General features: G+C 73.3%; 48 protein-coding genes and 2 pseudogenes (1 of these 50 only partly in view). 12 read left to right on the forward strand and 38 right to left on the reverse strand.

From position 1 onward, the window contains the following. Positions 1–125: 125 nt before the first annotated feature. Genes mftF through mftA form a run of 6 tightly spaced genes read right to left on the reverse strand, consistent with a single transcriptional unit; the run spans position 126 to position 5,140 of the window. A complete protein-coding gene (gene mftF, locus ACFWBD_RS04300) occupies positions 126–1,511 on the reverse strand; it encodes a mycofactocin biosynthesis glycosyltransferase MftF (RefSeq protein ID WP_385662414.1) in 1,386 nt (461 codons plus the stop codon). Further along, the gene (mftE, locus tag ACFWBD_RS04305) at positions 1,508–2,263 is read right to left on the reverse strand and encodes a mycofactocin biosynthesis peptidyl-dipeptidase MftE (RefSeq protein WP_385662417.1); all 756 of its coding nucleotides are present in this window, start codon (positions 2,261–2,263) and stop codon (positions 1,508–1,510) included. The genes mftF and mftE overlap by 4 nt, the downstream gene beginning before the upstream one ends. A 2-nt stretch (positions 2,264–2,265) precedes the next feature. Then, entirely contained in the window at positions 2,266–3,498 is a 1,233-nt protein-coding gene (gene mftD / locus ACFWBD_RS04310) for a pre-mycofactocin synthase MftD (RefSeq protein ID WP_385662420.1), read from the reverse strand. Then, on the reverse strand, positions 3,491–4,693 hold the full coding sequence (mftC, locus tag ACFWBD_RS04315) for a mycofactocin radical SAM maturase (RefSeq protein ID WP_385662423.1): 1,203 nt from the start codon (positions 4,691–4,693) through the stop codon (positions 3,491–3,493). The genes mftD and mftC overlap by 8 nt, the downstream gene beginning before the upstream one ends. After that, complete coding sequence (gene mftB, locus ACFWBD_RS04320; protein WP_385662426.1) at positions 4,690–4,965, reverse strand: mycofactocin biosynthesis chaperone MftB; 276 nt, start codon at positions 4,963–4,965, stop codon at positions 4,690–4,692. Before mftB ends, mftC begins: the two co-directional genes overlap by 4 nt. 10 nt (positions 4,966–4,975) lie before the next feature. Beyond that, the gene (gene mftA, locus ACFWBD_RS04325; protein WP_385662429.1) at positions 4,976–5,140 is read right to left on the reverse strand and encodes a mycofactocin precursor MftA; all 165 of its coding nucleotides are present in this window, start codon (positions 5,138–5,140) and stop codon (positions 4,976–4,978) included. A gap of 194 nt (positions 5,141–5,334) precedes the next feature. On the opposite strand from mftA, the gene mftG reads away from it, so the two are divergent. Together mftG and ACFWBD_RS04335 are read left to right on the forward strand one after the other, a co-directional pair. Next, positions 5,335–6,915, forward strand: coding sequence for a mycofactocin system GMC family oxidoreductase MftG (gene mftG / locus ACFWBD_RS04330; protein WP_385662432.1), 1,581 nt, complete (start codon positions 5,335–5,337; stop codon positions 6,913–6,915). 76 nt (positions 6,916–6,991) lie between these two features. Beyond that, positions 6,992–8,107, forward strand: coding sequence for an enoyl-CoA hydratase/isomerase family protein (locus ACFWBD_RS04335; RefSeq protein WP_385662435.1), 1,116 nt, complete (start codon positions 6,992–6,994; stop codon positions 8,105–8,107). Between the two features lie 270 nt (positions 8,108–8,377). On the opposite strand, the gene ACFWBD_RS04340 is transcribed toward ACFWBD_RS04335, so the two are convergent. Next, positions 8,378–9,202, reverse strand: coding sequence for an SDR family oxidoreductase (locus ACFWBD_RS04340; RefSeq protein WP_385662438.1), 825 nt, complete (start codon positions 9,200–9,202; stop codon positions 8,378–8,380). A gap of 258 nt (positions 9,203–9,460) precedes the next feature. Here ACFWBD_RS04340 and ACFWBD_RS04345 point away from each other — a divergent pair, with 258 nt between their 5' ends. The 3 genes and pseudogenes from ACFWBD_RS04345 (at position 9,461) to ACFWBD_RS04355 (ending at position 10,981) form a co-directional block, all read left to right on the forward strand. Beyond that, positions 9,461–10,192, forward strand: coding sequence for a TetR/AcrR family transcriptional regulator (locus tag ACFWBD_RS04345; RefSeq protein ID WP_385662441.1), 732 nt, complete (start codon positions 9,461–9,463; stop codon positions 10,190–10,192). 338 nt (positions 10,193–10,530) lie between these two features. After that, a pseudogene (locus ACFWBD_RS04350) lies at positions 10,531–10,593 on the forward strand (glyoxalase); the annotation flags it as partial. A gap of 172 nt (positions 10,594–10,765) precedes the next feature. Beyond that, on the forward strand, positions 10,766–10,981 hold the full coding sequence (locus tag ACFWBD_RS04355) for a hypothetical protein (protein ID WP_385662904.1): 216 nt from the start codon (positions 10,766–10,768) through the stop codon (positions 10,979–10,981). 51 nt (positions 10,982–11,032) lie between these two features. Here ACFWBD_RS04355 and ACFWBD_RS04360 read toward each other — a convergent pair. The 3 genes and pseudogenes from ACFWBD_RS04360 to ACFWBD_RS04370 form a co-directional block, all read right to left on the reverse strand. Next, positions 11,033–11,119, reverse strand: a pseudogene (locus ACFWBD_RS04360) (cold shock domain-containing protein); the annotation flags it as partial. Positions 11,120–11,129: 10 nt separating this feature from the next. Further along, entirely contained in the window at positions 11,130–11,384 is a 255-nt protein-coding gene (locus ACFWBD_RS04365; protein WP_385662444.1) for an ATP-binding protein, read from the reverse strand. A gap of 197 nt (positions 11,385–11,581) precedes the next feature. Beyond that, the gene (locus ACFWBD_RS04370) at positions 11,582–12,619 is read right to left on the reverse strand and encodes a hypothetical protein (RefSeq protein ID WP_385662447.1); all 1,038 of its coding nucleotides are present in this window, start codon (positions 12,617–12,619) and stop codon (positions 11,582–11,584) included. A gap of 526 nt (positions 12,620–13,145) precedes the next feature. On the opposite strand from ACFWBD_RS04370, the gene ACFWBD_RS04375 reads away from it, so the two are divergent. Beyond that, positions 13,146–16,532, forward strand: a complete 3,387-nt coding sequence (locus tag ACFWBD_RS04375; RefSeq protein WP_385662450.1) for a right-handed parallel beta-helix repeat-containing protein — start codon at positions 13,146–13,148, stop codon at positions 16,530–16,532. 91 nt (positions 16,533–16,623) lie between these two features. On the opposite strand, the gene ACFWBD_RS04380 is transcribed toward ACFWBD_RS04375, so the two are convergent. From ACFWBD_RS04380 to eccD (ACFWBD_RS04425), 10 genes are all read right to left on the reverse strand, one after another. Beyond that, a complete protein-coding gene (locus ACFWBD_RS04380; RefSeq protein ID WP_385662453.1) occupies positions 16,624–17,895 on the reverse strand; it encodes a type VII secretion system-associated protein in 1,272 nt (423 codons plus the stop codon). A gap of 127 nt (positions 17,896–18,022) precedes the next feature. After that, on the reverse strand, positions 18,023–29,092 hold the full coding sequence (locus ACFWBD_RS04385; RefSeq protein ID WP_385662456.1) for a hypothetical protein: 11,070 nt from the start codon (positions 29,090–29,092) through the stop codon (positions 18,023–18,025). 16 nt (positions 29,093–29,108) lie between these two features. Continuing rightward, the gene (locus ACFWBD_RS04390) at positions 29,109–29,444 is read right to left on the reverse strand and encodes a hypothetical protein (RefSeq protein ID WP_385662459.1); all 336 of its coding nucleotides are present in this window, start codon (positions 29,442–29,444) and stop codon (positions 29,109–29,111) included. A gap of 55 nt (positions 29,445–29,499) precedes the next feature. Continuing rightward, positions 29,500–29,946, reverse strand: a complete 447-nt coding sequence (locus tag ACFWBD_RS04395; RefSeq protein WP_385662462.1) for a YbaB/EbfC family nucleoid-associated protein — start codon at positions 29,944–29,946, stop codon at positions 29,500–29,502. 35 nt (positions 29,947–29,981) lie between these two features. Continuing rightward, positions 29,982–32,651, reverse strand: a complete 2,670-nt coding sequence (locus ACFWBD_RS04400) for an AAWKG family protein (protein WP_385662464.1) — start codon at positions 32,649–32,651, stop codon at positions 29,982–29,984. Positions 32,652–32,680: 29 nt separating this feature from the next. Beyond that, positions 32,681–33,112, reverse strand: a complete 432-nt coding sequence (locus tag ACFWBD_RS04405) for a type VII secretion system-associated protein (protein ID WP_385662467.1) — start codon at positions 33,110–33,112, stop codon at positions 32,681–32,683. A 140-nt stretch (positions 33,113–33,252) separates the two neighbouring features. Next, positions 33,253–33,558: a WXG100 family type VII secretion target gene (locus ACFWBD_RS04410; RefSeq protein ID WP_385662469.1), complete on the reverse strand. Its 306-nt coding sequence runs from the start codon at positions 33,556–33,558 to the stop codon at positions 33,253–33,255. 70 nt (positions 33,559–33,628) lie between these two features. Beyond that, complete coding sequence (locus ACFWBD_RS04415) at positions 33,629–33,973, reverse strand: hypothetical protein (protein ID WP_385662471.1); 345 nt, start codon at positions 33,971–33,973, stop codon at positions 33,629–33,631. A gap of 135 nt (positions 33,974–34,108) precedes the next feature. Next, positions 34,109–35,680, reverse strand: a complete 1,572-nt coding sequence (eccB, locus tag ACFWBD_RS04420; RefSeq protein WP_385662474.1) for a type VII secretion protein EccB — start codon at positions 35,678–35,680, stop codon at positions 34,109–34,111. Positions 35,681–35,786: 106 nt separating this feature from the next. Next, the gene (eccD, locus tag ACFWBD_RS04425; RefSeq protein ID WP_385662477.1) at positions 35,787–37,181 is read right to left on the reverse strand and encodes a type VII secretion integral membrane protein EccD; all 1,395 of its coding nucleotides are present in this window, start codon (positions 37,179–37,181) and stop codon (positions 35,787–35,789) included. 642 nt (positions 37,182–37,823) lie between these two features. On the opposite strand from eccD (ACFWBD_RS04425), the gene eccCa (ACFWBD_RS04430) reads away from it, so the two are divergent. Further along, positions 37,824–41,810, forward strand: a complete 3,987-nt coding sequence (gene eccCa, locus ACFWBD_RS04430) for a type VII secretion protein EccCa (protein ID WP_385662480.1) — start codon at positions 37,824–37,826, stop codon at positions 41,808–41,810. 100 nt (positions 41,811–41,910) lie between these two features. On the opposite strand, the gene ACFWBD_RS04435 is transcribed toward eccCa (ACFWBD_RS04430), so the two are convergent. The 4 genes from ACFWBD_RS04435 to ACFWBD_RS04450 all read right to left on the reverse strand — a co-directional run bounded on the left by ACFWBD_RS04435 (position 41,911) and on the right by ACFWBD_RS04450 (position 50,509). Beyond that, positions 41,911–43,185 (reverse strand): S8 family serine peptidase, encoded by a 1,275-nt coding sequence (locus tag ACFWBD_RS04435; RefSeq protein ID WP_385662483.1) that lies wholly within the window; start codon positions 43,183–43,185, stop codon positions 41,911–41,913. A 51-nt stretch (positions 43,186–43,236) separates the two neighbouring features. Next, the gene (locus ACFWBD_RS04440) at positions 43,237–45,639 is read right to left on the reverse strand and encodes a BTAD domain-containing putative transcriptional regulator (protein WP_385662486.1); all 2,403 of its coding nucleotides are present in this window, start codon (positions 45,637–45,639) and stop codon (positions 43,237–43,239) included. Between the two features lie 10 nt (positions 45,640–45,649). Next, the gene (locus tag ACFWBD_RS04445; RefSeq protein WP_385662488.1) at positions 45,650–47,149 is read right to left on the reverse strand and encodes a ricin-type beta-trefoil lectin domain protein; all 1,500 of its coding nucleotides are present in this window, start codon (positions 47,147–47,149) and stop codon (positions 45,650–45,652) included. Between the two features lie 222 nt (positions 47,150–47,371). Next, complete coding sequence (locus ACFWBD_RS04450; protein WP_385662491.1) at positions 47,372–50,509, reverse strand: BTAD domain-containing putative transcriptional regulator; 3,138 nt, start codon at positions 50,507–50,509, stop codon at positions 47,372–47,374. Between the two features lie 547 nt (positions 50,510–51,056). On the opposite strand from ACFWBD_RS04450, the gene ACFWBD_RS04455 reads away from it, so the two are divergent. Both ACFWBD_RS04455 and ACFWBD_RS04460 read left to right on the forward strand, forming a co-directional pair. Beyond that, positions 51,057–51,467: a DUF6924 domain-containing protein gene (locus ACFWBD_RS04455; RefSeq protein ID WP_385662494.1), complete on the forward strand. Its 411-nt coding sequence runs from the start codon at positions 51,057–51,059 to the stop codon at positions 51,465–51,467. 293 nt (positions 51,468–51,760) lie between these two features. Further along, positions 51,761–55,180, forward strand: a complete 3,420-nt coding sequence (locus ACFWBD_RS04460; protein WP_385662497.1) for an AAA family ATPase — start codon at positions 51,761–51,763, stop codon at positions 55,178–55,180. Between the two features lie 82 nt (positions 55,181–55,262). On the opposite strand, the gene ACFWBD_RS04465 is transcribed toward ACFWBD_RS04460, so the two are convergent. Next, positions 55,263–58,340, reverse strand: a complete 3,078-nt coding sequence (locus ACFWBD_RS04465) for an AAA family ATPase (protein WP_385662500.1) — start codon at positions 58,338–58,340, stop codon at positions 55,263–55,265. A 230-nt stretch (positions 58,341–58,570) separates the two neighbouring features. Here ACFWBD_RS04465 and ACFWBD_RS04470 point away from each other — a divergent pair, with 230 nt between their 5' ends. Together ACFWBD_RS04470 and ACFWBD_RS04475 are read left to right on the forward strand one after the other, a co-directional pair. After that, the gene (locus ACFWBD_RS04470) at positions 58,571–61,648 is read left to right on the forward strand and encodes an AAA family ATPase (protein WP_385662503.1); all 3,078 of its coding nucleotides are present in this window, start codon (positions 58,571–58,573) and stop codon (positions 61,646–61,648) included. Between the two features lie 217 nt (positions 61,649–61,865). Beyond that, positions 61,866–62,507, forward strand: coding sequence for a response regulator transcription factor (locus tag ACFWBD_RS04475; RefSeq protein WP_385662505.1), 642 nt, complete (start codon positions 61,866–61,868; stop codon positions 62,505–62,507). A 71-nt stretch (positions 62,508–62,578) separates the two neighbouring features. Here ACFWBD_RS04475 and ACFWBD_RS04480 read toward each other — a convergent pair whose 3' ends face one another. The 13 genes from ACFWBD_RS04480 to eccD (ACFWBD_RS04540) form a co-directional block, all read right to left on the reverse strand. Further along, positions 62,579–63,871, reverse strand: a complete 1,293-nt coding sequence (locus tag ACFWBD_RS04480; protein ID WP_385662507.1) for an RICIN domain-containing protein — start codon at positions 63,869–63,871, stop codon at positions 62,579–62,581. 21 nt (positions 63,872–63,892) lie between these two features. Further along, positions 63,893–67,681, reverse strand: a complete 3,789-nt coding sequence (locus ACFWBD_RS04485) for a hypothetical protein (RefSeq protein WP_385662510.1) — start codon at positions 67,679–67,681, stop codon at positions 63,893–63,895. 379 nt (positions 67,682–68,060) lie between these two features. Further along, positions 68,061–68,909, reverse strand: a complete 849-nt coding sequence (locus tag ACFWBD_RS04490; protein ID WP_385662513.1) for a type VII secretion system-associated protein — start codon at positions 68,907–68,909, stop codon at positions 68,061–68,063. 55 nt (positions 68,910–68,964) lie between these two features. After that, a complete protein-coding gene (locus ACFWBD_RS04495) occupies positions 68,965–69,636 on the reverse strand; it encodes a type VII secretion system-associated protein (protein WP_385662516.1) in 672 nt (223 codons plus the stop codon). 118 nt (positions 69,637–69,754) lie between these two features. Next, the gene (locus tag ACFWBD_RS04500; protein WP_385662518.1) at positions 69,755–104,200 is read right to left on the reverse strand and encodes a lonely Cys domain-containing protein; all 34,446 of its coding nucleotides are present in this window, start codon (positions 104,198–104,200) and stop codon (positions 69,755–69,757) included. Between the two features lie 22 nt (positions 104,201–104,222). Next, a complete protein-coding gene (locus ACFWBD_RS04505; RefSeq protein WP_385662521.1) occupies positions 104,223–104,630 on the reverse strand; it encodes a hypothetical protein in 408 nt (135 codons plus the stop codon). Continuing rightward, positions 104,627–105,097 carry a YbaB/EbfC family nucleoid-associated protein gene (locus tag ACFWBD_RS04510; RefSeq protein ID WP_385662524.1) on the reverse strand — a complete coding sequence of 157 codons (471 nt, stop codon included), beginning with the start codon at positions 105,095–105,097 and terminating at the stop codon, positions 104,627–104,629. Before ACFWBD_RS04510 ends, ACFWBD_RS04505 begins: the two co-directional genes overlap by 4 nt. 121 nt (positions 105,098–105,218) lie before the next feature. Beyond that, complete coding sequence (locus tag ACFWBD_RS04515; RefSeq protein ID WP_385662526.1) at positions 105,219–108,908, reverse strand: AAWKG family protein; 3,690 nt, start codon at positions 108,906–108,908, stop codon at positions 105,219–105,221. Continuing rightward, positions 108,905–109,384 (reverse strand): type VII secretion system-associated protein, encoded by a 480-nt coding sequence (locus tag ACFWBD_RS04520; RefSeq protein WP_385662529.1) that lies wholly within the window; start codon positions 109,382–109,384, stop codon positions 108,905–108,907. The genes ACFWBD_RS04515 and ACFWBD_RS04520 overlap by 4 nt, the downstream gene beginning before the upstream one ends. A 206-nt stretch (positions 109,385–109,590) precedes the next feature. Beyond that, positions 109,591–109,911 carry a WXG100 family type VII secretion target gene (locus tag ACFWBD_RS04525; RefSeq protein WP_385662531.1) on the reverse strand — a complete coding sequence of 107 codons (321 nt, stop codon included), beginning with the start codon at positions 109,909–109,911 and terminating at the stop codon, positions 109,591–109,593. A gap of 57 nt (positions 109,912–109,968) precedes the next feature. Continuing rightward, a complete protein-coding gene (locus ACFWBD_RS04530) occupies positions 109,969–110,295 on the reverse strand; it encodes a WXG100 family type VII secretion target (RefSeq protein ID WP_385662863.1) in 327 nt (108 codons plus the stop codon). 313 nt (positions 110,296–110,608) lie between these two features. Further along, positions 110,609–112,084 (reverse strand): type VII secretion protein EccB, encoded by a 1,476-nt coding sequence (gene eccB / locus ACFWBD_RS04535; protein WP_385662534.1) that lies wholly within the window; start codon positions 112,082–112,084, stop codon positions 110,609–110,611. A gap of 211 nt (positions 112,085–112,295) precedes the next feature. Then, positions 112,296–113,696 (reverse strand): type VII secretion integral membrane protein EccD, encoded by a 1,401-nt coding sequence (eccD, locus tag ACFWBD_RS04540; RefSeq protein ID WP_385662537.1) that lies wholly within the window; start codon positions 113,694–113,696, stop codon positions 112,296–112,298. 403 nt (positions 113,697–114,099) lie between these two features. Between eccD (ACFWBD_RS04540) and eccCa (ACFWBD_RS04545) the strand changes: the two genes are divergently transcribed. Continuing rightward, positions 114,100–115,343, forward strand: partial view of a type VII secretion protein EccCa gene (gene eccCa / locus ACFWBD_RS04545; protein WP_385662866.1) — the beginning only. Its footprint extends 2,722 nt past the window's final position; 1,244 of the gene's 3,966 nt are visible here — the first part of the coding sequence; its start codon is at positions 114,100–114,102; its stop codon lies off the right edge, out of view.

The following is a 115,343-nucleotide window of genomic DNA, read 5'->3' on the forward strand; positions in this document are numbered from 1 at the left end:
CCGCACACCTCCTGGTGGCTGATCCCTCGCATGTGCCGCGCGTCGCCGGCGGCTGGATGGCCACAGTGTCGGCGCCCGGGAGGGGCACCCGCTGCGCGCTTTCCGCTGACCGGGACTGAGCCGTTTCAGCGGGTGACGCGGGGCCGCAGCGCCACGGTGGAGCGGCCTTTCAGAGCCGAGAACCACACGCCGGCGCCGTAGGCGAGGTCGTCGAGGCGGCGGGCGAGGCCGTAGCGGAGCGGGTCGAGAGGAATGCCGTCGCGCCGGTACTCAAGAGCGATATCGGCCAGAGCGGCGACCGCGGCGGCCCTGCGCAGCCGGCGGGAGACCGTGCAGCCGACGGCCGTCAGCGGCCACCAGTGGCGGGTCAGCAGCGCGGACGTCTGTGCCAGGGTGCCCAGCGCGCCGTTGGCGGTGAGCCGCGCGGCCAGCCGGTACGGATGCCGGGTGCCGTCGAGTTTGCGGGCGATGCGCAGGGTGACGACGCCGAGGATCGCCCCCGCGGCCGGCACCGACCAGCGCCGCTGGACGAGCAGCGCGGCGGCGAACGCCGTGCTCCAGGGGGCGAACACGGCGGGTGCGATGTACGCGGGGTGCCGCCGGGCGAGCGGCTGCGCCCCGGTTCCGTACACGGCCTTGCGCAGAAGCCAGTCCCCCACCCGCACGCGATGTTCGTGGGCGGCCCGCACGACGGGTTCGTACCGTACGCGCCGGCCTTCCGCGATCAGCCGCCAGCACAGGTCGACGTCCTCCCCGACCCGCAGGCGCTCGTCGAAGCCCTCCGCGAGCGCGTCGACCCGTGCCACGAGGCAGGCCGAGGACGCCCAGGAGACGGGGGTGCCGGGGCGGACCGGGGCCGGATGGGCGCCGAGGTCGAGCGAGGACCGGGCGTTCTCGTACCGTTCGATCCAGGTCGTGGCGGGGGCCGGCAGGCCGGTGACGCGGGGTGCGGCCAGGGCGACCAGAGGGTCGGCGAAGTGCCTCAGCAGAGTGGGCACGGTCTCGGGGTCCAGCACGATGTCGGAGTCGGCGAAGACCACGTACGGGGTGGTGACGAGGCGGAGCCCGGCGTTGCGCGCGCCGGCCGGTCCGGTGTTGGCGGCCAGGGCGACCAGCCGGGCGCCGTGGCCGGCGGCGACCGCCGCCACGGCGGCCGGGCGCCGCGAGGCGTCGTCGACGACAATCACCGAGGTGTCCGTGCCGATGCTTCGCAGCAGCCGGTCCAGTTGGCGTGGGCGGTCGCGGACCGGTACGACGACCGTGTACCGGGGGTCGGGGGGCGCCGGGAGCGAGTCGGCGACGGGATGGGCCATGCCGGTGTCGAGCAGGCGGTCCACGAGGAGCGCGCTCGCCGCGTCCCGCACGGTGAGCGTCCGGCCGGCGAGCAGCCGCCGGGCCCTCGGGGTAAGCCTCAGCAGCCGGGTCGGGAACCCGCCGAGGAGAGCCCGGCCGCCGTCGAGCACCCGGGTGTGCCGGTCGAGTTCGACCCGGAAGCCGGCCGGAAGCGTCACCGGCGTCCGGCCTCGCGGTGCGCCGGGTCGGCGAGGCGGCCCCTGGCGTCGCAGGTCCACGCGGTGATCCGGCGGACCGTCGCGGACACCATCGCCTCCGCGGCCCGGCGGCCCTCCTCGGCGCAGGCCCCGGCGGGATCGCCCAGCACGCCGGAGGGCGCGACGGCACGGACACCGCGGGCCCTCAGCTCCGGCAGCAGCACGGCCAGGGGGCGGGTGTCGCCGGCGACGGCGGCGTCGAGCCGTACGCGCTCCGGGGCCAGGTGCAGCAGTACGGAGGTCTCGGCGCGGCCTGCGTGCGCGTCGCCGCCCGGCACCTCGCAGCCGGTCCAGGCGGCGTCGTGGCCCTCGGCCCGCAGCAGTGCGAGGGCGGTGTCGAGGGTGGCGGTGTTGCCGCCGTGGCCGTTGACGAAGACGACGCGGCCCGCCCACCGGGACAGCGAGCGCACCAGTTCCACGAGGACCACGCGCAGCGCGTCGTGCCCGATCGAGACGGTCCCGGGGAAGTCCGCGTGTTCGCCGCTGGCGCCGTAGCCGAGCGGCGGCGCCACCAGCGGTGGGCCGTGCGGGCCCGGGGCGAGGGCGTCGGCCGTCCGCCGGGCGACGGCGTGGGCGACGACGGTGTCGGTGTCGAGGGGCAGGTGCGGTCCGTGCTGCTCGGTGGACCCGACCGGAACCAGGACGAGCGCGCCGGGCGGCACGGCCGGCCAGGCGGTGTCGGCCAGGACTCGCGACAGGGCGTCCCCCGCCATGCTCAGGCGACCGGTGACTCGACGTCGGCCGCAACCGCGGGAGGCGCCGCCGGCGGGCGCCCGCCGCCCAGGGCGAGCGGGAAGCCCGGAGGAATCACCAGGTCCTCGGGCCCCAGTTCGTGGACGGAGGAGTGTCCGAGGCCCAGCACGGCCGAGTCGAGCCCGCCGCGCAGGATGTCCAGCACGTTCTCGACACCGGCCTGTCCGTTCGCCGCGAGGCCCCAGAGACAGGCGCGGCCGATCAGGACGGCACGGGCGCCGAGGGCGAGTGCCTTCGCCACGTCGCCGCCACGGCGGACGCCGCCGTCGAGGAGTACTTCGATCTCGTCGCCGACGGCTTCGGCGACGGAGGGGAGGACCCGGACGGTGGCGGGGGTGGTGTCCAGGTTGTTGCCGCCGTGGTTGGAGACGGACAGGGCCGTCACCCCGGCGTCCACGGCCCGCTTGGCGTCGTCGACCCGGGTCACGCCCTTGAGGAGCAGCGGTCCGCCCCACTCCTCGGCCAGCCACTTGACGTCCTCCCAGGTCGGGGGCGTGGTCCGCATCCACTCGCCGTAGGCGGCGAAGAAGCCGGGCGCCTCGCCGCCGGGAGCGCGCAGGTTGGGCACGGTGAGGTCGGGGAGCCGGCCGGACCTGGCGTACCGCCACAGCCATCCGGGCCGGGGCAGCACCTCGGGGGCGAACCGCAGCACGGTCCTGAGGTCGAGCTTCTCCGGGACGGCGGGGCTGCCCCAGTCGCGGCCGTGGGAGAAGGACCAGTCGAGGGTGACGATGAGCGCCTTCGCGCCGGCCGCCCGGGCCCGGTCCATGCGCTGTGTCATCGTCTCGCGCGTTCCGCTCCAGTAGAGCTGGAAGAAGAGGTCGGGCTGGGCGTCGGCCACCTCCTCGACGGGCTTGCTCGCGAACGAGCTCAGCCCCATGATGACGCCCCGGCTCGCGGCGGCCCGGGCCACGGCCACCTCCCCGTCCGGGTGGACGGCCTGCACGCCGGTCGGTGAGATGAGCACGGGCAGCGAGGTGGGCACCCCCAGCACGGTCGTGGTCAGGTCGCGTTCGGCGTGGTGGCCGACGACCCGTGGGGCGAAGCCCAGTTCGGCGAAGGCCGCCGGATTGGCGTCGAGGGTACGGCCGCCCTCCGAGCCCGCGACGAGCGCGCCGTAGACCGGCCTCGGCAGCCGCTTCCGGGCCCTGCGCTGTGCTTCGGCGACCGTCTCGAACCAGGGGTTCCTAGGCATGTGCCGCGTCCTTTCCGGTCGGCGCCGCAGCCGTCCCGGCCAGCGAGTTCTCGTCGCAGAGACCGACCGGTGGCCGGCGGGTGAGGACGAGGGCCACGGTCCTGCGGGAGTGGTCGCCGGACGGCCTGGGCAACGCGGTCGCGCCCCGGCGGGCCAGCAGCGCCTCACCGTGCCCCCGCACGCACTCGGGGTCGGGGCCGTCCAGCGCAAGCCCGGTGAAGAACTTCGCGGCCATGCAGCCGCCCTTGCAGGTGTCGTAGAAGGCGCAGGAGGCGCAGGCTCCGCCGTGCTGCGGGGTGCGCAGCCGCCGCAGCAGCTCGGAGCCGCGCCATACCTCCCGGAAGCCGCCCGGTCCGGTCAGGTTCCCGGCGAGGAACTCCTCGTGGATGGCGAACGGGCAGGCGTACACGTCGCCGACCGGGTCGATCAGGCAGACGACTCGTCCGGCGCCGCACAGGTTGAGACCGGGCAACGCCTCGCCGTACGCGGAGAGATGGAAGAAGGAGTCGCCCGTCAGCACCTGCTCGCCGTGCGCCGACAGCCAGTCGTACAGCTCGCGTTGCTGCGCGCCCGTCGGATGCAGGTCGTCCCAGACGTCGGCGCCGCGTCCGGAGGGGCGCAGCCGGGTCAGGCGCAGTCGGGCGCCGAAGCGGTCGGCCAGTGCTTTGAAGGCGTCCAGCTGCGGGATGTTGTGCCGGGTGCAGACGACGGAGATCTTGAGGTCGCGCATTCCGGCGGCGGCGAGGTTCTCCATCGCCCGCAGCGCCGTCGCGTGCGAACCGGCCCCGCGCACGGCGTCGTTGACGTCGGCGGTCGCGCCGTCGAGCGAGATCTGGACGTCCACGTAGTCGTTGCGGGCGAGCCGCTCGGCGGCCTCGGGAGTGATCCGGACGCCGTTGGTGGAGAACTTCACTCCCACGTGGTGTGCCGTGGCGTAGTCCAGGAGTTCCCAGAAGTCGGCGCGGACGGTGGGCTCGCCGCCGCCGATGTTGACGTAGAAGACCTGCATGGCCTCCAGTTCGTCGATGACTGCCTTGGCCTGCGCGGTGCTCAGCTCACGGGGGTCGCGCCGGCCGGAGCTGGACAGGCAGTGCGTGCAGGACAGGTTGCAGGCGTAGGTGAGTTCCCAGGTGAGGCAGATCGGTGCGTCGAGCCCGTGCTCGAACAGGCCGACCAGCCGGGGCGTGGTGGTCATGAGGTCCTTCCGACGACCATCGACGACCGGACGAGGGCGGCGAGGGCCCGGCCGTAGCGGGGCAGCTCGTCCTCTCCGAGACCCGCGGCCCGGCAGGCGGCACGGGCCGTGGGCGCGTCGGCGAGGCCCTGGACGACCGCCAGGAGCCGGCGGTCCTTGAGGAACGAGAGTCTGCGGGTGCCGAAGTGGTAGAGCAGCGCGCCGAAGGGTTCGGGCCGCACCGAGACCTGCGGATGCAGGTCCCAGGCGCGGTCGAGGTCCATCCCTGGCATCCGGCGGCGCCTAGTAGACGCCGCACATGCCGTCGATGGAGATCTCCTCCAGGAGATCCTCGGCCTCGATCAGCGACGGCGGGGCGACGGCGTCGCCGGACCCGGCCTCGGTGACGACCTGGGTGACGGCCTCGGTGACGGCCGTTTCGGACAGGGCGGTGCGGAGCTCGTCCATGCGACTCTCCCTGGGCGCCCACGGCGCCCGGTGTCGGAACTGAGGGGTTCGCGCCGCGACCACTGCGGTCCGCGCCGCCGGCTCGTCGAACGCGTCCGACGCTAGGTCACCGCAGCGCCCGGTACGCGGGCCGGTCCCGGCCACCGGGACGAGTCGCCGCGCGGGCCGGTCACCGCGTTTTGAATCACTTGCCCATGAGACGGACCGAGCAGGGGCACAGCCGGGTACGCCGTCCGGACGTCATCGTGGTGGGCGCCGGCGGCAGCGGCGCCGTCCTGGCGGCACGGCTCAGCGAGGACCCCGGCCGCACCGTGCTGGTGCTGGAGCAAGGGCCGGCGCCGCGTCACGCGTCGGCGTTCGCACCCGGGTTGCTGGACGCGCGGCTCGTCCCCGGCGCACAGCCCGGACACCCGGCCGTCCAGGCGTACGCCGTGCACCTGACTCCGACGCGTCCGTACACGGTCGTCCGGGGGCGCTGCCTCGGCGGCTCGACCACCGTCAACGGCGGGTACTTCGTCCGCGCCCGGCGGGACGACTTCGACCACTGGTCGGCCGTGGGCGGCGCGGCCTGGTCCTACGAGCGGGTGCTGCCCCTGCTCCGCGCCCTGGAGACCGACCTCGACCACGGTGCCGGCCCGCTGCACGGCGACCGCGGGCCGGTGCCCGTGCGCCGCACGGGGCTGAGCCACCCCGCCGCCGCCGCGTTCCGGGCGGCCGCACTCCGGCTGGGCTTTCCCGAGGAGCCCGACAAGAACGCCCAGGACCCGCCGGGATTCGGTCCGGTGCCGTCCAACGCCGTGGACGGAGTGCGCGTGAACACCGGCATGAGTCACCTGCTGGGCGCGTCCGGCCGTCCCAACCTCCGGGTGGAGGGGGACAGTACGGTCCTCAGGGTCCTGGTCACGCGCGGCCGCGCGACCGGCGTGGAGGTCGAGCGGCACGGCCTGCGCAGGGTGGTCCGCGGTGGCGAAGTCGTGCTCTGCGCGGGTGCGTTCCGCTCCCCTCACCTGCTGCAGTTGTCGGGGATCGGGCCCCGTCGCGACCTGGAGGCCCTCGGTGTCCCCGTCGTCCGGGACGCTCCCGCCGTCGGAGCCCGCTTCGGCGACCATCCCCAGGTGGCCCTGGAGTGGACGCCCCGACGACCGCTGCCGGCGCCCGCCGGCTCCTGGCTCGGCGGCGCCCTGCACCTGTCCTCGCCGGACGGGGACCACCCGGGCGACCTGGAGATACTCCAGTCCCTCGTGCCCATGGCCGGGCTCATCGGCGGACGGGTGCCCCCTCCCGGTCCCGACGCGCCCCTCGCGTTCCTCGTCTCCGTCCAGACCCCGCGGCTCAGCGGCCGGATGCGGACGCGTTCCGCCGACCCCGCGACACCTCCGCGCCTCGACTACGGCTATCTGTCGACGGCGCGGGACCGGCGGCGCATGCGCGAAGCGGTCCGTGTGACGGCGGAGTTGACCGCCACGCCCGCCTTCGGGGAGGTCTCCGACGGGCTCATCGAACCGGGGGCGCGGGTGCTGGACGACGACCGCCTGCTCGACCGGTGGATCCTCGGGCACCTCGGCACGTCCCACCACACGTGCGGCACGGTTCCCCTGGGGCCGGCCGACGATCCCCGGGCGGCCGTCGACCCTTGTGGAAGGGTGCACGGTGTCGGCGGTCTGCGGGTCGCGGACACGTCGATCCTGCCCGCGCCCCCGCTGCGGGGCCCGGCGGCCACCGCCGTCCTCGTCGGCGAACTCGTCGCCGACGCCATGCGACGCGGCCTGACGTGAACCGGGCCGGCACCGCACGGAACATCGTCGCGCGGAACGTCGTCGCACAGCTCACCGGGTCCCTCGGACCGGGCCGATGAGCGCGACGCCCGGCGACGACCCGACGTACGGCGACGAAGGACTGCTGCTCCGTTCCGACGGACGGGTGGGGAACGCCGTGCGGTGCCTGGTTCTCGACGACTGGCACGACGTGGCCGCTACCCGGGTCGAGGCCGAGGCCGCCCGGGTGGCCGACTCCCTGCCGCTGACCTTCGGCATCGCGACCCGGCAGCCGCCGGACCGGCTACGGCCGCTGCTGGCTGCGGTGACGCTGACCCTGGCGGCGCCCCAGGTCGACGCCGGGGCACGGGAGTTGGTGACCGTGCACGATCCGCTGGTCTCGTTCCACGAGCTCGCCCGGCTCGTCGAACATCGCCCGCGGGCGAGCCTGGCGCTGGGACAGTTGCTGCGGCAGACGCCACGGCTCGGCACCCTGCAGGGCCTGGCGGCCGAGGCGACGGCCTACTCGATGCTGCTCGGCGGGCCGGAGTTCGCGTCCTGGCTGGCCGGCCGCGGTACGCCCGGGGCCGCTCCGGAAGAGGGCCCACCGGTCCGCGTCCGGCGGGACGACGATCGGCTGACCGTCCTGCTCGACCGGCCGCACCGGCGCAACGCGTTCAGCTTCCGGATGCGCGAGGAACTGTTCGAGGCCCTGGAACTCGCCCTTCTCGACGGCACGGTCGAGCGGGTCGAACTGGCCGGTGCCGGGCCGGTGTTCTCCAGCGGCGGCGACCTGTCGGAGTTCGGGACGGCCACGGACCTCGTCGCGGCCTGTCTGGTACGGCTGGACCGGGCGCCCTGGCGGCTGATCGACCGGATGCGGGACCGGGTGACGGTCCGGGTGCAGGGCGCGGCGGTGGGCGCGGGTGTGGAGCTGGCCGCCTTCGCCGGACGCCTGGTCTGCGCACCGGGGGCGTTCTTCCGGCTGCCCGAGGTCGCGATGGGTCTGGTGCCCGGCGCCGGCGGCACGGTGAGCGTGCCTCGGCGGATCGGCCGGTGGCGGGCGGCGTGGATGATGCTGAGCGGCGCCCGGCTGGACGCCGTCACCGCCCGGCGGTGGGGACTGGTCGACGAGATCGCCGAGGTTGCCGAGGTCGAAGAGGTCACCGAGGTCGACGAGGTCGAAGACGTCGACGACGGCCGTCAGCGGTGAGCGGTGAGGTGCTCCCGCTCGGCGCCCTGCCGGGCCGGGCCCGCGCCGGCCCCCTGACCCACGGCACGGCAGAGCGCCCGGCCTGCATCGACCTCGAGCCGGGGGGGGGCCCCCCCCCCCCGGGCGCCCCCCCCCCCCCCCCCCCCGCCCCCCCCCCCCCCCCCCCCCCCCCCCCCCCCCCCCGACAAAACCCGCGCCCGCGCCCCCGCCCGGCCCCACTCCCCCCGCCGCGGCCCGCCCCCCGGGGCGGGGGGCCCACGCCACCCGGCGTCACTCGTCCCGCACCGCCGCGCACAGGCCGCCGTCGACGACGATGTCGACGCCGCTGACGAAGCTCGCCTCGTCCGACAGCAGGAACGCGGCTACGGCGGCGACCTCGTCGTACCGGCCGGTGCGGCCCAGCGGCGTGCGCTCGATGAGCTGCCGTACCGACTCGTGCCGCGCCACCTCAAGACGGGTCCCCGGGGTGTCGATGGCACCGGGCGACAGGGAGCACACACGGGCGCCCACCGGCCCGAGCCGCACCGCCTCGGCGCGGGCGAAACGGTGCACACCGTAGGTGGCCCACGGGTACGCCCACGAGAGATCCTCGACGGCCGGGCCGATCGCCTCGCGGATCCGGTCGAGGAATCCCTCCTGGAGCGGATCGTCCAGGACGGCCGCGACCGCCGGGTCGGGGTCGATGTGCGCGATCAGCGGGGACACCGAGGCGCAGTACACGAACGCCGTACCGGCGGTGGCCAACGGCCGGAGCGCCTCGGCGACCAGCGCGGTTCCGACGAAGTCGACCTCGAGGATCCGGCGCCAGCCGGCCTCCTCCGGCTCGACGCCGTCGGCGTGCGCGACCGCCCGGAGCGTGCCGAGCTCCCCGACCCGCCGGGCCAGCCGGGCAAGGGCCTCCGCGTCGGTGACATCCGCTTCGAACGGCTCGACGACGGCCCTCCCGCCCCGGCCGGACACGTCCTTCGCGACCGCGGCGGCCGCCGCCTCGTTCCGGTCGGCGAGCAACAGCACGTCCACCGTCTCGGCAAGACGCCGCGCGCACGCCTCCCCCGTCCCGCTGCCCGCGCCGGTGGCGATACCTACCGTGGTCATGCGTCACTCCTCACTGGGGACACCCGTCACAGGACGAGTGTCTCGCGGCCGACGGCGTCCGGAACCGCCCGGACCCGGTCGCGCCTCCGGGGACCGTGACCGGGGCACCCGGGTCCGCCCCTTTGACGTACCGTCTGGTCTAGCAAACCGAGCGATGCCCCGGAGCCCGCTTCCCCCGGATCTGCCGAAAAAGCCGTCCGACGTGGTCCCGGGGGTCGCCCTTGATCGACGTCGTCACGTCAAGCGGGGAGAGAAGCGATGCCACGACCGCCGGGCCATGGACCGGGTTTCGAGGTCAGACGCCAGAAGATCATCGACATCGCGGCGTCGCTGTTCGCCCAGCAGGGGTACGCGGCGACGTCCATCAACGACCTGGGCCGGGCGGTCGGCCTCGCCAAGGGAGCCCTGTACTACTACATCGGCTCCAAGGAGAACCTGCTCGTCGAGATCCAGGCGCGGGTGATGGGGCCGCTGCTCTCCCGCGCCCGCCAGATCGCGGACCTCGACACGGATCCCCTGCTGCGGCTGCGCCTGCTGTCCGAGTCGCTGCTCACCATCATCTTCCGCAGGCTCGACCACATCTGGGTCTACGAGCACGACTACCGCAGTCTGAGCGGCGCCGAGCTGAAGACCCTGCTGGGCCAGCGTTCCGACTTCGAACAGGTGATCTCGGGGCTGCTCGCGGAGGCCGTCGGACAGGGCACCTTCCGGGCGATGCCGCCGCGGCTGGCCACCCTGCAGTTCCTCAATCTGCACAACCACACTTATCAATGGGTGCGCACGGACGGGCAGTGGGACGCGGCGTTCCTGTCCCGTGAGTACTGCGCGACCCTGTTCCGCGGCTTCGGCGCACCCGACCACGCCCTGCCGAGACTCGAAGAACAGGCCGAGACCTTCAAGCGCGACCACCCGGAACTGCCGCTCGATCCCGAGGCCGGCTGGAGTTCCCCGCCCGCCACCGGACTCGGAGCCGAACCCGGATCCGCATGACGCACGGGTGACGCACGGGCCCGCGCGCCGTCACCGCGCAGCGGGCCCTCCGTCGGGCCGGGCTCGTCGTCGAACCGTCGGCCGCGCTCGAGGACTCAGCGGGAACTCCTGGCGTGGCTGGTCGGGCGGCCCTGCCCCGTCAGCGACCGCCAGGGCGAGGATCTCTTCCACGTCCGCTCCCGTCGGCACCGAGGTGACCCAAGCCAAGGCGGCTGCTGTTCGGGTAGCCGGCGAGGATCCACCGATGAGTTCCGCCGACCGGGCCGGTCTACCAGGACGTACGCCATCGAGACGCCGACTGGAGACCCGCCATGACGAATCCCGCACACCCCGGCCGCATGCTGTTCGTGAACATCCCCGTAGCCGACCTCGACCGCAGCAAGGCGTTCTTCGCCCATCTCGGGTTCGGTTTCAACCCGAACTTCACCGACGAGACCGCCGCCTGCATGCTGGTCGGCGAGAACGCCTTCGTCATGCTGCTCAGCCGTGAGAAGTTCGCGCAGTTCGCGAAACTGCCGATGGCCGATCCCACCACGCACACGCTGGCGCTGTACTGCTTCAGCGTGTCATCCCGTGACGAGGTCGATACGGTCAGCGCCCGCCGCACTCGCGGGGGGCGGCTCCGAGGCGGACGGCGCCGAGGACTACGGCTTCATGTACTCACGCAGCTTCTTCGACCTCGACGGCCACGGCTGGCAGGTCATGTGGATGGACCCGGCGGCGGCGGAGCAGGGCCCCGAGGCGTTCGCGGCCTCCACGCGGGACGCCGACGCAGACACCCCGGCCTGACCCGCCACCGCGCAAGGCACCCTGGCAGGATGCGAGCCTGCGACACCCGCCTCAGGCCGGCCGAGGCACTATCCTCACTGCCCGGTAGGCGTAGCCGTCTTGCTTGAAGCCAGGGGCTTCCCACTGGAGATCCACACGTAGCAGGGCCTCACGGTCCCCGGCCGCCCTCGTCCGTCAGCCGCGCCCGGCGCAGGCGCGGCTGCGTCTCATTGGTGTCGGACACTTCGCACGTCAGCACCGTGTCCAGGACCAGTCGCAGCCGAAACGGCCCATCCCCTCCGTAGCGGATGGCGTTGGTGACGAGCTCGCTGATGATCAGTTCGGCACTGAACGTGGTGTCCGGACCGAGGAACTCGCGTCTTCGGCACCGGTCCGCGGCCGTCGTGGTGACGCAGCCAAGCACTCACGCATCGACAGTCACGCAGTGAGACTCGCAGCAACGCCAAAGGGCCCTCACCGAATCGGTAAGGGCCCTCTGCGTTGCTGTTCAACCGCCGGGGTGGCGGGACGGTAACCCACGACCTCTTCGTCCCGAAAGCAAGGTGGGCGTGCTCGCCGCCGTGCGTGCCTGGCCTGGCGTGGCGTGGCTGTGCCGCGTGGCTACGCCGCGTCCTCGGTGAAGGCCTCCTCATCCATCATCGCGGCGCCGAACCCGCCCAGGATCTCCTCCATGTTCAGTTCGGTGGCGCCGGCCGGGGCCGTGGGCTTCTGGCCCTCGCTCATCCGCACCACCAGGCCCAGCTTCTTCACCTTCGCGTTCTCGGCCAGCTTGGCAAGGTCGACGGAGACCTGGGTCAGCTCGCCGTTCTTGAGCGTGAAGTCCGCCGTGACCTTGGCGTTCGGGGCGTCCTTGAGGTCCTCGTCCGTGGGCAGTTCCATGCCCGGCGGCAAGTTCTTCGCGAGCGGACGGATCTCGCCGAGGAACTTCGTGATCAGCGTACGGAACGGAGCGGTGGCGGTGATGTGCTCGGAACCGTCCTTGTCATCGGCGGTCTTGAAATCGACCTCGCGGGCGATGGTCTCGCGCAGCGCCTCCAGCAGCTGCTTCTGCGCCTTGGCGTCGAGGGTGGGATCCGGCGCGGGCGTCGCCCCGGGCTCCGCGCCCATCTCCGCGGCGGTCTGCTCCATCTCCTTGGTGTTGACCTTCACCCACTCGCCGTCAAGCACCTTCTTGAGCCCGCTCGCCTCCGGGGGCAGGTCCTTCATCGACGGCACGGGAAAGCCCATCGCCTTGCCGAGGGCGTTCACGTCGGAGCGGATATAGGTGTAGTCGCCGACGACCCGGTACTCGGTGAGGTCGCCGTCCTTGGTGCTGATCTTCAGCGCCATCCCCACGTAGTCCTTCTCTCCGGACTCCCCGATGGGCTTCTTCGACTGCACGGTGACACTGATCTTGGCGCCACTGAACAGGTCGGCGACCTCGTCGGGCAGTTCCTCGCCGGGCTCAGGATTCGTCGAGGCGTCCAGCGCCTTCAGACTCCGGGAGTCCGTGTCGAGATCGAGCTCGAAGGAGATCGACTTCTCGCTCGCGAGCTTCTCGAAGGCCGCGTCGAGCTTCTTACCGGCGGTGAGCTGCTCCACGGTGCCGCAGGCGGCCGAACCCGCCAGGACGGCGCCGGCAACTGCGGTGGCAGTCAAGGTCTTTCGTATGGCGGTGATGATGTTCTCCTCGTCAGTGCGATCACAACGTGATCACCGACGAAGACTCGCGACGTCAACAAATAGTTGTCCCCCACGTGAGCCTCGTCGACCGGGCGACGCGAGCCCACGAGTTCGGCCTGGCCTCCGTGAACCGGCTCGCCCGCTCCCGCATGCCGGGACCGCTTCCCCACAACGGGGGGCGTGCCCCACCGGGTTGCCGATGACGACCTGGAACCGGCCGCCCGCCTCGACGACGGTGATGACGCCCTTCGGGCCTCCACGGCGGCCTTGTCGGCGTGGGGCGGACCGACGAGGACGAAAGGCAGCCGGCCGACGCGGCCGTGTCTGTTGTCGTCCCCGTGACTGATCGGCTCCGGTCCCACTTTTCAAGGTCAGTTCTTACGCACACTTCTCTGTCTACGATCCAACGACCCGGCGCCGCCACCGGCCCGGGGATGTGAACCACAGTCGTCGGTGCTGCGTCGTCCGCGCACGCGCGTACGTGGCTCAGAGAGGTTGGACAGTGTCACGGCAGGTGCTCATGGTCTGCCCGGAACGCCCGGACGGCTACCGTACGATCGGCGAGGCCTTGGCGCAGGCGCGCACGGGCGCCGTGATCAGTGTGGCCCCCGGGCGCTATGCCGAGAACCTCAGCATCCGGACCAGGGTGACGATCGTCGCCGAGGGCGATCGGGACAGCGTCGAGATCTGCCCGCGCCACGGAAGCGCGGTGACCCTCATGGCGGAGGAGGTCATGCTCACCGGCCTCCTGCTGCGCGGCGGCGACGAGGACGTACCGGTGGTCGACGCGCCGCGCGGACAGGTCGCCATGGAGCGCTGCACGGTGGTCGGCTCCGGCTGGGCCGCCGTACTGGCCCGGATGTCGGGTTCGCTGGCCATACGGGGCTGCCGCGTCACCAATCCGGCGGGCGCCGGTGTGGTGGACATCGCGCCGGGCGGGAGTGTCGTCGAAGACTGCCAGATCGAGCATCTGGGGTCCTCGGCGATCGTTCTCGGCGAGCGCTCCCGCACCACCGTCCGGGGCTGCCGGATGCGGGACGCGCGGGGCAACGGCGTACTGGCCAACGGCGAGGCGCGGGGCTCGGTCGAGGACTGTGAGATCTCCGCCACCGACAAGCCCGGCATCGCCCTGGAGGGGCTCAGCCGCACCACGGTGCTCCGCACCGCCGTGCGGGACGTCAGCACCGGCGTCTACGTCACCTCGGCCGCGCGCAACGTCCTGGAGGATGTCACGGTCACCGGCACCTCGGAGGCCGGCATCGTGGTGTCCTCGGGCGGCGATCCCACGCTGCGCCGCTGCCGTACGGTCCGGACCGCCGCGGCCGGGCTCGTGGTCGACGAGCGGTCGCGGGGGACCTTCGAGGAGTGCGAGTTCCTGTCCGCGGCCGGGCCCGCGATCCGGGTGAGCGGTGGCGCGACGCCGGTGTTCGACCGGGCCGTGGTGCGCGACTGTGCCGACCGGAGGGCCGCCGTACTGATCACGGAGGACTCCGCCCCCGAGTTCGACCGGCTGGAGGTGGCGGACGCGGCAGGGGTCGCCGTGGCCGTGCGCTCGGGCGCCGACCCCCTGTTGCACCGGGCCCTGATCTCCTCCCCCGGCGGGCACGGCGTGGAGGTGGACGACGGGGGACGCGGCAGGCTGGAGGGCTGCCGGATCGAGGGCGCGAAGGGTTCCGCGGTGCTGATCGCCGAGGGCGGCAGCCTCTACCTCGGCGACGGCCGGCTGCACACGCCGGGTGAGGCGGGCGTGACCGTCGCGCCCGGCGGCCGGGTGACCGTACGGGACACCGCCGTCGAGGAGAGTTCGGGTTCCGGGATCGTCGTGTCCGAAGGAGCGGAACTGGCCGCGACCCGCTGCCGGATCACCGGCTCCGGAGCCCACGGGATCCTGCTGTCCCCGGGCGCCAGGGCCGTCATCGGGCAGTGCGAGACGTCCGGCGGTCTCGGCGACGGGATCAGGGTGGACACCGCGGAGGCGGTCTCCGTGACCGGCTGTACCGTGCGCGGCAACCGGGGCTCCGGGCTGCGCCAGACCCGCGCCGGCGAACGGCTCTCCGTCGAGGACCTGTCCAGCCTCGACAACGCCACCCCGGACGCCTGGGGCACGCAGGTCTCCGACGGAAGCGGCCGGGAGACACCGGCGGGCTCCGGCGCCGGAAGCGTGCCGGGCGGCGCTGCCAAGGGCGCCCCCGTCTCGGGGCCGATGGCCGAACTGGAGGCGCTGGTCGGCCTGGAGGGCGTCAAGCAGCAGGTCTCCACACTGGTCCACCTCAACCAGCTGGCCCAGCGGCGCGCGAAGCTGGGCATGCCGGTGCCGCCGATGAGCCGCCATCTCGTCTTCGCGGGCCCGCCCGGCACCGGCAAGACCACCGTGGCACGGCTCTACGGCGGCATCCTCGCCTCGCTCGGCGTGCTGCGCTCCGGTCACCTGGTCGAGGTCTCGCGGGCCGACCTGGTGGCCCAGGTCATCGGCGGTACGGCCATCAAGACGACGGAGGCGTTCAAGGAGGCGCTCGGCGGTGTGCTGTTCGTCGACGAGGCGTACACGCTCCTCTCCGACAGCAAGGGTTCCGGCGCCGACTTCGGCCGTGAGGCGATCGACACCCTGGTGAAGCTGATGGAGGACCACCGGGACGACGTCGTCGTGGTGGTCGCCGGGTACACCGCGGAGATGGAGGCGTTCCTGGCCGCGAACGCGGGTCTGGCCTCGCGTTTCACCCGCAGCATCGAGTTCGTCGACTACTCCGACACGGACATGGTCACCATCACGGAGAACATGTGCGCGGCCCACCGGTACGAGTTGCACCCGAGCACCCGGGAGACTCTCGCCCGGTTCTACCGGCGGATGCCTCGCGACGCCTCGTTCGGGAACGGCCGTGAGGCACGCCGGGTGTTCGAGGAGATGATCGACCGGCAGGCCGTACGGCTCGCGGCGATGGTGGATCCCGCGGAGAGCGATCTGGCGCTGCTGCTTCCCGCCGACGTCTGCGCGGACGAGTCCGGTACAGCACAGGACGCGGCGCCCGATCCGCAGACGCTGCTCGCGGGGCTGGACGCCATGGTGGGCCTGCACGCGGTCAAGCGGGAGGTCGGCGACCTGGTGAGCGTGCTGGCGGCGGCCCGGCAACGGGAGGCCGTCGGCCTCCCGGCCCCCAGGCTCAGCCATCATCTGGTCTTCGCGGGCCCGCCCGGCACCGGCAAGACCACCGTGGCCCGGCTCTACGCGGACCTGCTGCACTCCCTCGGTGTGCTGCCGCGCGGCCGGCTGGTCGAGGTGGCCCGCGCCGATCTGGTGGGCCGGTATGTCGGCCACACCGCCCAGTTGACCCGGGAGACCTTCGAACGGGCTCTGGGGGGTGTGCTGTTCATCGACGAGGCGTACACGCTGACGCCCGAGAACGCGCCCTCCGACTTCGGCAGGGAAGCGGTCGACACCCTGCTCAAGCTGATGGAGGACCACCGGGACGACGTGGTGGTCATCGTCGCCGGATACACCGAGGAGATGCGCCGCTTCCTCGCCTCCAACCCCGGGCTCGGCTCGCGGTTCTCCCGCCATGTGCGGTTCGAGGACTACACCACGGAGGAACTGGTCGTCATCGTCCGCACCCAGGCGTCCGACGCGGGCTACACCTGCGGACCCGAGACCGTCGAGGCCCTGCGCGGGCATCTCGCCGCCCTCCCCCGTGACCGCTCGTTCGGCAACGCCCGTACGGCACGTCAGCTGCTCCAGTCGATGACCACCAGTCAGGCCCGCAGGCTCGGCGCGATGACCGCGCCGGGGCTCGAGGACCTTCAGACGCTGCTGCCGGAGGATCTGCCGGAGGCCGAGGGGGAGTCGGCGGGCGGGGCGGTGCGATCACCGTCTGCCGGGGCGCAGTTCCCTGCCTGAGCCCTGCCGGGGCTGAAGCAGTCAGCACGATGAACGCCGTGGCCCCCTTCCCCGGGGGCCACGGCGTTCATCGTCCTCCACGCGGGGGCCGTCAGCGATCGGCGGTGGACATCAGCGCCGCCGCCGCGCTCTCGGCGAGCGTCGCGGTGACCGGCGCGGCGACGGGGGCGGGAGCGGGAGCGGGGGTGTCGGACGGCTCGGGGGTCTCGCCGGACCGGGTCCCGGTGTCGGGGGCCGCGGCCGAAGACGCCGGGTCGGGTCCGGACGCGGGCGTGGACCCGCTGGTGTCGACGCGGGTGGCCACGGCGATGACCTCCTCGGGCTCGGTCTCCGGCCTCTCGTCCGGCTCGATCTCCAGTCCCTCGTCCGGCACCGCGTCCAGCCTCCCGTCCGGCACCGCGTCCAGCCTCCCGTCCGGCAACGCGTCGAGCCTCCCCTCCGGCACCGCGTCCAGCCTCCCCTCCGGCACCGCGTCCAGCCTCCCCTCCGGCACCGCGTCCAGCCTCCCCTCCGGCACCGCGTCCGGCCTCCCGTCCGGCTTGTAGGCGGGCTCCTCCTCACCGGTCCCGGGAGCATCGGCCTCCTGCCGGGCGCGCTCGATCGCCCGCGCGAGGGCCGCCGGTTCCACGCACATGGACACCGAAGCGGAGGCGTTGAGATAGATCTGGTGGCCCTCGGGCAGCCGGTCGGCGAGGGCGGGCACGTCGTGGATCTCGTACGTCAGACGTCCCGCGTTCGACAGATGGGCCTCCGAGGTGAACGCGAGCACCACCGGGGTGCCGTCCGGGGCGATCGCCGCCACCGGTTCCCCGCCCGGCGTCACGAACACGGCGACCTCGGCCCCGGCCAGCAGTTCGGGCACCTCGTCGTCCTGGCCGTAGCCCGCGGCGGCGCGCTGTACGGCGGCGTCGACGGCGTCGGTCGGCCGCGGCCAGCCGCGGGCCGCCGGGGAGCGCACGTAGTCCGGGTTGTGCCGCCACTCGACGAGCTGTCCGAGGTCGTCCGCACGCCACTCCCCCACCACGGTCCACTCGGGTGGCGGCCAACCGCCTGTCCAGGCGGGGTCGGACAGCGCGAACCAGTGCCCGGGGGCCTCCTCGGCGGCCTCGACCACGTGACGCGGCGGCGTGGGCATCGCTGCGGCGATCCCGGGGTCGTCGCCGGTCCCGGGATCGCCCGGGGCCAGGTCATCGGGGGTGACCGGACGGCTGAGCACCGGCGGCCGGGTGTCCTGGGGTTCCTCGGACTCTTCGGCCGGGTCGGGGGACAGGTCCTCCGGGGCGAGGCCGAGCGGGGCGAGCAGCGCCGGGAGGCCGTCCCGCGGCACGGCAGCATCCTCGGCCGGTGCGGCATTGTTCGTCATCGACTGTGTCCTTACGGTGATCGTCTCGGTGGGGGTTCGTCGGTCGTTCGCAATCAGCCGGCTGAGGACCGGCACCGGAGGAAGGGGGTGCCGAGGTCGCGGGCCGCTCGGAAGCCAGGCAGGTCACTCACCAGTTGGGTCCGCGGGAGGGGATCACGGGCTCCTCGTCGGACCCTGTCGGCTCGTCGTCCCGCTGTGCCGGTGGTGCACCGAAGCGGTGGCCGGGAGGCATCGCGCCGGGATACCGCGTGTACACCACTCCCCCGGAAACCGGAGCGCCCGAACCCCCCTGAACCGGCCCCGGACCGTAGCCGTAGCCGTAGCCGTAGCCCGAAGGCACCCCAGCGGAGTAGCCCGTGTGCACCGGCACCCCGGCACCCCGACCGACCGAACCCCCCGGAACCGGACCGAGCCCGAAACCGGGACCGGGACCGGAACCGACTCCGGAACCAGGCGGCATCGCAGCCGAGTAGCCGGTGTACACCGTCCCCGCCGAAACCCGACCACCCGAACTCCCTGGAACCGGACCATGCCCGAAGCCGCCGCTTCCTGCCGCTCCCCACCCCGGATGGGGATAGGCACCCGCTGACGCCGACCACCCCTGATAGGTCGTCCCGGCCGGTGAGTAGCCGTGCGAGGGCACCTGGGGTGGCGAGAAGGCGAAGGTCGCGGGCGGCCCTGGCCAGTACTCGTCGGTGGAGGCGGGGTCACCGGTTCTGACCATCTGCACGGGCGCCACACCGGGCGTGGGCGGGTAGTCGTCATCGAAGGCCGCGCCCGGGGAGGGCAAGGGGAAGGCTTGGTTCGCCATGGTGGCGGCCTCCCGTGACAGGCGGTCGAGCCAGGTCCTGTCGGACGCCTCGGAAATGATCCGCCGCACCGCGTCACGAGTCTGCTGCAAGCCGTCCAGCTTCTTCCGGTGGCCGAAGACTCCCGACTTCGGCTTCCCCTCCCTTTTTTTCTGATTTTCGAGAAGTTGCGCAACGCTTGCATCCGTCTTTCGATGCTCGGCCTGGATCGACCGGACGGCAGCCAGCAGCCCACTCGGGCTCGAGGCGGCCTGCAAGACCCGCACATCGGACTCTGCTTGGCTCATCACCATTCCGTAGGCAGTGATGAGATTGAGATTGCCCTCATCTTCGCCCAGATGTCGAACGTAATCACCATGGCCCCTTCTGACCTTGTCCAGAAGGTCGCTCGCCAGCGACCCGTAGATCGTGGCCACGTCGATCGCCCCGCGCCCGGTGGAGATCGGCTTCACCTGGACTCTCACGAGGGTCGCCGAATTCGCGGTGAAGAGCGGTGTGTGATTGTCCTGACTGAGGATCTGCCATCCATCCGGACCACGCCACAAAAGGTTCGTGGCCTCCGGAATCACCCCCTCCACCGGACTCATGTACTGCTCGTGCCCGAACCATTCGATGGTTCGTTTCGTGCTGCGGAACCGCTCGGCGGCCGTCACGTTGCTAGCGCTGTTCGGCGACTGGTAGTGCCAGGCAGTGAAGTTGCCCGTCACTTCACCGTCGGTCACCACCAGGGCACAGCCGTTCATCGAGGGAGTGAACACGAAATCAGCACCGCCGAAGGCGCCACTCCCGAGGACCGGTATCTCGGCGTGACCGACATTCACCTCGGGATTCACCGTGGATCCCGTCTTATAGGGCACGAAGTGCGCCCTCACGTACGCTTCCGGCTCGCGCAGCGGAGGAACACGGAGTTTCCTGAGTATCCTCCGTAGTTCCGTGTCCATCTGCTGGAACGCCTCTGCGTATTTCTCCACCGCCGGAGTCAACAGGTACACCGGCTGACCACCTGTCGCGAACCGTCCCGGATCCCTTGTCAGTACGAACCAGTGCTGATCCTGCCCGCTCATCCAATTGACGAACTTGGCCACCTCGGAAGAGGGACTCGACAACCGTGCCTGTATTCCCTCGTCCAAGCGCAGGAGCAGCACATTGTTGTCGAGGAATTCTTTCGGTGCACCCGTGAAAGCCCTGACCGCTTCGTCCCCGGACAGTGCGCTCCAGTTCACTCCCGTCGAGTTCACACCCGCTGAGCCCGCCCCCACGGCTCCGTACGGCGCGTAGAGCGGTGCCTGTCCCCAGCCTGAGCTGTAGCCGCCGGATCCACTCGACATCGACGAGCCGGTCGCACCGCCACCGTGTGTGCCCGCCGTGCCCCCTGCCCCCGCGTGCGAAGTGCCGAACGTGGGGAACAGGTTCGGTCTACGGCCACCACGTCCCTTCCCGCTGCCGCCGGGCATGTAGCCGCGTTCGGCTCTGGGCCTGCCCTGAGCCAGTCGCCTGGAGAGTTCCTCGGCGTGATCCTCGTCGTCGTACGTCCGCAGGTCCAGGGCGACCGCGTAGACGGCCAGATGGCCCGGGTCCAGGGTGGAGAAGGAGGGTTCGGTCTCCGTTTCGAAAGGTGTCAGCTTCTGATGGGTGCGGACGATGTTGTGGGCCAGGGTGATGTCGTCCGGGGCCGGGGCGTCCTGTGACCACTGGACGGCGAGGCGCCTGCGCAGGGCTTCGAAACCGACGGCGGAGTCCCGGTCGGTCGCCTCGTGGGGCGCCGTCCGGTCCAGGGGGACGACGTCGACGGGCGCACCGCCCCTGTCCTCGTCGGCCCGTGCCGTTTCCACCTCCGTGCCGTCCTCTTCCTCCTCGGTCTCCTCCTCGGTCTCTTCTTCCCACTGCCCCTCGCGGATCGCCACTGTCTCGGCGGTGTCCGAGAGGGGGACTTCTTCCTTGTACCTGTCCTCGTCGAGGTCCTGGACCTCGTCGTCCTCCCGGGCCGGCCAGCCGACGGTGATGGTCGCCAGGCGGTGGGTCAGCGGGTCCTCGTACAGCTCCCTGGGGGTGTCGTCGTAGACGTTCTCGATCCTGAAGTCGTCGATCGTCAGCGGGTCGGCCGCCCCGCTCCCTAGTTCCGCCAGCCTGCGGGCCAGGGCCTGTTCCACCGCGGCCCCCGTGTTCACCGCCCGCAGTTCACCGGTCGCCGCCGCCGTGTCCCGCCCGTTGCCGCGGCCCGCCACCCGGATCACGGTCGGCTTGCCCCCCGGACGCCGCTCACGCAGGGCCCGTACGGCGATCCGGTCCACCAGATCCTCGATGTCCCGGCGGCCACGGTCCGACACCGTCTTGTCGCCCCTGCCGAACAGGATGCGCGTCGGCGTCTCGGCGAGTTCGTGACGGTCCCGTAGACCGGGCTCCCTCAGCGAAGTCCACTCGACGCCGTCGGGTCCCTCGTCGCCGAGGGTGACGATCGCGGTGCGGCGCTCGTGCGGGTCCATGCGGCGCCGGTCGGACGTGTCCTCGTAGCCGTAGAGGAGAGTGAGGTCGCCCGTGGTCAGCGGGCGGCGGACGTCTGTCTGAAGGGTCCGCAACTCGGCCGCCAGACAGGCCTCGAGGACCCGTGCGGTGTTCTTCGCCCTCAGCTTTCCCGTGTATCCGGCGTGGTCCGAGCTGTTGCCCCGGCCGCGCACCCGGATCGCCCGCGGTGTCCGTTCGGCGGCGTGGTCGCGCAGCGCCTCGCGTGCCAGCCGCCGGGCCAGCCCGCGCAGCGCCTCGTGCTCGCCGTCCGCCATCGTGCGCGAGCCCTTCGGGAAGCGGACGGTCAGGGGCTTCTTCTCGGGGGACGTGGATTCGGCGACGGATTCCTCCTCGGCCGCGGACGGCACCCGCTCCGCGGACGCGAACTCCTGCTCCTCGGCCTCGTGTTCCGTCTCGTCCGTGCCGTGGACGAGGGGTGGGAGCGGGGGCAGGCCCTTCGCGGCGTCTGCCGGGAGGCTCCTGGCACTGGAAGACGTCTGGTGCGTGACGAAGACGGTGCCACCGGAGACGTTCGCCACCATGGCGGCGGCCTTCAGGTCCGCCCGGCCCTGCTCCGACAACGCCGCGATCGTGCCCTCGGCGAGCATCTGGCGGTGGTCTCGCGGCACTGCCTGCGGGGTGAGTGCGGCGGGGGGCGTTGTGGACGAGCCGCGTGCCCTGACCGTGAAGGTCACTTCGTCGTCGCTGTCGTCCCTGTCGTCGGAGCTGTCCGTGGAGGCCGCCGGGTCCGAGTCCGTGCCGCCCGGGACGGAGGCGCCGGCCCCGGTCGGGACGGCCGGCCCGACATGGACCTGCCCGCCGGACACCGTGGAGACGCTTCCCGTCGGGAGCGGAGGCGGCAGCTGGCCCGGTACCGGGGGGCCCGTCGGGGCGCGGTCGACCTGGTTCTCGCTCTCGTCGGTGAGCCAGCCGCTGTGCGCCCAGCGTTCCACCTCGAAGGGGTCCATGGCCACGCCGTGCTCGGAGCCGTCGACCTCGCCGAGACCGTAGGTGGCGGTCTGCTCGACGGCGGCCCTGGTGAAGGTCAGGGGGCCGGTGAGGAAGGCGCCGCCGGAGGCCAGTTCCTCCGCGTTCCAGGTGAGGATGTCGTCGTCGATCGCGTCGATGACGCGCCGGAAGAACGACGACTCGGGCACGGTCGACATCAGGGCGTTGCCGAACCGCCCATGGGTCATGGCGTAGGACGCGACGTCCACCATGCCCATCTCTTCGGGACGCAGCCGCAGTTCCTGGGCGAACTCCGCGCGCTGTTCCCGGAAACTCGCCTGGTCGCGGAACATGGGGCCGATGAGCGGGATGTCGGAGCGGCCCATCTTGCGCGGCTGTGAGAAGAGGTCCACCGTGCCGGGTTCGAGGTCGACGTCCGCGTAGGTGCCGCCTTCGTACAGCATGATGCCGAGCCGCGTCGCGTCCGAGGCGACCGGGAACGCCGTGGGGGTCGTGCGCGCCCGGTCGTAGATGGTGCGGAGCTTCTTCAGCCGCCGGTTGACGAGGGTGAAGCCGTCGTCGCCGTCGGTGGGCGGCCGGTCGGGCGGGAACAGGTCACGCACCGAGCGGAACCTGATGCCGGCCTCTGCGAAGGCCTGACCTGTCTCGGTGCTCCAGGTGCTCAGCGACGGCTTCTCCGCGCTGTCGCCTCCCATGGTGACCGGGGTGGTGTCCGTCCACATCTGCACGGTCCAGCCGTGTGTGCGGGCGGTCTCGGCCCAGGCCAGCACGTTGGCGACGGCCGCGGGAGACAGCGGGCGGCCCACCCAGAAGAAGTTGACGGTCCTGGGCGGGGACTTCATCCCGGCCCCGTCCGAGGCGTACCCGAGTTCCCGGGTGACCCATTCCTTGAGTTCCCGGGCCTCGTCCTGGAACCGTGTGCCCTCCAGCCGGGCGGCCCGCTTCTTCAGCCGGTCCCGCACGATACGGACGGCGCTCAGCCGGGAGGACCTCCCCAGTTCGGCGACCCGCCTCCTCACGCTCTCGATCTGCGCCTCGGTCAGCGGGCCGTTCCAGCGCACCAGGTCACCGACGGGGGTGTCGGCCGGCGGGGGCTCGTCCCGCAGCGGGGGCAGATCGGGGTAGAGGTGGCGGACGGCTTCGTACTTCTCGTTCTCCTCACGGGTCGCGTCGACCGGGTTGGCGGGGCCCGTACGCAGGAGCGTGGGATCGGTGCCGTAGAGGCGTTCCAGGAGGTCCCGCAGGGGGCCCTCGTGGGCGCGCACATGGCCGACGCCGTTGTTGCGGGCGCGTCCGGTGGCCGCGTCGGTTCCCGTGTTGACGCCGAAGTAGGCGTTGCTGAGCTGGGCGAAGTACTCGTAGGGGTCGGTCGCCGAGTAGTTGTCGGTGACGCGGCCGTGCAGGTCGCGGCGTATGCCGTCCGGCCACTGGGTGTCGGGGCCCCGCGCGGTCTTGTTCCGGAACGCCTGGTCGATCGCCTCACGGTCCGCGTCGGAGAGCCCGTACCTGTGGACGACGTGCGCCAGCTCGTGCGCGGCCGTCGAATATCCGTCGGCGTACTCGCTGTTCGGCAACGCGGAGGTCTCGCCGAGGAGGTTCTCCTCACTGATCGCGGTGGCCTTCCCCGATGTGCCGCGTACGTCGTCCCAGACCCGGCCGCCGGAGAGCGCACGCCCGGACAGGGCCGTGAACGGCGCGACGTCGGTCAGAGGGACGTCCTTCGGGATCACGGTGACGCGCGCGCCGCTGGTCAGGATCCGCTCGGTGGTCTCCGGGTCCCGCAGCAGCGCGGCGAACAGACGGTGCGCCTCGCGGCGTGCGGAGACCGGCTGGTCCACGCCGGGCGCCACGTCGACCATGAGGAGCGCGGCGGTCCGCGCGAACTCCCGCCGGCTCAGCGAGTTCCGCAGATCGTGGACCAGTCGGTGGTCCGTGGCGATCCAGGCCCGCTCGTCGTCGGTCATGCCGAGCAGTGCCGCCCGTCGCCCGGCGGGCGTCATCACCGCCAGGGGCAGGGCCAGGACACGTGGGTGCCCGAGTGGCCGGACCGGGGTGGGCGCGCTGACGGGCGACGCCACGTGGTGCCGGCCGGTGGTGGCGAACGTGGTGCCGCCGGACACGGGTGGCGGGGCGGGCAGCGCCCGGTCACCGGACGGCCGTCCGAGCCGCGAACGGCCCTGCGCGGGCGGGCCCGGCCGGGGCGTGTTCTCCGGCGGGGGCTGGTTGGCCGCGAGCGTCCGGGACAGTTCCTCGACGACGCCGACGTCGTTCGGGTTGCGGACCAGGGCGGCCGCGACGGCGTACACCGCGCGGTGGGAGAGCGGCAGGTCCCCGAACTCGGGATCCGGCTCCCCGTGGAATCCCGTGACCCGCTGATGGGTGCGGACGACGGTGACGGCGATCTGCAGGGCCGCCTCGCGCCGGGGGTTGACCGACCCCGCCAGATAGGCCCACTCGTCGTGCAGGACCTCCGCAGCGAGTTCCTCCTGGGCCGGGTTGAGCGGCGGGCTGTAGTCGACCGTGATCCGTACGGTGTTCGCAGGCCGGGGCTGTGCGGTCCTGGAGGGTGCCGTCTCCTGCGACCTGTGCCGGGCCGGGGCGCCCGTCTCGATGCGGAAGTCGTCGGCGGTGACCGGGTGTCTGCGGTACGCGGGCAGTTTGTCCCGCAGGACCTCGGCGAGCCGGTCGCGGACATAGCGTTCGGCGGACTGCTCACGTACCGCGCCCTCGTCCCTCGTGCCGGTGCCGGGCAGCACGAACCGGGCTCGTCGGGCGGGCTCCGTGTCGATGCTGAGCACGGGCAGCGGCCTTCCCGCCGCCATGCTGATCAGCGCCTGTTCCGCGGCCAGTTCGACCACGGTGTCCAGCTCCCGTGCCTGGTCCGCCCCGATGACGGTCACGCGTCCGGGGAAGGTGAGTACGACGGGTTCGGGCCGGAACGAGGTCCTGCGCGTCCTGGCGGCGTCGCGGCGCCTGCGGGCGGTGGCACCGGCTCCCAGCACCGAACCGGGCGGCGGGGGCGGCCCCTGGTCGGTGGCGGCGGCGGGATCGGCTGTGGCGCGTGTCCGGGTGACCATCCGGCCGAGCCGGTCGGCGGCCTCCGGTGAGAGGTCGTTCAGACGGGCGAGCAGGTTGTCGCTGGCTCCCTTGTCGCGCAGCATGGCGGTGAGCGCGGCCGGTTCGGGGCGCGCGGGCGGTTCGGGGCGCGCGGGCGAGGCCCAGGGGGCCGTGGGGGGCAGGCCGTCCACCGGGCTGTCACCGGTCAGGAGGTTGTCGGTGATCATCACGGGTGACGGGACCGGGACAGCCCCGCCGACCGGGTTCATCGCCGAGTAGTGATTGCCTCCCTCGTAGAACACGTGCAGGGAGCGTGCGGCGGACGGGTTCAGCGGGTTGGCGAAGGCGAGGTCGTCCATGCCCTCGACGGGCTGCACCGGCGTGATGTTCAGATCCAGCGCCAGGGCGGTGAGCTGCGGCACCTGGTCGTAGAACGGGGTCGTCCACATGTCGACGTTGCGCACCGCGCTCTCGGCGACAGCGCTCGGGGTGAGCGCCTGCAGGTCCCGCAGCCGGGGGAACATGCGCTGGAGGCCCGGGTACGAGCTGATCAGCGACGTGTAGAGGGCCTGGCTGCGCGGAGTGACCGTGGCGAGTTCACGAGCCGCCTGCTCACGCAGGGTCGTCAGCCGCAGGTCCGCGACGAGTCTCCGGCGGTCCGCCGGACGGATCTGTGTGGGGTCCGGCGTGAAGTCGGGCAGCAGGGCGGCGGCCATACCCGCCGTGAAGTCACCGATGACCGACCGGTCGACGGGGTCGGGGAACCTGCGCAGCAGCTCCCGCACGAACTGCGGCCGGCTCAGGTCGCGGTCGATCGCGGCCAGCTGTCCGGAAGTGGGCCGGGGAGCCGTGCGCTTGAGGAGGTCTTCCAGCCGCGCGAGCCCGAGGTCGTCGATGACCACCCGGACGGGAGAGGGGCCGGAGTCGAGTTCCGCGCGCCGCGCCACCGCGGCCGCGCTGTTCCCGGCGAGCCAGTCGCCCACGTGGTCGCGCAACCGCCGTACGGTCAGGCCGGCCAGCGGCGAACCCGGCAGCTGGCGGGACAGGCCCGCGAGCGTCGAGGTCATGAAGCACTCGCCGTCCGGTTCCACCCGCAGTACCTCGAACGGGCGGTCGTCGACGTCGACGTTGCGGAACACCTCGCGGGGAAGGTGGCCCGGCAGTGAGGTGTCCGGCCCGCGTGGGGTGGCACTCGCGGGCGCACTCTGGTCACGACGCGCCGAGTTGGGGCCGCGGGACCCCATGGGCTGCCGGGGCCGGGTCCGGCCGCCGGTCGCCGCGTCTGTCGATGTACCGGTGCCGGTGGCAGGCATGGAGGAGGCGGTCGAGACGGCCGGGTGCTGTCCTGTGCCGGTCCGCGAGGACTCCGCGGACCGGTCCGGCTGCGAGGAGTCGGTCGGCGCGGTGCCCGGCTGGTTCGCGGTGGATCCGGGTGGGACGGGGAGACGACCGGAGCGCTGCTGCGCCGAATCCGTCGAGGTCGAGGTCGAGGCGGTCGTCGACGTGGTGGCGGTGGGGACCGTGGGGACGGCCGCCGGTGCCGGGTACGTCGCGGTCGTCGTGGTCGTGGTGCTCGTCGCGGTCCGCCGGGCGGGCTCGACGGACCCGGTGCCGCCGGATCCCGACGCCGAGCGGGGGCCCCGGGGGCCGAACACGCGCGAGGTGTCGGACGTGCCCTCGCCCGGCGGTCCGGGCCTCCCCCTGCCGGAGCCACCGGGCAGATAGCCGCGTTCCGCCCTCGGCCGCCCTTGGGCGAGCCGCCGGGAGAGCGCCTCGGCCTGATCGATGTCGTCGTGCGCGCTCAGGTCAAGGGCGACCGCGTAGACGGCCAGATGGCCCGGGTCCAGGTCGGTGAAGGAGGGCCGCTCGGCGGGTTCGAAATCCGTCGGCTTCTGGTGCGTACGGACGATGTTGTGGGCCGTGGTGATGTCGTCCGGAGTCGGCGCGCTCGCCGCCCAGGCAGCGGCAAGTTCTTCGCGCAGGGTGGCCCACTCCGGCTGCGCGGAGGTGTCGGCGGCGGGCGACCCGGTGGTCGGGCGGCCCGACGTAGATGATCCGGTGGCCGTGGCGGGCCGTGCCGTCTCGGCCACGGACGGCACGGAACGGTCCTCCGCGCGGCTCTTCTGCGAGGTCGCGGAGGTAGCGGAGGTCTCCGCGGTCCGCGCGGACTCGGCGGCGGAGGAACGGGTGTCGGTGGCCGGGGAGGATGTCGTGGCCGGGCGGTTCGCCTCGGCGGGCGGGGTGCCTGTGGTCCGAGCCGCTTCCGGGGCCGCCGCGGTACGGCCGTGGGGGGAGGCCGCGTCGGCGCGGTTCGCCTCGGACCCCGGCGTGTTCATGGCCCGGTTGGGGTCGGCCGTGGCGGAATTGCCGGTCGTGGAAGGGGCGTTGGTGCCGGTCGGGGCGCCCGGGGAGGTCGTGGTCGTCGGCAACGCGGTCGTGCCGGGCGCCGTGACGTCCTCGGTCGTCGGCTCCGCAGCGAAGTCGGGGCGGTCGGTGCCCAGGATCTCGTCGGGCACGGCGCGCTCCGTGACGGGCCGGGTGCCCGAGCCTCCTGTCGTACGGGGGGCCTGCGCCGACTCGGTGTCCGTCACACCGGTGCGGCCGGCGCCGGTCCCGGTGGTGGGGGCCGTCACGCCGGGTGCGCCGATCCGGTCGAGCACGTCCAGGGCGTTGACGCCGGCGCCCAGGGCCGGGCGGGTCCTGCCGTTCCCGGTGGGGGCGGTGGTGGTGCCGCCCGTCGTGGAGGAGGTGCCACGTGAGCTGGTGGGGATCGCTGCGCCGGTCACGCCTGCCGTGTTCTTCGCCTGGAGTGCCGAGCCGTCGTAAGCCTCGCGGACGTTCCCCACTCCATGGGTCACGCCCTCGCCCAACAGATCCGACGTCTGCTCGCTGACGGCCGATGTCCAGAACGTCGTCGCGAACGCGCTCCACGAGAACGGCGTCCCGAAGAACGCCATCGCCAGCAGCGCCTCCGGTACCGCCTCCGTCAGACCGTCCGCCACGAACTCCGACGCCCGCCGCGGCGACGACGCCAGCCAATCTCCCGACGACTGCGGCGAATTGCCCGTGGTACCGCCGCCACCCGGAAGATCCCGCCCCGACTTCGACGTCACATCACCGGACAGGTCCTTGAACAGCCCCCGGCTCTCGCTCTTGGCGAACAGCCCGTTGAAACGGTCCGCGAAGCTGCGCAGGGGGCCCGACAGCCAGCCCGCCGCACCGCCGAAGGCGGCGCTCTGCCACACCGCCCGCCAGTCCACCCCCGACGGCCGCATGTCCGGATCGTTGAACGCCATCAGCCCCAGCCGCACCACCAGCGTCTGGAAAGCCTCCTCCAACGCCTCGCTCAGACTCGGCATCAGGTGCGTCCGCCGCAGGAACAGATCCAGCACCGTCAGGAAAGCCGCCGAACTCCGCGCCTTCGCCCCCGCCGCCTGGCCCGCCGCCGCCGGATTGATCCACGCCGTCGCCGCCAGAATCGTCAGCTCGATCAGCAACCGGATCAGCTCGGCGACGATCTGCCACTTGCTCTCCTGGATGTTCAACGACTGATCACGATGACCCGCCGCCACACTCCGCAGGCTCCGCTCGTACTCCCGCAGGTAGTTCGTCCCCCCGTCCGCCCCCGTCAGTACCGACATCGCCCGCACGTACTCACGGCCCGCGTCACCCGGCAACGAGTCACCGATGTGCGCCACCGAGTAACCGATGTCCTGCTCCAGCTCCCGCATCCGACGCCCGAACTCGGCCAGCTCCTGGCTGGAGACCCGCGCCCCCGTCTCACTCGCCTGCGGGAACCCCGTACCGATCAACGCGATCAGAACACCGTTCATCGCCTCCGAAACTCTCAGATCACCCATGGTTCACTTCCTGCTCTCAGTGCCTGCCGTACTGGGCCTCTTCGGCCGCGATGCCGTCGTACGCCTCGTTCTGTGCGCGCTCGACGTGCTTCGCGGTGCCGGCCGTGTTGCCGACGACGGAGACGATGGCCTCGGTGACCTGCCGGCCGGAGTCGAGGGTCTGCCGGTAGTTGCGCTTGATCTGCGGGCCGACCTGCCCGGCGTAGTCGTCGTCGACGCCCGCCCAGCCGGTGAGCGTGTTCCGGTAGTGCTCAAGGTCGTTGACCAGGGCATTGGCGTGGTCGGCGATGTCCGCCAGCACCTGGGCGCCCCTGCGGGTCAGATAGGGGTTGGCTTCGAACGAACTCGCCATGGCGGTTCTCCTCGTTCCTCGGGACTTCACGGTGTGCCGGGCTTCCCGGTCCGCTTCACGGCTGGGCCGGGTCCTCCACGATCTCGTCGCGCAGCCTGCTGTCCTGCTTCTTCCCGGCCGCGTGGCCGTCCTCCTCGGTGGCGGAGCCGAACAGCCGGTCCCAGTCGATCTCCGCGCCCGGCATCCCCGGGAGCCGGGGGACGCTCTCGGAGATCGGCCGGTAGGTGTCGACCACCTGGCGGGCCATCCGGGCGCGGGCCTGGCCGATCGTCTCCAGTAGTACGGCGGAGAGCTGGGCCGGGGCCATCGACCGGTACTTGCCGTCGTGGAACCGCAGGGCCCGCAGGTCTCCCTGGGCGCCCACGGTGACCTCCACCGAGCGGTCCTTGGACATCACGGTGACGGACGTCTCGCGCAGTCTCTGCTCGGCGTCGGCGACCGCCGCCCTGGTGGATTCCAGGGCCTGCACGGCCTTGGCGAGGCGTTCCTCTAGGGATTCCATGGTCTGTCTCCTTCCGTTCCGCGCTCGGTCGGCGCTCAGCCGTCGCGGCCCAGGACCGCGGGTGCGGCGGCCTCGTCGGTCCCCCAGATCTCCTCGTCCTCGGACAGCCAGGTGGTCCGGGTGCGCTCCTCGCTCTGCGTGGACTGGCCGCCCTGTCCGGCGCCCGGGGGGAGGAACGGCATGCCCGAGCTGGTGGTGGCCCGCGCCGCGGTCTGTTCGGTGGTGCCGGCCGACCGGGCGGCGGAGGCGCGCGCGGTGCCGTTGACGGCGGCGTCGGTGTCGGAGTAGCCGGACCGGACGCGTTCGGCCGCGGTCATCTCGCCGTTGAGGCCGCCCATGCGGGAGGCGGCGGCCAGCGCTCCGGGGTTGAGACCGGACGATCCGGTGAGGCCGTCGCCGGACGAGACTCCGCCGCCGAGCGCGCCGGAGAGCGACGAGGTGTAGGGGACGTCGTCGTAGAGGAAGTCGCCGTCCTGTGTCGCGGTGGTGAGGGAGTCGGTGGTGGACGCGGTGCCGTTGAGGAGGTCGTCGAGCGCGCCGTTCAGACCGGTGCTGGTCGAGGTGCCGGAACTGTTGAGGCCGGCGCCGGAACTCGTCGACGTGCCCGAGCCGTCCGGGGACAGCGAGGAGGTGTCGACTCCGTCGGTGGCGGGAGCGTCGACGGTGTAGGTGCCGTCCGGTTCGAGGGTGCTGATCAGGCCGTCGGGGTATGTCGTGGTGATGCTGCCGTCGGAGTTGAGGGTGGTGGTGCTGCCGTCGGGGTTGGTGACGGTCTGGCCCGGCTTCAGGTCGAGGTCGCTGACTTCGCCGTTGGCGCCCTGGACGGTGTAGGAGCCGTCGGGGTCGAGGGTGGCCTCGCTGCCGTCCGGATAGGTGGTGGTCACGGAGCCGTCGGCGTTCTGCACGGAGGTGCTGCCGTCGGCGTTGACCAGGGTGGTCCGGCCGTCCGGGTCGGTGGTGAGGGTGCTGCCGTCCGGGTACTCGGTGACCTCGGTGCCGTCCGGGCTGGTGGTCGTCGTACCGCCGTCGGGGTTGGTGACGGTGATGCTGCCGTCCGAGTTGATCTTCGTGGTGCCGGAGCCGGACGAACCGATGCCGTTGAGGGCGTTGTTGAGCAGTGAGGTGTAGGTGGGCGAGGTGCCGAGGCCGCTGCCGCTGTCGGTTCCCGTCCCGTCGCCCGACAGGCCGCCGGTGCCGAGGATGTCGTTGAGATCGCTGTTGAGGCCGGTGCCGATGCTGCCGCCGCCGCTGTCGGTGCTGCCCGAACTTCCCCCGGACAGGATCTCGTTGAGCGCGTCGTTCGTGGAGGAGCCCATGCCGTTCAGCGCGTCGTCGGTGGACGAGGCGATGTCGTTGAGGGCGTTGTTGACGGAGGAGTTCTGGTTGTTCAGCATGTCCGCGATGTCGCCGACATCGAAGGTCGAGTCGCTGTCGCCGTCGTTGCCGCTGCTGCTGCTGCTGCCCGTCGTGGTGAGGGTGGCGGAGGGCGCCTGCTCGAAGCCGTACGCGGGGTCCCAGTCGGTGTTCATCAGTTTCGACCAGGTGCCGCTGAGGGTCGTCGTCGCGGTGTCGGCCGCGGGGTCCAGATGAGCGGTGATGCCGTTGTTCCAGCGGGCCACCGCCTCCTGGCCGATCTTCGCCCAGTTGGCGGGGTCGGTGAGGCTGCCGTACGCCGGTACGTTCTCCTTGAACCCCTCCACGAGGTCGTACCAGTACTCGGTGCCGCCGTAGGAGGTGCCGTAGGTGTTGGAGTGGGTGACCACCTTGCCGGCGTTGTTGGTGTCGAGCCACTGTTTGATCTCGTTGAGGACGTCACGCACCACGTCCTCCGCGTTCCAGTGGCCCGCGGGAGTGCTGGCGGAGCCGTCCGGCGCCTTTCCGGTGACGGTGCCGTTCTGGTCGCCGTGCCACTTGGTCCAGGCGTCCCTGAGCGTCTTGACGGCCGCACTCAGACCGTGCTCCGCCTCGATCAGTCCGTTGCCCTGGAAGGTCTTGCTGACATAGCTGTCCACCACGCTCGCGCTCTGGCTGCTGAAGCCGTGGGGCGCCAGTTGCTCGTGGTAGTGCTTGTACTGCTTGCGCAGGGTGTCGAGGAGGTTGACGAAGACACCGGCCGCGTTGCCCTGCCAGGCCGCGTTGTCCCGTCCCATGGCACTGACCCAGCCGTCGAGCCGGGTCTCGTGCTCCTCGAAGAACAGTTTCGCCCGGTCGAGGGACTTGGCCCGGTAGGAGAAGGTGCCCAGGTCGACGGAGTCGGTCTCCGTCACGGCCAGTCCGTCGAAGGAGAAGCCGGTGGTCTTCCAGGGGGATGCCTGGAGCTGGCCCAGGGCCGACGCGACGCCGTTGGCGTACTTGTGGAAGTTGGTCCCGCTCACTCCGCTGCCGGTCTGCCACGCGTAAGTGATCTTCGCGACGTACAGGTTGAGGGCCCTGGCGTTCTCCATCGGGCCCGCGTCGCCGGTGCCCGCGAAGAACAGCACGTAGTTCCCGCCGAGCGCGGCCAGCCGCTGCGCGAGGGCCGTCGCGTCGGTCTTCCCGACGTTGGAGATGGTCACGGAGAACCAGGGGGTGTCGACGGCGTCGTCGCCGCTGCCGTCACTCCGGTTCGACTTGCCCTGGAGGTCGCTGGTGACGGAGCCTCTGGCCGGAACCTTCCATCCGGTCATCAGGTAGACCGCCTGCTCCCACTTGCCTTCGTCTGCCATGGTGCTGGGAACTCCTGGTGGGTGGGGGGTCAGGCGAGGCTGGTGCCGCCGAGGTCCTGACCGACGTCGGCCATGGACGAGATGAACCGGTCGGTGGCGACGGCCTGCAACGAGGCCCCGGAGGCGTTGAGCAGGGTCGTCACGGTGTCCCTGAGGTCCCGCTCCATGTCGTTGCAGAGCTTCTTCTGCTTGACGAAGACCTGGTCGACGTTCTTCATCAGCGCGACCGTGTTGGTGCGCAGGGCGTCACCGTGCACCGTGCCGGCGGTCCCCATGGGGCCGATGGCGAGCTGCTTGTCGGGGGTGGCGCTGAGCGCCGAGTGGATGGTGAACAGCGACTCGACGGGCGGCTGGTCGGCCGTGTCGTTGCGGATCTTCGTGAGGTCTCCGCTGAAGGTCGTCAGTTCGTGGTCGACGAACGAGGTCAGCTGGCTCGCGTCGAGGTGCGTGAGGTCTGCCATGTCACGTCTTCCCTCCGGTCTCTTGACGGGTCTCTTGACGGGTCTCTTGATGCGCCGATGGTGGTCGGGACGCGTCGCCGGACGGCCGTGCGCACAGCGGTCGTGCGACACGACCGCCGGCGGTGCGGCCCGGCCCGCGGTCAGGACAGCTCGCTCCACATCTGGGTGAGGCTGTTCTCGGTCTGCCGGTAGTTGTTCGACACCTCACCGAGCAGGGTGGCGTGGGACATCAGCAGCTGCTCCATCGCGATGACCGCGTTGTTCCAGTCCCGCTGCGCGTCCGTGTAGGCCTGGGCGTCGGAGCCCAGCCAGGTGGCCTTCAGCTCACCCAGCTCGGCTTCCAGGTTGTCCAGCGTGGTCTCGATGGCCCTGGTCTGCTGGATCAGGTCCTCCACGCCCTGCTCGACGTGGTTGTACTCGACGTGGATGACACCGTCGGCACTCATGGCAACTCCTCGGGTCGTAAAGGTGGTTTCCCGGTCGGACTGTCGGCCGGTCGGCCTGATGACCGGTCGGTCAGCCGGTCAGCTGGCTGTAGGCGGAGTCCGACGTGCTCTGCGAGGTGCGCACCATGTCGGTGTTGGCCGACTGGGTGGAGGTGTGGTGCCGCATCGTCGTGTTCAGGTTGTGGATCAGGCCCTGCAGCTTGTTGAGGATGATCTGCGCCTGGGCGTCCCACTGCTGGAGCAGCTTCTGGAACTCCCGGCCGTCCTCGGAGGCGGAGCTGTAACTGGTGGCCAGGCCGCCCGCGGTGGTGTCCACGTCGGTCTTGCAGCGCTGGATGCCCGCGTGGGCGCTGGTGAGGGCGTTGATGCCGAGGAGCGTCGACGATTGCGACGACTGCTGGATCGGTGTGCTCACGGGTTACCTCGTTCCACTGGGTGCGGTCGGATGCTGTCGCGGTCCTGATGTCTCCCGGCCCCGCCTCTGCGAGGCGGTCCGGGACGGGCTGGGAAGGGCTGGGAAGGGCTGGGGTCGCTCGGGGGCCGCTCCGGGTCACTCCTGCCTGCCCGCGGCGAGGCCGGGCACCGGGCCGGCCGCGGGACCGGTGGGGGCGCCGTCGGCGGGTCCCTGCGGCGTCCCGGCTGAGCCGTCGCGTGCCGGGACGCCGGAGCAGCCCCCGGTCGGCGTGGTGCGTGCGGCGACGGCACCGGAGGCCGCGTCGGGATCCAGGTCGGGGCCGGTCGGGAGCATCTCCAGGAGCGTCGAGGGCAGGGCCGCCGGTTCCGTCCCGCCGTAGCCGAGATCCGCGACGGCCTGCCCCGAGGGCATGCGGTACTTCACTCCCGTGTCGGTCACCAGGTACGTGGTGTCCCCCAGTTCCCCGCCCCCCGCCCCGAGGGCGCGCACCACGGCTCCGGCGCCCGGCCGCGCCGCGATGGCGTCCACGGGGGAACAGGCGGCCTGCACCCCCTCGGGTGCCCCGGCGGGCGAGGCGTCCAGGGTGGAGACCACGGCGACGCTCGTCACCGGACCGCCGTCCGTGGGCTCCACGTTCACACAGAGGTCCTGCCGCCCGGCGGGCTCCACCAGCCGGGGCGGGCCCGAGGGCCACTGCGCGGAGCCGGTGTCCCCGGTGCCGGAGCGGGTCAGATGGGCGTCGAGGGTGTCGGTGGCCAGCGCCACCACGGCCGGCGGCTCACCGTCGTAACCGTCCTCCCTGGTACGGGGATCGCCCAGCACGAGCGCCGCCCGGGTGGCGTCGACGGGGCGCAGGCCCTGCGCGGTCAGCAGGTAGTACCGGACCGGGCCGTCCGGGACCTGCACGGTGAACACCTGGCCCACGCGGGTGGCGTGCCCGTCGAGCGACGGGCCCGCCGTGCCCCGTCCGGGCACGTCGAGGGGCGCCAGCTCGGGTCCCAGGGGAAGGCTGTTGAGGAACTCGGCCGAGACCGTCCGGGCGGTGGCGTCACCGTAGCCGAGGGCGCGCTGTGCCCCGTGCTCGGTGTCGAGCGGCAGCCGGCGCCCGTGCCAGACCAGGAACCGGTCACCGCCTGCGGAGGTGACCAGGAGGGCCTGTCCGGTGGTGAGCCCGTCGCCCTCGGGCGGCTCGGAGCCGATGACGAGGGTGGTGGTGGCCGGCCTTCTGCCGTCGTCGGCCGTGTAGATCCCGGAACACACCAGCCAGGGGCCCGCGTTGACGTCCGAGGCGGCGGGCAGGTCGTCCGGGGCGCCGGAGATGCCCACGGCGGTTCCGCGCGGGGTGCCGTCCAGGGAGGCGCCGGAGACCATGCGGGTGGCGAGGTCCGAGCCGCCGATCAGCCGCGCCGAGGCGTAGTTGCGGATCGGGTGCAGGACACCGTCCTGGTAGATGTACCGGGTGCCGGTGTCCTTGCGGACGATGACGGCGTCGGCGCTCTTCCAGGAGTCGTCGCCGCCGGGTGACAGCACCCCGAACAGAACACAGCCCGCAGCGCCCAGCGCGCCCAGCAACAGCCCCCAGGCGGCGCCGCGGCTGGTGCGGCCCATCGGGCTCTCCGACGCGTCCGGATCGGTGAGCAGCATGCCGGAGGTGAGGCGGCTCATCATGAAGACGTGCGCCTCGACCTGGTCGCGCTTGGACTGCACCGGGTCCTCCCTTCCCTCTCGTCTCTGGCTCTCTCGTCGTCACCTGCCGCGCGCACCGGGTGCATCGCGCGTGCCGGGGGGTGACCGCCCCGCGCGCTCCCGCCGGTCAGCCGAAGACGCCGCGCATCCGGCCGTAGACGCCGAGCACCCAGAGGACCAGCGGCAGCAGGGCGATCGCCGATGCCGAGTGCAGCAGTTCCGCGGCTCTCCCCCAGTGGGGGACGAGGCGGCGGCCCGGCAGCGCCCAGCACAGCGCGGCCAGCGCGGCGGCCAGGCCGGACAGCAGCACGACGAGCAGCAGCCGGTCCGCGGTCCCGGAGCGCAGGGCGAGGGACACGACCAGGACGGCCGCGCCCCACAGACCGGGCAGCAGCACCGACACGCGCTGGACGGCGTTGCCGATGCCCCGGCTGTGCAGGGTGAGCAGCAGGACGAGGACGAGGGTGGTGACGCGGGCCGGGGTGGCGGGCTCGCTGCCCAAGGCGGTGAGGGCGCCCGCGCAGATCACGCCCACCGCTCCGTACAGCGCGGTCATCCAGCCCTCGGCGAGGATCGTGCGGACGACGAGGCGCTCGCCGGGTTCGGGGTCGATGCCCTGCTGGAGTTCCCCGGCGTTGGTGGGCAGCGGAGGCATTCGGAGTCCCGCCAGCCAGAACGACACGGCCGGGACGCTCGCGCCGAGCAGGGTGGCGACGACGGCGACGAGCGCGGCGGCGTGCGCGGCCGGCAGTCCGGCGAGGACCATGAGCAGTCCGGCCAGCCAGACCGCGACCGCGACCACGGCCGAGGCGAGGAAGAAGCGGGCCGGGCCCGAGATCAGGATCAGGGCGAGTCCCGCGCCCGCCGCCGACGCCGCGGCGGCGGACAGCAGTCTGCTGCCGGTCGAGGCGGAGCCGTCCCCCGCGCCCAGCACGGGCAGCAGCCAGCCGGTGGCGCCCAGGCAGGGCCCGGCCATCAGGGCGAGCGCGGTGGCGGTGCCGTTGTCGGCCATGGCACGGCTGGCCGCGGCGGCCCCGGCGAGCAGGAACACGCCCATCAGCGCCGCCGTGGCCGCGCGTACGGCGACGGGGGCGCCGGGCAGCACGAGGATGGCCAGGGCGACGGCCACGGAGCACACCAGCAGGGTGCGCAGCAGCCAGCGGGTCGCGTCCTGGGACCACTGGCGGGGGCGCTCGCGCAGGGTGGCGGCCATGCCGTCCACCAGGTCGTCGAAGTGCGCCTCGGGCAGGGTCTCGACGCGCGGCCGCAGATAGAGGGTGTCGCCGTCGCGCAGTTCGAGGGACTGGGCGGTGGCCTCCAGGTCCAGCGGTGTGCCGCCGAGCCGCTGGAGCACCCAGCCGCCGTGTTCGAGTCCGGACTCCTCCAGGTCGTCGCCGGCGTAGCCGATGACGACGGGCAGCAGATCGGCGATCGGGACGTCCGAGGGCACGGCGAGATCGACGGACCGCTCGGACGTCCGTATGTTCACGCGGCAGAGACCGGCCAGCGCGTTGTCGCTCACGCTCCTGCCTTTCTTCTTCGGCTCTTCTTCAGCAACTCTTCGGCTCTTCGGGGCTCTTCGGGATTCTGCGAAGCCCTTTTCGGACTGCTCTGCTCGGACTGCTCTGCTCGGACCGCTCTGCTCGAAGCTCTTCGACGGCCCGTCGTGCGGGGGGCCCGGGCTTCGCGGGGAACGCGAAGGGATCCGGGCGGGGCGGGGGCGGGCAGGGACACTGACGACTGACGGTCCGGCCGTCGGCCCCGCAAGCACCGGGGCGATCGTAGGCAGGCGTGTGTGAGGGAAAACTGACCGGCGACGAGGGGCACCGCGCGCGGACCGTACGGCCGTACCGGCACCGCGGCGGGGCCCCCGGAGCCCGCCACGGCCGCCGTACTCCCCCTTCGCGGACGGACACTTTTTACGCACTCGGGGCCTCCTAGGATCCCGGGTGGGGTTCGTGGAGACGCTCCCGGCCGCGAGAGGCGGCCGGCGGGGCGAGGGCCGGGCGGCGGGGCGAGGGCCGGGCGGCGGGGCGAGGGCCGGGCGGCGATTCGCCCGGTGTCCGCCCGGTGTCCGCCCCGCATCCGCCGTACTCCGTCCGCGGGCGGGAGCACGTGGACGGAACCGAACCCTGCGGACCCCCACCGAAGGAGCGTCATCCCGTTGTCCGTTGAACTCTTCCGCAGGCCGGCCCGGCGCCGCGGTCCCGACATGCCCCAGGGCGAACTGGCGCTCCAGGAACCGCCCACCCTGCCGGAGACGCAGGCGGATTCGTCCGCCGTCTGGACCTTCCTGCCCATGGGCATGATGTCCGCGTCGATGCTGGTGATGTTCCTGCGGCCGGGCGAGAACTCCGTCCTCGGCTATATCGCCATGGGCATGATGATGCTGTCCATGGTGGCCATGCTGGTCGGCCAGATGATGCGCGGCCGGGGTGAGCGCAAGCGCCGCACGAAGGGTGAACGGCGGGACTATCTGCGGTACTTGGCGCAGGTGCGCAAGAAGGTCCGACGTGCGGTGACCGAGCAGCGGGAGGCCCTGGTGTGGCGCCATCCCGACCCCGCCGTGCTCTGGTCGATGGTGCGCACCACCCGGCTGTGGGAACGCCGCCCCGCCGACGACGACTTCGCCGAGGTGCGGATCGCCGTGGGCGACCAGCGGCTCGGGGTGCGGCTGAGCCCGGTCTCCACGAAGCCCGTGGAGGACCTGGAGCCGCTGAGCGCGCACGCCCTGCGAAGGTTCATCCGCGCCTACTCGACCGTCCCCGACCAGCCCGTCGCGGTCTATCTGCGGGCCTGGTCGAAGGTGCTGACCCGGGGCGACGAACACCGGATCCGGTCGGCCGCCCGCGCCCTGGTGGCCCAGCTCGCCGCGTTCCACGCCCCGGAGGACCTGTGGGTGGCCCTGTGCGTGTCCGACGAGCGGCGGGCCGACTGGGAGTGGCTGAAGTGGCTGCCGCACTCCCAGCACCGGCACGATCGTGACGGCGCCGGACCGGCCCGCCTCGTCGCGCCGTCGGTCACCGAACTGGAGAACCTGCTCGGCGCCGAGTTCCAGGAGCGGCCCGCCTTCGACCCGGACGCGGTGCCGGGGCGCGAGGAACCGTTCACCGTGATCGTCGTGGACGGCGGCCGGATGCCGGCCGGGCACCGGCTGGACGGACAGGGCTTCCGCAACAGTGTCACCGTCGACCTGTCGGGTGCGCTGACCTGGCGGCCCGGCCGCACGACGCTGCGCCTGGACTTCACCGACCCCGAGCTGCGCCTGGTGCGGACCGACCGCAGCCGCCAGGAGCAGACCACCACGCTCGGCCGCCCCGACCGGATGGGTCCGGCGGCGGCCCGGACGCTGGCCGCGCTGCTCGCCCCGTACCGGCTGAGTCTGGCCACCGACAGCACGGAACCGCTCGCCTCCGACATCCAGCTGACCTCACTGCTCGGCATTCCCGACCTGCACCGGCACGATCCGGCGGGCTACTGGGCCGCCCGTACCGGGGCCGCCGAGCGGCTGCGGGTGCCGATCGCGGTCGGCGCGGACGGGGCGCCCGTCGAACTCGACATCAAGGAGTCGGCGCAGGGCGGCATGGGCCCGCACGGCATGCTCATCGGCGCCACCGGCTCCGGCAAGAGCGAACTGCTGCGCACCCTCGTCCTCGGTCTGGCGCTGACCCACTCCTCGCAGACCCTGAACTTCGTGCTCGTCGACTTCAAGGGCGGCGCGACCTTCCTGGGCCTGGAGGAACTCCCGCACACCTCGGCGGTGATCACCAACCTGGCGGACGAGGTCGCGCTCGTCTCCCGTATGCAGGACGCCCTGCACGGCGAACTGATCCGCCGTCAGGAACTGCTGCGGGCCGCGGGCAACCACACCTCGGCCCTGGAGTACGAGAAGGCGCGTGCCGCGGGCGCCCCGCTGGAGCCGCTGCCGAGCCTGTTCGTCGTCGTGGACGAGTTCAGCGAACTGCTGGCGGCGCACAGCGAGTTCATGGAGCTGTTCGTCATGATCGGCCGTCTCGGGCGGTCCCTGGGGGTCCATCTGCTGCTGGCCTCCCAGCGTCTGGACGAGGGCAGGATGCACCAGCTGGAGAGCCACCTCTCCTACCGCATCGGTCTGCGCACCTTCTCCGCCATGGAGAGCCGGGGTGTGCTCGGCGTGCCCGACGCCTATCAGCTTCCCTCCCAGCCGGGCAGCGGCTATCTCAAGAGCGGGGTGGAGGCGCTGACCCGGTTCCGGGCCGCGTACGTCTCCGGGACCTACCGGCGTCGGCGCGGCGCCCTGGCCCGTGCGCAGGTGGCCGGGCAGGTCACCCCCTGGAGCGTCGGCTGGATCGCGCCGCGGCAGCTGCCCGAGTCGGTGGTGCGGGCGGAGGCGGAGGCCGCAGCCGCGGAGGAGGCGAGCGCTCAGAGCCTGCTCGCCACGGCCGTGGACCGGCTGCGCGACTCGGGTCCCGCGGCCCGCCAGGTGTGGCTGCCGCCGCTCGGACAGCCGCCGACCCTGGACCGGTTGCTGCCGCCGACGGCGCCGGACGCCGAGCGCGGTCTGACGGTCCCGGCCGGCGGGTCCGGGACGTCGGCGGTGGCGCGGGGCGGTCTGCGGGTCCCGATCGGCATCGTGGACCGGCCGTTCGAGCAGCGCCGGGACCCCCTCGTGGTGGATCTGTCCGGGGCGGGTGGCCATGTGGCGATCGCGGGCGGCCCCCAGAGCGGCAAGTCGACCTTGGTACGCACTCTGATCACCGCCCTCGCCCTCACCCACACCCCCCGCGAAGTGCAGTTCTACTGCCTGGACTTCGGCGGCGGCAGCCTGACCGGGCTCACCGGGCTGCCCCATGTCGGCGGTGTTGCGGCCCATGTCGACGGGGAGCGGATCGGCCGGACCGTCGCGGCGGTGGCCTCGCTGCTGGCCGAACGCGAACGGTTCTTCCTGGAGCACGGCATCGACTCCATGGCGACGTACCGCAAACGGCGGGCGGCCGGGGAGTTCCCCGACGAGCCGTACGGCGACGTGTTCCTGGTCGTGGACGGCTGGGGCACCCTGCGGCAGGACTTCCTCGACCATGTGACCACCCTGTCGCAGTTCGCCCTGCGCGGCCTGAACTACGGTGTGCACCTCGTCGTCACCACCACCCGGTGGGTCGAACTCGCCGCTCAGGTCAGGGATCAGGTGGGCACCCGTCTGGAGCTGAAGATGGGCGACCCGATGGAGTCGGTGATCGACATCCGGCGGGCCCGCTCGGTGCCCCGGGTCCCGGGCCGCGGTCTGACCCCCGAGACCAAGCTGCACTTCCTCGCCGCGCTGCCGCGGCTGGACGGCGTGCAGGACCAGGAGGACCTGGCGGAGGGCGTCGCGCAGGTCGTCGGGTCCGTCGCCGAGCACTGGGCGGGGCCCCCGGCGCCTCCCGTGCGGATGCTGCCGGTACGGCTCTCCGCCGCCGGCCTGCCGCCCGCCGAGGGCGATCTGCGCGTCGCGCTCGGCGTGGAGGAGGACAAGCTGGCCCCGGCCTGGCACGACTTCTCCGAACACCCCCATCTGGTCGTCGTCGGTGACGCCGAGACCGGCAAGACCAATCTGCTCCGGCTGGTCGCGAAGGGCATCATCGAGCGCTACACCCCCGCCGAGGCGCGGGTCCTCGTCGTCGACTACCGCCGGGAACTCGTCGAGGCGGTGCCGGAGGAGTACCGGCTCGGCCACGCGGTCTCCGTGGACCAGTTGCGGGAACTGTCCGACGGTGCGGCCCGCGCGCTGCGCACCCGGATGCCGGGTCCGGACATCGCGCCGTCCCGGATGCGGCTGCGGGACTGGTGGCAGGGGCCGACCCTGTTCGTCCTCGTCGACGACTACGACCTGATCAACGCGCCTCTCGGGCGCAGCCCGTTCGAACCGCTGCTGGACTTCCTGGCGCTCGGCTACGAGGTCGGTCTCCATCTGGTGGTGACGCGTTCCGCCGCGGGCGCCGGACGTGGCCTGGGCGACCCGGTCCTGCGCCGGATGCTGGACATCAACACCCCGGGCCTGCTGATGTCCTGCCCGCCGTCCGAGGGGTATCTGTTCGGCAGCGTCAAGCCCCGTGTCCTGGTGCCGGGCCGGGCGCTGCGCATCACCCGCCGCAAGACGTTCCAGGTGCAGACGGCTCTGCTGGACGAGGACTGACACCACGGAGGGGCCCGGCCCACGGGCCGGGCCCCTCCGCGCTCGACGGTTCCTCCGTCGCGGGCGCCCCACGCGAGGGCCCCTTCCGCCCGGGTCGCGTTCAGGTCTCCGCGGCGCCGTCGCGGCGGCCGCGCCGGGCGCGGATCACGCCCCGCGCGGCCGCCGCCGTCAGCAGCGTCAGCAGGCACACCGAGCCCACCGCCACGGCGATCCGGCGCGGGCCCGGGTCGTCGGCGGGCAGCGACAGCACCACCCGCTCCGCCGGCGCCCGCCGCGGCGCGGCGGTCCCTCCGTCGTGCGGTACGACGGTGAGGGAGGCGTAGGTGTCCAGGCGCGGCACGTCCGCCGGGTACGCGGTGCCGGTCAGCCGGCGCGCGGTCTGCTCGGCGCTCAGGTCCGGGTACCGCGACCGGACGAGCGCGGCGGCCCCGGCGACGTGGGCGGTGGCGAAGGAGGCGCCGGTGCCGGTGAAGTTGCCGGTCCCGCGCGGGCCGGTGCCGACGACCTTGTCGCCCGGTGCGGCCAGGTCGGCCCGGACCGGCTCCGGCGCCCCGTCGGGGCGGCCGCCGTCGGGGCCGAAGTCCAGGACGGACAGCACGCCCTCGTCCGACGCGGGCCAGTAGCGCGCGGCCTGGGCGGCCCGCGTCGTGGCGCCGGACGCGCCGGTGGAGTCCCCCGTGGCGTCCGGCACGGCCGCGGCGACCACCAGGCAGTCCCGGGCGACGGCGTAACGGACCGCCGCACTCAGCGCCTTGCTGCCCCGGGACAGCGCCAGCGGGACCGCGACGACCCGGGCTCGGGCGTCGGCGGCCGCACGGATGCCGGCGGCGACGCTCGCGGCGTCGGCCAGACCGCGGGCGTCGGTGCCGCGTACGGCGAGGACGCGGGCGTCGGGGGCCAGTCCGCCGAAGTCGGCGCCGGTCCCGCCGTACTCCGCGGCGATGAGCCCCGCGACGAAGCTGCCGTGTCCGACACAGTCCTCGGCGGCGTCGCCCACCGCCTCGACCCGGCCCTCGAGGCCGTGGGTCCCCGGTGCGACGCCCGTGTCGACGACGGCGACGGTGACTCCCGCGCCCCGGGAGTAGGTCCGGGCACCGGACAGTCCGAGCACGGCGTGCGTCCACGGGACGACCGTCATCGTGGTCGGCGACGGCCGGGTGCAGGCGGCGCCGGTACCGAGGGAGCCGGGGATGACGGGCAGCCGTACGGTCGAGCCGGTCGCGGCCGGGGCCGGTGACGCGTCGTCGGCCAGCGCGACCGGCGCGGGACAGACGGTGAGCGCGAGGGCGCACAGTCCGGCGGGGACGGCGTACCGGGTGCGGCGGGGGGACGGGGCGGGCCGGGCCGTCCTGCGCGACGGCCGGGAGAAAGGCATGTGCGGTCCAGTCCTTCGGTGGTGGGGCGGCCGCCGGTCGGGGCGAGCCGGTCAGAGCGAGAACATCTCCGGCTCCACGGGGAGGAAGGGGCCGGTGCCCGGCAGCCGGGCCGGTGCGTCGGCGGACCCGTCGCCGTGGAGCCAAGGGGTCCGCGGCCCGTCGTCCGGGAGCGCGTGGCGGACGAGGTGGCCGAGCAGACGGCGCACGGCGGCGGCGCGTGTCGGCGGGCCGTCGGTCGTGTGCACCAGTTCGTGGGCGTACGAGCGTTCCAGGGGCCGCAGGGTGAAGCGGCCGGGCGCGCGCTCGTCCAGGAGGTGCACTCCGGTGAGCGCGGACAGCAGGACGCGGGCCCGCCGGGGGCCGGTGCCGGCCAGGGCGGCGGCCTCCGCGACGCCCGTCTCGGGCTCCGGGTGCAGGGCGAGCAGCCGGAACAGCCGGGCGGCGTCGGGGTCGAGCGTCCGGTAGGAGCCGTACAGACTGCGCCGTACGGTGGTCCGGTCACTCTCCCCCGGAATGCCGGACGGTACGGGCGACGCCGCCGGTTCCCGCGGGGTGTCCGTGAGCCGGCCGGCCGCCAGGTGGAGGGCGAACGGCAGTCCGGCGCAGTGTTCCACGAGCCGTTCGGTCCGTTCGGGGTCGGCGGCGAGCCGGTCGGGACCGAGGCGTGTCGCCAGGAGTTCCCGGGACTCCTCGGGGGTGAGCGGGCCCAGGACGACGCGGTGGGCGCCCTCCGCGGCGACCAGGCCGGAAAGCTGGTCGCGGCTGGTCACCAGAACCATGCAGCCGGGCGTGGCGGGCAGCAGCGGCCGGATCTGCGCGGTGTCGCGGGCGTCGTCGAGCAGCAGCAGGAAGCGTCGCCGGGAGAGCACACTGCGCCACAGGGCGGTGTGCGCGTCCACGTCGTAGGGGTCGGCGGGCAGCCGGTCCGGGGGGACGTCCAGGGCCGTGAGGAGACCGCGGATCGCCTCGCCCGGCGCGACCGGCGCGGCGGACGGGTCGTAGCCCCGCAGGGCGATGCGGATCAGCCCGTCGGGGAACCGGTCGGCCAGGCGGCGGACGGTCTCGGCCGCGAGGGCGGTCTTGCCGGACCCGGCCGGGCCGCAGACGGCGGCGAGTTTCACGGTCTCGTCCCCATGCCGGGCGGCCCCGGCCGCAGCCTCGGCGAGCAGCCTTGCCGTCTCGGTCCGGCGCCCGACGAACGCGTGCGGGGGCGCGGGCGCGTCCCCGCCGAACGTGAGCGGCCGGCGCCCCTCGTCATGGCTCCGGATCGGGTCGCCGCCGGGACCTTGCGGGCAGGGCGGGGTGCCGTCCGTGGGCGGGGCGGCCGACGGTCGCGCCGTGGGCCCCCCCGGCACGAGCCACGGCCCGCCGGTGCGGCCCGGTGCCGGGGCGGGCCGGGGTGCCGTCGGCGTGGAACCGCCTTCGCCGCGCGGCACCGGAGCGGCCCGCCGGTGCTCCGGCCCCTCGGGGTGCTCGGAGCGCTCCGGGTGCCGCGCGTGTTCCGAGTGCCGCGGATGCTCCGGGTGCTTCGGTGACCCCGGGCGCTCCGGGTGTGTCGGGTGCTCCGGGTGCTTCGGTGACCCCGGGCGCTCCGGGTGTGTCGGGTGCTCCGGGTGCTCCGGGTGCTCCGGGTGCTTCGGCCGGACGCCGACAGGGGGGCCGTTCAGGTCGCCGCCGAGCACGCGCTCGTGCGCGGCGCGCAGTTCGGTGCCCGGGGTGACGCCCAGTTCCTCGGCGAGCCGCGTCCGGGCGCGGTGGCACACGTCGAGGGCCTCGGCCTGGTGGCCGGTGACGGCGAGCGCCAACGCCAGTTTCGCGTGGACCCCCTCGTCGAGGGGGTGGCGGGCGGCGCAGCGTTCGATCGCGGGGAGGACGCGGTCCGCCAGGCCGTCGCGCAGGGCCGTGTCCGCGGCCTCGCGGACGGCCGCCACGTACTCGTCGTCGAGGGCGGTGAAGATGCGGTGGGCGCGCGCGACGGCCGGGACTCCGGCGGCGACCGGCCCCCGCCACAGCGCGAAGGCGTCGTTGAACCGCTCCACGGCGTCCGCCGCGTTCCCCGCCCGAGCAGCCTCCTGGGCCCGCTCGCGCAGTCGGCGGAAGCGGGTCAGGTCGACGTCGTCCGCGTCGACGCGCAGCCGGTAGCCGCCGCTGACCCGGACCAGCCGCTGTCCCTCGGTGCGGTTGGGCAGCTCCGGCTCCAGGACCCGGCGGAGCATTCCGATGTGACGGTGGATCACGTTGGTCGCGCTCACCGGCTGCCCCTGGCCCCACAGCACGTCGGCGATCTCACCGACCGGGACGGGCCGTTTCACGCGGACCAGCAGCACCGCCAGGGTGGCGCGCTGCTGTGGAGGGCCGAGATCCAGCTCGGTGCCCTCGCGCCAGGCACGCATCGGCCCCAGCACGGAGAAGGACGGCGCCGTCGGGTCCTGGCGCGTCACCGGCTCTTCCATCGCACCGTCCTCACCCCAGGCGCCACTTCTGGTTCTGCGTCCCGGTGCACGTCCACAGCTGGAGCCGGGCGCCGTTGTCGGTCTGCTGGTCCTTGACGTCCACGCACTTGTCGGCCCGGACGTTGACCAGGTCCCCCGCGGAGCTGAGCCGGAACCGCTGGCCCGAGCCGGCGTCGCAGTTCGCGAGCCGGATCGCGGCGCCGTCGCTCACGGAGGCCGAGGCGACCTCCATGCACAGGCCGAGGGAGCGCACCGTGCCGTCCGAGTAGAGGGACCAGCGCTGCCACTTGGCGCCGGTGCAGTCCCAGATCTGAAGGGGCGTGCCGGCGTCGGCGGTGCCGTCGGTGACGTCCGCGCAGCGGCCGGAGGCCGAGCCGACGAGGGCGCCCGCCGACTGCGCGGACGGGGCCGCGGCGGCCTGTCCCGCGGACGGCGTCGAGGCCGTGGACTTCACCGGCCGGTCGGCGTCCGCAGCCGCTGCCGCCGCGGCACCCGCGGCGGCCTTGCCCGTGGCCGAGCCGGATCCGCTGTGGTGGGAGCCCTCCCCGGTCGTGGACCCGGACCCGTTCGCGGCGCTCCGCGGCGAGGCGGAGACGCCGGTGCCCGGCCGGGTGCCGGTGGTGGGCCGGGCGGAGGGAGCGGTGGAAGCGGCGGTGCCGGGGACACCGCCGGGTCCGTCCTCGCCGTCCTGCGAGAAGCCGCCGCGCGCGGACTGGACGGTGCCGGATGCGGACGAGTCGCCTCCGGAGCCGACCAGCAGGAAGGAGCTCCCCGCCACGAGCAGGGCCAGCAGGGAGACGCCGACGACCGACTCGCGGGAGATACGGCGGCCGCCGTGCTCGGCGTCACCGTCGTCGCCGTCCCGGCCGGTGTCCGAGGCGAGCACCACCGTCCGGGCGGTACCGGCGGCAGTGTCCTCGGCCGAGCCGCCCGGGACCTCGGGACGGCCTTCGGAACGCCCCTCCGAGGAGCCCTCGTCGGCGTCCGGCCCGGCGGCGCCCTCCCCCCGGCGCCCGGCGCCCGCTGCTGCGGCATCCGGTGCTCCGGCATCCGGTGCTCGGCCGTCCGGTGCTCCGCCGTCCGGTGCTCCGCCGTCCGGGGTCTCGGCGTCGATGTCCTCGTCGGCGGTGTCCTCGTCGGCGGCCGGCCGGAGGGACCCGCCCGCGGCCGTCACGGTGGTCACGGTGGTCACGGTGGTCACGGCACCCGACGTGACCGGAGTCGGCGCGGTGGTGCCGGGCACGGCCGGGGGTTCCTCTGCCGAGGTCTCTCCTGCCGGGGTCTCCTCGGCGGCTCCGGTGGCCGGTTCCGCGGGGACGGTCCGTCCGGCGCCCTCGGCCGGTCCGGGGGACCGGGTCCCGGCGCGGCCCCGTGCGAAGGCCGCGGCGGTCTCCGTGGATCCCCGCTCCGCGGCGCCGTCCGTCTCAGGCGGTTCCGCCGCCGCCACCGCGAGGGAGCTGGACGAGGAGGCCCTCGCGTCCCCGGGGCGTGGTGTTCCCCCGCGCGTCATAGTCCACTTCCCTGGATCAGGCCTGGATCAAGCGTGTGACCGGCTGTGCTCATACCCGTGCCCGCGCCCTGGCGCGGCGCCACGACCGTCCGCCGGGCGACCGGGCGACCGGGCGACGGTGGGGACCGTTCCCCCTCCGGCTCAGCGTAGGTCGGTCCAGTGACAGGAAACTGACCCTGCCGGAACGTACGGAACATCAGGTTCCGGCAGGTGTCGCGCCCGTCACGTGGGGGCGTCCGAGACCAGCCGCAGGGACGGGCGCGCCGGGGGCTCCGCGCCGGTGCCGTCCCGCGGGGGCAGGTCTCGGATCCTGTTCCGGAGCAGGGCGGCGGCCTCCCGCACCTCGGGGGTCTCGTGGTCCAGGGTGTCGCGTACGGCGAGCGCGCGCGCCCAGGCGGTCCGGGCGGCCCCCGGGTCGGCGGCGGCACGGTGCGCCTCTCCGATGCGGACCAGACAGCGGAACTCGTGGTGCCCGTCCCCGGCCGCCCGGTACAGCTTCAGGGCACGCTGGTAGGCGAGGAGCGCGCGGCGGTGACTGCCGAGTGCGTCGTGACAGCGGCCGAGCGCGCCGCGGACCGCGGCCTCGGCATGCGGCTCGGCGAGGCCGTGCAGGGCTTCGAGGGCCTGTCGGGTCACGGCGAACGCGTCGCGGTGCCGGCCCCGCAGGAGATGGATCCTGGCGAGCGCGAGGAGCGCGCCGGACTCGCCCACCCGGTCACCGGCGCCCCGGTACCGCTCCACGGCCCGCTCCGCGTGGCTGAGGGCCTCGTCGAGGCGGCCCTGCCCCGCGTGCAGCCGGCTGAGCCACCGGTGCACGTCGCCCTGTCCGGGCAGGTCGCCCAGTTCGCCGAAGAGTTCGTGGGCCCGGCGCAGATGGATGTGGGCGTCCTCCGTACGACCCAGGCGTCCGGTGAGTTCCCCGAGGGAGCTGTACGCGTGGGCGAGCGCTACCGGGTCGCACAGGTGCCGGGCCGAGTCGAGGGCGGCCAGCCGGGGCTCGACGACGTCGTGGCGCAGTCCCTGCTGGTCGAGGAGGAGTTCGACCAGCCGGGCGAGCCGCCAGGTGTGGTCGTGGAATCCGTGGCGCGAGGCCAGGCTCACCAGGCCGACCAGGCCTCGGATCTCCGCGCCGCACCAGGCGAGGGCCTGGGCGGCGCTGCCGTGCTCGATCGTGCTGACTCCGGGCAGGGCGGGCGGCGGTGCGGGGACGATCCGGTGCGGGGAGAGCCGGGCGAGGGCGTTGCGGGCCGTGTGCAGATGGTGGTCGAGCACCCGCCGCAGGGCCAGCCGTGACGCCTCCGCGTCGGGCTGGATGCCGTCCCGCGGCACACGGGGTTCACTGCCACGGCCGTCCGGCTCCCCGTCGGCGGCGGGGCCGGGTGCCGTGGTGGCGGTCTCGTGCTCGTCGGGGCGGGCGAGTTCGTGCGCATACGTCCCGACGAGCCGCGGCCGGTGGTACCGGTCGCCGAGCCGTTCCGTGAGCAGTCCCGCGCGGACGAGTTCGCCGAGCGGGTGCCGGACCCGCTCCACGGGCAGCGCGGCGGCACTCGCGGCGGCGGCCGTGGAGATCGTCGTGCCCGGACAAGCGGCGAGGAGCCGGAAGACGCGGGCCGCGTCCGAGGTGAGTGTGCGGCAGGAGGCGTCGAGGGCCGCCCGTACCTCGGGTACGGCGTCCAGTCCCCCGTTCGCCGAGCGGATTTCCTCGGCGAGCGCGGCGAGGGGAAAGGCCGGTCCGGCGGAGGCACGGGCCGCGGCGGCCGCCAGGGCCAGGGGCAGTCCCCCGGTCAGCACGGTGAGCGCACGGACGGCGTCCTCCTCGGCGGCCACCCTCTCGCCGCCGAGCCGGGCCGCGAGACAGTCGCGGGCCTCGTCGGCGTCGAAGGGAGCCAGGTCGAGGAAGCGGCTGTCCCGCTCGCCGCCCGCGATCTCGCGGAGCGGGGCCCGGCTGGTGACGACCGCGAGGCAGCCTGGGGCGTCGGGGAGGAGATCCCGTATCTGCGCGGCGTCACGGGCGTCGTCGAGGAAGACCAGGACCCGGCGGCCGGCCAGTGCCTCCCGGTAGCGCCGCGGCCGCTCGTCCCCGGGTATCCGCTCCGGCGGCAGGCCCAGCGCGCGCAGGAACCCGCACAGGATCACGACGGGGTCGGCCGGGGGCGCGCCGGGGGTGTGGCCGCGCAGGTTCGCGTAGAGCTGTCCGTCGGGGAAGCCGGGTGCCGCGCGGTGGGCCCAGCGGCCCGCCAGCGCGGTCTTGCCCACGCCCGGCGGCCCGCTGAGGACGATCACCGCCGCGGGTCCGTCCGCGGTGCCCGGCCCGGCCAGGAGCGCCAGTTCGCGCTTCCGACCGACGAACACCGGCAAACCCGGCGGGAGTTGGGCGGGAACGGAGTAGGCGACCGACGGCCGGCCGGCCGGGCGCGGGACGGTGGACGACGGGACGGGGCCCGCGTCGACGGACGTCGGCACGACCGTGGGCAGCAGGACGGACGTCGGCGCGGCGGGCGTCGGCGCGGCGGGCGTCGGCACGCCGGGCGTCGGCACGACGGACGTCGGCACGGCGGTGGGTGGGCCGAGCGCGTGCCGGGCGGCGGCGCGCAGTTCCTGGCCCGGTCCGATGCCCAGCTCGTCGGCGAGCCTGGCCTTCACCGCCCGGTAGGTCCGCAGCGCCTCCTGCACCCGGTCGGTGGCCATGAGGGCGTACAGCAGGCGGGCGTGCAGCGGCTCGTCGAGGGGCCGTTCGGCGGCGCAGCGGCGCAGCGGGCCGAGCAGTTCGCCCGCGAGGCCGCAGTGCAGGGCGGCGTCGGCGGCCTCCTTGACCACGGCGTGGTGCTCCCGGTCCAGCGCCTTGAAGGCGGGGGCGGTGTGCATGAACGGCGGCAGCCCGTCGAGCGGGTGGCCGGTCCAGAGGGCCAGTGCCTCGACGTACATCGCCACGCTCCGCCGGGTGGCGCCGTCGTCCCGCACCCGCCGGGCCTCCTGGGCCAGCTGACGGAAGCGCAGCAGGTCGAGGGAGTCCGCCTCGGCCTCGATGCGGTAGCCGCCGGCTCCGCGCAGGAGCCAGCCGCCGGCCGCCCGCGCGGGGAGGTCGGGTTCCAGGGTGCGGCGCAGCAGGCCGATGTGCCGGTAGACCAGGGTGAGGGCGCTGACGGGCGGTTCCTCGCCCCACAGGGCGTCGACGATCTGCTCGACCTCCAGCGGCTGCCCGGGGCGGGCGAGCAGCAGGGCCAGCAGTCCGCGCTGCTGGGGCGGGCCGAGTTCCAGGGCGGTTCCGTCGCGCGAGGCGCGGACGGGCCCGAGAACCGAGAACCACAGCTTGCCCCGCCCGGGTGTGGTCCCGCTGTCCTTGGTGACACCCGTCGGCATGTCTCTCGCCTTCCCCGTTCCGGCACCGACGTCGTCCACGATCGCCCCGCACCCTGAGCTCACTTGCGATCCGGACGCTAGAGCGGGTCACTTGGAGTTGACTTGGAACTGACCTGGTGGGGGGTGGGCCGGATGTCGTTTCCCGCCTGCCCAGGAGTCCGAGCGCCGGCCGTCGGACACCCGCGGCATGTTCCGGCCCTCGGACACTCGCGGCATGTTCCCCGACGTCCCGCGTCTTGGTGCCCTCTTGGGGCGTGTGTCGGCGTGGTGCCGGGGGCCGGCGGGACGTGGCCCGCCGTCAGACGATGAAGAGCCGCCGCCGTTCGCGCTCAACGGCGAGTTCCGCCTGTGCGCGGCGCGCGTCCGCCACGAGGTGAGGGGCGTTCCAGGCCTGGGCGACGCGTTCCGCACGGGCAGGACTTTGTGCGTGGGAAGTGACCGCGGCACACGGCCCGGCAGCACCTCACCGCTCGCGTACTCTGCCCGTCGACGTCCGCGCCGACACGCTCGCGCGTTCACACCGTTCCCCGTCCCGAGGATCCCAGTCATGCCCAAGCTCCTGTCGCCCCACGCTCACACGACTCCCCTGGTACGCACCTGCTTCTCCGACGAGCAGTCGTGGCAGGCACTGCTCGTCGAAGTCTCCACACCCACCGAGGAGGACTTTCTGGCGAACCTCGACATCGTCGATGACATCGCCTACCGAGGGCTGTCCGCCGAGCGCATGGCGAGCCTCACGCCACCGGATGTGAAACTCGTGGTGCTCGCCGACGAAGCCGCACTCGCCGTGCCCGAGAGGCCTCTTCTCGTCATCCGTACGGGCACCGGTCCGTACGCCGAACTGCGTGTGATCGCAGCGGAGTTGTGGTCCATCGAGAACAACATCACCTGGGCCAACATGGACTGGGCCGAGTTCACCGACGCCGCGGACGAGGACGGGGTGTTCCGCGGGTTCTGAGGCGGATCCGAGAGCGCCACGGACTGAGTTCACCGACCGCCGGACCAACAGAACCGGACACACCGGATACATCGGATGCACCGGACGCACCGGACGAAAGGACCTTCGTGAACACGCTTCCAGAAGGCAGCGGTGCCGCGGTGGTCCGAACCGACTTCGGCGACTACGTGGAAGGCGTCGGCCACGACGGGGTCTACCGGGGGCTCGAGAGCAGGTGACCCTGACGGCAGCCCGCGGCCGGGACGGTGCGCGCATGGACCGGGCGGGGCTGCCGCTCGGGTAAATTCCCGTGCGTGCTGCGAATACGAGTCCTGGGTTCCATGGGTGCCGAAGTCGAGGGCAGACCCGTCGGACTGGGAACCCCTCGGCAGCGCGCCGTCCTCGCCTTGCTGGTCGCGGCCCGCGGCACAGTGGTGAGCGCGGACCAGATGGTGGACGCCGTGTGGCACGGACTCCCCCCGGCCAAGGCCAGCTCGTCCCTCTACGCCTATGTGTCGAACCTGCGCCGCCTGCTCGAACCCCGCCGTCCCAGCCGGGCACCCTCGACCGTTCTGGCAACCTCCGCCCCCGGATACGTCCTTCGGCTGCCCCCTGACTCCGTGGACGCCTGGACTTTCGAGTCCCAGGTGGGCGAGGCCAGGAAGGCTCCACCGGCACGGGCCCGCGAACTGCTGGCCGAAGCGCTCCGATCCTGGCAAGGACCTCCCTTCCTGGAGCACGCGGACGAGACGTGGGCGGCGCCGGAAGCGGCCCGGCTGACCGAGCTGTACGCCCAGGCCCGGGAGCTGTCCGCCGCGGCAGATCTACGCGAAGGCCATGCCAACGAGGCGGCGCTTGCCGCCGAAGCCCTGGTGCGAGAACGCCCGTTGAGGGAGGAAGGGTGGCGGCTGCTCGCGCTGGCTCACTGGGCGTGCGGCCGGCAGGCCGATGCGCTGGCCTCGCTGCGGCGTGCCGCCAAGGTGGTGCGGGACGAACTCGGTTGCGATCTCTCGCCCGCCCTCGCGGAACTCGAGCAGGCCGTACTGACCCAACGTCTCGACGTCCTGCCCGCGCACGTACCGCTCGCCACGACGACCGCCGTCCCCGACACCACCGTGGCGGGCACGCGCGCAGCCACCGACGCTCCTGCCGCTGCGGCCGCCGTCCCGAGCGGCACGGCGCTGGTCCCCGAACCGGCGGCCTCCACACGCCTGCCGTTCGTCGGCCGGGACGACGAGCTGCGCGCGCTGGGCGCCGCTGCGACGGCCGCCCGGCAGTCGGGCTCCACCGCGCTGGTCACCGGCGAGGCGGGCGCCGGGAAGTCGGCGCTGCTGGAGCGGTTCGCCGAGCGTCTGAGAACCGAGGGGTGGTTCGTGCTGATCGGCCGCTGCCCCGAGTACGGGGGTGCGCCGCCCGCCTGGGCCTGGGTGGAGGCTCTCGAAACACTCGCGCGCACGTTCCCCCCGGCCCGGCCCGCGGAGCTGGCCGCTCTGCTGAGCGAGTCCGACGCCGGAACCGCCCCGACCGGTGACGCCGCGACCGTCGGACGATTCCGCATGCACCGCGCCTTCGCGGCCTGGCTCCGGGACGCAGCCGGCCGGCAGCCGCTCGCCATCTTCCTCGAAGACCTGCATCGCGCCGACGCCGAGACGCTCGCCCTGCTCGAAGCCGCGGCCGCGGTCACCGGCCTGCCCGTGTTCATCGCCGCCAGCTATCGGCCCGCCGAGGCCGGAGATCTCCTGGGCAAGACCCTCGCCCATCTCGCACCGAGCGCTCCGTATCGGATCGCGCTCGGTGGCCTGCCCACCGCGGACGTCGCGACCCTGGTCGAGACCGTCTGCGGCGAGCCTGTCGATCCCGCCACGGTGACAGCCCTCACCGACCGCACCGGCGGGAATCCGTTCTACGTCCTGGAGAGCGCACGCCTCCTGACCAGTGAAGGGGCCCTGGTGGCCGTTTCCGAAGTCCCGCAGGGCGTACGCGACGTGCTGCGCAGACGCCTGGCCCTGCTGCCGGCCGACGCCCGTTCCGTCATACAGCTCACGGCGGTGGTGGGACTCGAAGCCGACATCTCCCTGCTGACGCACACGGCGGACATGGACGAGGACCACCTTGTGCACGGGTTGGAGGCCGCCCTGGCCGCGGACCTGCTCACCGAACCCGCACCCGGACGCGTCCGCTTCGTACACGCGTTGGTGCGCGACACCGTCTACACGGACCTGCCCGTCATGCGGCGTTCCCGTCTGCACGACCGTGTGGCCCGGCAGCTGCGCCGCCATCGCCCCGCCGATCTGCCCGCCCTCGCCCACCACTTCGCACGGGCCGGCCGCAGCGACACCGCGGCACTGGCCCTCGACTACGCGCTGCGCGCGGCCGAGATGGCGGAGCGGCGGTACGCCCACGACGTTGCCGTGGGGCTGATCCAGCAGGCGCTGGAGGCACACGCCACGCTCGCGTCCGACTCCGACGGGCACCGCGAGGCCACCGTCGGCCTCCTGGTGCGGCTGCTGGGCGCGCAGGTGCGGGCCGGTGCATCCGATGCCGCCCGACGAACCCGGCAGCAGGCAGTTGACCTCGCCATACTGGCGAACCGGGACGATCTGGTCGCGGCGGTCTACGGCGCGTGGACCGAACCCTCGTTGTGGCGCAGCAGACTGGAAGGCTTCTTCGACCGCACCGCACTGGCCCGCCTGGAACAGCTGGCCCAGGACCGGTCTCTCGACGATCCGACGCGCACACGGGTGCTCCAGGTCCTGGTGGACGCCGTGGCGGCCGAGGACGCGCCACGGGCACGGGACGTGGCACACACCCAACTGGCCCTGGCCCGCGCCGGCGACGAACCACGTCTGCTGGCCTCCGCCCTGATGACATCGGCCAGGCTCATGCCGCATGAGGGACAGCACACCGCACGGGAGCCGCTCGTCGCCGAGCTCCGTCAACTGGCCCTGGCCCACGACCTCCCCGCCTACCACTGGGTCTGCGAGCACCTGGACACACTGACCGCGGCCGCGCGCAACGACCCTGCCCTGGTACGTCGCCACACCGCCGACGGTCTGCGTCTCGCGCTCCGGTACCGGCTTCTGTGGGCCCAGGGCATCAACACCCTGACCCTCGCCATGCTGGCCGCCGTCGAGGGCCGGTACGCCGAGGCGGAGACGGCGTACGTCGAGGCGGATGTACTGTTGCGGCGCATCGGGGCACACCGGGCCGCCGACCTGCGCACCATGGGCCTGATGACCATACGGCTCACGCAGGGCAGGACAGCCGAGATCGAGCGGGACGTCAGGGAGATCCACTCGGCCGTCGGTGCGCCCGTCGCCGTACTGCACGCACTCGTCCTGGCACGTCTCGGCCGGACGGACGAGGCGAGAGCGGTGCCGTTCCCCGAGCGACCGGTGACCGACCATCTCTACGGGCTCGAACTCGACTACCGCAGCGAACTGGCGGTGCTGCTGAACGACACCGGCGCGGCGGCCATGCTGATCACCCATCTGCTGCCCCTCCAGGACCAGTTCGGCGGTGCCGCCGGCGGCGCCTACGCGAGTCGCCCCCTCGCTCACGCCTTGGCCGACCTGTACCGCCTGGTCGACGAGGAACAGGCCGCGGCCGACTCCTACACGCGCGCCGAACAGGTCGCCCGTGCCTGGCACTCGACACACCACGTGGACACCGCCCGCCGGGCCGCCGCGGCACTGCCGCCCCCGGGTGCCCGGCGCCGGACGTTCGCCCCGTAGCGCGACGCCCAGCCCGTCCCTCATCCCAGAAGCGACGTTTCCGCAGTTCACAGCCCGGGTTCGGACGGCCCGGCGGCGGGTCCTATGTCCGCTCCTCCTCCCCCTCGTCGCGGGGCGTCAGGGCGCCGTCCAGCCAGGCTGTCGTCAGTTCGACGCGGGAGCGGCGGCCGGTGCGCTGGAAAAGCCGGGTGAGGCGTTGTTCCACGGTCTTCTCGCTGCACGCCAGGCGGGCGGCGATCTGACGGTTGGTCGCGCCTTCGCCGACCATCGTGATCAGTTGTACGTCCTGCTCGCTCAGACCCGGCCCGGCCGGGCGGCGGGGCCCTGGCATGCCGTTGCGGTGAGCCGTACCGGACAGCGGGGTGCGGGCAGGGCCCGCTATGCCCAGCCGGGCCGTCGCCCGTGCGATGTCGGCCAGCCAGGGCTTGGGGTCGGTGTCGAGGTCCGCCAGGACGCGGGAGCACTCCAGGGCCAGCGGGAGGTCGCCACGGCCGCTCGCGGACGTGTGGGCCGCTCGAGCGCTCTCCGTATCCCGGTGCACCACGCCTCGCGCCAGCAGCAGTGCCTCGTACGCCAGGGGGGAGCCCGTCTCGTCGTACAGAGCCGCCAGTTCCCGTACGACGCGTCGGGCCTCCGGCCGGTCGGCGTCGAGACCGCCACCGATACCGCCGTCCGGACGGCCGTCCGGACCGTGGCGCGGACGGCCGTCCGGACCGTGGCGCGGTCCGTCGTCCAGGGTGAAGCGCAGGATGCGCAGCAGAAGCCGTTCCGTGCCCGCTGCCAGGCCGGCCTCCTCCCGCGCCCGTGCCACATCCCGCCAGGCGCCTTCCAGGGCCTCGTCCGGGCGTCCCGACCAGGAGCGGACCGTCAGGCGGACCCGGGCGGCCAAGGGGTGGGCGATCGTGTCGGGGATCAGTTCCAGCCAGCTGCGCGCCCGTGTCAAGTCGCCCCGGAAGCAGTGGATTTCGGCTGCCAGGGCGCGCACGGCCGGGTGACCGGCAGTGGAGAGGGGGTGCGTGGCGCGGGTTCGGGCCTCGATGCGTCGGGCCGCGGACAGGGCAGCGTCCCAGTCGCCCGCGTGGTAGGCGAGGACCATGGCGTGGTGGCGGGCGGCGGCGCTGTTCCCCGTGGCGAGGTAGCGGTCGCCGAGCACCGCTCGGAGGCCGCCTGTCAGGTCGCCGTACGATGCGGCTGCCCGCAGCCGGAGTTCGGCCGCCCCGTCCAGCGCCTCCGGGGGCAGGGCACGGCGGGCGCGGTTCCACAGGGTGCGGTTGCCTGTGGCCGCGGACAGCAGGCGCAGTTCGGCCGGGAGGGGCAGCGGCGCTTCGGAGGTTCGGGCCGGTGTCGCGGTCGGACAGGGGGCGGGTGGAGCCTGCGGACCGATCCCGTACCGGCTTGCCGCCGCGAGCAGTTCGGCGGTCAGCGCGCGGTGGCCGGGGGGATCGGCCGGGAGGGTGTGCTCGTGCAGGGCGGACAGGGTCCAGGCCTGCGCGGTGAAGTGCAGGGATGCGGTGGCCTCGGCGCTGTGCCGGTCGTGCCGGGCGGTGTCCGCAGCGGTTTCCAGGGCCGCGCGCAGGGGTTGCTCCAGTTCCATGACCTCGGCGTGGGCCGCGCGGGCCAGACCCAGTGCGGCGGCCCGGCGAAGTACGTCGGGGGTGCGGGGGTCGTCGGGGTGCAGGCGGCGGAGCGCCGATGTGTAGGCGCGCAAGGCGCGGGGCTGGTCCGCGCGGGTGTCCTTGCGGGCGGCGGCGAGGAGCAGCGGAATGGCTGTGGCGTCCTCCAGGGCCTGGCCCGCGGCTGTCACATGGTCGGCGAGCCGGGGGTGGCCGGTTCCTGCGGCGGCCGGGCCGAGGCGGTCGGCCAGTGGCCGTACCACGGCCGCGTGGAGGGCGGGGACCGTGCGCGAGGGGTGGCCGGGGTTGGGCAGGGTCAGCAGTGCGGTGGCCAGCGCGGGCACCGCGAAGGCGATGCGTTCGCCCCGGTCGCGGTCCAGGGTCAGTACGCCGCTTCGGAACAGGTCGTCCATGGCGTGGGCCGGCGTCCCGGTGTGCGAGGTGCCGGCGTCCGTGCCGGTGGCTGTGAGGCGGTGCAGGTCGGGCAGGAACAGTTCGGCGCGGTGGGTGAGGTGGGCCAGGGTGGCTGCCGCTTCCGTCGCCGTGGGCCCGGGTTGAGCGTGTCCCTGCCGGCTGAGACGGGTCAGGCTGAGACGGATCAGGTCGTCGGCGTGTGTGGTGACCGGCAAGGGGAAGGTGACGGCGCCACGGGCCTGCGGGGGACCCAGTCGGCCGTCCACCTCCGGCAGTGCGGCGCTGTCCGCCAGGTCGGCGAGGAGGGCCAGGAGGGCTCGGGGGTTGCCCGCCAGCGTGCCGAGGTCATGGGTCACCGCCTCGACCAGTTCCCGTTCGACAGGCCGGCCCAGGCGACGCTCGACGAGTGCGGCCACGGCTCGGGGATGCAGGGGCGGCAGGTCGAGGACTCGGTCGACCGCGGCAAGCAGGGGCGTGCCGCCGTCCTCGCGGTGAGTCGGCGGGTGATCCGGTGCATGCGGTGGCCCGGCGGCCAGTACCACGGGCAGGCCCGCCGGGCGGAACACCCGCAGCAGCAGTGCGAGGGCGGCGACCGTCGCGGGCGGCAGCCGTTCCATGCCGTCGCCGATCAGAGCGAGCGGGGATCGGTGGGCGGCGGTCGTCAGTGCTTCGCCCAGCGCGGCCAGGACGGCGAGCGCTGCGGGTGAGGCCTGGGGATCCGCGTGGGGCGCGGGGCGGTCTTCGGCCAGTCGGGACCGGGCGCGGCGTACGGCGTTCACCCGGGCCGAGACGCGGGTGTCACGGATCTTGGCGAGGAGCCCGCACACCGCGTCGGCGAGCGGTCCGGCGGCGACCGCCGCCCCTTCCTCGACCCGGTCACCGGGGTTCGGCGGTCCGTCGGTGCTCCAGCCCTCGTAGGCGGCCGGTACGGGCAGTCGCAGCACGCGCACACCGTCACCCACCGCCGCCGACCGGGCCGCCTCCAGCACCGTGGTCTTCCCGGAACCGGGGCCGCCGGTGACGAGCAGGGTGCTGGGTCCGGTGGTGGCGCGCAGGACACGGGCGATCGCGGCGATCTCGGTGTCCCGGCCGGTCGGACCGGAGTGCGCCACGGGTAAGGGGTTCGGCGGCACGGCGACTCCTCGCTTCGTTCGTCGCTTCCTTCGCCCGGACAGCCGGGCCCCGCCGTTCGGTCTCCGACGGCGTCCCACGGCCTGGGGGGATCGCGTGGCAGTCCCGGCCGTTTGCGCACCGGGCGCAGCAATAATTGCAGTCGCCCTTACGGTCCGGTCGACCGGGTTTGCCCCGGCACGGGGAGTCGGCCTGCCCAGGCAACCCACGCGGCACTAGGAGAGCACGGACTGTGGCAGGTCGGAGAAACACCGAGTTGGTCCCTGGCGGCACCGCCGCCCGGCTGGACCATTCGTACGAGCAAGTGGTCGGCCGGGAGGAGGAGTTGAGGGAGGTCCATGCGTGGCTGAGGGATCCTGGCGGGCCGCGTCTGGTCGTCGTCCGGGGTGAACGGGGCGTGGGGCGGAGCGCGTTCGTGCGGACGCTCGGCGAGCGGCTCCGGACGGAGGGGGTCGCGGTGCTGCAGCTGGCCTGTGCGGTCGGGGACGCGGAACACCCCCTGTTACTGGCGTTGCGTCTGGTCCGGGCGCTGCCCATGGCGCGGCCGGCCGGGCCTGGCACCGGACCCGGGGTGCCCGGGGCCGGACGTGGCCGAGGCAGGGTGCGGTCCGACACGGGTGCGCTGGCCGCTGCCGAGGCGGGGGATCCGGCGGCGATGGGCCTGGTGCTCGGTGCGGCACTCGCATCGGGGCAGGCACGGGGTGCGACGCCGACGGTCGTGGTGATCGAGGACGCCGAACACGCCGACGCCGACTCCCTCGGCCTGCTGGGCGGAGACGGCGGCGGCGGCCTCTTTCCGCCGGACGTCCGACTGCTGGTCACCGTCGCCGGGCGTGGAGCGGCGTGCGAGGCCGGGACAGGCGTCGGGGGCGACGGCGGGGCCGCATCCGAGGGCGGGGCCAACAACGCGTCGGCCGGGTCGGGCCGTCGGCTGCCCGTGGAGCGGCTGGCGGGCGAGTCGTCCTCGTACTCCCTCGTGCTCCGGCGGCTCGGTGAGCCGGAGGTCGCCGCCATGATGGCCGGGCGGTTGCAGGCGACTCCGCAGCCGGATCTGGTGCGGCGGGTGCACCAGTTCGGCCGTGGTGTGCCGGCGGCGGTCGACGCCCTGCTGACCGGGTGGGTACGGGAGGGCGCGATCCGGGTGGCCGACGGCCACGCCTTCCTGAGCGTCCGCGTTCCGACGCCGCTGCTGCCGTACGACCACCCGCTCGTCGCGGAACTGCGGGCGCTCGGTGAGCCGTACGGGACGGTGGCCGGGGCACTGAGCATCCTGTGGCCGCTGGGCCGGGCGGCGCTGACCCGCACGGCGGCGGTGACCGGGCTGTCCGCCGAGGAGACGTGGGCCGCGCTGCGTGCGCTCGGCCGTGCGGGGATCGTGGCGGAACTGAAGGAACCGGCGCAGCCGCAGGAGGGTGCGGACGGCTCGGAGGGGCCGTGCGACGGTGGTCGGGGCGTCCGGGGCTGGATGTTCTGCCTGCCTCTGGTGGAGCACACCGTCCGGGAAGGGCTCGGGCCGCTGGAGCGGGCGCGGCTGTCGGCCGCGGCGGTGTCCGAGCTGTGGGGTGAAGGGGCCGGAGGCGAGCGCCCGCACGCGGAGGCGGGCGGCGGTGGCCTGCTGGCCGAGGCCGATGCCGTGACCTATCCGGCCGACCGGATCGCGGACGCGGGTGTGCTGGTCGACCGGGAGCGGGCCGTCGATGAGCTCGTACGGACCGCGGATCGGCTGCTTCCCGATGTCCAGGGGCCGGGCCTGCTGCGGTACCTGCGGGCGGCCCTCGACCTGATCGAGGATCCCGGGGCGCGCGAACAGGTGCTGCTGCGGTACGCGAAGGCCGCCTACGTGGTCGGCGACTACCCGCGCGCGCGGGCCACGGGTGAGGAGATCCTGCGCGACCCCGCCGACAGCCTCACCGATGACCTGCTCCAGGACGTCGCCCTCTTGCTGGTCGCCGCGACGGCCGCCTCGGAGGACTGGGCGCAGGTGTCCCGGATGGCTTCCGCGCACTGGTGGCGGGACCTGCCGCTGCCCCCGATAGCGGCCCTGACGGGCCAGGCGCTGGCACTCGGCAACACGGAGCGGTGGGTCGAGGCGCGTGATGTGCTGCTGCGGACCGAGCCGGTGTGGCGGACCGGCACCCGTGAGCAGTGGAATCCCGAGTGGTTCCGGGTCTGCGCCGAGTGGGTGCTCGGACGGCCGGAGCGGTTCCGGCAACTGCTGAGCACTCCGTACGGGCCTGACATGACGCCCGACTCCAAGCACGCTCTCAGCATGGCCGCGGCCGATCAGCTCCTCGGCGCCCGGGATCTGCACGGTATGACGCGACTGCTGGCCTTCCGCGGTCTGTCGCCGGAGTGGATGCCGCCGTACACCCGCTTCCTGTGGCTGCACCTACGAGGGCGTTGGGACGAGGCGCTGGCGGTCGCGCGCTGGATGCTGGCGAACCGGCAGGCGTTCAACCCGGCGCCGAGCCACCATCTGCTCCCCGCCCGGACGGCCGCCATGCTCCTGGCCAAGGGGCGCGCCACCAGTGCGCGACGGCTGCTGGACAGTGCGCGCAACCTCCACGAAGGGCCGCTGGAACTCTTCCTGAACCAGGCCGAGGCCGAGGTGTTGCGTGCCCTCGGCGAGGCGGGCGAGGCCGAGCGGATCCTGCGCCGGGCACTGGCGGTGGCGGACGAGCGCGGACATGCCTACGGCACCGACGAGTTGTGGGCCCTCCTGGCCGAACTCCTCGTGGAGGCCGGGCGGGTCCCCGAGGCGGCCGACGCGCTGGCGAACCTGGAGACGCTCGCGAAGCGCACCGAGGGCGAACGGACCCGGTTGTTGTGGTTGTTGACGTCGGCGCGGGTCGCGGCCGCGGGCGGCCCCGGTGGTCCTGACTGTGGACGGGAGCGGTTGCCGGCCGCCCTGGAGCTGGCCCGCGCGCGTGAGCAGCCGTTCGAGACGGCGGTCGTCCTGGTGTCCGCCGCCCGTTCGGGGGCCGGCTACGGGGAACTGCTGTACGAGGCGTACGACCTGTTCGGCGAGGTCGGTGCCGCGCTGTGGCGATTTCATGCCCGTACGGCTATGCGTGAGGCCGGGCTGGCCGTGCCGGATCGTCGGCAGGTGACCGTCGAGAACGAACAGTTGCTCGCCACCCTGATCACCGAGGGCCTCAGCAACCGCCGGATCGCCTCGGTGCTGCGCGTGAGCGAGGACGCGGTCGCCAACCGGCTGACGCGGCTGCTGAGCCGTACCGGACTGCGGTCCCGTACGGAGGTGGCCACGGCGGTGCTGACCAGCAGTGCGCCGGCTTGGCCGGTGCGGTGAGCCTGTCGGGGTGGCAGAACTCGCGCCAGGTTTCCCTATTCCTTGGCACACGGGGGGTATTTGCCTACCGAGCACGGGGCGGGATCATGACAGCATCGGCCTCCCGTTGCCCTGATTCCCCAGCCATGACATCCGTGACTTCTGTGACATGCACGATATCCGTGCCTTTCACAACGCCTGATGTCGTTCCGTCACTCTGGTACCCAGTGGAGGGCGAATGCCCCGGTCGGCGCTCACACTCACCGTTCGGGTGGCGATCCACGCCCCCGATGCCGTCATACGTGCCGGCCTGGCCAACCACCTCCAGTTCGACCGGCGGATCACCGAGGTTCCGCCCAGCCGAAGCGGTGAGGCCGATGTGACGGTGGTGGCGGTGGACTCGGCCGACGCCGGCACCCTGGACGTGCTCGCCGCACTGTCCGACCGCCGTGAAACACGCTTCGTGCTCGTCGTCGGCCGGCAGTGGCAGACCAACATCTTCACCGCCGTGGACCGGGGGGTACGTGCCGTGCTGTGGCGGGACTCCTTCACCCCCGCGGCGTTCGTGCGGGCGCTGATCACCGTCGCGGAGGGCGGGGGCAGCTTCCCGCCGGCCCTGCAGGGCGTGCTCATGGAGCAGGTCCAGTGGACCCACCGCGAAGTCCTCACGCCGCACGGCCTTACGGCGTCGGGTGTCACACCGCGTGAGACGGATGTGCTGCGGCTGATCGCGGACGGCAAGGAACTGTCGGAGATCGCGGAACAGCTCTCGTACTCCGAGCGCACCATCAAGTACATCCTGTCCGGTCTGATGAAGCGTCTGGAACTGCGCAACCGCGCGCACGCCGTGGCCCACGCCATACGCTCCGGCCTGATCTGACCCGGCACACCGGCATGTCCTGCCCGGTGTGCCGACTCGGATCGGTTGGGCTCAGGTGAGGTCACGCCAGGTCAGTGGATGGTCCACTCGTGGTCGTCGGTGGGGCTGCACGGGTAGACGCCCAGCCGGGCGTCGGGGCCGCCGGAGCCGTCGGCGCCCCACACCTCCAGGCACATGCCGTTGCTGGCCTTGTTGTGGATCCAGTACTGGCCGTTGCCCCGGCTCTCCAGCCACCACAGCTGGTTGTCGGCGGTGGTTGCGGTGCAGGTGCCCTCCCTGACGTGGGTACGCATGGCGACCGCGCCGGTTCCCGGGAGGTCCATGCACAGGCCGTCCTTGACGTTGCGGATCCGGAAGGCGTCCGCCCCGTCCGCGCCCGCACCCTTGGAGCGCACCTCGAAGTCCCACATCTGGTTGTCGGCGGTGCCCCGGTAGCAGTACTCCTGGAAGACCCCGGCGCCGAGCTTCCCCTTGGCCGAGCCGCCCAGGTCGGCGCACATGGCCGTGCTCGCGTTCTTCAGCATGACGTTCTTGCTGTTGGCGATGTTGACGGTGGGCTGCGCCGCCACCTTGGGGGTCAAGGCCGCCCTCGGGGTCTGTGACGCCGTGGTCGTCGTGCCGGAGGCGGAGGTGGACTTCTCCGTCCCGGTGGTGGCGGGGCTCCCGCTCTGGATTCCCGGCTTGCTCCGGTCCGTGTCCGTGGGGCCCGCACCGCCGGCGCTCGTGGTCGGCGCGGGGCTCGCGGTCGGTGACGCGGTGCCGTAGGCCGGTGTGGGCACACCCTGTCGGAGCTGCTTCGGCAGCACCACACCGGAGGCCGGTTCGGTCTGCTCGGCAGACCGGTCGTCGTCGTCCCCGCCGATGAAGAGCAGCGGTACGGCGAGCAGCAGCGCGCCCACGATGCCCGCGCCCGCCAGCAGGGCCTTGGCCGGGCGGCCGGAGGGCGGCTGACCGTCGCCGCCGTCGGCCCCGACGCTCGCGGTGACCTGCGTGTCGTCGTCCGAGGCCGACGCGGCGGCTGCGGTCGCTGCGGTGGGGGCAGCTGATCCAACCGGGGCGGCCGACGCGGCTGCCGCCACCCCGGACGTCTCGGACCGCCCGCGCTCCCGGCCGGCCGAGGCCCCAGGGGACGGCTCGGACGACTCCCCCGCCGGGCCGCCGGACCGGGCCCCCGACGGAGCCGGAGTACTGCCGGACGTCCCTTCCGCAACGGCCACCCGGGATGCCTCCTCCGAGGAGGCGGAAGGGGAACCGGAGGCCTCCGGCGGCATGAGGGACGCATCCGGCTCCCCCGGCGCGGCGGGCACCGCGATGGCGCGGCGTACGGCGGGGGCACCGGGTCCCGTGCGCTCCTGACGAGGCATGTCGTCTCCGTTCTCGGATCTTCAGTCGGCGTGCGGCGCCGTACGGGGCGCCTGCGGGGTGGTGTGCGCCGGGCCGATCGGCCCGTGGCACAGGCCCGGCCAGGCGAAGGCGCCGGGCTCGGGGATTCGGCCGCGCAGCGTGTCGTCCAGCCGGGCGAGCACGGCGCGGTCGGCGTCGTCGAGTCCGTGATGCTGCGGGAGGGGGCCGCCCGGAGTGCCCGGGGCGTCGGCCGGCAACTCGCGGAGCATGATCAGCGGGGCCGGGCCGGACCGCCGTACGTCGAGCACGCGCAGCCGGGTGCCCGGCGCGAACAGCACCTGTTCGACGGCCGCACCGCCGCTCGGGCGGTCGGCCAGCTGGCGGACCCGCCGCCCGGTGGCGGACCAGATGACGTACTGCGGCCCACCGGGACGCGGTCCGCCGGCCCCGACGGGTACGGCGCCCAGCGGGGCCGGGTCGCGCAGGAGGGCGCCGGCGGCCAGGCCGTCGAGGGGCACGTCTACGGCACCGTGCACGGCGACACCCCGGTAGGAGGGCATGCGGCGGAGGGCCGAGGCGAGGCACGCGACGTAGGGCAGGAGGCGTTCGTCACCGGATCGCAGCCCCCGGACGACCGCTTCGGGGGCGAGCGGGCCGTCCGGGGAGTTCAGGTAGATGTGCAGCGCGATCACATCGGCGCGGGCGGCCTCCTGCTCCTGGGCGCGCAGAGCGGGCATCCGGATGAGGGCACGGTCCACGGCAGCCCCGTGCCGTTCCCACACGTCGTCGGCCAGCTCCCGGAACGCCCGCCGCTCGTCCTCGGTGCTGATGTGCCCGGGGTGGAACGGGACGGGAGGCCCTTCGGGCGCGGGCAGCCGGGACCTTTCCGGCGGCTTACCGGCCGTGGGCGGGTGTTGGTGCTCGGGCAGCTCGGTGGGCGGCGATGTGCGCGGCCCACGGGAGGGGGCCGGTTGAGCCTCCCCGGCCCCTGCCGAGGGCGACGGCGTGGTCGCGGTGCTCGGGGCGGGCGGGCGCCGGGCTTCCGCCGGGTCGCTCCCCTCCGGCCGCACCGGGGACGGTCCCGGTACGACCGGCGGCGCAGGCGCCTCGGCGCGCTCCGGTGCCGGCGCGGCGGCGCGGCGGCGGGTGTCCGTCGCCGTCACGGGGGCGGCGGCGGGTTGAGCCGCCGGACCGAGGCCGGCCAACGGCCCGTCGGGCGCGGCGGGTTCGGCGGGTTCGGCGGGTTTGGCGGGCTGCGGCGTGGTTGTTGGGACCCGGACGGGCGGGAGCCGAGGTCCCGCTGCCTCCGGGTGCTCCGGAGCGCCCGGTGCCGGTGTGGTGGCGCGGCTGCGGAGGTCCGTCGACGCTACGGGGGCGGCGGATCGTGCCGCCTGGCCGATGCCCGTCAACAGCCCGTCAGGTGCGGTGGGTTCGCCGGGCGGGGCGGGCGGGAGCTGAGACTCCGGCGGCTTCGGCGCCTCGGTGCGTTCCGGGCGTTCCGGCGTGCCCGGCGTCGGGCGGGAGGGGTTTCGCGCCGGGCGGAGCGGCCCGTCGGGTGCTGGGCGCTCCGGTTGTGGAGTGCGCGACTGCGGTACGGGGGCAGCCGGCCGCACGGGAGGTTCGGGCTCCGTCAACGGCCCGTCCGGTGAGCTGAGTTCGGCAAGGATCTGGCGCGCGGCACCCGCGAGCGGGGGCCGGGCGGGGGTGGGTGCGGCGGGTGCGGTTGCCCTTGGGGCGGCTGGAGCCATGCCGGACGGCACACCCTCGGACGGTGTGGCAGCCCGTACCGCCTGCTGGGCCGGATTCCCCCCGGCCCGGGGCAGCCGGGCCGGCTTCTCGGTCGGCGCCGCCGTCCGGGCAGGCGAACTCCCGGCCGGTGCCGGTGTCCGGCCGTGCGGATCCCCCGCCGGTGCCGGTGTGGCGTGCTGGGCACCCGCCGGTGCCGGTGTGGCGTGCGGACCCCCCGCCGGTGCCGCTGTCCCGTGCTGGGCACCCACCGGTGTCGATGTGGCGTGCGGATCCCCCGCCGGCGCCGGAGTGGCGTGCTGGGCACCCGCCGGTGTCGATGTGGCGTGCGGATCCCCCGCCGGCGCCGGAGTGGCGTGCTGGGCACCCGCCGGTACCGGTGTGGCGTGCGGATCCCCCGCCGGTGCCGCTGTCCCGTGCTGGGCACCCGCCGGTGCTGCCGCGCGGGCAGACGAGCCCTCTGTCTGTGCCGTTGCCCGGGCGGGCGGGACTCCGGTCGGTGTCACTGCCCCCTGCGGATCCCCCGGTGGTGCGGCCTGGCCGCTGGGCCGGGCACCCGCCGGTGCCGCCGGGCCGCCCTGCCTGGCCCCCGCCATCCGGCCCTGCTGGGCACCTGTCGGCGCCGTCAGGCCGCCCCGTTGAGCCGCCCCCGTCGCCTCCGGCGCCCGGCGCGGGGCCGGGAGAGGCGGGACGGTGAAGCGGACGGCGCGGATGCCGTGTTCGGCCGCCATACGGCGGAGTTCGGCGCCCCCGTCGAGGCAGGTGCCCCGTATGTACAGCCGTACCCGGCGGCGGACGTCGGGCCACAGCGAGGTCAGCATCCGGGACAGCACGGGCCAGAGCGAGGCGTCGAGTTCCTCCCCGGGGCGGCCGATCTCGATGGTCGGGCTCTCGGCGTCCACCGGTTGGTGCACCGGCGAGGGCTCCCCCTCCGTCCCGGAGATGTACAGCCCCGCCCGGGTCACCGTCGCCTGCCAGTGCTCCGACAGCCGGACGACGCCCGTCCCCGTCTGCTCGCCGGCCACCGGCGATTCCCAGCGCAGCAGCCGCGGCGTGGGGACGGTGCCGTCCTCCGCCGGGGGCAGGCACATCACCGAATCCACGAAAGGCCGCCACTTCGGCTCCCCGTCGGCACCCACCAGCACCGACCGTACCGGCGCGGGCCCGCCGCCGGCCCGGGGGGCGAGGAACGGCAGCCCGGTGTACACCACCACTTCCGCGCCGAGCCGCTCGGCCACGGCCTGCCCGGTGCGCAGCACGTCCCGTGGGCCGCCCGGAGCCAGCCGTACGGTGGACCGTACTGCCGTGGGCAGTCCGCCGAGCAGATCGCTCACTTCCCCGCCGAGGATGTCCTCGTCCTGCGGCATGCCCAGCAGCACCAACGGCCCCCGGGGATCAACCGGGACGGCGTAGCACAGGTCTCCCGGGCGCGGGGCGGCCGCCTGCCCGGAGCGCGCCAGCACACCGGCCGGGACCGGATCGATCAGGTAGCCGCCGTCGGTGCGTGCGGGCAGCGCCTCCACGGCGGGCTGCCAGGCGGGGGCCGGCTGGCGGGCGCCGAGCCGGTCCGGCTCGGCGCCCGGCTCGAACCGCCACCAGCTGCCGTGCGCGAAGAGCGTGCCGCCGGGCACCACGAACACGGGGCCGTCCGGCGCGATCACGGTCAGCTTCCAGCCGTCCGCGAGACGGCGGGCCAGCGCCGGACGGTCCGGAGGGCCGCCCCCGGTCCCGGACATGACGAGCCGGACCGTCTCCACGCGGTCGTCGCGCAGCACCGAGAGGACCGCGCCCAGACGAGTCCACAGCCCGGCTGCCCGCGTCGCGCCCGCGCCGGCGATGACCGTCACGGTGTGCTCGGCCTCGCCGGCCAGCGCCCGCACCAGGTCGGCCAGGTCGGTGGGGTCCAGCGTGTCGTCGTCGGGGGTGCGCAGCAGCCGCAGGCCGTCGTACTCCTCCACCAGCAGCCCGTCACCGGCCCCGGGCCCGGCCGCCCGCGCCGGCTCCGCCACGGGCGCGGCGGACACCTCGGGGCGGCGCTCCCCGCCCCGGCCGAACCAGCGCGACGGGCGGCCGCTCCGGGTCACCGGCACACTGCCCGGAACCGGGGCAAGGCTGCGGTCTGACTCATGATGGTTCGTCACCTTGTGGGGTTGCGGGGGGTGTTGCGAGGTACGGGACCCTCGGCGTCGTCGCCGGTCCGATGCGGGCAGGCGGGCAGGCGGGCAGGCGGGCAGGCGGGCAGACGGGCAGACGGGCAAGAACACCGGCAGCCTAAGGAGCCGGGACGAGGGCGCACCGGCGCACCGGCGCGTGATTGCACCTGGGGCCACCCAACTCTGCCCGCCTCGGCGGTGGCCGCCGGTCGATCACGGATCAAGCGCCGGGAAGGGATTCCCGAACCGCGCGTGCCCGCGCTGCAGGAGGGCGGTGGTTGCCGTCCGTGCTGCGGGGCAGTCCGGTGGATCAGTTGCCCCCTGTACTCGGTGCGGCGGCGGTTGCGGGGGCGGACTCGGCGGGGGGCCAGGCATCGTCCTCGTCGATGCCGAAGTCAAGGTCGACGGCGGCGGTGGCGGCCTCACTGTCCGAGGTGCTCGCCTCGTTCGCGAAGGAGCCGCTCTCCGTCGGCACCCTCGGCGCGGCTTCTGCTGCGGCTGCGGCCTCCGTCTCGGCTGCCGCCATCGCTGCCCGAAGGGCGTCCAGGTCGACGACCATACTCACCGTCGCCGACGGGTTGACGCACAGGGTGTGGTCGGCGGGCAGGCGGTCCAGCAGGGCGGGGGTCTTGATCAGCTCGAACGCCAACTGCCCGTAGCGGTGCAGGAAGGTGGGGCTGCTGAACACCGGCACGATCGCCATGCCGTCCGGGGTCGCGGTGGAGACCGGGGTGCCGTCGAGGGTGACGAGCACGGCCAGTTCGGCGGTGGCCAGTTCGCGGGTGACGGTCTCGGCGGGGGCGTAGCCGGTCGTGGCCAGTTGGATGGCCGCGTCGATCACGTCCTCGGGCTCCGGCCAGCCGTGCGCGTCCGGGGACGGCTTGTAGGCCTCGTTGTCCTGCCACTCGATGATCTCGCCGTCCAGGTCGGTGCGCCACTGCCCGACCACCGCCCACTCCGGCGGCTGTCCCTCGCCCCGCCAGGTCGGGTCGACGTAGTAGAGCCAGTGGTCGGGAAGCAGCTTGGCCGCCTTGACGAACTCCTCGGGCGGGGCGGGGTCGACGGCGGCGGTGGTGTCGGAGGTGGTCGGGTCGGGGGTGGTCGGGTCGGGGGTGGTCGGGTCGGCGGTGGTCGTCGCGTCGGGAGTGGGCTCGCTCATGGGTCCTCGGGCTCTCGGGTCATCGGGTCGTCGCTGGTCCGACTGGTCATCGGGGTCAGGGCGTCGAGGGTGGTCGGCTCCCGTCCACGTCCTTCGCCGGCGCCGCCTTTGCCAGTGCCGCCGCCAGCCCGTCCATGGCCAGCACCATGCTCACCGCGGCCGAGCTGTTGAGGCACAGGCTGTGCCCCTTGGGAATCCGGCCGAGGACATCGGCGATCCGCACCAGCTCGAACCCCAGCGGCCCGGTCCGGTGGAGGTGGCTCGGCGAGGTGTAGACCGGCACCACCGCCGTGCCGTCGGGGGCCGAGGCGCGTACCGGCTCGCCGTCCGCCGTGACCAGCATCGACACCTCGGCCCCGGCCAGGGCGGCGGTGACGTCCGAGGCCGGGCCGTAGCCGGTGGTGGCGAGCTGGATGGCGCGGTCCACGGCGTCGGTGGGCTCGGGCCACCCCCGGGCCCCCGGCGACGGCCGGTAGGCCTCGTTGTCCTGCCACTCGACGATCTCGCCGTCGGCGTCGGAGCGCCACTGCCCGACCACCGCCCACTCCGGCGGCGGGGCCTCACCGCGCCAGGTGGGGTCGGTCAGGTAGAGCCAGTGGTTCGGCGCCGCCTTGGCGGCCCGGACGAAATCCTCCGGCGGTACGGGCTCGACTGCGGGGTCGGCCACAGGGCCGGCTGCGGGGTCGACCGGGGCGGCGGCGGAGGCTTCGCCGTTGGACTCACTCATCTTGTCCTCGTTCGCTGTGCTGTGTTCACTGCGCTGTAGTCACGGTGCTCGCTGTCGCGCCGTTCGGAGGTCCGGTCCTCAGGGGTGGGCCCGGGTGTCCCCGCACCGATGTGTACCGTCATCGCTCCTCGATCCCGGAGTCCCGTTCGGCCATCAGCGCCAACGCGTGCTCGTCCGGGAAGAGTCCGTCGCGCGCTATGCGGGCCCGCGCCTCCTCCTCGGTCAGCGGGTAGACGCTCCGGTACCGGTACCGGTCGTCCACGTAGTCCGGGACCCCCGGGTGAGGGACGCCGTTCAGGGCGAACTGGGCGCCTGCCATCACCTCGTGGAAGCTGTGGTGGCCCACGTTCATCATGACGCCGAGCAGCCCGGCCCTGATCAGGCCGAGGTCGGGGTCGGGGAAGCCGTCGAGCCTCAACAGCCTGGCGGCGTACAGGAGGATGAGGTAGGTACTGCCCGAGGTGCCGGTCATCACCAGACCGCCGCTTTCCTGGGAACGCGCCTGGAGCTCGGCGGACATCGGCAGTTCCCACCGCAGCGAGGCGGGGACCCAGAGCAGCGTCCCGTCGCTGGTCCCGACGTCTTGTTCGTCCGGGCTCAGCGGGGGCCGGACGTCCTCCGGTCCCAGCCGTGTTCGCAGCGACGCGCGCAGATCGCTCAGCTCCGCTCTCGCGCTCTCCGGATCGCGACCCGCCGCGAGGAGGTCCTCGTACATGTCGTTGTAGCGCTCGACCGGCTCGGGTCTGCGCCGGTCGTCGCGCTCCTCGTCGATCGTGGGGTGCATGGGTATGCGGCCCCCCGTGACGGCGGGGATGAGCCCGTTGGCCACACCGTTGAAGAGGAACGTCACCCGTTCGCGCAGATTGCCCGACTCCACCACTGTCTCCAGGGTGTCGAAGTACTTCCCGACCGCCCCGGGCTGTGCCGGGGAGTCGCTGCCGAACTTCAGGATGTCCCCGAAGTGGCGTCTGGCGATGGTCCAGAACGCCCGCACCACCTTCGCGAACTCCTCGTTGATCCGCTCGTCGGCCATCAGGTGATCGGCCAGCCGCTGCTCGAAGTGGAAGGCTTCCTCGGCGTAGCGGATCCGTGCCAGGTCCCAGGGCCGCGCTTCGGATCCGTCGGACGCTTCGGATCCGTCGGACGCTTCGGATCCGTCGGACGCTTCGGATTCCTCGGACGCCTCGGACGCCTCGGACACGGAACGCGTCCCGGAGTTCCGGGAGGAACCGACGTCGGGGGGCGACGCCGGATCCGGAGACACCGCGAGCGCCGTCGCAGCGGTCCCACGGGCGGGCGGTGCGCTCGCGGCGGGAACACCGCGGGACGCCACCATCCCACCCGCGTCCGCCACGTCCGCGGCCGTTGTCGTGCTGCCTGTGGCAGGCCCGGGCCACGGCCGCGGGACGTGGGGCGGGGCGTCCTCGGCGAACCGTGGCGCGCCGGGCAGCGCCACCTGCCAGCCTCCGTCAGGAGCGGATCCGGGGTGCGCGGTGAGCACCGTACGTCCGTTGCCGCCCTGCTCGGACAGGTGCGTCGGGACGTCGGTCCACCACACGGGACGGCCCAGGTGCAGCGCCAGCCACTCCGCCAGCTCACCCAGGCCGGGCCCCCGCCCGTAGAGGGCGAGGGGAACGTCCGGGTCAAGGCGCATCAGGGCGCGGTCGTTCCCCATCACCTCCAGGTACTCGGGGCCCGGGATGCTCAGCGTCCAGCCTTCGAAGGTCACTACGACATGGTCCGGGTTGTTCTCGTCCACCTCGACGCCCACCGGATACGGGACCCGAGGCCACGGCGCCTCCACCAGGCCGGCGGACGTATGGATCTGAGCCAGGTTCACCGGCTTCCGCTCCGCACCCGTGAAGTCACGGCCGCCCCCCGTCACCTCGGTCTTGGTCTCAGCCTCGGTGTCGGTGTCGGTGTCGGTGTCGGTGTCGGTGTCAGCCTCAGCCTCGGTGTCGGTCTCGGTCATGACGGTGGTGACCGTGGTGACGGCGGTGGACTCGAGGATCCCGTTCCGCTCCAGGTGGTACGCGGCCGCCGCGTCCGGGTCGGAGGCGTCCCGCCCCGCCGCGAACGCGTGGGTGAGCAGCAGCCGCAGGTTGTCGAGTTCCCACTCGTCGATGTGAGCGTTCGGGCCCAGATGGAGCACCCGTACGGCGAGTTCGTTCAGGTCCGCACCGGGCTCGTCCAGCACCTCCCCGGCCTTGACCCGCGCCCAGAACATCCGCGACCGCTCCGCCTCCTGCACCGCATCCCGGCCGGAGAGCCCCAGGGCGTGGACGGTCTCGCCCACCATGGCGGGTGTATCCACCCACTTGGCAGCCTCCAGCACCGCCTTGGGCAGCGTCACGAACTCGGACTCGCTCATCCGGCCCGGTTGCAGCCGGGCCGCGCGCCGCGCGGCCCGTTCCGCCGCCGCGGCGGCCAGCACCTGTACGGCGACCTCCTGGTCCAAGCCGAACCCGCCGGCCTCCGGACGCTCCGCCACCACCCGTTCCAGCAGGTCCAGCGTCAGCGGGCCCGCCTGCGCGAACGCCGGGTCGGCCCGCCACATCTCCTCCACCGCCGCCACCCCGGACAGCAGGTCCCCGAAGTCGGCACGGTCCTGCACCCGGACGCCGAACACCGACTTCAGCGCCCGCACCAGACGCAGCGTCCGCGCTCGAAGCCGTGCCTGCTCCTCCTCCGTCACCGGGCCGTCCCCCACGTGCAGCTCGGCCGACCGCGCCAGCGCGTCCAGCTCGGCGTCCAGCGGCTCCGGCCGGAACAGCAGCCACACCCGGTACCGCCCACTGGCGTCGGTGTCCAGGTACCGCACGTACCTGCCGTCCTGCGCGACCGTCCGCTGCGGGCCCTCGGAAGCACGCACCCAGCGCCGCGCCTCGTTCGCGATCTCCTGCCCCACCGCGACGTCCGCCAGCGGATCGGGCACGAACACGCCGGTCAGGGCCGGGCTCGCGGTGTCGGGGGCCGGCAGGGCACGGTTCCTGGGGGTCCCGGACCAGCAGATGCCGAGGTCGATCCAGTGGTCCTCGGACAGATGGGACGTCTTCCAGGCCACCCACCGGGCCGCCTCCTCCTTGGGGACGCTGCGTACGTCGAGGCGGCCGGTGGCCCTGTCCCGTACCACCAGGTCGACGAAGTCCGGGTCGCCGTGCGCGGTCAGGAGGTGCGCCGTCTCCTCGGAGAGCGGACTGTCCTCAGGACCAGGACCAGGACCAGGACCAGGACCCGGACGCGGCAGCGGGCGCTCCGAAGACACCTTGTCCAGGGCGCTGTTGTAGTGGACGAACGTCGTCGCCCGGCCGGCATCGTCCTTCTCGAAGTCCGCCGCGTACTCGGCGGGTGGGAACGAGGCGTCGCCGATCAGCCTGCCTGTCGTCTCGTGGACGACGGGAAAGGACACCACATCGGCCCACCAGCCGGGCATGCCGTCGTCGAGAACGGGCCCCTGGCCCGGCCGGATCGGGGCCCAGGCGCCCTTGGGGACTCCCGGCCGTCCGGCGACCGTGTCGATGCCGGCCTTCGTGTTCGGCCCGCCGGTCCCGCCGTTCCCGTCGGCCCGCCGGGTGATCCGCACCTCGCCGCTGTGCACCCGCAACTCCAGGCCGGAACGGTCCGCGAGCTTCTGGAGCAGCTCGCGGTGGCGGCCCAGGAAGGGGACGGCCGGCACGACCAGGGTGCCCGGCTTCAGACGCGCCCGCGCCAGGTCCGCCGCCACCAGCTCGATGAACTCCTCGAGTTCCACGTCCTCCGTCGTACCGTCCGGCAGCCGCACCACCACCCTGCCGTTCCGCTCGTCGCCCCCGACGACGTACAGATCCTTGTCCTTCGGCCACGGCGTCGCCCGCCGGGGACCGGCGAGGACGGCCGGCGAGCCGTCCGGAGCCGGTACCAGGACATCGCTTCCGGCGGTGTCCAGTTCCAGGCCCCCAATGGCCTCCATGACGTCCGGACCCAGCCAGTTGAGACCGTCGATCCGGCGTCCCCCCACCGTGAACCAGGTACGCCGGGCCCGCCCGGTCGCCCCCAGCCCTTCGAGGCGGTACGCCCCCAGCTCCGCCAGGCTTCCCGCCCGTCCGGCCTTCTCGGCCGCCCGGACCAGCTCGAACAGCCGTGTGCGTGCGGTTTCGTCCACTCGCGCGCCGGCCGGCAGACCCAGGACGTGGCGGGCCACCACGTCCACCCGGAGCGGACCGCTCCGGAACCGCCGGTCGCGACCGCGCAGCACGTCCAGCGTCTGGAGCGCCGCCGCGTCCCCGGCCAGGGCGACCGCCAACGTCGCCCACCGCGCCAGGTCCGCCTGCGGCACGCCGGCGAGTTCGGCCGCCTCCTTGGACGGCCACTCGGAGGGCTGCTGGGTGATCCTGAAGTCCTCCACGCCCAGCCGCCGTTCACCTGTCGGCAGGTCCTGCTGAAGCGTGTCCAGCTCGTCGTTCAGGAGGCCGGTGAACTCCTGGTGCGCGTTCCGCGCACGCTTGACGCCCTCGGCGTCGGTGCCGTACCCGGTGATGTGGGCGGTCGGGAGCGCGACATCCGCCCGCCGGTTCCGCAGACCGGCCAGCGCCACTTCGTGCGCCAGTTTCCGGACGGTCTCCCGCGGCTGCCCGAGCAGATGCTCCGTGCCCTGGGCCCAGAACACCACGGGGGTCAGCGCCCGCAGCGCCTGCAGCGGTTTGTCCCCGGGTGGCTCGGCCGGTGGCGGCTCCACCGGCGCGATGAAGATCCGTGGAGCGGCCCCCTCCAGACCGGGCATCTCCAGACCGGGCATCTCCAGACCGGGCATTGCCTGCCCCGACGACGCCCGGGGCGCCGGCCGCCCCGACGACGGCCTCGCCACCGGCTGGTCCGGACGACGTCCATCCGGGATCCCGAGCCGGGAGGCGATTGCCCCGCTCCTGTTCCGCTGGTCGATCCCGTCGAGCTGCAACTTGCGGTACACCTCGGACATGTGCCGTCTCACGCCACGGATCCCGAGGTTCATCCTGGCGCTGATCTCCGGGTTCTCGAGCCCCTCGGCGGCGAGTTCCGCGGCCATCCATTCCGACTGCGAGAGCCCGTACTCGTTGCTGTGCGCGAGTCCCTGCCCGGGTCCCGACGACGCCTCCGCCTCCGCCACCGTCCCCTCCGGGACGGGCCGCGGCTCCATCGGAACCGCCTCCTGCCAGACCTCCGCGGCGACCGCCGCATCGAGGCCGGACGCCTCACGTCCCACCACGATCGCCCGGGTCAGCAGTACCAGCGCCTTCTCGCGGTCCGCCCGACCGGGCCCGAACCCCGGATCCGTCCGGAGCACCCGGCTGACGAACGCGTCCGCGTCCGCACCAGCAGCCGCCACCACCTCCTCGGCCCTGACCCGCGCCCCGAACATCCGCGACCGCTGCGCCGCACCCACCTCGTCGGGACCGGACAGCGACAGGGCACCGACGGCCTCGGCCTCCACAGCACCCCCACGCAGCCATCCGGCAGCCGCCTTCCACGCCGCCGGACTCCCCACCCACCCGGCCGCCTGGGCATCCCGAACCAGCCCGAGCAGTTCCTTGCGCAGGGCCTCGTCCACCGGCGTGCCCTCCGGCAGACGCAGAAAACGACGGGCCACCGCGTCCAGGTCGAACGGACCGACACGCAGCTCCTCGTCACTTCCGCGCAGCGCATCCAGCCTCGCCACCGCCGCCGCATCCGGGGAGAGGGTGAACCCGACCGTCGCCCACAGCATCAACTTCTCAAGCGGCACACCGGTGAGCGCAACCGCATCATCGGAGGGCAGGACACCACCCGACTTGGAGTTGATCGTGAAGTCCGCCACGAGCAGCCGGTCCGCATCCTCGGGAAGACCCTGCTGAAGAGTGTTCAGCGCATCGCCCAGACGGTCTTCGAACACCTCGTACACGCGTCCCGCACGCGTCGTACCACCATCACCATGGTTCCCCATGCCGCCGTACCCGGTGATGTGGATCGTCGGCGGTGCGACACCCGCCCGCCGGTTCCGCAGGCCGGCCAACGCCGCCTCGAACGCCAACTCCTCAACGGTCCTCCTCTCCTCGTCGATCAGTCGCAGCGCGTGATGGCCGAACGCCACAGCGGTCAGCCCCGACAGCGCCGGAAGCGGCACAGCGCTTCGCGGATGAACCGGATCCGCCGCCGCATCCGGGGGGAAGGTGACCTCGACCGTCGCCCACCGCGCCAACTCCCCGACCGACACACCGGCGAGCTCAGCCACTTCATCGGAGGGCCACAATTCAACCGGCTGCTGGGAGATCGTGAAGGCCGCCACGAGCAGCCGGTCCGCATCCTCGGGAAGACCCTGCTGAAGAGTGTTCAGCGCATCGTCCAGAAGGCGGTCGAACAGCTTGGACAAACTGCTCGTACGCGGCGCAGCAGAACGGTTGCTGACGTACCCGGTGATACGAACCTCCAGCAGCCGGCCCCGCAAGCCGGCCGACGCCACCTCCAGCGCCAACTTTTTGAGGTCACGATGCGACGTCAGCAACGGCTCCTTTTTGTGCTGCATCGTGAACGGCACCACGATCCGCCGCCGCGCCGGAAGCGGCCCGGCCGGTGGCGGGTCGACAGGGGCGATGAACACCGGACTCGCAGCGGACTCCCCCGCAGCGGACTCCCCCGGACCGGGCATCGACGGCCCCGGCGACGCCTGCGCCACCGGTTGCACGGCGCTTCCGGCGGCGGGTACGGAATCGGGGCGACCGCTCACCGGCCACTCGTCGTACGCGCCGAGAGCCCCGAACGCGTCCGGGTCCGCATCCAGGTCCAGGTCCGGCAGGTCCAGGTCCGGCAGGTCCAGGTTCAGGTCCAGGTCCAGGTTCAGGTCCAGGTTCAGGTCCGCCAAGTTCAGGTCCGGGTCCATGTCCAGGTCCGCCAGCTCCGGGGCCAGGTCCAGACGCACACTCAGGTCCAGGCCCCCGTCCGCCTCCGCCTCCGCCTCCGCCTCCGCGTCCAGACGCAGGGCACGGTCCAGGTCCGGGTCCAGACCCAGGCCCAGGCCCAGGTCCGCGTACTCGCGGACGATCCCTGTCGCCTCCGGGGTCGGCACAACGGGCACGCCGGCCCCGGTGGCGGGCACGTTCCAGCGCTCCCGGAGGCCCAGCCCGGGCCGGAGGTCGTCGGCCAGCGCCGCCGCGGACCGCACCACGGTCTCCTGGTCCGGCCCGCCCGCCCGCAGGTGATCGGCGATCCGGCGCACCGCGTGGAGGAAGTCGCTCCCGGCGTAGCGGGAGTCGGCCAGCACCGCGTGCGGCTCCCGTGGCAGGACCAGGAAGACAGCGGTTGCCCAGGCCCGGGTGACGTCCGCCTCCACGGCACCGGCGGGTGCCGCGCCCCGGAAGGCGTCGTACGCCGACGCCCACAGCCGCCGTGCCGCGTTCGCCGCCGCGCTGTCCAGCGTCTCCGTCCAGGCGTCGGACCGCGTCATCCGCACCCGGGCCAGGTCCAGCGGCGACAGTGCCGCCTCCGACAGCCGGCCGGCGAGCATCGTCAGCTCGACCTGCTGTTCGTCGGACGGGATGAAATCGCGAATCACCTTGTCCAGCTGGTCCCGGCGGACGGTCGCGCCCGTGTTCGGCAGCGGCTGCCCGGTCGGCAGGTCCGCCTCGGTCAACTCCCGGGCGATCCACAGACGCTGGTCGGCATCCCTCTGTACGACCGGCGCCCCGGCGGCCTCGGCGGCCTCGTCGACACCCCGCGCCACGGCGAGGGCGTCCAGCGGGACGCCCAGGGCCCACAGCCGCGCCTCGGCGTCCTCCAGCACCTTGCGCGCCCACTCGACCCCGCCCCAGGAGTCCTCCATCAGCGTGTCGTCGCCGCCGGTCCGTTTCAGGGCTGCAGCGGCGAGCATGGTCCTGGCCTGCGTGTGCTCGTCCCAGGCGGTGGCGAGGTCGGTGGCGAGGTCGGCTCCGGCGGAGTCGCCGGTGTCCGCGCCGCCGGGCGCGGGCAGCTCGGGATACGCGGGTACGGGCGGCACCTGGAGCCCCGGCGCGGCGACGTCGTCCGCCGCCAGGACCATCGGCGAACCCGCCGGCTCGTCGGCGGCAGGCGCCTGATCCGCCACCACGGGCGCCGGAGCGGACTCCCACGCCCGCACAGCGACATACCGGGGCGTCAGATCGAAGGGGCCCAGCAGCTCAAGGGGCGTGCCGACCTCACGCGCGGCCGCCATCAGAACAGGCGGCAGCGCATCCCACAACGCCGGCGTGGCCTGCCCGAGCTGACCGAAGTGCGCGGCGATCAGGGCCCGCAGACGATCCCAGGTCAGCGGAAGACCATCATCCTGGAGGGTCTTCCGCTGCTGGTCCAGCGCCTGGAAGCCCCGCAGCAGGGCCTCGAACGCCGGCTTGTCGTTCTCCAGCATCGGCCCGTACACCAGCCGGACCGCCCACCACCACCGCTTGACGGCGTCCGCCTGGTTCCGATCACCCGTCACCCGCTCGGCCCACCAGGCCAACTGCGCCGACGTCGGCAGCGGACGGGCTCCGGCCAGCGAGTCGAAGTCCGTCAGCCGAAGGGAGGTCGTCCGCACCGACCGCTGCTCACCGTGCTCGTCCGCCTCCTCCTCCTCGACACGCGAGCCGAACTTGATCTCCATGCCCGTGGCGGACGCCCACGACCACCGGTCCCACCCTTCGGCCAGCGCCCAGGCGGCGATCGGCCACTCCAGCGGATCGCGGCCGTACGCGTGCGGGCCCGCCACGTCCGCGCCCAGCACCACCACGTGCGTGTCACGCGGCGCCGCAGTCAGCGCCGGAACCTGCGCGAAGAGGTACTCCACCACCCCCTCGTAGCGGAACGCCACACTCGGACCGTTCGGGTCCTGGGGCAGCAGCTCCGCCGAGGTCCCGTCCCCGTCCAGAGCCACCAGGAACACCCGGTCGAACGGAGCCTTCCGGTAGATCTCCACCGCCGACATCTCCGCGCCGTCGGGCGACGGCTCCCACTGCATCTCCCTGAGGTGCGTCACTCCCGGCAGCAGGCCGTAGGACGCCGGCGACCCCAGCCACGCCCCGTCGCGCCGCGACGACACCCCCACCGGCTCGTCCGCCGTATTCCGGTGTGTGACGTGCCGCAACCGGTCCACCGGGACCATGGACTTGTCCAGAGCCGCGATCTCGGGCTTCCACTCGATCACGTCCGGCGCCGGCACCGGCGCCGTGCGCAGCTCCCGCAGCGCCTGCCGCGCGTTCACGACGGCCGTCTGGAAGCTCCTGCGGACGGCACCGCGCGGCACGGTCCCGCTCGCCAGCAGCTCGGACGCCTGCTGCACCAGCTCCTCCAGCCGCGGGTACGCCGGATCGGGGTCGGACCACCGGGTGTGCCCCAGGGCATGACGGCCCAGCGTCCGGGCCAGTGTCACCTGGTCCGCCAGGCTCAGCAGCCGCACCGGTGGGGCACCCACCTGCTGCGGCACGCCGGCGACGGCCATCCGCAGGAGAGCGGCGAACCCCCGGACCACCGGATCGGCCAGGATCCGTTCCACCGACCGGTGCAGCACCTCGGGCGACAGCGGAACCCTGGTCGCCACCGCCCGCTCGTAGAGCCCCGCACCGAAGTCCGCCAGCTCCCGGCCGGACTGCCCGATCCGCTGCTCGCTCATTCTCGTGCCGCCGAGCGTGTTCGCCGGCAGCTCGTCCACGATCAGCGGGACCGCCAGCCGGCCGCCGCCGGTGTCCAGGCCCGGGAGTTCCGGGATGCCGAGCGACTCGTACGGGCCGACCCTCCCTCCCTCGGACGTACGCCCCGTCAGCCCGGCGGTCAGCTGCTCGCGCGGCTTCGGCACGTCGCCGACCGTGTCGTCTCCGGCCGTGTCGTCGACGAACCGGTACGAGACGACCTCGCCCGGCCGGTGGAGCCGGGACAGACGCCCGATCACGTCCGTCAGCACCTCGCCGGCGATGGCGCTGAGCATGTCGTGGTTCGCGCCGAGGAAGGCCCGTGAGCCGTGCTTGCCGGGCCGCAGGGCCCGCCTGACGGCGTCGAGGGCGGCCCGGGGTGCCGCCGGCAGCATGTTCCTGAGCGGGAGCCAGTTCTCGGGCGCCAGCGAGAGGGCGGCGTTGACCGGCCTGACGCCGACCTGGTTGAACACCGTCCAGGCGTATCCCCAGAGCTCGTCCACATCGGGGACGGCCGCCAGGAACGCGACGAGTTCCGACGGCACTTCATCGCGATCAGGGTCCATGCCGCCCACGAACTCCCTGACGGCCCGCTCCCCGAACTCCCTCCCCGCCATGAACAGGGGAAGCAGGTCCGTGTGCGGCGACTGATCGACGGCCTGGCTCAGGACCAGCGTGCGGCCCACCGCGGGGGTCCCCGACGACAGCCGCGTGGTGGAGTCGCCGTCGTAGTCCAGGGCGGGGGGATAGACGGTGGCTGCCTTGCCGACCTCGGTGATCTCCCAATCCGGAAGACCTCCCAGCAGCCCCTCCAGCGAGGTCGGCCCCTGCCTGGCCGTGAGCGCCAGTCGGTCCCGGACCTGCATCCGCCGGTCCTCCGCCTCCTCCAGGGACTGCCACGGCTCGCCCGGGACGGAGGCCGCCGGATCGACGACGACCTCCGGGACGTGGGAGCTCGTCTCCGTGAACCCCGACCTCGCAAGCGACTGCGACGCGATGTCGACGGGCCGACGGGTGGCGGGGTCGAAGTGGAACGTCGCCTCGCTGAGGACGACCTTGATCCCGGGCCCTCTCGCCAGCACCGCGTTCCGCAGATCGGGCTGCCCGCCCGGCGGTATGCCGAGGCTCCGGAGCAGCTCATCGGAGAGGTTGATCTGCGTCGGATGGCGGTACTTGACCCCGGTGCCGACGCCCGCGTACTCGTCGCGCACCGCCCCGTCCAGCAGCGCGTGCGCCACCGACGAGGACTCCGTGAACGGCGGCAGCACGTCCGTCACCACCTGCCCGGACGGATCGATCACCACCGCCCGCACGTCGAACAGGGTCGTCTCCGGCGGCACCGGCAGCACCCGGTGCCCCCTGTCCCGCGACACGTCCACCCACACCACGCCGCCCGCCAGGTGGTACGCCGCGAACGCGTGCCCCAGCCCGTCCTCCGGCCGTCGCCCCGGCTCCGGCGACACCGACCCGGGGCGCCGCGCCAGCACCAGCGCCACCGACCCCGGCCCGGCACGCTTCACGTTCCGCAGCGCGTCCGCCACCGCGTCCCACGACCCCACCCGGTCCCACCCGGGACCCGTCACCAGGTCGGACGCCGCGCCGCGCCGGTGCAGCTCCGAGTCGTCCACCGAGCGGCGGCCCGCCAGGGGGGCGGGCCGCACCGCCGTGCGATCCCACACGTCCCGCAGCAGCTTGTCCCGGAACCCCTCCAGCAGCTGCAGGCACCGCCACACCGGCGCACCCTTCGCCTGTGCCTCCAGCGCGGTCACCGCCACGCCGTCCACCAGCTCCTTCAACCCCTTGGACGTCAGCACCTGGGGAGGGGACACCGGCACGGGGGTGACCGTGCTTTCGGCAGCGGGGTCCGGGGTGAGGTCTGTCATGGGGTCTACGGGGACGTCCGTGACCGGCGTGACCGGTGTGACGGAGTCCCCGTCCGGCCCGGGTTCGAGCACCGCGTACGGGTCGGACAGGTCGCGCGGGCGGGACCGGCCTTCGAACTCGGCGAAGGCTGGGGTGTTCGGGTCGCTGTCGTGCAGCGCCCCGTAGGACAGGTCCCCGTCCCGGAGGGGCCCGTCGTACAGGTCCTCGTCGGACACGTACTCGTCGTGCGCCGGGTCCTCGGCCGGTGCCGGGGGGCCGTCCGGCGACGTCGGCGTCGGCGTCGCAAGGATTGCCGGGGGCGGGGGCGGGGTGGTGCGGTGGTGGTACGGGCCATGGGGGTTGCGGGTGCCCTCGGGCAGCGCGGCGAGGTATTCGTCGCCGCGCTCGTACACCGTCACGGCGTTCCCCACGCCCTCGGTGCGCGCCGTACCGAACGTGTCGATCGTGCCGTTCTCGTGCACCAGGGTCAGGTGGAGACCCGCGTCCCGGGCGAGGTGTTCCGCGGCGAGCAGGGCGGTGGGACCGTCCCACCGCCGGGCCGCCGACAGCTGGACCCGGATGAGGGCCACCTCCTGCGTCCGGAGCAACGGCAGCTGCGTCCGGGGCAGTCGGCCGCCACTGCGCTCGAACATCCGTCGCTCGCCGGCGGTCAGCTCGACGCCGGCCCCTGCCAGCTCCTCGGCGGTGAAAGTGGCCCGGGGGGCGAGCCACGCCGTGTCGGGCAGCGGCTGGTCGGTCGGCCGGGACAGGTCGTCGGCCTCGTACTCACTGTTGTTGTCGGGCGTCCGCAGCCCGGCCCGGTTCATGGCGAGGGCCACGGCGGCGTAGAAGCGGTTTCCGTCGCCGGGGGGCAGGTCGAGCCGGTAGGTGTGGCCGTCGGGGTCGGTGAGCCGGGCCGGGTCGGAGGCGGCGTCGAAGACGGGTACGGGTGTGGGCGCGGTGGTGTCGGGTGCGGTGTCCTGTGCGGTGTCGGCGGTGTCGGTCGACTCGGGCCGCAGCCAGGGCCGTCGGGTGTGGGCCGGCAGCGGCCCCCGTTCGGCCGGGTCGGCGGGCGGGGTCGCCGGGGCCGGTGTGACGGGTGTGCCTTCGGGCTCCGGGACGGGGTGTACGGCCTGGTAGTGGCGGTCGGCCAGGTGAAGGAGGACCCGGGGGGCGGCGTCGAGGTGCTGGTCCGGGTCGGGGCCGTGGTCGTGGTGGAGGCCGTCCTCCGTCACGATCCGGATGCCGGGGTTCCCGTTGCCTACGGTGAGCCGGGCCGCCAGCGTCGGCCACAGGTCCGCCGCGCCGTGGTCCCAGCCCAGGTCGCGTTCGGCGTCGGCCGGGCGGCGGAGCTGGGCGACGGCCAGTGCCCGGCGCAGCGCGGGGCTCAGCGGGAGGTGCGTACGGTCGGGGGCCCCGCCGGCGGAGTCGGGGATGACGCCCAGGGCGTCGAACTCGCGGCGCTCCGGGGTGTCGGTGCCCAGGTCCAGCCCTGCGGCCGCGAGTTCGTCGGCGGTGAAGGTGTCGGGCCGGTCCGGGGTGACGCGGTCGAGGACCGGTGAGTTCTCGGGGAGCCCGGCGAGTTCTTTGGCGACGGCGAGGCGCAGCTGCTCGGCGGTCTCCCCTTGGCCACGGGCCTCGGCCAGGGCGTGGAAGAAGCCGTTGCCGTCCCGGCGGACGTCGATGAGGCGATGGGTCCGGCCGTCCGGGCCGGTCAGGGCGAGGGGGCCGGTGGGAGGGGTGGTGGTCGTGCCGTCGGGGGCCGGGTCGGGGGCGGGGGCGACGTCGATGGTGACACGGCGGTAGACCGGTTCCCGGGGGGTCTCGGTGACGGTGTCGGGGTCGGGGGCCGGTGCGACGGGCGGGGTGACGGTGGGCTCGGGCAGGCCTGCCCGGGTCACGGCAAGGGTGGGGGTGACGGTGTCCGTGCCCGTGCCCGTGCCCGTGCCCGTGCCCGTGCCGGGCGTGGTGCTCGTACCCGTGCCGGTCACGGCGGGGGTCGTACCGGTATCCGTGCCGGTCGTGACCGTACCCGTCCCCGCGTCGGCCGGGAGCTGGTGCCAGCGGGTCAGCCGGTCCGTCTCCCCCCGCACCCGGTGGAACTCGTCGGCCGCCGTCTCGGCCCGTTCCCGCTGGGCCTCGGTCTTCCGGATCCGGGTCGCCAGGGCGTCCCGGGCCGTGGCCGCCGCCTGGTTCGCCGTGCGGGCCGACTCCAGCACCTCGCGCATCCGTCGGTCGGCGGCCGCCCGGAGTTCCGCGCGCGCCCGGTCGGCCGCCGCGACCAGCCGGGCGCGTTCGTCACGTCGTACGGCGGCGACCGCCTTGATCGCCCGCTCCAGCTCCTTCCGGGCCGTCTCGACCCGGGACACGGCGGCGGTGACGGGGGCGGTGGGGGTGAAGTCGTCGGCGAGCGGGCCGTCCTCGCCGGCCGGGGCCGGGGAGGTGACGAGGAGTTCGAGGAACAGCGCGTCCTCGACCTCCGTACGGGCCTGGGTGACCAGGTCGGTGGCGGTTCGCAGCCGTGCCGCGAACTCCCCGGCCGGATCCGTGTCGCCGGGCCCGGCGGGAGCAGGGTCGGGGGTCGCGGCGGAGGCCGGCGCCGCCACGGCCGCCGCCACGGCAGCGGCCGACACGGCCACGTCGTACGCCCGTTCCGCCTCGGCGTACTCCCGGAGCACCGCCCGCCGCGCGTCCCTGCGCACCCTGCGGGAGATCGCCATGGCCGCGACCGCCCGTTCGGCGGCCTTCCGCAGCTCGGGGACCTCGCGGCGCAGCGCCAGGTACTCCGCGTCCGCGTCCGACCAGGTCGTGGCCGCCTTCGCGACCTGGTCCCAGGCCTCCCCGACCCGGGTGGGGAAGTTGGTGTCGGTGATCAGACCGAGGCTCCGGGCCACGTCCTCGCGGATCCACGCGACGACCAGGGTCCCGGCCTCGACGGCGCCGGCCTCGGGCTTGCGGCCGAGGGTCCCGCCCAGGTTCTTCCGGAGCCAGGAGGGGGCGTCGCCGTCCTTGAACTGCCGGTCCACCTCGGCGACGGCCAGCCAGGTGGTCGGGACGGCGAACAGGAAGGTCCGGCTGCGCGCCGGCTTGATGTTCTCCTGGTACCCGGTCTCCTGGCCCACCGCCTGGCCGTCGTCCTCGGCGGTGTCGAGGCCGGTGCCGCTGACGACCGGGTTGGCCGCGCCGATGGCGTCCGACCGCAGTACGGGGGTACCGCCGATGAGCGTGTTCTGGGTGGTGCCCTGCGAGCCGTCCGACGCCGCGCCGAGCACGAACAGCTCGGGTGCCTCCAGCCCCGTGTCGTCGGTGACCGCGAGCAGGGTGGCGGCGGCGAGGTCGGGGCGGGTGTAGAGGGCGAGGGCGGCGGTCGAGCGGTCGGTGAGGGTGTTCTCGGTGAGGCCGTCGGTACGGTAGCCGCCCTGTTCGGGGGTGGTCGTGTGGAAGAACGCGCTGAGCGGCCCCGGCCCCGACGCCTCCTCCAGCGCCTGGGCGGCGGCGGTGCCCTCGGCGGTGAGGGGGGTGCGCAGGGCCTGGGCGAGCGTCCGGTCCAGTGCTTCGCCGGTCAGCTCGCCGCGCGCGCCGGCCAGCCGGTTGTCGTACGCCTTGCCGAGCGCGACGGTGGAGGCGGCGCGGACGAGGTCGTCGCCGATGACGTCGCGGACGTGGATGCCGTTTGCCGGGAGCTGGAAGGGGCGGGTCGTGCCGTCCGGGTGGGGGACGGCGGCCCAGGCGGTGAGGGCGGCGGTGGGGTCCTGGGTCTGCAGGGGGTTGGCTGCGCCGGTGAGGACGGTGAGGGTAGGGGTGGGGAGGGTGGGCTCTGGGGGGCGGAGGGGGTCGGGGGCGGGGTCCGTGCCGGTGCCGGTGCCGGTGTCCGTGCTCGGCAGGGTGCCGGGGCGGATCAGGCTCACCGGGACGAGGTCGGTGATCTCGCCGATCTCCTCGTCCACGAGCAGGACATGACGGGCGTTGGACCGGCCGACGGGGGGCGCCTCCCCCCGCTTCTCCCCCAGCTCCAGCGTCACCCGCAACCGGTACCCCGTCCGGAACTCCGCATGGGGCCCCTTCGACACGGCCTTCCACGTCTTCGTGTGCGTCGCGGACTGCTCCCAGGACACCTGCTGGCGCGTCGAGACGGTCTCCCGGAACGCCGGGCCGGCCGCCGGGGCGACGGCGTTGCCGGTGTGGAGGTTCTCCGTGACGAGGGTGCCGATGTCGCTGCCCCGGGTCTCGGTGCCGGCTTCGGTGATGACGGTGGTGGCGGCCCGGCTGTCCTCGGTGTCGGTGCCCGGCCACAGGCCGACGAACCGCTGGCCGTCCTCGACCGGTACCAGCTCCGCGCGGACCCGCACCGAGCGGCCGCCGATGCGGACGGTGCGCCAGCCGGGGCCGCCGACGCGGACGGGCAACGAGGCCCCGGAGCCCATGAGTTCGCGGCGGAGTGCCCGGGTGACCCGGCCCGACAGCAGGTGCTGCACGCTCTCCCGGCCCGGGTCGTCGATGCCCAGGTCCCGGAGTTGCCTGTCGATGCTCGCCAACACCTGGGACGCGTCCAGGGTGTTGACCGGATACGAGGCGAACGGGCGGGCGCGGAACCAGTCGTGCTGGAGCCACGGGCGGCGCCCGTACTCGGGTGGGTCGCCCAGGCTGTCGTCCAGCAGGGCCAGCCGGTGCGCGACGCGCTCGGGCAGGTAGCCCAGCCAGCCGCCCGGCACCGACTGCCGTCGGCCGGCGGTGCCGTAGGGCACGCTCGGCACGTAGCGGCCGAGCCACCGCAGCAGACCCGTGGTCCGTACCGAGGCGGCCACCTCGTGCGCCGCGTCGCCGGCCGTCAGTACGTGCATGCCGCCCTGCACCAGGCCCAGGCCCGAGGTGACCGAGCGGGTGGCGGTGAGGGTCCGGCCCCGGCCGCGCTTCCAGGGCCGCAGCACGAAGCCGTACGTACCCACGCTCGCCCCGGGGTGCGAGTGGCCGTACATGAAGGCTCCGCCGGCCTGCTTGAAGTGCGTTCTGACCGCCGAACCACCGGCCTGGACCGACGACTTGACCGCTGTGGTGGTCGCCACCGGCACCGGGCGGCCCAGTGCGCGCAGCCGGGTGACCCGGACCTGGTGGACGACGGTCGCCAGCCAGTCGACGTACGGGCCCTTGCCCCACAGGCCGGTCACCCGGGAGCCCATCGGGCCCGAGGCCTGGTCGAATTCGGCGGCCAGGTACTGCGGCCGGTGCGGGCGTACGGAGGCGTCGTGGGCGGGCGCTCCATGCTGAGTCAACTGCCAGGCACCCTTGGGGGTTTCGCGTTTCAGCAGCCGGTCGCCGAAGCCCCTGGAGGCGTCCCGCAGCGCCTCGTCCACGAGGCCGGGGGTGCCTCCGGTGGCCAGCACGGCGAGCGTCTCGTGGGGCTGGCCGTGCAGCCGGCCCGGGGACCGGTCCGGGTCGGTGGGCCCCGGCCCCGCTTCCCGGTCCTCGTCGGTGAGCAGACCGGTGGCCAGCCGCCGGGCCCTGGCCGGGTCCAGCACGGTGGTCCGGGCCGGCTCGGTGGTCCGGTACGGGTTGGGCGCGTCGGCGGCGTGCGGGTCCTTGTCCGGGATCTCGGCGTCGGAGACGCTGAGCAGCACCCGTCCGGTGATCGGTTCGCCGGCCGTGCCACCGATCAGGTCGACGGTGGGCTGCGGCCAGAACCCGAAGAGCTCGGTGCCCAGCAGGCCGAGCGAGGCGATGCCCCGGAAGAGCCCCCGGAACCGCCAGTAGCCGTCGGAGGCGGCGGTCAGCCGCAGGCCGTAGGAGAAGAGATGGGAAGGCGCCGGGCGCGCGTGCTCGGTCTCGAACGAAGCGGTCATCCCGTACGCGGTGTTGTCCTGGCGCTGGAGCCCCACCTCGAAACCGGCCTGGCCGGTGAGCGCGTTGGTCGGGCGGCCCTCGCCGTCGGTGGCCGTGTTGCGGGTGGAGACGGTCGCCTCGAAGCCGGCCTCGGAGATCTGGCCCGCCTGGCGAGAGCCGTCCGCCCTGGTCGCGCCGATGACGGTGTGGGTGAGGCCGAGGTCGTTCTGGGTGCCCTCGTAGCGGCGGCCGGCCAGAGCCACGTCCAGCCGGATGTGGCGGTATGTGTGGGTGATCCGGCCCGGCTCCAGCAGGGCCAGGTGGAGGCCCTGCGGGACGGCCTCCTTCAGGCTGCCGGCCAGCGAGTGGTGGGTGAGGGCGTTGATCACGGTGGTGGTGTTCTGCAGGACGGCGTTGTAGACGGCGAAACTGCGGAACTTCTTCGGGTCGCCGAGGTCGGCGAACCGGGCCACCAGCTTCGGGTACTTGGCGGCGAGCGCGGTGAGGACCTGGTCGATGGCGGCGTCCAGGAAGGTGGCTTCCGGGACGGGGACTTCCGGGACGGGGGCGGGGGCAGGGGCGGGCGGGATGGTGGTGAGTGGGTCGGTGACGGCTGCCGGGTCGGGATCGGCGGGGTCGGTGGCGGGCGGCGCCGTCGTGGGCGGTGCGGTCGTCGGTTGTACGGTCGTGGGCGCCGTGGTCGTCGGCGGTGGGGTCGTCGGCTGTACGGGCGGGGCGGGCAGGTCGGTGGTCCCGGCCGTGCCCGCCGTCGTTTCGGCCGTCGTTTCGGCCGTCGTTTCGGCCTCCGGCGCCGCCACCGGATTGGTGAAGCGCCCGTCCGCGTGGAGGAACTGCTCCACCCGGCTCCCCCCGAGCGTCGGCGGGTTGTCCTCCGTCAGGAAGGCCGGGGCGAACGGCGCCGCGCCGCTCGCCCCGCGCAGGGCGGTCCCGTCGTCCCAGCCGGCCAGCCGCCGTGCCTCGGTGACCGTCATCCGGTCCAGGCTCCACGTCACGAACCGCGTCGGCCGGGCGTCACCCGTCCGCTGCACGGAGAAGATCTTCTCGACCTTGTACAGGACGGTGGGTACCTCCTTCGCGGCGCCCATCGATTTGTCCGTCCCCGAGCCGCCGGTCATCGTGGTGCGCCCCGAGACGTGCCCGTAGCGGACGGTGGGGCCGAACTGGACCCGCAGCCGGGCCGACTCCCAGCCGAGGAGGTCACCGATCCAGGCCAGCGGGTTGAGATTGAACGCGGGGCCGAGGGAGAGGATGACGTCCTTGAACCACGACTTGTTCTGCTTGCGTTCGTTCTTGGTCGTCGCCTGGCCTATCTCCCAGATGGCGGCCCGGTCGCTGTCCTCCGCGGGGACGGCCCTGCCGGGCACGACCCGGATGGTGAAGGAACCCATCGGCGTGCGGTGCTTGTCGTCGGCGAACATCGGCTCGCTCACCACCATCGACCTGGCCAGCCGCCCCGACAGCTTCTTCATGTTCTCCGAGTTGAAGAGGTCGTTGACCACGGTGTGCGCCGAGGAGTCCTCCCTGGGGCCGAGCTGTTCCGTCGCCCACCGGTGGATGTGCTCGACGGAGGCGTAGCCCTCGGTACGGACGAGGCGGTAGTCCGAGCCGGGCCCCAGCTTCATCTCGGCGGGGGCCCGCAGCGGGGGCGTGGTCCGGTCGGTGGTCAGGCTGTCCGCCACGCGCAGCCCGAGGCCCCTGCGCACCCCGAACCCGTAGGTGCTGACGTCGAGTTGCTCCACCGCGGGCCGGGACCCCCAACCGGTGCCGAGGAAACCCGGGCGGGCCGGGCGCGCGTCCTCGGTGTCGGCGACCCGGATCTTGAAGTACACGTCGTCCAGGTGCAGATGGGAGCCGTCGGCGTGCCGTGTCTCGGACTGGCTCTGCACCTGGTCGTGGGCCACGAAGACGACACCCCGGTTGCGGCCGACCCGCGCGGTGCCCCGGCCGAACAGGGCGAACGCCCAGCCCGGCGGGCCGACCGGGAAGCCGGGGGCCAGCATCCGCGTCTCGGAGACCACCTTGGCGGAGCCGGTGGTGGTCTGGAGGCGGCTCGCGCTGTCGACCTTGACCGCGTTGGCCGGATCATCGCCGTCCGAGAACCGCTCCCAGTTCGCGTACCGGTGGGCATTGACGTACAGCGTGCGGGCCCGGCCCGACTCGGTCCTGTACGTGAAGGAGTGCCCGGCGCGGTCGAAGAAGGGCCGGGGGTCGGACTGCAGCGCGTCGCGCAGCCGCTGGTCCAGCGTGCCCACCGCCCCACGGCGGCGGTGCTTGGACTTCTTTTCGGGTCGGTAGGCGGGGCGGGTCCCCGGGTCGGTGTCCAGCCGGGCGAGGATGGTGTCCGCCGTCTGCCCGGTGCCGCGCAGGACGGCGTTCTCCGAGCCGAGGACGAACTGCTCGGAGTCGGGGTCGGCGGCGAGGCCGGGGTCGGCGAGGGCCTCGGCGACGGCCTCGGTGAGGACCTCCCTGCCGGTGCCGGTTTCGGTGGGCGGCACCAGCGGCAGCAGGGGCAGCAACTCCTCCTCCGGGTCGACGGGCAGCGGCAGCAGCCCGTCCAGGTAGCCGGGCAGCCGGCTCCCGTCGCTGAAGACGCTGGGCCCGTGCTCCGTCCCCGGCGGCAGCATCCCGTGGTCCACCCGGGCCGGGCGGCGGAGCTCCAGCTCCTCGTCGATCCGGTTGCCGGGCACTTCGGGCACGGTCCGGGCCGCGGGCGCGGCGGGGTCGGTGTCCTCCGCCGGGGGAGTGACGGTGATGGAGGGTACGGGCGGAGGCGGGGGCGCCTGCGACGAGCCGGGGTGAAGGCCCCCCGCAGGCGACGAGCCGTGGCGAATGACGGTCGCGACCGGGTTCGGCCCACGGTCGGGGCGCAGGAACAGCAGGGCTTCGGCCGTCGGCCCGGAACTGTCGATCACGGGCGGGTCGTCCGGCTTGTCGCGGGTCAGGTCGAACGAGCCTTTCGTGAACACGATCGGGCGGCCCAGCCGGATCAGCGCCTTCCCCGGCAGCGCGGGGTTGAGCCGGCCGAGTTTCGAGATCCCCAGCATCAGCGGCACGCCCAGTGGCTGGCCGAAGATCTGCGGGTCGCGGGCCAGCAGTTCGACGTACTCGTCGTCGGACACCTCGTACCACCGTCCGCCCGGCTGCCGGACCCGCAGCCGTCCGTTGCCCAGGGCCTCCGCGGTGGCCAGCAGGATCGACGGCAGCCACGGCGCGTCGACGGTGGTGGGGGCCGGGGAGCCGGGAGCGGTGGACGGCACCCGCCACTTGGCCAGGTTCACCTTGCGGGCGAGTTCCAGCCCGGCGTGGTTCCGCCCGCCCGCCACGACGTCGCCGGTGATCAGGGTGTCCGCCCCGAGCAGGCCCTCGAACTCCAGGTGGGCGGCGGCGAGCGCGTCGACGTCGTACGGGTCGCGGCCGGTGGCCAGCGCCTTGGCCACCGTCAGGCGCGCAGCCTCGGACTGCTGGGGGTCGGGCTGCGCGAGGTGCAGGATGCGGGCCTCGAAGGCGGCCTCGTCCGGCTGCTGGTTCTCGTACACCTCCTCGGTCCGGACCTGGGTCCAGAAGTACTCCGAGTGGTGGGCGCTCGTGATCTTGGGCACCAGCCCCGGGGCCAGGCCCAGGACCGCGCGGACCTGGTGCTCGGTGGGGTTGCCGTGGTGCTGCGCGACCTCCAGCACCACGGGCAGGGAGACGAGGTTGGCGAGCCCGGGAGTCGCTGTCGGTGCCGTGGCCGCCCACCGCTGGACGGTGAGGGCCCGGAGCAGGGTGTCGTGGTAGTCCGCCTGGGTCAGGAAGGCCGGCAGGCTTCCGTGCTGGGCCAGCTGGTCGGCGGTGACGACCCGGTCGAGCAGCTCCATGGTGAAGTGCGGGGCGGCCGTGGACAGCGCCGGGTCCGTCCGCCGCAGCAGTTCCAGGGCGCCGATCGCTGTGAGCAGCGTCGGATAATAGGGCTGGATGTCGACATCGTCGTTGAAGACCTTGCGCAGTGCCCGGGTCAGGCGCAGCGCGGCGTCCACGTCGTCGTCGGAGACGGGCCCGGTGTGCAGCCCGGCGGTCCGGGCCCGCTCTTCGAGTTCGGCGCGCAGCGGCTCGGGCCAGGGCCTCCGCCGCTGTCCCGGGCGGCCCTGCACATCGGTTTCCAGGACGTGGTGGTAGTTGACGCCCCGGAACATGGTTATACCGCTCCGGTCACCGTAGTTGTTGATGATCAGACGGCTCTCGTTCGCCGCGTGCTGGCTCCCGGAGACGGTTGCCAGCTCGTCGCGGACGAATGAGTCGGGAGCGGCGGACTGGGCCCATTCGGGATCGGTGGGGAGGTCCGTTGCGGCGCTGTTGTGGCAGAGACCGACGAATATCTCCAACGGCTGCTCGCCCCGGGCGACCGCCGCTTCGCTCTCCTTCCTGAGTCTGCGCACGCTGGGCCGATGGGACAGGCCCCTGGCGTAGCTCTGGGCGGACACGGTGACGACGCTGCCGTCGGTCAGCGGCACTTGGGCGGTGCCGGGACCACCATGGCCGAAGACGAAGAGTTTCGCGTTCGGCGGGGGGGCCACCGGGCCGATCAGGTCGCCCGTCACAGGGTTGAGGTCGTACATCCCGGTGAAGGCCGGCAGGTTGCGGTAATGGTCGTATCGGGTCTCGAGGTCGTGCTCGTCCGCCGGGAGGGACGCCCGGCCGGTCTGCTGGTGGGCGGAGGAGACGATGGTGCGGGTCGCCCACTGGGCTTCCCACCACTCGGGCACTTCGTCCGGGTCGGGGTCGATCAGGTCGTCGGGGCCGACCGGGAACCAGTCGCCGATCGGCTGTCCGGGCTCGTCGAACGAGGTCAGGACGAGGCGGCCGGCGGCCTGCCCGGCGGTGGCGCCGGCGCCGGCCGTGACGGGGCGTGCCGCCACGGGGCCGCTGTTCACCCAGAGGGTCTTGCCGAGCCGGCGTGCCGCCTGGCGCACGGGGAGGAGTCCGCCGTCGCCGGAGTTGGGCCAGGCGAGCAGGATGTCCGTGACGTCGGGCCGGCCTTCCAGTTCCACGAGGAGGTATTCGGCGACCTCGGCCATGGTCATGGGGCGGTGCCCGCCGCCGGGCCACGGCACGTCCACGCCGTTCGGTCCGCCGGAGGTGGCGAGCAGGGTCAGGGGGACTCCGTTCCACGGAGCCTTGGTCGGCGGGGTGGTGGGTCCTCCCGGCGGGTCCACGATCCGGGTGGTGTCGAGGTCGACGTCGGGCAGGTCCGTCCAGTTGCGGCCGGGGCCCTCGGTCCCGTTGAGAGTGATCGGGCGGCCGGTGGTTTCGGCTCCGGTGGTACGGAAGTGGTGGACGCCCAGCGCGGCGAGGTTGCGGGCGCGGCCCTCGGCCTCGGCGTCCCGTACGAAGGCGGTCAGTTCGGCCCGTACGGCGTCGTCCACCTCGGCGTCGGCGGGCAGATGCAGCACCTGGCGGGCCACGACGGCCACGGCGTCCTGGTCCGGGGGGGTCCGGCCGTGCTCCGGGTCCTGGGACCAGAGTCGGTCCAGGACGGTGCGGACGTCGGCGTCGAGGCTGGCGTACGTGTCCTCGGTGGCCGGTACCCGGGCGTCGGCCGTCTCCCCGGCGAGGGTCGCCCGAGCCATGATCTCGCTCAGGGCGTTCGGGTCGGTCGGCCCCGACGAGCTGTGGGAGAACGCGCTGTCCGGCACCATCGGCGCGTCCGCCATGTCGGTGTCGTGCGCGCCGCTGTCGGGCATGTCGCTGTCCGGCATGTCGCTGTCGTGATCCACCTCGGACACGGAGCCGCCGGCCCGGCCGAGCAGCGGCAGTGCCTTCGCCGCGTCCTTGGCCACGTTCAGCACCTGCTCCCGCGTCGCCTCGTCGAGTGCCCGCGGGTGCCGGTCGATGCCCACCCGGGCGGAGCTGACGACGACCCGTATCAGCCGGCTCAGCCGGGCCTGGATCTCCGGTGCCGGCGGGTGACCGAGCGCGACCAGGGCCAGCGCCTCCGCTACCGACTGGGCCTGGACCGGCGTCAAGGGCGGCCGGGCGTTCCCGCCTTCGCCGGTGGTGGGCAGAGGCCAACTGGAGGCCATGGCCAGGAACGGTGCGAACGCCCGTACCACCGGGTGGCCGGTGATCCGGCCGACCGCGTCGCGCAGGGCGTCGTCGGTCAGCGGCTCCCGGGACCGCTCCGCCCGCTCGTACATGGCGCGCGTCAGCGCCGTCAGTTCCGTGAGGGTGCGCCGGAGGCCCTCGTCGGTCGCCAGGCGCGTGCCGGTGAGGGTCTGCCGTATCTCGATCAGCATCAGGGCTACGGCCAGGCGCCCCTGGTCGGTGTCCACCTGGCCGTGGCCCTCCATGCCGGTGGCCTTCAGATGGACGGCGGCCGCCAACTCCGCGCCCCTGGGCCGGACCCGTTCGCGTATCTCCGGCAGTCCGGGCAGCGCGCCCAGTCCGCGCAGCGTCGCCGTGAGGTACTCGCCGACGGTCAGCAGGGGGCCGGGCACGGCGAGGAATCCCCGCAGATCCATGGCCTCCCCGTGCAGGATGCGTTGGTGTTCGTTGACGAGGTTCCGCAGGGTCTGCTCGAAGTTGCCGCGGATCCGGTCGTGCTCCCGGTCGAGGAACGAACGGGTGCGCGGCCGGAGCGACTCCAGCACCCCAGGACGGTCGGGCCGGTCGGGATCCCCCGCCAGGAACGTCCGGGACGCGCCCTGGAGCATGTTCTTCAGCAGATCGTTGTTGTGGGCTGTCGCCAGCGGCCGCGCGCCCGCATGCCCGAACAGCAGCCAGCCGTAACCCCAGACCTCGTCGACGTCCGCCAGCACGGAGAGGAACGGGACATGGGCGGGGACGATCTCCGTGTCGCCCGTCAGGTCCCGCACGAAGGCGGCGGCCAACCTCTGGCCGAAGAACCGGCTGGACCTCATGATCTGGATGAGCGGGAGATCGATGAGCTGCTTCAGCGCGAAGTCCTGCAGTGCTCGCAGTCCGACCGTCGGCACTCCGGGCGTGGCCTGCAGGAATGTCACTTCGGCGTCACCGGTGGCGTTCGGCGGCAGCAGGAGCCCCTCGGCAGCAGGCTCCGTGCGCCAGCCGCGGATGGAGGCGAAGATCTCGGCGATCGACCAGGGACGGTCCTGCCGGTGGGCTTCGGCGAGCGCCGCGCGCCCGCGCGCCAGTTGGGCCATCAGGACCTCGGGGGAGGGCCGCTGTTCACCGGGCAGCACTTTCGCCGGGTCGAGCACGAACTCCACGACCGGGCTCAAGGTCATCCGGGGGTTCGGCCAGTTCTCGGACACCGCCCGGTCGCGCTCCGCGTACCAGCGGTTGTCGGCCCCCAGGTGGAACACGGCGTTGTCCGTGACCGCCTGGATCCCGGAGGCGGAGGCCAGCAGCCGCTTCGGCTCGGAGTGGGTCTTGATGAGGTACTCGGGCGCTGTCCCGGGGACGAGTTCGGTGACGCCCTTGAGGATGAGGAAGCCCTCGGCGGCCGGAGCGGTCCGCCAGCCGGCGGAGGCGAGGATATCCGTCAACGTCCAGGCCCGGGGCTGCCGGTCGGCTTCGGCGAACGCCGCGTACACCTGCTCCAGCAGGGCTTCCAGGGGAGGCTGCTGCCCGGGGGGAAGCTCCTCCGCCGGATCGGGTACGAAGGTCACGACGGGGTATTCGGCCTGCGGCGGGTCCGGCTGCTCCGGGGACTGCGCCAGACTCCGGTCCTGGTACCAGCGGCCGTTCGGCCCCCGGAAGAACAGACGGGTGGCGGTGACCGCCCTGAGGCCGTCGGTGGTGGCCAGCAGTGTGCCGGGGGTGTGCGGGATCATCAGGTAGTAGCGGGACTCCACCTCCAGGCCGAGGGCGCCGTAGTCGCGGCGGGGGGACGGGTTGAGGTCGAGGACGCTGTGGGCGGTGGACGAGGACTGGGTGAACGGCGGCAGTGGTTCTTCGATCACCTGTCCGGTGGCGTTGAGGACCACGATCCGGGCGTCCGCCGCCGAGATGCCGGGCGGGGTGTAGGGCCGCTGTTGGTCGGGTGCCTGGAGTTCGACCCAGACGGGTTCGGCGCTGCCCCGGCCGTCGGCGGCCAGCGGCTGGTAGGCGGCCCAGGCGTGTCCTTCCTGGTCGCCGGGGCGGCGGGCGAGGATCAGGGCGACCGAGCCGGGGCCCTGTGCGCGTACGGCGTCCAGCACGCGGGTCCAGGAACCGGCCGGCTGCCATCCCGGGCCGGGGGCCAGGCCGGCTTCGGACGGGTCCTGGCGGAGGTCGGATTCGTCCAGGCTCCGGGCGGGGCGGACGCCTTGCGGGAACAGGGCGTTGCGGAACGCGCGGAGCAGCGGGAGGCAGCCGAGGGTCGGGGCCGGGGTGGGGGTGGGGGTGGTGCGGGGGGCGCCTGCGGCGGGCTGTACCCCACCCCGCCCCTTCCCGACGAGACTCTCTGCGGCTCCGCCGCGTGGCTCAAACGCCGGCGAGGCCGGTATTTCAGCCTGCCCGGCGTTTGAGGGCACGCCCGAAAGGCGTACCGGGGTCTGGGGCGGAGCCCCGGTTTCGGGAAGGGGCGGAGCGGGGAACAAGCCCGCCGCAGGCGCCACACCCGCCCGCACAGCCGTGACCACCCCCTCGACCAGCGCCGTCAGGCCGGCCGTGTCCAGCACCCGCCCGCCGGCGGACGACAGCACCGTCGGCCGCGAGGTCACGGCGGACAACGTGACCGGAGCCGTCGGGGCACCGGCCGGGGTGCCGGGCCGCGTGCCCGGCGGGGGGCTCGGCGGGGGGCTCGCCGGGACCGGGACGTTCGGGTGGCTGAGGTGGTGCCAGGGGCCGGCGCCCGGTGCCGTCAGGTCGATGACCGCCGGGTCCGGGCCGCCGAGGCCGTCCCAGGTGACGTCGCCGTCCGTGTAGTCCACCGGCCGGCCCAGCCCGTTGAGCAGCTTGCCGGGCAGGTCCGGATTGAGGAGGCCGACCCCGGAGATCGCCAGCAGCAGCGGCACCACCAGATCCTGGGAGAACACCTCGGGGTCGCGGGCGAGCAGGCGGACGAGTTCCTCCTCGGACACCGTGTACGACGGGCCGTCCGGGTCACCCGGGTCGCGCAGCCGCACCAGCCCGTTGCCGAGGGCTTCCCCGGTGACGACCAGCGCGATGGGGCCTGAGCGCCTCTGCCACGGTGCCAAGGACTTGGTGGTGGCCGAGGTCCTGACCATGGTCGCGTCGATCCCGTGGGGGAACTTCGTACCGGTGAAGTTCCGCCCGCCCGCCACCGGATCCGTGTCGGGGATCCGGCTGCCGTCGCCCAGGAACCCGCGGTCCTGGAGGTAGAAGGCGGCCAGCGCGTCGAGGTCGCCCGGATTGTGCCCGGTGGCGATGGCCCTGGCCACCAGCGACCGGGCCTCGGCGGACCACGCCGGGTCCGGCTGCGCGGGGGCCGGGCGGTGCAGGATCCGGGCCTCGAAGGCGGCCGGGTCGGCCTGGTGCCGGACGTACACCTCCTCGGTCTGGACCTGCGCCCAGAAGTACTTGGATTGGTGGACGCTGTCCACCTGGGTCGACGCGTCGAGCCCCAGCACCTCGCGGACGTCGTCGTCCGCCGGACCGGCCGGGCCCATGCGCCCGGCTACCGCCATCACCTCCCGCAGGACCACGAACGCCGAGAGGGTCGAGCCCCGGGTGTGCCAGGCATGCGACGCGTCGCTCAGCGCCGTCTCGATGTCCTGGGCCGTCAGGGGGCCGGGAGTGGCGCCCGATGCGGCCTTGTGCACCTCGACGACCCGGTACAGCAGGTCCATGGTGAAGTGCGGGGCGGCCGTGGACAGGTCGGGGTCCGCCCGCCGCATCAGTTCCAGTGAGCCGGTCAACGCGAGCAGTGCGAGATAGTCGGGGTGGAGGTCGATGTCGTCCCCGAAGGCCTCGCGCAGGGCGCGCACCAGCCGGAGCGTCTCCACCCGGTCGGCGTCGGAGACCGCCCCCGGGCCCTGGTGCAGTCGCGCCTTCCGGGCCCGGGCGTCCAACTCCGCCCCTTCCGGCTCCGGGTGGCGCTCCCGTGCCCAGCCCTGCCCGTCCTGCACGTCGGTGAACGACAGGGCTACGTCCTGCTGCGAATCCAGCGTGGCGGTGGCGTTCGTCCGGTTGCCGCCGTTGGGAATGACCAGGCCGGACTTGTTCGCCAGGTGCTGTGTGTCGGGGATGTCCGCCAGCGGGTCGAGGGTGAACGGCGGGGGCGCCGCGGACTGGACCCATGCGGAGGGCAGGCTGGAGCCGGCGTCGCTGAAGCAGGGCCCGTAGTACAGCCTGCGGCGCGGGAGGCCCCCGGCGACCTCGGCCCGGCTGAGCGCCATAAGGTCCTGCACGCTGCGCCGCCGGAGGAGCGCGGGGATGAACTCCTCTCCGGGGACGTCGATGTTCCTGCCGTCGGTCAGCGGCACCTTGACCCCGTGCGGCCTGCCGTGCGCCATGAGGTAGTAGTCGGCGTGCGGGGCCCACTCGGGTGTGCCCACGTACTCCCAGGTCGCAGGGTTCCAGTGCATCCTGGTCGTGATGCTCTTGTAGTTGCGGTAGTGCTTCAGGCGTACGGCGGCCTCGTCCTCGGTGGGGTGGAACGACGTCCGGCCGTGCCGCTGGTGGCCGGGGTCGACGAGGGTCCGGGTGCGCCACAGGGCTTCCCACCAGAGAGGCTGGTCGGCGGGGTCCGGGGGGCGGTGGTCGGTCGGCAGGCTGCGCACCCAGTCGCCCAGCGGTTCGCCGGGCCGCTCCAGCCCGGTCAGGTACTGTTCGCCGGTCACCGGATCGGTCGTCAGATCGAGCAGACCGCTGTACGACCAGACGGTTCGCTTCGTGCGCCAGGCCAGCAGTTCGACGGGTTCCAGGCCCAGGTCGCCGGAGTGGGGCCAGGCCAGCACGAGTGGCGCGCCGGGGGCCAGCCCCTTCGCCTCGACGACGAGGTACTCGATGATCTCCTCGATCGGCACGGTCCGCCGGCCGCCGGCGGGCCTGGGCACCTTGACGCCGCCGGGGCCACCGCGATCGCCCAGCGCCATCAAAGGCGTGACCGTCCACGGGGCCCGGACGTACGTGACCGTGCCGTCGGGCTGCTCACTCCCCACCAGGTAGGTGGAGACGTCCTTGGTGGTGGAGCCCCAGTTCACGCCGGCGCCGGTGCCGCCGTTGAGCGACAGGACGGGGGAGAGACCGGCGGTGCGGAGGTGGTGGGCGCCCAGCGCGGCGAGGCTGCCGGCGCTGCCCTGGGCGATGGCGTTCCGTACGAGCGCGATCAGGTCGGCCCGGTTCTTGCCGGTCACCTCGGCGTTCGGGGGCAGGTGCAGGACCTGGCTGGTCAGGGTGTCCGGGTCCAAGGGGGTTTGGCCGCGTACGGGGTCCTGGGACCAGAGGTTCTGCAGGACGGTCGGGACGGGGTCGGGGACGGGCTGCGGTGGGGCGGACGTGACGGGAGCGGACGTGATGGGGGCGGACGTGATGGGGGCGGACGTGATGGGGCGGGGTGGGGGCGGTGCGGTGCGGGTGGCGCCTGCGGCTGGCTGTACCCCACCCCGCGGGGTGGGGTGAAGGCCCGCCGCAGGCGCCCCGGCCCCGGCCCCGGCTCCGGCCCCCGCCGAACCCGCGTTCGTCAGCGGAGTCACCGGGACGCCCGGATACGCGGCCCGGTGCCAGCCGCCGGTGTCCGGTGCCGTCAGGTCGATGACCGCGGGGCCCGGGCCGTCGAGGCTGTCCCAGGTGACGCCGTCGTCGTTGAAGTACACCGGCCGGCCCAGCCCGGCGAGCAGCTTGCCGGGCAGGGCCGGGTTGAACCGGCCGACCCCGGAGACCGCCAGCACCAGCGGCACGTCCAGCGTCTCGGCGAACACCTCGGGGTCGCGGGCGAGTATGTGGACGAGTTCCTCCTCGGACACCGTGTACCACGGGCCGTTCGGGTTGCCCGGGTCACGCAGCCGCACCAGCCCGTTGCCCAGGGCCTCCCCGGTGACGACCAGCGGGAGGGCGCTCGTCCCGCTCTGCCACGGCGCCGGGTACGTGGTGGTGGCCGAGGTCCTGACGACGGTCGCGTCGATGCCGTGGGGGAACGGCGTGCCGGCGTAGTTCCGCCCGCCCGCCACCATCGCCGATTCGGGGATCCGGGTGCCGTCGCCCAGGAACCCGCGGTCCTGGAAGTAGAAGGCGGCCAGCGCGTCCAGGTCGTGCGGGTCGCGTCCGGTGGCGATGGCCCTGGCCACCAGCGACCAGGCCGCGGCGGTCCACCTCCGACCCGGGTGCGCGGGGGGCCGGCGGTGCATGATCCGGGCCTCGAAGCCGAGCTGGTCGGCCTGGTGCCGGGCGTACACCTCCTCGGTCCTGACCTGCACCCAGAAGTATTCGGACAGGTACAGGCTGTCCACCTCGGTCGTCGCGTCGAGGCCCAGCACCGTACGGACGCCGTCGTGCGCCGGACCGGCCGGGCCGGTCCGCGCGGCGACCGACATCGCCTCCGGCAGGTACACGAACGCCGAGACGGGCAGGCCGGGGAAGAACCGGAGCCGCGTCGCCGCGTCGGCCAGCGTCGCCTCGACGTCCTGGGCCGTCAGCGGGCCGGGCGGGGCGCCCGACGCGGCCCGGTGCGCCGTGGTGACCCGTTCCAGCAGGTCCAGCGTGAAGTGCGGGGCGGCCCAGGACAGGACGGGATCCGCCCGCCGCATCAGTTCCAGGGCGCCGGTCGACGCCAGCAGGGCCGGATAGCGGGGGCTCAGGTCGATGTCGTCCCCGAAGACCTCGCGCAGGGCGCGCACCAGCCGGAGTGTCTCCTCCCGGTCGACGTCGAGGACCGGCCCGGGGCCCTGGTGCAGCCCCGCGATGCGGGCCCGGTCGTCCAGCTCCACCCCTTCCGGCTCCGGGTGGCTGTCCCGCGTCCGGCCCTGTCCGTTCCGCACGTCGGTGTACGACACGAGGACGTACCGTCCACCTGCGGTGGTGGTGATGGCGGCCGTCCGTTCGCCGCCGTTGGGAATGATCAGGCCGGTCGTGTTCGACAGGTCCTGCGCGTTGGAGATGTTCGACAGCGGGTCGAGGACGAACGGCGTGGGCCCGCTGGGCAGGGCCCAGCCGCTGGGCAGACTGGAGACGCCGTCGGCGAAGCAAGGGCCGAAGTACATCCTGAGGCGCGGGAGGCCCCTGCGGACCCTCTCCCTGTTCTGCTCGATGAGACGGCGCACGCTGGGCCGTCGGCGGAGCGCCGCGTTGAACTCCCGACCGGGGACTTCGATGCTTCTGCCGTCGGTCAGGGGCACTTCGACGAACCCCGGGGTGCCGTGCGCGAAGAAGTCGTAGTCCGCTCGCGGGGGCGGCTCAAACGCGCCCACGAACTGCCCGGTCGCCGGGTTGAAGTGCCTCCGGGTGGTGATCGTCCTGAAGTGGCGGTAGTCGTCCAGGCGTTGGGCGATGTCCGCCTCGGTGGGCTGGTACGACGTCCGGCCGTGCCGCTGGTGGCCGGGGTCGACGAGGGTGCGGGTGCGCCACAGGGGTTCCCACCAGAAAGGCTGGTCGGCGGGGTCCGGGGGGCGGTGGTCGGTCGGCAGGCTGCGCACCCAGTCGCCCAGCGGGACGCCGGGCCGCTCCAGCCCGGTCAGGAACGGGAAGCCGGTCACCGGATCGGTCGTCAGATCGAGGTGACCGCTGTACGACCAGACCGTCCGGTTCGTGCGCCACGCCAACAGCTCGGGCAGGTTCAGGCCCAGGTCGCCGGAGCGGGGCCAGGCCAGCACGATCGGCGCGCCGGGGGCCAGTCCCTCCGCCTCGACGGCGAGGTACTCGACGACCTCCTCCATCGACATGGGCCGCCGTCCGCCGCCGGGCCAGGGCACCCGGACGCCGTCGGGGCCGCCGCGGATTCCCAGTGCCAGCAGGGGGATGGTGTCGTCCGGCCACGGGGCACGGGTGTACGTGGCCTGCCCGCCCTGCGGCCTGCTCCCCACCATGAAGGTGCCGAGGTCGTGGGCGGCGGAGTCTCTCCAGTTCAGGCCGTTCCCGTGGCCCCTGTTGAGCGACAGGGTGCGGCGGGCGGTGGCGGCCGTGACGGTACGGACGTGGTGGGCGCCCAGAGCGGCGAGGCTGGTGGCCCGGCCCTGGGGGATGGCGTCCCGTACGAGCGTGATCAGGTCGGCCCGGTCCGCGGCGGTCACGGGGGCGTTCGGGGGCAGGTGCAGGACCTGGCTGGTCAGCACGTCCAGGTCCAGGGGGCCCCGGCCGTGGGCCGGGTCCTGGGACCAGAGGTACTGCAGGACGGGCTGTACGGGCTGTACGGGCTGTTCGGGCTCGGGGTCGGGGGTCGGGGCCGGGTTTCGGTGCCGGGCGCTCCGGGTTGGGGCGGACGTGACGGGTGCGGACGTGATGGGGCGGGGCGGGGGCGGGGCGGTGCGGGGGGCGCCTGCGGCGGGCCGTTCCCCTGCCTGCCCCTTCCCGGCAGTGACATTTTGCGGCTCCGCAGAGTGTCTCGCGGGAAGGGGCGGGGTGGGGTGAAGGCCCGCCGCAGGCGCCTCGCCCCCCGCATCCGCAGGCGCCGCAGGCACGTCCCGGGTCGTGGGCAGGGCGCCCGACGCGGTGGGAGTGGGCTGCGCCGGGCCCGGCTCCGGCGCCTGGGCCGGTGCGAGGGCGAGTGCCGGGAGGGGGCCGATCGCCCCGGCGACGGACACCGGGCTGCGGAGGTCCAGCCCGGCCCGCTGGGCGAGTTGGCGGGCCAGCTCGGCGGACGTGGCGGCGGTGCCGGCCGGCCCGGTGAGGTCCACCGTGAGGTACGGGGCGGCGGTGGCCGGCACGAGGGTGATGTGCAGCAGGTCGCCGTCGGGCAGTTGGATCGCGGGGGTGTGGAACAGCGCGTCCACGCCGTCGACCAGCTCCGACCAGGCGGTGCCCCGCTCGGCGTCGGTCAGGGTGCCGGCGGAGCTGAACGCCGCCTCGATGGTCAGGTCCGTGACCGGCTGCCCCTCGAAGACGAAGCGCCGCACCTCGAAGGACGAGGAGTTGTGCTGCTCCGGTGCCGGCGCCGAGGAGACGTCCGCCGGGGCGTCGGGTTGCTGCTGCCAGACGTGGTCGCGGCGCACCGCGTCGGCCTGGGCGCGGGCGCTGTCCCAGCCGGGCGGGTGGTGGCCGGCGGCGGAACTGCTCGGGAGGGTGGCAGGGGTGACTGCGGGTGCGACCGCGGGTGTGACGGCCGGGGCGTCGGCGAAGGTGTTCTCGACGTCGGACTCGGCCCCGGGCTCGCCGTCGAACCGGTCCTGCCCGTTGTCGCGTTGCGCCGGGTCGGTCTGGTTGCGGTTGGCGTCCGCTCCGGTGGGGGTCTGGCCGGTGGCGGGGCTGTGCGGGGTGGTGGCGGGCGTGGTGGCCGGGGTGACGGCGGGAAGGCCCGCCGGGGTCTCCTCGGCGTCGAACTCGTCCTGCCAGGCGTCGCGTTGCGCCGCGTCGGCCTGGGCGCGGCTGCTGTCCCACCCGGCGGGGGTCTGGCCGCTGTTGGTGATGCTGCCCGGGAGGGTGGCGGGGGTGACGGCGGGCGTGCCGGCCGGGGTGGTGGTGGGCGTGACGGCGGGCGGGTGCGCCAGGGGTGTGCCGGGCGCGTTGGGCACGCCGGTCGCCTCGTCCTCGTACGCCTCGACGAACCCGCTCTGCGGGCGGTACGGCGAGACCCCGGAGGACAGCACGGGCCGCGAGGCGCCGGCGGTGTTCAGGGACGAGGCGGGCAGCCCGCCGTTGGTCTGGAGCGGGAGGGAGCTGTTGAGGCCTCCGGGGGTGGTGGTCCGGTTCGGGAACCCGTCGGCGGAGGAGGTGCGGTCCGGGCGGACGGACGACGAGCCGTCCGAGCTGTCCGAGCTGTCCGAGCCGTTCGAAGGGCCGGTGTCGTCGGTGTGGTCGGTGCGGTCCGTGAAGCCGTTGTTCGCCGGACCGCCGCCGCTGGTCGGCACGGCGACCGGCGGGACCGACAGCGGCGGTGCCTGCGCCGGCGGGACCGGTGTCGGCAGCGGCGTCAGCACCGGCGGAGTGGTGCGCGAGCCGCCCGTAACGCCCCCGGGAAGCTGTCCCGCGTTCACCGGCGGCACCGAGCCGGCGCCGGAACCGAAGCCGGAGTCGAAACCGGAGCCCGAACCAGGGCGGGAGCCGGCCCCGTTGACCCGGTCGGCGCCGCCGCCAGAGCCGTTGCGGCTCCGGTCGCCGCTCCAGCCGCTGTCCATGTTGTCGCGGAACGTGTTGCCGTCGTTGACCCCGCCCGGCGGGATCTTCGGCGGGATGAACTTGGCCCGCAGCGCCAGCGCCCCGGCGGCAAGGCCCCCGCCCACCACCTCGCCGATGATCCCGCTCGTCGTGCCGTACAGCACCGTGTCCCAGCTGAAGGTCCACTCGTCCTCGAATGCGCCGCTGTAGAGCGCACCGGCGGCCCCCTCGCCGAGGCCCTCGGCCGCGCCGCTGATGCCCACGTCCACCGCCCAGCCGGGCGCGTTCCTGATGTCGAACCTGCTGTTCGGGCCGCCGCCGGGGGTGGGCAGGTTCACGTCGAACTTGCCGAGGTCGCTCGGGAGGTCACCCTTGAAGAACCTGGCGCCGACGTTCTTGAAGAAGTTCCCCAGCGTCTGGAACACACTGATGACGCCGCCCGCGATCGCGCCGAACGCGAACGACTTGACGACGTTGAGCCAGTTGACGTTGTTGACCCGGCGGTCCTCCGGGTTGAGCCCCATCTGGGCGAGGTTGACCGCGAGGGTGGTGATGGCCTCCTGGATGCCCTCGACCAGGCTGGGCCCGAGGTGGGTGAGCCGGGACAGCCGGTCGATGATGATCATGATCGACAGGGTGGTCCGGGCCCGCAGGAGCCACGCCTGGGTCAGCGACGTCCCGCCCGTGAAGAACGCCATCGCCGTCAGCAGCGCCATCTCCGCGAGGAACATGATGCATTCGGCGATGATCTCCCACTTGGCCTGCTGGACGTCCTGGGAGATGCCGACCTGGCCGTCGGCCGAGTCGTCGAGGTGCTGGGCGAACATCTCCAGGTAGTCGATGCCGCGCCCGTTGTTGCCGGTGAGGAGGGAGAGGCCCTCCACGTACGGGTCGGCGACGCCCGGCGGGAGAGCCCGCGCGGCCTCTTGCACATGCGTGTTGAGCATGTCCCGGAAGCGGCGGAGCCGGATCGCGAGATCGGAGTAGACGACACGGCTGTCGTACGCGAGGTTCTCCCTGGCCGTGATGGGCGTGACACCCAGCACGTACTTCAGGAGCTCCGCCACCTCGGGCGGGAAGTTGATCTCCTCCATGTCCGACAGCCGTGCCCGCTGCTCAGTGCCGCGTGTCGGAGTCGGAGCCGGATTCGGAGCCCGAATCGGAGTCGAGGTCGTCCATCACGGAGTCCGTCCGGGACCGGTGGTCGCTGATCTCGTCCTGGGCGTACTGGCTGGTGCCCCTGATGCTGTGCAGGTTGCTCAGGGTGGCGTCGATCATGCCGACGACCGCCTGCTCGGTCGGATCGCCGATCGCGCGGATGCCCTCGTTGCGCTGGTGCCAGCCCATCTGGAACTGCTGGGACGGCCGGTCCGTGCCGTCACCGGGCCACGCCGAAAAGAGCTGTACGCCCTGCTCGAAGTCGTCGAACATGCTGGTCACCTCCTCGCTCAGGCCCCGCATCACCTCGGTGCACCGGCCCAGCCTGGGGAGGTCCGCCACGAACCTGCCTTCTCCGACGCTCATGCCCTGCTCCTGCCTGTGGAGGTGTCGGTGTCGTCCTCGTGGATCTCGTCGCGCAGCCGGTCGCCGGCCGAGCGCGCGGCACCGCCCCGGCCCCCCACCGCGTCCGCGCCGAAGATCCCCGCCCAGTCGAGCTCGATGCCCCGGCCCCCGGGGATCGCCGGATTGGCCCCCATCAGCGGGCCGAAGGTGTCCATCACCTGGCGGGTGACCGTGGTACGGGCCTGCTCGGCGGCCTCCATCATCGAGGCGGCCAACTGGGTGGCCGTCATGCCCTGGTACTTGCCGTCCAGGAACTTCACACCCGTCAGCTGCCCCTGTGCCCCGACCGTGGCCTCCACGGCGCGGTCCCGGGAGCGGGCCGTCGCGGTGGCGCTGCGCAGCCCGGCCTCCGCCTTGGCCACGGCGGCCTGGGTGGCCTCCAGGTGGGCCATGGCCTCGGCTATCTGCTGGTTGATTCCCTCGTTCACCACTCGCTCCTCGGATCCGCCTGCATCGGACTCATCGGACTCGTCACGCTCATCGCGCTCATCGGCCGCATCACGCCTGTCGGCCGCATCGCGCCTGTCGGCCGCACCGGCCTCATCCGGTTCACCGGCCGATCACCGCCGGCGCGCCGCCCTCGTCCGTGCCCCACACGTCCTCGTCCTCCTGCACCCAGGTGTCGCGCACGCGGTCGCCGCTCTCCGTCTGCTGCTGGCCGGGACCGCCGGGCCCGCCGCCGCCCATCGGGGGCATGAAGGGGGTCCCGCCGGTCGTGGCCACCGTCGCCTCGCGCTCGTCGAAGCCGCCGTTGGTGCTCCGGGACGCGGACCGGGCGCGGTTGCTGATCGCCCCGTTGCTGTCGATGACGTTGCGGACCCGCTCGCCACTGCCCTCGCCCCCGCCGCCACCCCCACCCCGGGGGCTCTGCATGCCGTTCAACGGCATGCCGCCCATGGGCATCTGGGACTGCTGCTGCTGTTGGGCCGCGGCGGCGGTGTTGCCGGCCAGGTAGTCGGAGGCCGAGTCGCCGCTGGTGGAGTTGTCGTACAACTCCTCCTCGTACGACGGGAGTTGAGTGGTGGCGTCCTGGTACTGGTAGCCGGAGCCACCGTTGTTCAGATAGCCGTTGGTCGTGCTGCCGTTGGGCTCGGTGACGGTCGTGACGCCGCTGTCCGGGTCGATCGTCGCCTTGCTGCCGTCCGGGTAGTCCGTCACCACCTGGCCCTGCGAGTCGACGTGAGTGCGGCTGCCGTCCGGGTTGTTCAGCACCTCGTCCGCGTTGAGGGGGCCGGTCGTCGACTGGCCGTCGGGGCGGATGACGGTGGAGGTCTGCAGGTCCGGGTCGACGATGGTCTTCGTACCGTCGGAGAAGTCGGTGATCACCCGGCCCTGGCTGTCGAGGTACGAGGTGCTGCCGTCCGGGTTGGTCAGCGTGCCGCTGCCGTTGACCGGGCCGTTGACCAGGCTGTCGGCCGGGTCGTTGAGCGAGCTCTCGTAGCGGCTCTGGTACTCCTCCTGCGCCTGGAGCTGCTGCTGCCGGTACTCGTCCTCCCGGGCCTGCTGCTCGGTCCGGAGCGCGTCCTCCCGGGCCTGCTGCTCGGTCCGGAGCGCGTCCTCCTTGGCCTCCAGCCGGGCCTGTTCGGCCTTCTGCTCGGCCTGTTCCTGGTCGTACCTGGCCTGGGCCTCGGCCGCCTGGGCGTCCTGCTTGGCCTCCTGGCGGGCCTGTTCGGCCTTCTGCTCGGCCTGTTCCTGCTCGTACCTGGCCTGGGCCTCGGCCGCCTGGGCGTCCTGCTTGGCCTCCTGGCGGGCCTGTTCGGCCTTCTGCTCGGCCTTCTCCTGCTCGTACCTGGCGTCGGCCGCCGCCTGCTGGGCCTCCTGCTTCGCCTCGGCCTCGGCCTGCTGGGCGTCCTGCTTGGCCTCCAGCCGTGCTTGCTCGGCCTTCTGCTCGGCTTCCTGCTGGGCCTGCTCGGCCTTCTCCTCCTGGTACCGGGCCTCCTGCGCGGCTTCCTGCTCGGCCTGCTGGGCGTCCTGCTTGGCCTCCAGCCGGGCCTGCTCCGCCTTCTGCTCCGCCTCCTGCCGGGCCTGCTCCGCCTTCTGCTCGGCCTGCTCGCGCTCGTACTTCTCCTCGGCCGCCTGCTGCTCGGCCTTCTGCTCGGCCTCGGCCTGCTGCTGTTCGGCCTTCTGCTCCGCCTCGGCGGCTTCCTGCTCGGCTTCCTGCTCCGCCTGCTCGGCGGCCGCCTCCTTGCGGGCCCGCTCCTGGTCCTCCCGCTGCTGCCGCGCCTGCTGCTGCTGGAAGGCGAACTGCTGCTGCTGGTACGCGGCCTGCTGGGCGGCGGCCTCCTCCTGCTCGGCCTTCTGCTCGGCCTTCTCCTGGTCGTACCGTTCCTGGGCCTCGGCCTCGGCGGCCTCCTGCTCGGCCTTCTCCTGCTCCTGCTGGGCGGCCTGCTCGGCCTCGGCGGCGTCCTGCTTCGCCTGCTCCTGCTGGTACTGCGCGGCCTGTTCCGCCTCGGCGGCTTCCTGGTCGGCCTTCTCCTGCTGGTAGCGGGCGTCGGCCGCCGCCTCCTGCTCGGCCTGCTCGGCGTCCTGCTCGGCCTGTTCCCGCTCGTACCGCTCCTCGGCCTCGGCCTCGGCGGCCTCCTGGTCGGCCTTCTCCTGCTGGTAGCGGGCGTCGGCCGCCTCCTCCTGCTCGGCCTGCTCCGCCTCCTGCTCGGCCTTCTCCCGCTCGTACTTCTCCTCGGCCGCGGCCTCCTTGGCGGCTGCCTCCGCCTCCGCTTCGGCCTTCTCCCGCTCGTACTTCTCCGCCGCCGCCTTCGCCGCCGCCTCGGCCTCTTCCTTGTCCCGCTCGTACCTCGCCTCCGCCTCGGCCGCTGCCGCCGCGGCGGCGTCCTTGTCCGCCTGGTACCTCGCCTCCGCCTCGGCCGCCGCCGCCTTGGCGTCCGCCTCGGCCTGGGCCGCCTTCGCGTCCGCCTCCGCCTGGTCCTTCTTGGCCTGGTCCTCCTGCCAGTCCGCCTTCAGCGTGTCGCCGGTGGTACGCGTGCGGATCTCACCGATGTCGAAGGTCTGCGGACTCCACGCGTTGTGCACCGACGTCAGGATGTCCTTGGCGGGGACGCTGAGATGCTCGGTGACGCCCGCCTGCCAGAGCTGCACGGCGAGATCGCCGATCTTCTTCCAGGTGTCGAGACTGTCCAGCCGGCCGAAGTCCTGCGTGCCGTTGTCCAGTTCGGCGTTCTGGGAGAAGCCGCCCTCGGTGTAGTAGTCCCTCGTCGTCGTCCAGTTCCCGTCGCCGTCGCTCGTCGTGCTCGACGTGTAGTTGATCTTCATGATGTTGTGGTCCCACACCCACTCCGCGAGCTCCAGCAGCCGGTCCATCAGCCAGCGCAGCGGATTGCTGTAGTTCCGCTGCCAGTAGTCCCAGGCCCAGTAGAGGTCGTTCATCCCGTCACGCAGCGCCTTGCGCGCCTCGCGGATCTTCTGGCCCTGGATCGAGCCGCCCGCATGACGCACGGTGTCCTCGGCGTACCCCTCGTACACCCTGGCGATCTTGTGGATGAGGTCCTGGAAGACGCCTGCGGCCGTGCCCTGCCAGGCGTTGTTGTCCTCCGTGCCGATCCACTGCTTCCATCGCTCGGTCTCGTCGGCGGACCGTTTGAAGAAGCGGGCCAGCCGGTCGAAGGAGTCGGCCACCCCGTCGAAGGTGCGCAGCACGACCGACGCGTCGGCCGGCACGTCGATGCCGTCCCAGTAGAAGCCGTACGTGCCGTTGTCGGCCTCGTCGTCGTCGTAGTTGAGCGCGGTCTTCAGCGCCAGCCCGCCGGCGTAGGAGTACTTCACGAAGTTCTTGTTGTCCCAGATCAGGTCGTCGTCCGTCAGACCCAGGCGTTCCTTGTACTTGCTCTTGACCTCGACGCCGGTCCTGACGCCGCCGTCCGCCGGGTCCGAGGAGCTGCTGATCAGCAGGGTGATCCGGGCCTTGTAGTACGCGACCTCAGAGCCCTCCCCGTCCTCCCCGCCCCTGGTGTAGAAGGGGATGACGAAGTCGGTCTTCGAGATGTTGGCGCCCACGTTCTCGCTGCGCCAGTCGAGGTCGTCGAAGTCGACGTAGGTGACGCTCTTCTGCTTGGTCAGCTCGACGAGCATCAGCGGGATGCCGTGGTTGCCGGTCCACTGCTCGAAGAGGGTGGTGCGCTTCGGTAGCGGGGCGAGGCCGGTGAGCAGCTCCACCGCCCGGTGCCACCAGTCGTCGGTGTCGGTGAGGTCACGGATGTACTCGTCGTGGAGGATGTTGAACGTCATAGTTCGTCATCCCCACCGGTCATGGTGGACAGGTCGTCGTCGACGTCGATGAAGACGTCCACCATCTTCTCGCCGTTGATGGAACCGAGGTTGCCGTCCTGCGTCTTGAGCAGCGAGTGGACGGTGTCCTCCAGGCCGTCCTCGATGTCGGCGAAGAGCCGGATCTGGAGCTTGAGGATGTCCTCGACCTGGGTGATCATCCCGGTCACCGAGCTGAGCAGGTGGCTGGAGCTGAGCAGCACGCTGGCGTCCCCGGCCATGCCGCCGATGGCGAAGGGCATCTTGGCGCCGGCGATCGGGGAGGTCGAGTCGTGCTTCGCCTCGGCCGAGTGCCAGGGCAGGGGCAGGACGCCGTCCTCGTTCGGCTCCTTGAGGACCTTCTTCACCGACTCCTTGAAGGGGCGGACCTCCTCGGTCAGGAACTGCTTGACCGCCGTCTTGTCGAGCTTCACCGGAGTCTTGCCGGATTCCGCCATGTCCTACGCCCTCGTCTCCGTCATCCGCCCGACCATCGACCATCGACCACCCGCCCGGCGCCCCCGCCCGGCCGCCGTGCACAGCACACACCGCACAGCACACGGGCGACGGCCCGTACGGTCGCCGGTCACCTGGCCACTCGCGTCACCAGGTCACCTGATCGCCGTACGGACAGCCGCCCTCTTCGCACGCACCCTCACGGGTGTCAGCGCCCGATACGGACGCCCTCCCAGCTCTGGGTCAGCGCCCGCTCGGTCCGCTGGTAGTTGTCCGACACGTCGGTCAGCAGGCCGGAGTGGCTCTGCAGCAGCTGCCGCATCTTCTCGACGGCCGCGTGCCAGGAAGCCTGCTTCTCGTCGTACACCGACCGGTCGTCACCCTCCCAGCTGTTCTTGAGCGACGTCAGCTCGGAGTCCAGGTCGGTGAGGATCTGGGAAATGGCCCTCGTCTGCTGGATCATGTCCTCAGCGGCGTTGCTCATGCTGGCGTAGTCGACGTAGATGAACCCGTCGTTGTAGTCGGCCATCTTCTTCCTCGTCTCGCGCGGTGGGGGAGGCTGTGGTCGGTGGCTGCCGCTGCCCGGTCAGCCGCTGAGTGTGTCGAAGACCGACTGCGACTGGTTGTACGCCTGGTTGACGGAGTCGTTCGCCGAGCCCTGGGCGATGCCCTGCTGCTTGAGCGTCTCGTTCAGGGTGTTGATCATGTCGCGCAGGTTCCGGGAGATCACCTCGGCCTGCTCGTCCCAGAGCCCGAGCAGCTCCTGGTACGCCCGGCCGTCCGAGCCCTGGTGGCCATTGGCGAGGTTGGCCTTGGTGTTCTCAAGGTCCTGCCGACGGGTCTGCACACTGGTGAACGCCTGCTCCAAGGCGTTGATCCCGTTCTGGGTGGCGCGGACCTCGGACTGCTGCATCTGTGCCACAGGCTGTTCCTCCGGATGTCGTCGCCGCCGGACGCGGGGCCCGGGGTGCGGTGGTCTCCGGACACGGGCGGTAGGGCCCGGCCGGTCCAGACGTACGACCGACGCTAAAAGGCGGCGGGCGCCCGCTCAAAGCCCAGGGCCACGGCCTTGCACCTGCGGCCGCGCAGCCTTGCACCTGCGCGCACTTCCGGGCTCCGCCCCCGACAGCGTCCCGGTTCGGGGAAGGGGCGGGTTGGCTGAAGCCCTCCGCAGGCGCCCCCTACCCGCACCCGGCCCGCACCCGCACCCGCACCCGCGACGGAGCTCAGGCCCCAGGGCCGGCCCCGCACGGCGGGGTCGTCGTGCTGCTCCGGCCGAGCGTCGCGGCCTCGGGGCTGAGGTCCGGCCCGGTGGGCACCATCGCCAGCAGGGACGACGGGAGCCCCTGCGCCTGTGCGGCGCTGTAACCGAGCGCGGTCAGCGCGTCGGCCGACGGAACGCGGTACTTCATACCCGTATCGGTCACCAGGTACAGCGTCGCGCCGATGTCGGAGCCGTCCGCGCCCAGCGCGTGCACCAGAGCCCCGCCTCCCGGCGGCACCGTGATCCGGCCGACCGCGACACAGGCCGGCGTGAACCACTCGCCCGGGGCCTGGGCGGTGGGGCCGAGCCCGTCCGCTTCGACCAGGGCGACGCTCACCCGGGTGCCGGACTGCCCGGCCTCCACAGCGGCGCAGGCCGTTCGGCCCGCCGTCAGCAGTACCGGCTCCGGCGGCGCGGCGGGCAGCGCACCCCCGGCTGCCGCCCCCGCTCCCGCCTCCGTCGCATCGGACTCCGGCGCCAAGTGCCCTGCCAGCGTGGTGGATTCAAGGGACACGGCGGTTGCCGTACGGCCCCCGTAGACCTTCGCGACGGTCTCCGGGTCGCTCAGCACCAGCGCGGCGGCGGTCGCGGTGAGCGGAGTCAGGCCTGTCGCACCCAGCAGGTAGTACCGCTCGGTGGCGCCGGGCGCCGCGACGGTGAAGACCTCGCCGACCCGCGTCGGACGGCCGCCCAGTTCGGGCCCCGGGCCGCCGCGCCCCGGCACCGCGGGCGGGGTCAGGTCCGGCCCCGCCGACAGGGCGTTGAGGAACGCGGCCGACACGGCGACCGGCTGGTGCGAGCCGTAACCCAGGGCCTCACGGACATTGCCCTTCCGGTCCAGCCGGAACCGGCTCCCCTGCCACACCAGATAGGTCTCCCGATCGGGCCCGGTCACCAGCAGTCCTTGCCGCTCCCCCAGCCCGGTGCCGGTGATCCGCCGCGCCACCCCGAGCGTGGCGGCGGTGTCCCCCGCCAGGGAGCCCGAGCACACCTGCCAGGGGGCGCCGTCCAGGGCGGCAGCCCCGGGCAGTACGTCCGGAGCGCCGGGGATGCCGACCGGCATCCCGCGCGGCGTGTCGGCCAGCGACGCCTCGCCGACGTTCACGGTCTTCAGCTCGGCGCCCACCAGCAGCCGTGCCGAGGCGTAGTTGCGCACCGGCCGCAGCCGGCCGTCGAGGTACAGGTAGCGCGACCCGGTGCCCTTGCCGACCACCAGCGTGCCGGTGGCACGCCAGGAGTCGCTGGTGCCGGGCTTCAGCAGCCCGAACACGAACGCGCCGGCGGAGATCAGCACGGCGACCACGATGCCGATCACCACCCCCCGGTTGGTCCTGCCCTGCGGGCTCTCCGGGGCGTCCGGATCGGCTCGCAGCATGGCCGAGGTGAGCCGGCCCATGACGAACATGTGCGCCATGACCTGGTCGCGTTTGGTCTGCACGAGGGAACTCCGTCCGGGTCAGGCGGGGGGTGGGACATTTCAGCCTCGTCGGGGTTCGAGGCGCGGGGGTGCGGGGCTGCGGGGACGGACCCCCGCGAACGGGGATCTGGGGCGCAGCCCCGCTCGCGGCGGAGCCGCACAGTGTCTCCTCGGGAAGGGGCGGGGGGAGGTGGGGCGGGGTGCAGCCCGCGCAGGCGCCCCCTCCCCCACTTCACGCGTTCAGCCCTCGCAGGGCCCCGTACACACCCAGCACCCACAGCGCCAGCGGCAACAGACTGATCGCCGCGGCGGAGTGCAGGATCTCCCCGGCGCGGCCCCAGTAGGGCACCAGCCGCCGCCCCGGCACCGTCCACGACGTGATCGCGGCAGCGGCAGTCGCGGCGAGCAGCGCGCCGGCCGTCAGCAGCCGGCCGCCCGGCGAGGCGCCGCCCGCCTGTTCGACGACCAGCAGCAGCGCCCCGGCGATGCCGGGGACGACCAGGAACAGCCGCTGCCACACATTGCCCAGCCCGCGCCCGTGCAGCACCAGCAGCAGGGACAGCGCGACCACCATGGTGATCTCCGGCAGGCCGTCGTGCCCGGCGAGCAGCACCAGGCAGACGGCGCAGACTACGCCGGTGGCGCCGTACAGGGAGCTCATCCAGCCGTCGGCGAGCACCGCGCGTGCCGAGACCACCGCCGTCGGATGGGGTTCGATGCCTTCCTGGAGCTGCTGGGCGTTGGTCGGCAGCGGCGGCATCCGCAGTCCCGACATCCGGAAGGCCAGCGAAGGCACGAACGCCCCGAGCACCACCGCGACGAGGGCGACGATGCCGGCCACATGGTGCGCCGGGAGGTCCGCCGCCGCCATCAGGACCCCGGCGAGCACACCGAGTACGGCGATCACGGCGAGGGCGAGGAAGAGCGCCGCGAAGGTCGCCACCGCCGCCAGCGCCAGGATGGCGCCGCCCGCGCCCGCCGCGCAGGCGGCGAGCAGTCGCAAGCCCAGCGTCTCGGATCCGTGCGGGCCGGTCAGTGAGCCGCCGGGCAGCAGCCAGCCGGCCACCGCGAGGTACGGGCTGACCATGCAGCCCAGGGCCGCGGCCGCGCCCGCGTCGCCGACCGCGCGGCTCGCCGAGGCCGCCCCGGCGAGCAGCAGCAGCCCGCCGCCCGCCGCGCACAGTGCCCGCAGCCACCCGGGTCCGCCGGGCAGGGCGATCACCAGCAGGCCCCCCGCGAGCAGTGCGACGGCCACACCGCGCAGCACATACCGGCTCACCTCCGGGGTCCAGCTGTACGGGCGGCCCCGCATGGTGGTGGAGATCCCGTCGACCAGGTCGTCCAGGTGCGCCTCGGGCAGCGCGTCGACGCGGGGCCGCAGGTAGACGGTCTCGCCGTCGCGCAGGTCGTACGAGTCGAGGGTGCGTTCCTCGTCCAGCGGTGCGCCGCCGAGCCGCTGGAGCACCCAGCCGCCGTGGTCGATGCCGGTCTCGCCGAGGTCGGCGCCGCCGTATCCGAGCACGGCCGGCAGCAGGTCGGCCACCGGGACGTCGGCGGGCACCGCGAGGTCGATGCTCTTGCTGGGGGCGCGCACGGTCAGACGGCAGAGTCCGGCTGTCTGGTTGTCCGGCATCGGGCAGGCTCCATCAGGGCAGGCTCGCGTTTCTGCCGGGTCTTCCCGGCATCCACGGATGATCCGTCGGCTTCAAGTGGCTTCGAGAGGCTTCGGGTGGCTTCGGGTGGCTTGATCGGCTTTGTTGGTCCGATGAGAATCGCGCACTGCCTGGCGTGTCAACCACCCTTGTACAAAAGGGCAATTCGGGTTGCCGGTGGTGCGGGCGCCGTTCGGGATGACGCACATTAGCTGGAGTGGCGCCCGCCCCGTGCACCGGGCTCCCCGGCCGGCCCGCCCCCCTGGGCCGGTCCGCCTCCCGCTCGCGCCGTTCGCGCCGCCCGGTCCGTCCTTCCCGCCTCCTGCCTCCCTGCCTCCCTGCCTCCCTGCCTCCCTGCCTCCCTGAGGAGACTGTCCGTTGAGTGTGGTCCTGTTCCGCAGGCCGGCCCGTCGCCGTGGCCCCGACATGCCCGAGGGCGAGCTGAGCCTCCAGGAACCGCCGACGCTGCCCGAGGTGGTGCCGGACAGTTCGGCGATCTGGACCTATCTGCCGATGGCGCTGATGTCGGTCTCGATGATGCTGATGTTCATGCGGCCGAGCGGAAAGGGCTCCAACAGCAGCTTCCTGTACCTGGCGCTGGGCCTGATGGTGCTGTCGTCGGCGGTGATGATCCTCGGCCAGAGCATGCGGAAGAACAGCGAGCGCAAGCAGCGCCTGAAGGGCGAGCGCCGCGACTACCTGCGCTATCTCACCCAGACCCGGCGCAAGGTGCGGGCCACCGTCGCCGAGCAGCAGCGCGCCCTCGCCTGGCGGCACCCGCCGCCCTCGGCGCTCTGGTCGATGGCGGGCACCACCCGGCTGTGGGAACGGCGGCCCCAGGACGAGGACTTCGGCGAGGTCCGGGTGGCGGTCGGGGACCAGAAGCTGGGCCTGCGGCTGACACCGCTGTCGACCAGCCCGGTGGAGGACATGGAGCCGCTCACCGCGCACGCGCTGCGCAGTTTCATCCGCGCCTACGGAACCGTCCCCGACCAGCCCATCGCGATCTTCCTGCGGGCCTGGGCGCGGGTGCTGTTCCGGGGCGACGAGGAGGCCGTACGGTCCCTGGCCCGCGCCATGCTGGCCCAGTTGGCGGCGTTCCACGCACCCGACGACGTATGGATCGCGCTGTGTGTGTCGGACGAGCGGCGGGCGGACTGGGAGTGGGTGAAGTGGCTGCCGCACAGCCTGCATCCACAGGAGCACGACGGAGCCGGCCCGGCCCGGATGATCGTCTCCTCGTTCAACGAGCTGGAGGACCTGCTGGGCGCGGAGTTCCTGGAACGGCCGTCGTTCGACCCGGACGCGACGTCCGGCAGGGAGGAGCCGTTCACGGTGATCGTGGTGGACGGCGGCGCGGTGCCCACCGGGCACCGGGTGGACGGCGCCGGCTTCCGCAACACGGTGGTGCTCGACCTGGGCGGCGCGCTGACCTGGCGGCCGGGCCGGGTCACGCTGCGCTTCGACGTGACCGAGGAGGCCTTCGACCTGGTCCGCACCGACCGGGAGCGCAAGGAGCAGCTGGCCCGGCTGGGCCGCCCCGACCGGTTCGGGCCGCGCGGCGCCACCACGCTGGCCAAGCTGATCTCCCCGTACCGGCTCGGTCTGGGCGGCGATGTCTCCGAGCC

The organism is Streptomyces sp. NPDC060002 (assembly GCF_042737245.1).
Lineage (GTDB): Bacteria > Actinomycetota > Actinomycetes > Streptomycetales > Streptomycetaceae > Streptomyces.

Coding starts and splice junctions, on each gene's coding strand:
- mftE (WP_385662417.1), bottom strand. CDS start 2,263: ATGGCGGGGGACGCCCTGTCGCGAGTCCTGGCCGACACCGCCTGGCCG.
- mftD (WP_385662420.1), bottom strand. CDS start 3,498: ATGCCTAGGAACCCCTGGTTCGAGACGGTCGCCGAAGCACAGCGCAGG.
- mftC (WP_385662423.1), bottom strand. CDS start 4,693: ATGACCACCACGCCCCGGCTGGTCGGCCTGTTCGAGCACGGGCTCGAC.
- mftB (WP_385662426.1), bottom strand. CDS start 4,965: ATGCCAGGGATGGACCTCGACCGCGCCTGGGACCTGCATCCGCAGGTC.
- mftA (WP_385662429.1), bottom strand. CDS start 5,140: ATGGACGAGCTCCGCACCGCCCTGTCCGAAACGGCCGTCACCGAGGCC.
- mftG (WP_385662432.1), top strand. CDS start 5,335: ATGAGACGGACCGAGCAGGGGCACAGCCGGGTACGCCGTCCGGACGTC.
- ACFWBD_RS04335 (WP_385662435.1), top strand. CDS start 6,992: ATGAGCGCGACGCCCGGCGACGACCCGACGTACGGCGACGAAGGACTG.
- ACFWBD_RS04340 (WP_385662438.1), bottom strand. CDS start 9,202: ATGACCACGGTAGGTATCGCCACCGGCGCGGGCAGCGGGACGGGGGAG.
- ACFWBD_RS04345 (WP_385662441.1), top strand. CDS start 9,461: ATGCCACGACCGCCGGGCCATGGACCGGGTTTCGAGGTCAGACGCCAG.
- ACFWBD_RS04380 (WP_385662453.1), bottom strand. CDS start 17,895: ATGACGAACAATGCCGCACCGGCCGAGGATGCTGCCGTGCCGCGGGAC.
- ACFWBD_RS04385 (WP_385662456.1), bottom strand. CDS start 29,092: ATGGGTGATCTGAGAGTTTCGGAGGCGATGAACGGTGTTCTGATCGCG.
- ACFWBD_RS04390 (WP_385662459.1), bottom strand. CDS start 29,444: ATGGCGAGTTCGTTCGAAGCCAACCCCTATCTGACCCGCAGGGGCGCC.
- ACFWBD_RS04395 (WP_385662462.1), bottom strand. CDS start 29,946: ATGGAATCCCTAGAGGAACGCCTCGCCAAGGCCGTGCAGGCCCTGGAA.
- ACFWBD_RS04400 (WP_385662464.1), bottom strand. CDS start 32,651: ATGGCAGACGAAGGCAAGTGGGAGCAGGCGGTCTACCTGATGACCGGA.
- ACFWBD_RS04405 (WP_385662467.1), bottom strand. CDS start 33,112: ATGGCAGACCTCACGCACCTCGACGCGAGCCAGCTGACCTCGTTCGTC.
- ACFWBD_RS04410 (WP_385662469.1), bottom strand. CDS start 33,558: ATGAGTGCCGACGGTGTCATCCACGTCGAGTACAACCACGTCGAGCAG.
- ACFWBD_RS04435 (WP_385662483.1), bottom strand. CDS start 43,185: ATGCCTTTCTCCCGGCCGTCGCGCAGGACGGCCCGGCCCGCCCCGTCC.
- ACFWBD_RS04440 (WP_385662486.1), bottom strand. CDS start 45,639: ATGGAAGAGCCGGTGACGCGCCAGGACCCGACGGCGCCGTCCTTCTCC.
- ACFWBD_RS04445 (WP_385662488.1), bottom strand. CDS start 47,149: ATGACGCGCGGGGGAACACCACGCCCCGGGGACGCGAGGGCCTCCTCG.
- ACFWBD_RS04450 (WP_385662491.1), bottom strand. CDS start 50,509: ATGCCGACGGGTGTCACCAAGGACAGCGGGACCACACCCGGGCGGGGC.
- ACFWBD_RS04455 (WP_385662494.1), top strand. CDS start 51,057: ATGCCCAAGCTCCTGTCGCCCCACGCTCACACGACTCCCCTGGTACGC.
- ACFWBD_RS04475 (WP_385662505.1), top strand. CDS start 61,866: ATGCCCCGGTCGGCGCTCACACTCACCGTTCGGGTGGCGATCCACGCC.
- ACFWBD_RS04480 (WP_385662507.1), bottom strand. CDS start 63,871: ATGCCTCGTCAGGAGCGCACGGGACCCGGTGCCCCCGCCGTACGCCGC.
- ACFWBD_RS04490 (WP_385662513.1), bottom strand. CDS start 68,909: ATGAGCGAGCCCACTCCCGACGCGACGACCACCGCCGACCCGACCACC.
- ACFWBD_RS04495 (WP_385662516.1), bottom strand. CDS start 69,636: ATGAGTGAGTCCAACGGCGAAGCCTCCGCCGCCGCCCCGGTCGACCCC.
- ACFWBD_RS04500 (WP_385662518.1), bottom strand. CDS start 104,200: ATGGAGGAGATCAACTTCCCGCCCGAGGTGGCGGAGCTCCTGAAGTAC.
- ACFWBD_RS04505 (WP_385662521.1), bottom strand. CDS start 104,630: ATGAGCGTCGGAGAAGGCAGGTTCGTGGCGGACCTCCCCAGGCTGGGC.
- ACFWBD_RS04515 (WP_385662526.1), bottom strand. CDS start 108,908: ATGACGTTCAACATCCTCCACGACGAGTACATCCGTGACCTCACCGAC.
- ACFWBD_RS04520 (WP_385662529.1), bottom strand. CDS start 109,384: ATGGCGGAATCCGGCAAGACTCCGGTGAAGCTCGACAAGACGGCGGTC.
- ACFWBD_RS04525 (WP_385662531.1), bottom strand. CDS start 109,911: ATGGCCGACTACAACGACGGGTTCATCTACGTCGACTACGCCAGCATG.
- ACFWBD_RS04530 (WP_385662863.1), bottom strand. CDS start 110,295: ATGCAGCAGTCCGAGGTCCGCGCCACCCAGAACGGGATCAACGCCTTG.
- eccD (WP_385662537.1), bottom strand. CDS start 113,696: ATGCCGGACAACCAGACAGCCGGACTCTGCCGTCTGACCGTGCGCGCC.